Source organism: Paenibacillus sp. TSA_86.1, assembly GCF_052691815.1.
On the sequence record NZ_JBQZGE010000010.1, the window covers coordinates 1 to 115,343 of the forward strand.

Sequence of the window (115,343 nt, forward strand, 5' to 3'; positions counted from 1 at the left end):
CCTCTAGCGCCGATGGTACTTGGACCGCAGGGTCCTGGGAGAGTAGGACGCCGCCAAGCGATTCCCTTTGGGGTATTTTTTTTGCCCCCATTGTTAGGGAAATAGGATGAACATACGGGCCTTTAGCTCAGTTGGTTAGAGCGCACCTCTGATAAGGGTGAGGCCGGTGGTTCGAGTCCACCAAGGCCCATAGTAATTAAATAAGAAATACATGAATGGGGCCATAGCTCAGCTGGGAGAGCGCCTGCCTTGCAAGCAGGAGGTCAGCGGTTCGATCCCGCTTGGCTCCACCATTCCCTGATAGCTCAGTTGGTAGAGCACTCGACTGTTAATCGAGTTGTCACAGGTTCGAGTCCTGTTCGGGGAGCCATGGAGAGGTGTCCGAGCTGGCCGAAGGAGCACGATTGGAAATCGTGTAGGCGTCACAAGCGTCTCGAGGGTTCGAATCCCTCTCTCTCCGCCATAATATTTTTTTAGCAAGGCCCGTTGGTCAAGGGGTTAAGACACCTCCCTTTCACGGAGGTAACAGGGGTTCGAATCCCCTACGGGTCATAGCAATATCTAATGCTTCAACAAGGGATGATGAAATCCTCACTTCAAAAAAAGAGTTGATTTTAACATCAGATTTATGGTAAGATCATAAATGTGTTATTCGGAGGCTTAGCTCAGCTGGGAGAGCATCTGCCTTACAAGCAGAGGGTCGGGGGTTCGATCCCCTCAGCCTCCACCATATATATTTTAACGACGCGGGGTGGAGCAGCCCGGTAGCTCGTCGGGCTCATAACCCGAAGGCCGCAGGTTCAAATCCTGCCCCCGCAATTAAACTTTCCTAAGCGAAAGTGATCTGGAACCGTGGTGTAGTTGGCCTAACATGCCTGCCTGTCACGCAGGAGATCGCGGGTTCGAATCCCGTCGGTTCCGCCATTTAAGTTTTAACATGAGGGAAGTTGTTCACTACATCTGCTGTATGGCACTGATGCCCTGGATAAAGTGTAGCGACACAAGCTTAAACTTTATTATGGCTCGGTAGCTCAGTCGGTAGAGCAGAGGACTGAAAATCCTCGTGTCGGCGGTTCGATTCCGTCCCGAGCCACCTTTACAGAAAAACTTAATAAGCCGGTGTAGCTCAACTGGTAGAGCAACTGACTTGTAATCAGTAGGTTGGGGGTTCAAGTCCTCTCGCCGGCACCATGTAATCCTGGAGGATTAGCGAAGTGGCCAAACGCATCAGACTGTAAATCTGCTCCCGTACGGGTTCGGTGGTTCGAATCCATCATCCTCCACCAGTTTTTAGGGGCATAGTTTAAAGGTAGAACAACGGTCTCCAAAACCGTTGGTGTGGGTTCAATTCCTGCTGCCCCTGCCAATTTATTTTCTAGTGAATGTACTTTATATGGCGATCGTGGCGAAGTGGTTAACGCACCGGTTTGTGGATCCGGCATTCGGGGGTTCAATTCCCCTCGATCGCCCCTTTGTTTTGTAATGGGGATTAGCCAAGCGGTAAGGCAACGGACTTTGACTCCGTCATGCATAGGTTCAAATCCTATATCCCCAGCCATTAAGCGGAAGTGGCTCAGCGGTAGAGCATCGCCTTGCCAAGGCGAGGGTCGCGGGTTCGATTCCCGTCTTCCGCTCCATAATAAGGCGCCATAGCCAAGTGGTAAGGCACAGCTCTGCAAAAGCTTTATCCCCAGTTCGAATCTGGGTGGCGCCTCCAGCATATTTTTATTGAAACGATATGCTATAACTAAATATGCCGGCGTGGCGGAATGGCAGACGCGCTCGACTCAAAATCGAGTGGGAAACCGTGGAGGTTCGAGTCCTCTCGCCGGTATTATTAGAAAGTTTCTCAGATATAATCTGAGAAACTTTTTTTGTTTTTGTTTTGCAAATGAGTCTTTTCAAATAAGTTGAGAGATATCAAAACGATTATAGGTTTGATTCGTTTCTTAGGTTTGTATACAATGTTACGCGATACTCTAATAGGGAGGAAAGAAATAATGAAGAAATCGACAAAATACTTATCTTTAATTTTGGTATTGGGACTATGTCTAACATTGCCTCAGTTGGCGGCTGCAGAAACATCGGCTCACAATCACATGGCGGGAAGTACGGACAAGAAGGATGTGAAGCCATCTTCGAAACAAGCGACGGGTTCAACAGCCAATAAAACAACCAAACCAACCCAACCGAAGAAATCGATCCCTGCAACTCCAGGTAAGAAGAAGCCGACTAAGAAGAAAAGTGATGCTTCCAAATCTGCTAAAGACACTAAAAAAGCCACAGATACCAAAACCGAGAAAAGCAAGACTTATGTGATTGAAATCTCTGATTTTACATTTCAAACCGCAGAGCTGAAGATCAAGGTTGGTGATCGTGTTGAGTTTGTAAATAAGGATCAAGTGGAACATTCTGTTGTTGCAGAGGATGATTCGTTCAGTACAGGACTGCTGGCGGAAGGTGAGAAATCTGTGATTACGTTTAAAAAGGCGGGCGAGATCAATTATCACTGTGGACCTCACCCGAGTATGAAAGGGGTAATTAAAGTCCTCTCCAAGTAATCCTGTGTTCGAAATTGAACGACCTGACAGGAGAGGGGAAGACTTTTCAATATGAAGGAGTATTCCGATTACCAGCTATCTTTAATGATTAGACAAAAAAAGCAAGAAGCGTTATCAGAATTATATGATCGTTATGCTTCTCTCATATACTCATTTGCCTGGAAGTCACTTCAACAAGAGGAGGGCACCCGGGAAGTCGTACAGTCTGTGTTTGTAAGAATATGGACGACAGAGGCTGAGTTTGACCCGGATAAGGGCCAATTTAGAAATTGGATTCTCACGATTACACGTAATTTGGCGATCGATTGGCTGCGGAAACAACGCAGTCTGTCGAGCCAGCTAGTGTCCTATTATACAGCCGAGAAGTTGGAGAAAGTTGCAGCGCTTGCTGAACTATCGGTCGAAAGCCAAGTTGAAAAACAATTGTTGAAGGAGCAGATCAGAGGAATGCGTGCCTTTCTTTCTCAACAACAACTTCAATTGTTGGAGCATTTTTATTGGCAAGGATACAGCTTGAGTGAGTTAGCAGCGCACTATCAGGAGCCTTTGGGCACAGTTAAAAGCCGACTTCACCAGACACTGAAAATACTGCGTAAGCATCTGCTTGCGAGAGGGGAAGAATGGTAATGTCGTCAACAGCCATCTGCTCATACATGCTGGATTATCTATCTGATCCTTGCTCAGAAGAAGGCAAAGCTTTTGAAATGCATCTTGCTACCTGTGAGTCATGCAAGCTTGATTTAGAACAACTACGGCCAGGCTGGGAGGCGATTCCAACGTATCTGGAACAAGCGGAGTTGCCATCTGATTTAAAACAACAGGTGATGGAAGCAGCATGGGAAAAAAGCAACGAAACCGCTGTGCCCGATGTTGTAGAAATTAAAAGAAGTAGAATAGAACGTTTTACCAAGCGGTTCCACGATCAAAAAAGAAATCTAGCAACAGCTTCTTTACTTATTCTTTTTGGTGCTAGTTTGGTAGTAAATGTAGTTATGGTTCGAGAACGTACCGAACAGCCCGTAACGTTGATGAACTCGATTGAATTGCCTACTTCAGAGATACAAAAGGTTGTAAAGCTTGAATCACTGACCTCTGGGAGCAGTTATGGAGTAGCTTGTATTGTAGGCACCGGAAAGAATCAACAGTTTGTAGTTTATCTATTCAATCCTCCACAGACGGAGAAGGGTGAGGTTTATCAAGTATGGTTAAACAAGAATCAGGCGTCCCAGAATGCAGGCAAGCTGAAAGTGGAAAATCAAATGGGACTTGCTGTGCTCGCAATTCCTATGGGTAACCATGCATGGAGCTATGATTCCATTGCGATTACGTTGGAGCCTGATTCAACAGGACTTATTCCGCGTGGCCCGCAGGTGTTTCGTTCGAGCTAGTCAGACTACAGCAACATGCATTTCTTTTCTGGAGAGATTGCTGGGAACTCCTGCAGTTGAATCAGTCTGGGCATAATACATGGTGATCAGTCAATGTAATCGTTGAATTGTGAAACTTTCTCAAAAGACAACACAACAGGGATAGCTATACTCCCTATTGTGTTTTTTTGTATTCGGCAGTTCAAATCTCCCAATAAACTCTTGATATAGCTACGTAAACCAGAGACCCGCTATTATCGGTGAGAAAATGAAAAGAAAAAACTTGAAATTTTATACAAAGATACTTAAAATACTTAATTAGAGTACATGTTTTGAAGGTATTGTAGTTTTTTTAGCGAATTATGTATTTTGAGGAAATTATGGAAGTTGATCTTTGACGCTTTAGGAGGTGAAAACACTTTACCCCACTTGTATACTACTTCATTTGTTTTAATCCGTTTTCCCCACCTTGAAAGAACAGGAAGCATTGTTAGAACAGGATAGCTTATAGTAACAATGGTTTAGAACAGATGTCACATGCTGCCATTGCACAAATGCCAAATGAAATAATTTGTGGGCACAGATACCGTATACGTTAGCCCTGATCGGAGCGCAGCATAGAATTTACATAGGGATACTGTAAGTGTTAACTAGTCGATACACTATTGTAATAATTGGGCTTGAAAGTGAAGAGTGTTTGTCCCACTATACCTAAATTGTGCTTCGTTACGACGTATTTGTTGTATGGGGCATGCTTTTTGGTGGTTTTGCAGGAAATTCTGTCAGTCGGATATCCATACAAACCTTGTTGTAAGTCATCAAGCACACAGACCAGGGACCCATTGAATTGTGCACATTTTAAAGGTTAGTGTCAAGTGGAGTGGTCGATGACTAGGACAATGTTTTGTCTGGGTGATTCATTGTATATACAGACTTTGACTTGTTAACGTTTGAAAGGAAAGCATGAATTCAATGACAGGACGATATTCAAGTCTCACGAAAGTCCAATGGCTTTAAATGATTTTGCTAGATTTTGCTACGATATTTTGTTATATCTGCTTTAAACAACGACAAAACGTGCTTTTCTCTTCGTGCAGCTAGTAGGGTGCTACGTATTTTTTGAGTGCAAATAAAACGTGCTTATAGAAGGAGAGTAAAAAAATGAAGCAAAGAATTCTAATGATCGGTTTTTCAATGGTTGCTCTGAAACATTACAAAGATCGTGAAGATATCGAGGTTTACATCATCGAAGAGCAAGAGTTGTTCGAAAAGAATAACTTTAGCGAATTTGAAAGTAAATTAATCAAAAGAGTTGTATTTGGAAACTACATTGATTCTGAAGATTGTGTACCCATTGCCAAAGAACTTCATGAAGAATTACAATTTAATGCTGTTTTCCCATCAAAAGATTATGCAGTCAGAGCAACAGGGAAAATTGCCGATGCGTTAGGTTTACCGGGATTAAAAGAAAAAAATGCCAGAATTTTAACCAATAAAATTTTGTTGAGAGAAGCATGTGAACGTTATGGTATTCCCCATCCAAGATTCAGAAAAGTAGATCGAGTAGATGAACTTTTTGATTTTTTTGAAGACAAGCCATTGATTTTAAAACCAGCCACATTGCAGGCCAGTATAGGAATCAGCAAGATTGTATCCCCGAGTGATATTGAGAAAGCATGGCAGAATACAACGTCTGCTCTTGATAACCCGAAGATTACAGTTTCCAGAACAATCAATCGGGAGAACATTGTGGAGGAATATCTGGATGGACCCGAATTTAGTGTAGAGACGCTGGTGCGGGATAATGAAATTATCTTTTCGAATGTGACCGAGAAAATAACGTTTGAAGATAATTTTGTTGAAGAGGGGCATATTGTTCCAGCAAATATATCTGAGACAGACCGGGAGGCATTGTTGAAAGAGAAGCATAACTTAGTTGAAAAACTCGAAATCGGATCCGGATTGTTACATTCAGAATGGAAAATGCAGGCCAGTGGTCCGGTTTTGGTAGAGTGTGCAGGGAGGATGCCGGGAGATTATATCTACGATTTGATTAGTAACGCTTACGAATTTGATTTTTTAAAGGAATACTCAATGATATTGTTGCAACAAGATACCCATATTTCACAAAAAGCTGCAAAGGTAAGTTCAGTAAGATATTTTACCTGTCCAGCAGGTGAACTAAAAGAAATCAAAGGGATTGAAAATTTGATGATTCCTGAGGTGGTGGATTGGTCCATTGACAAGAATGTAGGGGACATCATTCCAGTTGTCAAATCTTCATGGGATCGAGTAGGCCATTTTGTCGTAGTAGGTGATTCTCATGATGAAGTAAATCGAATTTCCAATCACCTTTTGAATTCCATCCAGTTCGAGGTAGAAGCTGGGCTGAAAATTAAATAAGAAAAGTAGGAGAAGATGATGAAAAACGGAAAGATGCTTTTAAGCTTTTTGAAAAACGCAAGAAATATACGATTACTAGCCTTGGCTATTTTCATCTCCAACATAGGAAGCGGCATGCAGCTTATTGCTGTTAGCAAGTTATTATACGACAGAACGAATAGTGCAACCTCGATAGGTATTGTCATTATTCTTCAATACGTGGTGATGTTTATAGTGCAATTTATTTCGGGGACAGTGGTGGACCGCAGTAATCAGAAAAGTATTCTGGTCATTAGTGATTTTACTAAAGGTTTACTTATCGTAGGAGCAGGCGCACTTTTCTTTTTCAGTCCAGATACAAGTCTTGGATACTTATTTGTTATTCTCGTTATTGTGAATATTGTTGTGCCATTCTTTTCTAATGCACAGTTCACATTAACCCCGGAACTCGTCAAAGACAAGGATGAGCTGTTACAAGCTAACAGCATTCTTACCACTCTTTTTCAAGCAGGACAACTCATCGGTAGTGCTATTGTCGCCTCTATTATTTTTTTCATGAGCCCAGCTGCAGCACTAATTATTGCTGGAAGTCTGTTTTTCCTCTCTGCCTTGAATTTTAAATTGATCGAATTCAATAAAAAGGTGAAGGAACAAAAGGGAGAACATAAAAGTATAGGCGCCCATTTTTTTGGAGACTGGAAGGTTTTGTTTAAAGAGATTGGCAAAGAAAAGAGCGTGTTAGCGCATTTGCTAATCAGTTCTGGTGACTATATGGCCGTTAATATTTTCAACCTTATGCTCATTCCGGTAGTTGCGGTTCACTATAATGACAACAGCTTTTATATTTCTCTGTTTGATAGTGGATTTGCGATAGGTTCAATGATTATCGTTGCCTATATTGCCAGTTTCTCTAAAAAGTTGGGTACGAACAATTCAGCTGTAGTAGGTCTACTTTTACAATCGGCCATTCTTATCATTCTTTCCATTAACGTTCATGTCATTTTTGCTTTCTTGCTAATGGTTGTGTATGGCTCAGCCAATTCATTTTCCATTACCATTTTTAATACGAATCTGCAGAAAAGAAGTACAGCTGAATTTATGGGACGGATCAATTCGGTGAAAAACTTTATTGTATCTCTGCTGACCATTACTTTAATTCCAGTACTTTCACATATGTTCGATATCTCCATAGAGTATGGCCTTATGGCATCGGGCATTGTTCTTTTCACTTATTCTCTTGTTTCTTTTTTGGTAGGCCGGAATTTTGCATTTGGACAAGACTATTTATCTAAAGGAATTCAGATCGAGGAGATCAACAAAAAATTAGTATAGGAGACTACAAATGAATAATGAAAATATGATTTACCTTATGTGTTTCCCGTTTGGCGGTGGCGGAGCCAGTGTATACAGCGAATGGAATGAAAAAATGCCCTCTGAAATTGAAGTGGTGCCTATTCAACTGGCTGGAAGAGAACGTGAGATCGGTGAAGATCCATTCACCAATTTGCATAAAGCAGCAGACCACTATGCGCGGGTGATCGGAGAGAAGTACGCAAACAAAAGGCTCGCATTTTTGGGGCACTGTTTCCTGGGGTCTACTTTAGCATTCGAGGTAATTAAACGACTTGAGAATGACCCTCAGCTAAAAATTGAACATCTGTTTGCTTCAGCGGCTTATTCTCCAAGCAGTATCCGCGAATATGGTATTGATCTCGATAAAGATGAAGAGTTTATCATCAAAGTTGAAGAGATGACGGGACTGAGAAATGAGGCATTCAATATTCCTGAATTGAAGGAGCTTTTGATGCCAACGTTCAAAGCAGATTTTCAAATGGATATGGAGTATCCGAGAAGTCATGAGATGATCAACATCCCGATTACGGGGATTTATGCGAAGAGTGATTCTTTCGTAAGTAAGGATGAGGTTGAACAATGGAAGCAGCATACGTCTAAAGATTACAACCTCTACGAAGTTGAGGGGGAGCATATGTATCTACTGGACAGACCGGAATCTGTACTTCATGTCGTCGAAAAAAGTTTGTTAAATTACGTAGAAGGTCGTGAGTAGACTTGGATAGATTGAAAAATAAGGTAGTTCTAATTACTGGTGCTGGCAGAGGTATAGGGAAGGCTTGCGCGATTGAAGCTGCCAAAGAGGGCGCAGATATCATCATCTCAGATATAGGAAGAAATATGGGTTCTGTGCCATATGATCTTGCTCGAACAAGTCAATTGGATGATACGGAGGAAATGTGCAGAAAACTTGGTGTGAATGTATTCAAAAAGCATGCCGATGTGACTAAAGCAGATGAGATTTCTGCTTTGGTGCAGGAAGCTGTTCAGCGTTTTGGAAGAATCGATGTTCTAATTAATAATGCAGGGATTGGAGCACCGGCAGGTAAGCCAGCACATGAATATTCAAGTGACGAGTGGGATATTTTACTCAATGTTAATTTATCAGGGCCGTGGAGACTAATTCAAGCGGTAGCCCCTATGATGATCAGGCAGAAAAAAGGAAGTATCATCAATATTGCCTCGACAGCCGGACTGCTAGGTTATAAACATTTTGCCGGATACGTGGCTTCCAAGCATGGACTCGTTGGTTTAACCAAGTCTGCTGCATTGGATTATGCGATGGATAACGTTAGAGTTAATGCGATCTGTCCTGGCCCTGTATATGATGATGAATTCGTAGATGGCAGTATGACCAAGGTTGTAGCCGACTCTTTAGGCATTCAATTAGGTGAACAGGAAGAGATCGATCTGCAATCTGTCGCTATGAATACGGTTGTATCCCCTACGGATGTTGCGGAAGCTGCTGTTTGGTTGGCTAGCGACGAGTCGAAGAGAGTGACGGGTACAAACATTACGGTCGATGCAGGGTATTCAGCCAAATAAAGGGGAGAACGATATGGTCAATGGGATCAATGTATTGGAAACAAAAGATGAAGTGCAGACCTCCACTCAAACAAACGTACTCGTTATTAAAGATCTAGTGCAAGACGAGCTGAAATCTTTATATGATTATGCAGCAAATAAGAATCAGCATGATCTGTATTTTACAGTAGAACAAGTTGCGAATGCCGATATGTTCGAGAAGTATTTGCAAAGAGAGCAAGTACGTCCAATAGGGTTTGTAAACAACATAAGAGGTACTCTCATTCAGTATGAAAACAAAGCAGATCTGGTATTAACATCGGATATCTCGAAAGCCAACCTATTCGGGTTGTTGAAGCTATATCATGATGTAATTGGGCGAGAGTTTGAACTAAATGATATGGAAATAAGCGACGAGACGATTCGTACAAGCGCTTCAGTTAAGTGGGGAGTTCCTCTACCTATTGAACGACCCGTTAAACAGTTTCACAAGTATAGTATTTTTCAATTGAAGGGTGAAGCGGTCTACAAGTCTAATCTTCAACATCAGAGTATCTGTGCAGCGTTGGCTACAACGTTGAACATGTACAATTCTGACGACCTTGATGTTTATTTTAAGAAGTTAACTCTTGCTGGGCAAACCGTCATTAAAGGAAAACTGCACACAGACGGAACGATTAACACCGAGCAGCATGCCGAACAAAAAGATGAACATATTGCATACTCCATTGGAATAATCTGCATTGATATTGATTATGAGAAATATGAGTATACGCCTTATTTAAGCCCTAAGTATCCGATTTCTGTGGTCGTGCAAGAAAATGAAGGGATCGTGCAGTCGCTATCGTTGCAGGCTAATGCCGACATGATGGATGCCGAAGTACTCAAACAGTTTGGTACGATGCTTGAATACGTTCTAACGACTTCGGACCCTGTTTCAAATTCGAGTATAGATTCATATATAGAAGAGTTAATGGCCCCTTACATTAGAGAGACGAATAAATCATCACAAGAAAATATATTGGAACGATTAAACAAGATTGTACAGTTGTACCCTCATAATATAGCTCTCTCTGACCAACAAGGAAATATGACTTTTGAAGAATTGGAACAGAGAAGTGATATTATCGCCAAACGCCTGATTAAAGAAGGGTTTAAAGCGGAAGACAAGGCAGTTATCTCTGTAAATCAGAATCATGAGCTTATTTTATTAATGATCGGCGTAATCAAGGCTGGTGGTGTGTACATTCCTGTCGATCCTAACTATCCTGCCGAGAGGATATCCTTTATTCTAAAAGACTCTGCAGCCCAGTTCTTTATCTCTAATCTAAGTCACTACTTCGAAGATACGAATTACATCAAGCTACATCCTGCGGAATTATTGCAACAAACCAAACTGGAACAAATTCATGACATTCCACTTCCCGCATATACTCCTCAATCGGGATATGTCATCTACACATCTGGAACATCGGGGGTACCGAAAGGGGTACAAGTCCCTTGCGAAAATATCATATCGTTGATCGAAGCTACTCAAAAAGAATATGAGCTTTCAGCGAATGATGTGTGGACGATGTTCCATTCATCTTCATTTGATTTTTCGGTCTGGGAGATGTGGGGAAGTTTATTAACCGGCGCCAAGTTGGTTGTTGTTCCAAGAGAAACAGCTACATCTCTGTATGATTACTATGAATTGCTGATTGAACACAAGGTGACCGTATTAAATCAGACACCATCTTCTTTTTATGCCTTGCAAAATATTGAATCCGAACAACGAATCCCTCGTTTAAATTCAATACGGTTGATCATTTTTGGAGGGGAAGCCTTAGATAACACCAAGCTTAAAAAATGGTACCAAAGGTACTCTTCAAGCAAATGCAGACTGGTAAATATGTATGGTATTACTGAAACGACAGTACACGTGACTCATCAGAATATACTCAAAAAGAATCTGGATATCAGTAGTCAGAGTATTGGTGAGCCTATCAAAGGTTGGAAGATATCTATTCGCGATGCAGATGGAGCATCTTGTCTGCTGGGTGTTGAGGGTGAGATTTGGGTTGGTGGTGCGGGCCTTTCCCGAGGTTATTTGAATAGAGCCCAATTGAATAGAGAGAAGTTCATCATCGATGAAACTTCAGGGGAACGCTGGTACAAAAGCGGAGATCTTGGAAGAATGAAATCGGATGGAAGTATCGATTATTTAGGTCGAATAGACAATCAAGTCAAAATTCGGGGTTATCGGATTGAACTTGATGAGATTAAAAAACAAATCAGTCGTGTTCCAGGTGTCAAAGATGTGGTTGTAACGGTCCATAACACGGATAAGCATGCTGATGAACATAAGCAAATTCTGGCCTTTTTTGAAAGTAACAAGGCGTACAGCTCTAATGATATGAAGGAAATATTATTACAGGTGATGCCTTCTTATATGATTCCTTCAAATTCAGTGCAGGTCAATGAAATACCACTAACCATCAATGGAAAAGTGGACTTTAAAAAGCTGATTCATGAACAAGATGAACCGTATCAGTCAGAGAAGGTCTCCACATCGGGTGAGAATGTGCTTCTGGATATCTGGTGCAAGATTTTGGGCAAACCGATTACGGATGAAGATAGTTTCTTTGATTGCGGAGGGAATTCTTTGCTGGCGGTGTCCTTGTTATCGGAGTTAAAACAAAAGGTAAGTCCAGATCTCACGCTAAAAGAGTTATATTTGCATTCATCGCCGAATCGTATGCGAACCTTCTTAGAACAAAAAGAATGGGGTGATGTGAGAGTATGACGGGCAATATGCTTTCGAAAGTAGCTATTTTTTATGGCACGGGTTCTGCCACGCCGCTATCCATTCAAGCCGCTTCCGTTGGAATATGTAAACTGGTTTTTCTATATAAAGAGGACTGTCCCGAAAATGACTTATTGCAGATTAAAATGATACAGAAATACGCAAATTCGTATAACATCGAAAATTGTTCAGATCATGATATAGAAAAGATTCTTCGTGATGAACAAGTCGCAGGGATTACTACCTTTAGTGAATATAAGTTGGTAGAGACTGCTATTTTCGTAGAGAAACTCGGTTTATTTGGTAACTCTGTGGAAACCACTAAGGTGTTAGTGAACAAATTCAGGCAGAGGGAAATTCTCTCAAAAGGTAAAGGCACTGCTGTCAAGTTTACCCGACTGGATAAACAAAACATGAGACAGAGTTTATTGGAGGTAGGCGTTCCAGCAATCATTAAACCTGTTATAGGAGCGGGAAGTAAATGGACCCAAAAGGTGAATTCCTATGAAGAATTACAGAATGTAATTCATGAATTTCCTGTAGATCACGAATATGTGCTGGAAGAATTTTTAGCTGGTACAGAGGATATTCAACATTCGTTCTATGGAGATTATGTTTCAGTAGAATCGATTCATCAAGAAGGGGTCTCAACCCAAGTTTCCATTACCGGAAAACTACCCTTAACGCAGAACTTTTCAGAGAGCGGGATGTTTTTACCTCATCCTTTCTCCCCACAAATAGAGGATCAGATTAGATCGGTTGAGGCGGAAGCTATCAAAGCGCTCAACATTACAAGTGGTACAACCCACACGGAAATCAAAATTACGGATGAAGGACCCAAAATCATAGAAGTTAACGGGAGAATGGGTGGATATGTTTCTGAAATACTGAAGAGAGCAACCGGAACAGACTTAATCAAAAGTACGTTGCAAATCTCTCTAAATCAAGAAGTGGTGATTCAGCCTGCCTCTATCCAAAAGGTATACTTTCAAGTATTCCTGACCTCACCTGTGTTCGAAAATGGAATTTATCAAGGCATAAACGGACTCGATATCATCCGTGATTGCCAGGATGTTACCCATATTCAAATGACTAAAAAAGAAGACGATATCATCGATTCACGCCTAGGTACTGAGAATAATATTGGTATCGTATTTGGAGAATCTGATGATTTTAATTCATTTGGTTCAACCGTTCATCTAATTCGTAATCAAGTCAAACCGGTAATCGCAACTCAACAGAAAGAAGTGTTGCAATAAATGGAGAACAATAATGGGAAAGCAAGCTTGGGTACGCATTTTCAAGCCATTGTAGCGAAGTATCCTGACAATAAAGCTGTTGTTTATCTGCACGAAGAACTGACTTATCAGCAATTAGATAAAAGGGTTAGCGATTGGATTACGTTTTTTGTACAATCCGGTGTAGGGTCTGGCGATCGTATTGGAGTCCATTTCAAAAACAGTCTTGATTATGTCATTTCGATTATCGCGTTAACGTCCATAGGTGCCAGTTATATCCCTTTATCGATCAAAGAAAATGAGGGTTATATAGAAACACTCACTCGTTCTGCTGCGATCTCATTGGTTTTTACAGACACAGACTTGAACATTTCGGGCATATCGATCGTAAACACCACCACAAGGCAAACACTTTCGACTTCAAGAGTTGATGGAGCGAAGTATGATGTGAGTGAAAGTGATATCGCTTATGTTATGTTCACGTCCGGTACTACGGGAGTTCCTAAAGGGGTTAAAGTCACGCACGGTAACATTATTAATCTGATCACGGAAGATGCTTGTCTCCGTCTCTCCAGTGAGAATGTTATTCTCCAGACAGGGACACCCACTTTTGATGCATCAACCTTTGAAATATGGGGAGCTCTCCTGAACGGGGGGACGTTAGTTATTCCCGATTTCAACAAAGTTACGAATTTCAACTACCTGGCTGAATTAATCAAAACATATCAAGTCAATCTGATGTGGTTAACAGCTCCGCTTTTTTCCATTGCTACCGAGAAAAATATGGATTTGTTTACCCATGTAAAAGAGTTGATTGTTGGTGGCGATATTGTGCACCCCAGAGATGTAAACAAAGTGCTCTCGCGTCATCCCCACATCACAATTTACAACGGTTACGGGCCAACGGAGTGTACCACGTTTTCAACCATTTACAAAATGAATGCGATGATTCAAGAACCTTTTATTCCTATTGGCAAACCTATCAAAAATGCAATGGTATACGTTGTAGATGAGAACCTTTCTATTGTAGAGACTAACGGTGTAGGTGAGCTTCTGATCGGAGGCAAGGGTGTCTCTGCTGGTTATCTCGGTAACGAAGATTTAACGGAAGAGAAGTTTATTGTAAATCCCTTCGACGAAGGAAAACTATACAAAACGGGGGACTTGGCAGCGATAGACGATGCCGGCAACGTCATTTTCAAAGGCCGAAAAGACCGTCAAATTAAAATTCGGGGCTTTCGAATTGAGATGAATGCGGTTGAAGAGTTGTTGAACGGCATTCCTGGTATTCAATCCTCGGCCGTAACGGTTATTGAAAATAGGGACGGTGAGAAGGGATTAGGGTGCTGCGTTGTACTCCAGAACTCCTTGACGTTATCGGAAGAAGAGATTCGGGTTCAATTCAAAAAGGTCGCTCCTTCCCATATTGTATTGGCTCAGATATGTGTTGTTGATCATTTTCCGATGAATTCGAATGGAAAGCTGGACTACAAGAAGATTCAAAGTTTACTTCATGCTGAAAAAATCATGGAGGATGTAACAGAAGAACATGATTCCGATGCGGACGAACAAGTCACCAAAATCATTAAAATTATTGAGAAAAGCATGAATTGTACGATCAAGGATACTTCAATTTCATTTTTTGAAATCGGATTGGATTCGTTAACCAGTATATATATTGCTGATGGCATAAATAAGGAATACCAGATCGATATTGAACCAATGGATCTCCTGATGAGTCCGAGCATCAATGACTTAATCGAGCTTGTTTTGGCAAAGGAAACCCGTGAACCTGTCGCTATGCTCTCATCGACAAGTGAAGAGAAAAACTTGAATTTACTCAATCAGCAAGAAGCCATTTTCATAGATTTCACCATTAATCCAGATACGACAAGGTATAATGTTCCTCTGCTTCTGAAACTCCCAGAGATGATTGATACGGATAAGCTGAAGCAGTCCATAGACAGGCTGATCCATCGTCATGACAGTTTAAGGACACGATTCGTTTTCAGGGATGGTAAGGCTTTTCAGATCATTCAGGAAAACCACAGTGTTCACGTGACAGAAAGTTCCACCGAGCTTGATCTGTCTAAGCTCATCACTCCATTCGACCTACAACATGATTCCCCCTATAAATTTGAGATCATTCGAAACCAAGATGGGATTTGGCTGTTCATGGACTTCCATCATATTGTCGTCGACGGTTTCTCCCTGAACGTCATTGTAGATGACTTAAACCGTTTATATCTCGATCAGGAACTTCAAATACTACCGGTGAATTATTCTACACTTATTGAAGAATCGAGCAGTGAATTTCATAAAAACCAAGAGTTGTCTGAATTATTTTGGCAACGCGTTTTCCGCGAATATAAAGGCATGGGTCAGTTGCCTATGGATATTACGGATGTGGAGGGGGTCTCCAATCGAAACGAACACATGGAGTTTACTTTGGGCATCCATCGGACTAAATCATTAAGACAATGGAGCGTAGACAACAAAATCACGATGTTTGAAGCGCTTGCTATCGGATATTCACAATTTTTGCACCAGATTACAGGGAGTGAGCATGTAAGCTTTGCGACGCCTAGTCGGGAGTATTCCCAAGTCTCAAGTATACCGACTGTGTCCATGCTAACGAATACATTATGGGTCCTTTCCAAATCCGAAGAAGCCACAGATGGTGTTATTCACGAGTTTGTCAGTCAGCTAAGAGAGTCTCAACGAAATCAGAATGTGCCTGTTGAATCCATTTACAAGTTGAAACGACAAATGGGTGATACCTATCTTCAGGAAACGTTGATGGCATACCACGAAAAGGATTCTCTTGAGGTGAATTTCCTGGGAGAGTCTGTTTTGATCAAACCGCTCATTCCGCATGAAGGTATGTTTGCGTTGAACATGCAAGTCTATGATAGAGGCGAGTCTTTGGATGTCGAATGGGAATATCTCGCAGATTTATTTGAATATGAAACGATGAGAAGCCTGGAAGAGCTTTTCAAAGAAACTCTTGATGCCTTGGTTGGGATAAAAATCTAATTTTTATAATTATTATAAAAATAAATGTGAATAGTCGATAAGGAAAAGGAGATTCATATGATAACCAAAGAGAAAACGCTGGGTCAAAAAAAGATTGCCGCATTAAAAATGCCTGTAGCTGGAGCGTATTGGAAAGAGTCATTGCAAGAAGCAACCCCAACCAACCTTTTACCAGACTATCGAAAAATAGGATCAGACTCACGTACCGGGCATTATCATCTTTCACATATCGAGCTTCATGCAACAGATATTGAGAAGCTTTGTATTGCTTTACAATGTGACATAACCAATTCAAATGAAGTATTTACGCTGGTTGTGTGCACCCTGTTGTATGCCATTGAAAATGGCGTGGATAACGATCTCTTGATCGGTTTCGCCGAATATAACAGGAAGGAGATCTCGCAGTTTCCGCTTAAAGCTGAAATTCAGCAAGCGGAAACGTTTAGAGGTACGTTTAATCAGCTTCAAAGAACGATACTGAATAACAAGGAGTATGCGGATTATCCAACAGACCTGATTGTTCCATCTACACCGATCCAACTTAATATCATTCAAGATCATGACCAAACGAAGGATCTGCAAGATGTATATCAGAAGAATCTGTTGTCCTATAATTTTGAGATCACGGGTGGAGCGAACTGGAAACTTACCGTTGCGGGAGATTCTTCGCACTACATGGCCCAAACACTGGATCATATGGCCGCAAAAATCACTTATCTCGTTGAACTGATCGCAGCTCATGCCAACGAGAGCATAGATTCCATTGATTTATTTCAACAAGCGGATGCGGCAGGTTATGATCTGTTAAACCGGACAGCGAAACCATTCTCCGATTCTGACAGTTTAGTGAGCTTGATGGAGCGTGTTTTTCGTACACATGAGAAAAGAGAGAGTATCGTAAGCGATGAGCAAGTTTTTACGTATAAAGACATGGAACATAAAGCGAAGCAAGTCGCCGCATATATTCAACATCATACGGAACAATCCGAATCGATCATTGCTGTATTGTGCGAGCGTTCCACTGATTTCCTGGTCACTGTTTTTGGTGTAATTCTTTCTGGCAGGGCGTATCTTCCACTTGATCCCAAAGCCCCGCAAGAGAGAAATGCAGTGATTCTGAAACAAGCTAATTGCCAAACGGTCTTATATCTGGACAAGCATCGGTCAGGTGTTGAGATCAATCCTGTGAATCGATTTGAGATTAGTGAAATATATAAAACGAATTTTGAGTATAATTCCGTATCAATTTCCCCTGAAGACTTGGCATACGTCATATTCACATCCGGTTCTACGGGAACACCAAAAGGGGTTGAAATCAAACATGAGAGTGTCATTAACAGACTGGAATGGATGCAAAATGAGTTCGCGTTAGATCAAAATGATGTGATCTTGCATAAAACCCCCTCGACCTTCGATGTTTCCGTATGGGAGATTTTTTGGTGGGCAATTACTGGCAATCAGGTGGCCGTTCTACCAGCCAATGAAGAAGCGAATCCCATTGCAATTATTAAAGCGATAGAAGCCAATCAGGTCACAACGATGCATTTTGTGCCTTCCATGTTGAACGCATTTCTAGATTATGTGGATAATTCTTTATCGTATGGCTCAATTCAGACGTTAAAAAGAGTTTTTTGTAGTGGAGAGGCGTTGTCTCCAAATCACGTCGAAAAGTTCCATCATATGTTGCCCGGCGTTGAGCTCATCAATTTGTACGGTCCAACAGAAGCCACTGTAGATGTGACGTGGCATAGAACAACTGCTGCTGAAAATCCTGTACCTATCGGTAAACCGATCGATAACACTCGCATTTACATTTTGGACGCACAGAGAAGATTAAGACCGGTCGGCATGGTAGGGGAATTAGCCATTGCGGGAACAGGTGTTGCAAAAGGATACATTAATGATCCTTTGAAAACGGCGAGCAGTTTTGTTGATTTGCCGTCTTTGGAAGATGAGAAAGTATATCTAACCGGGGACTTAGCGAGAATCAGACATGATGGAACCATCGAATACTTTGGGCGGAATGACCGTCAAGTGAAAGTGAGAGGTTTCAGAATCGAACTGGGTGAGATCGAAACGGCTTTGACCAGTCTGCCTGATCTTAGTGATGCCCTGGTATTAACCAATTTGGAAGCAGACCAGATGTTGCATTTATATGCGTTTGTCATCGAAAAGGATGTAACGTTGGACGTGCACGATATCAATCAACAATTGGCGAAGAAATTGCCTAAATATATGATCCCGGAAAAAACGTTTATCCTTCGTGAATTTCCGCTGACGAGAAACGGAAAAGTGGATAGAAAGTCGCTGATTGACATGAGTAAGGTTAGGGGTGTAGAAGCGAAAATCTCACCGCAAACGAGAGAAGAAAAACTCCTATGTGAAATCTGGCAAGAAGTATTAGGCATTTCGGATATAAGCGTCAATGAAAATTTCTTTGCTTTAGGTGGGAACTCAATCAATTTCGTGTCCGTTGTTGCACTTGCACATAAAAATGGACTGAGCTTTACTTTTCAGCAATTGTTTAAGTATCCGACCATCCAGGATTTGATTAAACATGTAGATCTGAATGCTAAACAGGATAATGATCTGAATAAACAGATTACAAATTTTCAATTGATTAAAGAGGAAGATCGAGTTCGAATTCCGGATGAAATTGAAGATGCGTATCCAATGTCCATGCTGCAGTCCGGACTTGTTTATCAAAGCAATATCATGGAAGGAGATAACAACTATCATGATATCGTGACATATACGATTGATGGCAACATCGATGTGTCTACGTTTAGAAAAGCCGTTAAATTGTTAGTGGATACTCAACCGATTTTCAGAACAAGTTATGATCTTGAACATTACTCGGAGTACCTTCAAATCGTACACAAAGAGATCGAACAATTGCCTTTAAATGTGTATGATCTGCGTGGTCTGCAAACGGAAAAAGAGAAAGAAGATATGTACGAGGAGTGGTTCTGGAAGGAACAGCACCGTGCCTTTGAATGGGATCAACCTGGACTCGTTCAGCTCCACATCCATATTTTAAGTGAATCCAAGTACAAATATAGTATAAGCCAGCATAATTCAGCCCTGGACGGGTGGAGCATGAATAAAGTCCATACGTTCCTGTTTAAAACGTATTTTGACATGATGAATGGGCTGGATCCCCGTGACGGATTGCTCGAAAGTAACAATCACAATCGAACATTTATCTACTTAGAACAGCAGGCGGTCCATTCCGCAGAACATCAACAATTTTGGGCAGATATGCTGAAGGATGTTCCAGAAGGTTTTATTCCACGTCGTCGAGAGGAAGATACACGGAAGGGGAATGAAGTCGTTTTTCAGGATATTCAATTACCCGAGGGTCTCTCCGAAAAGCTAGTGAAGCTGGCTAAAGACCTTAAAGTGCCTGTTAAAGATATTTTGCTCGCCTCCCATGTCAAGTTTCTTTCGATCCTGACACGCAATGATGACGTATTTATGGGATATGAAATTGGGGGTAGACCTGAACTTTTGGGTTCAGAAAATGCGTTAGGTGTGTTTCTGAATACGATGCCATTCCGGGTGAAGCTGGAGAACAGTTTCAGTTGGAAGGACCTGATCTTGAATGTGTATGATGTGGAAGCCAGCATTCTGCCTTTCAGACGTTATCCGATGGCACAAGTAAAACAAGACCTGTCCTCAAGAGATATTTTGTTTGAAACCGTATTTAATTTTACACATTTTTATTCCTTGAAGGATTTACGCGGTCTTCCAGGTTTTGATAATATAGATGTAAGAGCAGCGGCGATTACAGAATTCCCGCTACGAATCGAATACTCAAGACATTTTTACACAGATGAAATCGAATTGAGTCTGCACTATCACACCTCCAAATATGACACGAAAGATATCACGTTTTTTGGTCGTATTTTTGTGGATATCCTTGAGGGAATGGTTAACCGCACAGCGGAAGGCCATCATGTGCAATTGGAGGAGGGAACACTAGACGAATTCAACATCTATGCGAATAAATCGCAATTACCTTCATTGAAACATGAAGAAGAGCCTTTGCACTTGGATATTGATCAAGAATTAGAGAAAGCGATAGATCGTGTTAAAGATATCTGGTCCAATGTTCTCAAAAAATCCAAAGAGGATCTCAAGTGGGATGATGATTTCTTTATGATTGGCGGCAATTCTTTAGCGGCGATGAAAGTTTCTCTTTTCTTGAAGAAGGATGTTTCATTGAAACAGATTATGCAAAAATCAATTCTCTTTGAACTTGCAAGCGAACTTGCAAATAAGGAAAAGAAAACAGTTCATGACGCTAATCTTCTAACATGCTTAAGCAAATCAAGTGATTCGGAACAGAACATCATATTTATACCGTATGCCGGGGGGAATGCCCTGAACTTTATTCCAATGGCGAAGGAATTTGAAAATAATAACGTTGATTTATCTGTTTTTGCTGTTGAATTACCGGGCCACGACCCTAACCTGGAAAACAGCACGTTGCTTCGTTTTGATGACACGGTAAATCGCCTGGTTGAAGAAATATCTTCAGCGATGAAAGATAAATCATTCATGGTATGGGGACATTGCGTGGGTAGTGCACTGGCACTCGAAGTTGTCAGAAAACTAGAGGCGAAAAACCTGTATCCAAAGAAACTCTTTTTAGGTGCCAAAAATATGATTAGCCAGGCAGACTGTGAATTGCGTGTCAACAATGCGACTCACCTGAAGTTTTCGGATATAGCTGAGCTGTATTCGGAGTGGAGTGGTACAAGCAGTTTGTCATCTTTGGGCGATGGTTATGAGTCCAAACTGGTCGAGATTTTTAAACATGATTCCATCCAAGCCAACACTTATTTGGGCAAACTGTGGAACAGCATGGAAACATTAGTTCACACGCCTACCACCGTTGTCATTGCGAAGGATGATCCGATTACAGAGGGTTATGATGAACTATGGTTCAACTGGGGCAACTGGATCGACCAAGTTGATTTGTTCGAGTTTGAAACAGGTGGGCATTACTTCTTGAGAAGTATTCCTTCCGAGGTTGTGAAGTATATTCAAGGAAGCTGGAGTGAGAAGGGGATCGTTTAAATTTAGGAGGAGCTAAATATGATAGATGTACAACAAGATATTTTTCCAACAGAGAAATTAAAGATTGCTCTGGCACAGTGTTCTGCGGTTGACGGGAATATCGAAGAAAATGTGAACAGGGCATATGACATGATTGAGAAAGCTGGAAAAAATAATGTGGATATCATCATGTTTCCTGAAAAATATCTCACTGGCTATGTACCTGATATCGTCAAATCTAATTTGACTGAACATACGATTCAGCTGAATGATGCACGAATTCAAAAGCTGCGTCAGGCATGCAAAAAGTATGCAATCTGGGCGATCATCGGAACGCCTGTTAAGCGGGGAGAGGAGATTTTTATCTCTTCGATTATTATTGATTCCAGTGGGGAAGAAGTAGGTGTATATGATAAATCCCATCTATTTCAAACGGAAAAAGAAATTTTTAGTACCAATAATGAGCAGGTTATCGTTACCATTAAGGACTGGAATGTGGGGATGGGGATTTGCTATGATGCTGGTTTTCCTGAACATTCCCGTGCTTTAGCTCAAAATGGCTGTCATGTATATATGGGTAGTTCTCTTTTTAGCAAAGGAATGGGGTACAAAGAGTCACGAGTATGGTTTCCAGCCCGTGCGTTGGATAATACAATCTTTACAGCAATGTGCAATCATGTAGGGAAAACAGGGGTTTGGGATGCATGTGGACATAGCGGAGTATGGAATCCTCTGGGTGATAATATTGTGGATGGTTCTCCCGATGAAGTTGAACTGCTGATCGCTGAATTGGACCCTGCACTTCTGAATCAAGCAAGAAAAGGGGAAATGATGCTTGCTGATTCACGTGATATTAATAAAGAAGATTATGTGATCAAGACCATTGTGGGTAACTAAAATGCAATGGAATGAAGCGAAAAAATGGATTAGAACATTCCGTGCTCATGCTGGTTCGACTGTAAGATTAGTGATTCTACCGCACGCGGGTGGTAATGCCAATTATTATCGAGACCTGGTAGGGTTTTTGAGTGCTGATGTGGAGTGTATCATCATTCAGTATCCGGGAAGACAAGAAAGACTTATGGAGGATATGGTTGATAATATTAATGATTATGCTGACAGGATAACCGAAGTGCTCAGATCAATGGATGACGGGGGCAAACGGACCATTTTATTTGGACACAGTATGGGAGCTCTGATCGCTTATCAAATGTTACATCGCAATGCTCATATGCTGACCTTCATAGAGAAGTTGGTTGTGTCTTGTCATACGCCCCCGACCAGGAAGGATAATAGGAAATATAACAAATTGGACGATGATGATTCCGTCATCGCATATCTGCAATCCGTCGGTGGATTGCATGATATGGTTCTGGAAGACAAAACGATGTTAGAGCTGATCATTCCAGCTGTTCGTAATGATCTGCTCGCAGTCAGAAATTTCAGCTTAACTCAAGCCTACAAAATTTCGGTCCCCATCTATGGCATTCACGCAACAGAGGATTTCGGAGTGAACATAAGTGACATGCAGATGTGGGCATTATTAACCGAAAAAGAATTTGAACTGGTCCAATTTTCGGGTAATCATTTCTATATGAGTGATCAATGGAACACGTTGGCTGATTATTTGCAACGTTTATGTTATTCCGTTGTCTCTACTTCATAAGTAGTGCTTCAAAACAACATTCAAGGGGACGAAATTCCTTGAATGTTGTTTTTCTTCTATTAAAGGTTGACGGTGACAGTCAAAGGATCAACGTTGAGGGTTGACAGCGCGTGCTATACCTTTTTCAGGGTCTAACCTTTGCTTGAAAAATCAGCATGTCTCTTACGCTCCCGGTATCTTCCAGGAGTCAACCCTTCCCATTTCCGAAAGGAACGGATGAAGTTTTGTGGATTGGTATAGCGAAGCCGTTCGGCGATCTCTTTCACCGTCCAATCACTCTCATCCAGCCATCTTTTGGCGGTTTTCAGTCGATATCTGGTCAGATACTCACTAAATGAAGCCCCGGTTTCTTTGCGGAAAACACTGCTTAAGTAATTAGCGTTGTAATGAAGCCGCGTAGCACATTCGTCTAGCGTAAGATCTTTGTCATAATCCTGCTGGATGATAGCGATGATCTTCTCTGAAATGTGCTGATATTGCGCAACCTGTCTTTCTTTGAAAAGTTGAATGACAGGCTGGATCACCTGGTGGTTGAACCAATGCTCCACCTCAGCTGCGTACTGCAAAACGTACAACTCCTGGAAAAGGGAGCGGTGGCCCTGACTGATCTGAGCGAGTCGAATGCCCGATTCTTGAGTTAACTGCAAGATATGTGCCAACAGTCGCATCAGTGCGGCCTGATACTCTTCCGGAGTACACTCCAATGAAAATAACGTCTCGAGCAACTCGGTTAGCTGTGTGGATGCCAGAGCCTCGTCAGCTTGTTGAATAGACTGAAGCAGTGAATACTCCAGTGCTTCCGGATAAGCCATGGCCCACGCCGCAGAAGACAAATCATGCTGTCCGTATTGCACAATGATACCTGTCCCAAGCCGCATCCGATGTTTCAAGGCATTAATAGCTTCATTGTATGCCTGCGGGATATGTTTCATTAAACGATGTGGCTGACTTGCACCGATACTGACCTTCAGATCCAAAACCTCGCTAATCTGCTGCTGCAATTGCTCCGTCAAAGCCAACAGCTGTTTTGAAAACAGCGTTAGATCTTCTTCGGGACTACCAACCACCGTTACAACATTCTGTTCCAGTACAATCGGAAGCAACTGCTGATCAGGTTTAAGGGTTTCTTCAAGGATGTTTTGAATTGCGAATAAGAGCAAAGAGCGGTCTTTCATGGTGTATCTGGAGTGGCTCATTAATTCAGGTTGAAGGGCAATAACGGCAATTTGTTGCCACCTTGAAAGCTGTGGGGCATAACCCTGTTCTCGTAATGTGTCATGTAATGTATTGGAACAGTTTCTACCCTGAAGTAGCTGCATCATAAAATAGGTGCGAATCTGAATCTGATGCTGATTTAAAGTAGATTCCAATTGAGAGCGTGCATTGGATAACTGTGTGACACCCATTTGAATCTGTTCTAGCTCATTAAGTGAATTTACAGCCTGTTGCTGCAAGGTAGAATGACCTTTAACGATGATATTATTGCCTAATTGAGCAAGAATCCGCTGAATTGGTGCGAGCATCCGTTTGGAACCCAGCCACGCAAGAAGCAGAGAAATCAAGAGCATAGCTATACTGATATACAGCGTATGGAACCCGATCTTGATGTAGTCTCTAGTCAATGTGTTCTCGGGCGAGATGAGAATATAGGTCCAGCCTTTTAATGTAGATGGGCTGTAGGTTAAGGAATAATCTGCATTGGCAACCTGTACTTCACGCTCGGCATAAGCATCTGAGTACATGACAGGTGTTAACGCCTGAATGTGTTCCCCGTTATTCCGATCAATCAGGCCTATGGCAGACACAGGTTGTCCGATATAAGACACATCCGGGTGAGCAATGACCCGTTGTTCCCGATTTATAATAATCAAACCAGAGGCTGAAGCCTCCGTCGCGGGAGATTGCGCCAGGGGATTTTGCATATAACACGCCGGAATTCCAGCGACTAACGCTGCATTAGATGATGCACTACCATCGGGAATGGCTCTTGCAAGCGTAATATGATAAATGCAGCCCTTACCTGCAATACGTCGATCGGAGAAACGTGACTCGTTATCACCTTCATTATTAAATATGGAGGAAGGGGCGAGTTGCCATCCGGAAGTCAATGTATCCGCAATCAGATCTTTCATCGGCAGTGATAACGGGAAGCGAGTGTTCGCGTAGAGCCCCGCATGATTAATAAGCCAATCTTTGGATTGGTTAACCAGGATAATATCCAGCAGAGGTTCCCAAGATTTCATATGCTGGAACTCTGTCTGTACGTCGTCCGCTTGTAACTGGCCGATCCGTTCCAGTGGATTAGAGTTCGCAAGAGAACGAAGTGTGATCGGTGAACGCACAGCCTGGTCCAGCATATAACTGACTGTAGCGAGTTTATGCTCTACATTGGACTGTAGCTGTTCGAGCAACTGTTCATTTGCTTGTGTCCGATGCAACTCAGTCTGGCTGGAAGAGTAAATAAAAGCAGCAATTCCCGTTAGCAGGATAGGGACTATACTTAACAGAAGCCCGAAGATGATCATTTTGTGGAGATAGCTTATCGTTCGCACAGGTTCACTCCTTGATGGATAATAGCTTTCTTCTTTATTTTAGTAAACGCTTCCAATTAGAACAATCTAAATTTTGTTTATTTGGATAAAAAAGTAATTCGAGAAACGGAAATGTGTAATGCGCGTACATATACGGATAACGGTGTCTTTCATCATAGCATGCAAGACTTCCGTCAAGTGTCACCATTTTACGGGTAATAACAGGTATTCGGAGTGAAGTAAGGCGGTGAATATACTAGGTCTAGCCCGTGTATAGTCCGAGGTCGAAGTTGATCCCCGACCTGAGTCTAGGATCAAAAACCGTCCGTAGTCTGTTTTGAAAAGCCTCAAAATCCCCTAGAATAAGGACATAAGGTTAAACAAGAAACACGGAAACAAAAACAAGCAAGTTTTGAACACCTGAATCAAGCGAATATTGAAATGGAAAACAAAGAAATAACGAGAAGGGCGGTGAACAACAATTATGAGAATGAACAAGGGAAATGGCTGGGCGATTGTGTTGATCGCAATTGGTGTACTGATTCTCTTCGGAAAGTTAACACCATTGCTTGGACATCTGATGGGTTACCTGATTCCGATCCTGATGATTGCACTGGGGTATTACGGAGTTAAACGAGGAAATGTAACGCTTGGATGGATCGTTCTTATCATCGGTATCTTATCCCTGATAGGAAAACTGTCTTGGCTGATCGGGCCGATTATCGCAGTCGGATTGATTATCTTCGGTATCTCGATGCTGAGCAACAATCGCAATTCACGTCGCCGCTATTGAGTAAGATCAGGATCAAGTAAAAGGAGGGACAGAACATAATGAGTGTATTTCGTCGAATGCGGGATATTACCGTAGCTAGTCTGAACGAACATTTGGAGCAAAGTCAGGATCCCGTTAAACTGATTGATCAGTTCCTGGTCTCGACCCGCCAAGACATTGGAGAAGCCGAAAAGCTTCGACATCAGTATGCAAGTCATACAAGACAAATGAAACAGCAGTCAGATCAGGCAGCAGCTATGGTTAACAAACGAGAAGAACAGGCATCCATGGCTTTGAAAGCCGGTGAGGAACATCTCGCCAAGCTGGCCCTGCAGGAGAAAATTCTGCATGAGGAAAAAATGGATCAATACAATGAATTATATACGCAGAGTGCTGCCGCATTGCAGGAACTTGATGATCAGATCAACCAGTTGAAGGCAGAGTATCAGAATGTGTATAGTAAACGCCAATACTACTACGCTCGTATGCAAACGATCCAATTACAGCAACGAATGAACCAGCGAGGAAACTACAGTGGTCAAAACGTACCTGGTATGTTTAACAAGCTCGATGACCAAGTTTCTGATCTTGAATATGAAGCACAAAGTCTCCGGGAGATTCGCCGGATGAGCCAGGATGGTTCGGAATTATCTGGAGGCATGTCCTCTTCTGCACTGGACAAAGAGCTGGAGCGTTTGAAGCAAAAGCTTAATAACGATAAAAAGGAGTAGTCACATGAATAAATTATACCGCTCAACGCGTAATCGTATGCTGATAGGTTTGATCGGCGGCATATCTGAAAATCTTGGTTTTAGTTCTACGCTGCTACGGATCATTTTCTTCATCAGCATCTTCGCAACGGGGGGTACATCTCTATTCATCTACTTCATCGCGGCATTGGTTGTACCCAAGGAACCTCATTACGCAGATCCGTACGGATCTGGTTCCTATCATGGAAGAAGTTATAAGTAAACGAAAGGAGTAAGCACATGAGCAAACTATACCGCTCAACGCGTGACCGAATGATGACCGGTCTAATCGGTGGCATATCTGAAGCAATTGGAATGGATTCAACGCTGCTGCGGATCATCTTCGTCATCAGTATCTTTGCAACCGGGGGCACGACGTTGTTAATTTACTTCATCGCCGCTCTCGTGGTACCGAAAGAGCCGTATCCACCATATGATCCATATGGTCACGGCCCGGGTGCCGGCCCTGGCAGAGGGTATGGTGGTTATGATCATCAGGCACCAAGAGATCCTTTTAACAGCAATCCTAATCAACCGGGTCCTGGTTTTGGCCCTGGCCCGGGATATAACAGCAGCCCGCAGCCCGGCCCACGTTCCTATGACAACAATGCTTATGGAACAGGAAGTCAGCAAGAAAGTGAACTGGATTCCATGATGAAAGATATTGAGAAAAAGGCACTGAAAAAAGAAGTGGAAGAGCTTCGCCAAAAACTATCTCGTTACGAGAAGGGAGAAAAGTAAAATGGGAGTATTTAAACGGATTAAGGATATGACAAAGGCATCTGTAAATGAAATGTTGGATAAAGTTGAAGATCCGATTGTAATGTTGAACCAGTATTTGCGTGATATGGAGGCCGAAATTCATGAGGCTGAGGTAACTGTAGCTAAACAAATGGCTAATGAGCGCCGTATGAAGCAACGTCTGGATGAAGCAGAACGTACTTCGGTACAACGCGAGTCCCAAGCCGAAGCTGCTCTGTCGAATGGTCAGGAAGAAGTAGCTCGTAAATTGCTGGAAGAGAAGATCTATTTCGATCAAAAAATTACGGAATACCGTGAGCTGCATGCTCAATCTGAAGCACAGGCAAAAGATCTGTTGCAACAGCTTCACGACATGAAAGATGAGTTCTACAAAATGCGTAACAAACGGAATGAACTTGTATCCCGTGCACAGATGGCTAAAGCCAAAAAACAAATGTCTTCCATCAACAGCTTGCATTCCATTGAAAGCGGAAGTGCATCCCTTGGATTCCACCGGATGGAAGAGAAGATCATGCAGCTTGAAGCTGAGGCTGATGTAGCCCGTGCGCCATACCTCAATACAGGCTCGACGTATACGAATCCGGTTGATCTGGAGAAACAATTCAAAGTGGATCAGCAATTGCAGGCTCTGAAAAACAAAATGGGCAACGGCTCCAAAAATGAAGCGAGCGATACGACTAAAGAATAACTGTTCGCTTGATGGACAATATGATATTCTATAGATCGTGTATCATGTACGATTCGTAGAACACAAAGTTAAGCCATACAGGACTTCATTGCCTGCTATGGCTTTTCCGTTGGATATTGAAGATCAACTCACAGAGGAGGTGCGGCGGAGATGAGTAAGAGAAGCCACTGGCTTGCAGTCATTATAGTTATTGTTGGTTTTTTGATGCTCTTTAACCGGAATATGAACCTATTGACGGCTGCCGCACTTATTCTGTTAACGGTGGGAATGCTTCAGATTCGAAAAGGGGAAACACGTAAAGGTTATCGTTATCTTGGTATTGGTGCAGCCTTGTTGCTACTGGATAATTTGATGATTGTCTTTTTAATCGTACTCGCATCGCTAGCTTATTTTTATTCCAAGAACAAAAAGATTCATCTGCATGATGATGTCATGAAAAAACAAAATTTCATGGCCCGTTATTACTGGGATCAGTCCTCCTGGAGGCTGCGTAGTATGAGTCTGTGGCACGCCATCGGTGAAGTTAACGCAGACTTGTCTCTCTCGATTCCCGAGGAGAAACAAACCATTGTACTGCTTCAAGGTGTTATGGGCAATGTACATCTGATTTTGCCCGAGGATTATGGAGTAGAGATCGAGGCATCGGTGCTATTTGGCCGAATCAATCTGCTGGGTGAGCAGGATAGTGGTATGATGAATCAATTGATATGGAGAACTCCTGGGTACGAATCCAGTGAACATAAAGTAAAATTTGTTATTTCGTATATTGTTGGCGACTTAAACATTCATAATCCGTAGTACTAAGAAATGAATGAGAAAAGGAGGGATCCCGGATATGAAGGACAGAAAACATACCGATATGGTTACCCGAAGTATGCGTGAAGGGATCCTCCTTGTTTTCATTGTGTTTGCTGTCATTTTGTATGTATTGTATACATATGGTTATCTGGCTCCATTTGCAGGCTGGCGTCATCTAATCCAATCCGGGCTGGCTCTGTTACTGCTCCTGATTGGTATTGGCGCAATATTTGGATTCTATCAGAGTTACAGGGTCAAAAGACGGCTTGAATTGTTGAGGGAAACCTTGCTGCAATGGGAAAAAGGGTCTCTCTCCCGCACGGTACCCGATCTCGGCGAGGATGATGTAGGTCGGCTTAGTGAGCAACTCGGCCGGATTGGTAAGAAGTGGGAAGATCAGGTGTCTTCCCTCCAGAGGTTGTCCACCAACAATGCACAGCTGGCTGAACAGGCGAGAATTACAGCCATTGTAGAGGAAAGACAACGGCTTGCACGGGAATTACATGACGCGGTGTCACAGCAGCTATTTGCGATTTCCATGACAGCAACAGCGGTAGGCCGGAAGATGGAGAAGGATTTTGATCGGGCACAGCGTCAGGTTGCCTTGATTGAGGAAATGGCTTCGGTAGCGCAGTCCGAGATGAGGGCGTTATTGCTGCATTTGCGGCCGGTCTACCTGGAAGGTAAACATCTGGAACAGGGACTGCGTGATCTGGTGCTGGAACTGAAAACCAAAGTGCCGATGGAGATTGTGCTGGAGATGGATGAAGATATTCATCTGATCAAAGGAATCGAGAACCATCTATTCCGGATTGTGCAGGAAGCAATGTCGAATACACTGCGTCATGCAAAGGCGGAGAAAATGGAGATTCGGTTACAACGTCGAATGGATTCAGTCCGTGTATTGATTCGAGATGACGGGCAAGGTTTTGATCTGGATGAGCAGAAGCAGGCTTCATACGGACTTGCGAATATGAGGGAACGGGTAACGGAGATTGGGGGAGCGATACAATTTGTGACGGCGCCTGGTAAAGGAACACGAATTGAGATCACGATCCCTTTGATGAACGATGAAAGCGAGGTAGAACATGTCAATGGAACCGGAAGTCGAAACGGAGACGGAAACGTCGATCAGAGTATTACTCGTGGATGACCATGAGATGGTTCGTATAGGTCTTGCTGCGGTTCTTGATACAGAGGATGGCATCGAAGTGATCGGTGAAGCTGGAAGTGGAGAGGAAGGCATTCGGCTTGCTCAGGAATATAAGCCAGACGTTGTGCTGATGGATCTTGTCATGGATGGCATGGATGGCATTGAAGCCACTCGCCAGGTGCTCAAAATTAACCCGGAATGCAAAGTCATTGTTCTGACCAGTTATTTGGACGATGAAAAAATGTATCCTGTGATTGAAGCCGGAGCTTTTAGCTATCTGCTGAAAACATCCAGAGCCAATGAGGTGGCTGACGCTATTCGTGCTGCTGCGCGTGGGCAGTCCGTGCTGGAGTCGCAGGTAGCGTCAAAAATGATGAATCGGTTCAGACAGCCGCAAGCGGCAGCACCTTTGCATGAAGAACTGACCGATCGGGAGATGGATGTGCTGCGTTTAGTGGCTCAAGGCAAGTCCAATCAGGATATTGCGGATGAACTAATTATCGGTATAAAGACGGTTAAATTCCATGTGACCAATCTGCTTGCAAAACTGGGTGTGGATGATCGCACACAAGCTGCCATATATGCGTATAAGAACGGTTTAGCCGAGTAAGTGGCAGTTTATGCAACTGCAATGACACTATGAAATAAGTAGTGAGAGAACTACCGTATGAGAATGCAATATGTAATGTGAATTGAACAGGAGGCTCGATCTGCTATAACATGGCGGATGGGGCTTTTTTTGTTTTGTATGGTGAGAGAAAGTTCTATTGAGGCTGTATACGTTAAGCGCGAGGGGGGCATGCTGTTGATAGATTCATAGAATAGAAGAGCGGACGGGGGAATTCACTTGTTAAAACGCTGGATGAATACAGGGGTCATTGCAATAGCCATTATCCTTTTAATCGGGGTTACACAGGTATATGCAGAGAACGTGGTAGCAGATAAGCACGGTTCCGAAGTAGCAGGATTGGAGCAATTGTTACATACAGCAGATGTCGTGATAAACGATGCAGACCAGTGGGTGATCAAATGGCAGGCCGGAGGTAAAGGTGATGCACGTGCACAAGCTGCAAAATTGGCAGTGGTGCTGGAACTGGCAGCACCCGTGAAGGTTCGCCAAACCGGACATGATGTATACCGCAGCGAGGGCACAGTGAGCTCTGCTAAAACGGGGATCGAGGTATTGCTTAACGTGGCGGAGACGGATCATGATGGTTACTATATTATTGTGCAGTTGTCCGGAAGAGCAGATCTGGATCGCCAGTCCTTGCTTGCCTTGCATGAACATGTGGATAAGACGATGACTGGACTCGGTTTGAAAGCAAGCTGGAATATGTCCGTGCAGGGTAAGTTGAGTGGAGGGAATGATAGAGCAATCACTGTAGATTCATCCAATGCGGCTCAGGCTGGGGTGGAGATAAAGGCTGGTGAACCGTTGGCGGCAATGGAAGCCAAGCTCTCTCGGGAACTGCACATCATAGAAGTTGAGCGGTATGAGGATACAGCTACAACAAGTATTTCCTATGAGGCAACGGATTTGCCTTTGCAGATTCAAAGTGGCTCCCATCTGTTAAATATGCAGCTTGCCGTGCATCAAGTCAGTGGGCAGGGTGATGCTCGTATTACTGTAGGTTTTCCGATCATTACGATTGAATATTGAGTGATCGAGGTAATGATATTTTAGCTGCATCCAGGCAGTTGATATGCTAAAATGGCATCACATCCAAGATGGGACTTGCTGGTAATTGTCAGTTGCTTGTCAGAAACTGTGCATGTGAACACGACTACATAGCTCGGGAAGCGGTGGATTAAAAGGTCTTCCCGGAAGAAAGAGGAGCCTATGGACAATAAACAGATGCAAAATGAAGTGCAGACACCAGGTGCCGTATTTTTCATTTTTGGAGCAACGGGCGATCTGGCCCGCCGGAAGTTGTTTCCGGCCATCTACAGTTTATACCGTGAGGGCAAGCTTGCCGAGGACTTTGCGGTTATTGGCGTAGCACGCCGTCCGAGGTCACAGGAAGAGTTCCGGGACGATCTGCTGGAATCCATTCAGGAGTTCTGCCGATATCCGGCAGGAGATTCTGAGGAATGGAATGCTTTTGCCGAGCATTTTGAATACAAATCACTTGATATCAACAATGTGGACGGGTTTCGGGAGCTACGTGAGCAGACCGAAAAGCTGGAAGCCAAATTCAAAACACCGGGAAATCGGCTGTTCTATCTGGCGCTCGCGCCTGAATTGTTTGGCAATGTGTCGTATAGTTTGAGGGATGGCGGCATGCTGGAGAGTAAGGGCTGGAATCGTCTGGTGATTGAGAAGCCGTTTGGATATGATCTGCCATCGGCAGAGAAGCTGAATGAACAGATCCGAGAGGTGTTTAAGGAAGAGGAAATCTATCGGATTGACCACTACCTGGGTAAGGAAATGGTGCAAAACATCGAGGTAATCCGCTTCGGGAATGCCTTCTTCGAACCGCTCTGGAACAATAAACATATCGCCAACGTTCAGATTACACTGGGGGAGACGGTAGGTGTAGAGGAGCGCGGCGGATATTATGACCATTCGGGTGCCCTGCGTGATATGGGGCAGAACCATATGCTGCAGATGTTAACGATGATTGCGATGGAGCCGCCAAGCCGTCTGTTCCCGGAGGATATTCGGGATGAGAAGGTGAAGGTGCTTCGTTCCCTTCGGGAGTTTACGTCCGATGAAGATGTGCGTAACAACGTGGTACGTGCTCAGTATTCAGAAGGAGAGTCCCGCGGCAAACAGCTTCCGGGCTACCGCCAGGAAGACAAGGTTGATCCGGAGTCGAATACGGAGACATACTTTGCAGCACGCGTATTCGTAGATAACTTTCGCTGGGCTGGCGTGCCTTTCTACATTCGGACAGGCAAACGTCTGCCAGTGAAAACAACGGAGATTGTGGTTGAATTCAAATCGATGCCGAATAACGTATATCTCGGTAAAAAATATAAGCTGGAGCCGAATCTGCTGGTGATTCGGGTAAATCCGATGGAAGGCATTTATATCAAAATCAATGCCAAAAAACCGGGCTCGGATTCCGAGATTCAGCCCTTGGCGATGGACTTCTGCCAGAGCTGCATGATCGGAATCAACTCGCCCGAAGCTTATGAGCGTCTGCTGCATGATGCAGCAGAAGGTGACTCCACGTACTTCACCCGCTGGGATGAAGTGGCGACAGCATGGTCTTTTGTCGACCGGATCGCGGCCGCTTGGGGGCGTAATCAAGGTGAACTGCACACGTATCCGGCAGGAACGTGGGGGCCGGAGGCGACAGGCAAGCTGCTGGAGCAAGACGGTTTCCACTGGTGGCCTGTGAACGGGCAGGATGAAGACAGCGTCATTTGGCATGTGAATCGTTAAGAGCATTAGGAAATGAGCATAAGAGAATTGGGCCTTGGAAGATCGCATGGATGCGGTTTTCCAGGCTTTTTTAGTTTGAGATCGGGTTGGAATTTACGAGCAGTGAAGAGTTACAGCAGAAGGAAATAAATAATTTAAATTAAGTTGTTGACAAAAAGTAAGTGAATAACTTATACTCAACACATGAGTTAAAGAGTTAAGCAAATGACCTGCGGAGTTCGGGCAAAACATCTTATAGAAATCCGAAGCTGGGGAGCATTCATGAGATAAAAGGTAAACCATTTGAAGGGGTTTGCGACATAGAGGATCATGAAAAAAATTTCGCATAATATCTTTAATCTAAGAATACTATTTTGTATATATCAAATGGAGGAAAAAGAAATGATGTTGGATGTAGGGTTGTTGTTGATTCGTTTGGTGATTGGTTTGTCGTTTATGGCGCACGGTGCACAGAAGTTGTTCGGATGGTTCGGCGGATATGGAATCAAAGGTACAGGCGGCTGGTTCGAATCGATGGGTATGAAGCCTGGTGCCCTGGTTGCTTTGCTGGCTGGACTTGCTGAATTCGGCGGTGGATTATTGCTGGCGTTGGGTCTGCTGACACCTGTAGGCGGCATTCTGATCGCACTGACCATGGTAATTGCCATCGTTAAGGTACACGGTGCTAACGGTTACTGGTCTACACAGAATGGATTTGAGTACAATCTGGCGATTCTCGTGGTGGGTGTAGCACTGGCTCTGACAGGCGGCGGGCAATATGCGCTGGATGCACTGATTTTCTAAAATCGAATGATCTGTAAGGAATGAGAGGAACCCGAATGCCAGTTGAATGGCAGAAGGGTTCTTTTTTGCGAAGAAAAGTGTTGAATTGGTGGAATGTAATCGGTTATTTTCGGCACAGATTATGGTACAATAGGAGAGTTGAATTGAGAACGAGGGAAGAAACATGAATGGAAGCACCGATCTGAAAGGATGAACTCCATTGTAAATGTGTAAAATGAATTTATCGTGTACCCTCATGATGAGGATTACATGCGTGTTTATAATCAACCGGCCTAGCTGGGTGTCATAAAGTTTATAAAGCTTTATTTGAAAGTTTAAATTGTGATCTATGGACCGGTGATGACCGGATTAACGTGAATGAACGGATGAAAGGGATAGACGCTATGAGCAAAGCTGCAAATAACATTCTTCAAAAGGAAGTGGACAAACGTCGGACGTTTGCCATTATCTCTCACCCCGATGCGGGTAAAACAACTTTAACCGAGAAGCTGCTGTTGTTCGGGGGCGCGATTCGCCTTGCGGGAACGGTTAAAGCCCGGAAAGCCAGCAAACACGCAACAAGTGACTGGATGGAAATTGAGAAACAGCGGGGAATCTCGGTTACGTCTTCCGTGATGCAGTTCGACTACCTGGATCATCGGGTTAACATTTTGGATACACCTGGTCACCAGGATTTCAGTGAAGATACGTACCGTACTCTAACGGCTGCCGACAGCGCGGTCATGCTGATTGACGTGGCCAAAGGTGTCGAGGCACAGACGATCAAATTGTTCCAAGTATGTGCAAAGCGCGGGATTCCAATCTTTACCTTCATCAACAAGCTTGACCGTGAGGGACAAAGTCCTTTTGATCTGATGGAAGAATTGGAGAACGTACTCGGTATCCGCTCTGTGCCAATGAACTGGCCGATCGGAACAGGACGCGATCTGTGCGGTGTATACGACCGGATGAAAAATCAGGTGGAGTTGTTCCAAGGTGACGATCACTCGACGATCAAAGTGCAAAAAGTCGATGGATACAAAGATCCGATTATCCGTGAGATGGCGGGCGAGTACCTGCATGATCAACTGTGTCAGGAGCTTGAACTTCTGGATGTTGCAGGAGACCAGTTCGACATGGAGAAAGTTCAACGTGGCGAGCTCACACCTATTTTCTTCGGTAGTGCGATTAACAATTTTGGTGTACAGACGTTCCTGGAAAACTTCCTGGAGCTTGCCCCGAAGCCAGAGCCTCGTCGTAGTACAGCTGGCGAGATCGAACCAACGAGTGAGAAGTTTACTGGATATGTATTCAAAATTCAGGCAAATATGAACCCCGCTCACCGTGACCGTATCGCGTTCTTGCGAATTGTTTCAGGCAAATTCGAGCGTGGCATGAGTGTGAAGCATAATCGTGTGGGCAAAGAAATTAAGCTGTCCCAGCCACAACAGTTCCTCGCACAAGATCGGGATATTGTTGAAGAAGCTTACGCAGGCGATATTATTGGTTTGTTTGATCCGGGTATTTTCCGGATCGGAGATTCCTTGAGTCAGGGTAGCGAAGTGATATTTGATGAGCTGCCAACGTTCTCGCCAGAGATTTTTGCCAAAGTAACGGTTAAAAATGCCCTAAAACACAAACAGTATCAAAAAGGGATTGATCAGCTGACAGAGGAAGGTACGATTCAGGTGTTCAACACGGTGAGCTTCGATGAGACGATCCTGGGGGTAGTTGGTCAGCTCCAGTTCGAGGTATTCGAATACCGAATGAAGGGTGAATACGGGGTGGATGTACAGCTGCAACGGATGCAGTATCAGTTTGCCCGCTGGATCGTGGACGAGAACTTAGACCCTAGTAAATTCCGGATTAACTCTGCCCTGGTGAAAGATAAAAAAGGGAACTATGTTGTACTCTTCGAGAATGAGTATGCGATGAGAACGGCAATAGACAAAAATCCGACAGCGAAGTTCCTCGAAACTGCGCCTTAATGTATCTGATATAATGAAATCCCTCCGCCGGTTGGTGGAGGGATTTCTTGTTTTGTCCTTACCTTAGGGGGCGGGTATGAACCTGCCGGGTAGGGGGAACTATTTTGCAGACAGAACAAACGGTATGATGGTTCCCTTCACCCGCCAATGCTTCGATTAACGAAGAGGTTGAACGGGAATGGTGTGCAGATGCTCCTGCGCGATCTGAATCAGTTCCTCCTGCTTGGCAGGTTCTGTGTTCTTCCAGATCATTTCGAAAATGGCGCCAAGTCCGGGTAACGCTGCTTCGGGTCCATCCACCGAACCTTCGATCATCTCTCGGAGCTGGTCATCACTTTTGTCATGAACCTTATGAACAATCGCTTCACGCAGGCTTAATGTAATGGGCATCGCAATTCCCTCCTCGGTTTATTCGGCTGCTGTATTACTGTTCCCTGTGAAGGGGGAGCGCATTCAAGTTTCTCTGTCTTTGTGGTATACTACGAAGGATTATTTACGTTGGCATCGTACCGGAACTGGTGCGTCTTGCCGTAATGTAGCGGGAGGTTAAAGACCCTGATGGCGAAGAAACAATATGCTGTAATTGGCATGGGACGATTTGGGTCAAGTGTAGCCAATGCACTGAGCGGCATGGGGTTTGACGTGCTGGCCATTGATGCGAACGAGCAGCGGACACAGGAAATGTCCAATGTGGTGACCCATGCGGTATCGGCAGATTCAACGGATGAAGAAGCGCTGCGAGCGTTGGGGATACGGAATTTCGATGTAGTCGTTGTGGCAATTGGTGAAGATATACAGGCGAGCATTTTGACAACTTTGATTTTGAAAGATATGGGTGTACCGGTGCTGATCGTAAAAGCTCAGAATGAGCTGCATGGCAAGGTGCTACAGAAGATTGGCGCAGACAAAGTGATATACCCGGAACGGGACATGGGGCTGCGTGTAGCGCATCATCTGACCTCCCCGAACATCCTGGATTACATTGAGTTATCCGAGGATTACAGTATTCTGGAGATCCGGGCATCCGAGCAGATGATTGGCAAAAACCTGCTTGAGCTGAACATCCGGGCACGATTTGGCTGTAACGTCATGGCAATCAAGAGCGGGGGTTCGATGAACATCTCTCCTTACGCCGAGGATCGGATTACAGAGGGGGATGTGCTGGTTATTGTAGGGCACAAGGATCATCTCACCAAGCTGGAACTGGCCTATCCGAAGTGAAATGGGACGAATTGAGCTATGATTAAAAACAGACAAGCAATTAAGCCCGCAAACGGGAAGGATGGAACGATGGATATTGTATCACCGCAAAATACACGTGTAAAAGAATGGGCGCAGTTGCTGGAAAAAAAACATCGAACCCGTCAACATAAATATATAATCGAAGGCATTCATCTCGTACAGGAAGCTTTGCGTGCCGGAGCCGATCTGGAGTGCATCGTGTACGATGGTGAGCATGGTGTGCCCGTGGAACTGACCGGGCTGGAGAATCCACTGAAGCGAGTCGAATGGGTCAGTGTGTCTCCTGCCGTTATTGCCAAATGTACGGATACGATGACCCCTCAGCCGGTACTTGCAATCGTGCGGAAAAGCAAAGAGCCCTTTAAAAACCTGATTGCAGAGCAGCAAGGAGTGGTGGTTGTACTGGATGGTGTACAAGACCCGGGCAACGTGGGCACGATTATTCGCAGTGCGGATGCTGCGGGAGCCGCAGGTGTCGTTCTTGGTGCTGGCTGCGCAGATGTCTATAACCCAAAGACGATTCGATCAACGATGGGTTCTTTGTTCCATTTGCCCATTGTGGAAGGAGAATTGGGGACACTGCTTCCTGAAGCGAAGACCTCAGGTGTCAGGCTGGTCAGCACCTCTTTGCAGGCGGAACATTCGTGCTATAGTTATGACTTTACTCAGCCGGTATGGCTGGTCATTGGCAATGAGGGCAAAGGCATTGCCGACACCACGGCACAGCTCGTAGATGACGCGATTACGATTCCGATGCAAGGACAAGCCGAGTCGCTTAATGCCGCGATGGCAGCAACGATTTTGTTGTTTGAGGCGATGCGGCAGCGGATGGTTTAACTAACTAATAATTCCTGTCTTTGTGGTTTATAACATCAATTGAGACTAGTTATATTAACGATTGAGACAACTTATAACCTTAAAATGAGACTCTAAAAATGCTATAAAGTCAGTCAAACTTAATAATCTTTTGCTAACTTGAACAGTCCTAATAATCATCTCTTAGGGCTGTTTTTTTGTTTTATTACTTTCCATCTGATATAAAAGCTAATACATAGAAAATAACGTAACAAGTAATTGCCTCACAAAGCATCTATTCCATCCAAATTCACATTTTCACCTATAGTCCTGATATTACCGTTCATGGAATCAAGTCAACATGAGATTTATTACGAAATACCGTCACTAATTGTTATTTATATAGTAAATTTGACCTGCTAAACTGCCGACATAATAAATAGCCGTATCAATTGAAAGTATTTACAACATGAGGAGTGATAGCAAGATGAGAAAAAAATTGGAACTATGATCAAGGGAGAAAGGGAGAATCTCACGTCTAGTAATTACACTATCATTCATTCAACATGGAGGGAATTCAGATGAGTAAAGTAAAGTCGGGTAGTACATGGGGAACTATTTTTATTATCGTGTTGATTTTCTTGGTCATTCTCATTGTTAGAGGCTGCAATAGTGTTGTTCAACATTTTAGCGAAGGCTCTGTTGAAGAACAAGGTCAAATTGTCCTTGAATTTGAAAAGCAAGTTAATGAAATTGATGAGAATCTATCAAAATTGGGAAAAGAAGTAGCCGAAGAATTGAAAAATTTTTCGATAGAAACCATACCGAATTTGGAGCTGATCGAGAAAGCTGAAAGACAGTATAGAGTGGCGGCAAATCAGATTAAAGATATTGATATTCCAAGAGGGCTAACTACAGAACGAAAAAGTGAGTTAAAGAGCATTCAAGAAGATTTTGAGTATTCATATACCTTCAAATCTAATGCGATGTGGAGGCTCAGTAACTTTTACTCCAAAGGTGAACTGGAAGACATCGAAGAAATGAAAACGGATACTCAACTTGCTCAAGATAATCTCCTTGATGGAGTGGCAGGAATGGTGACCTTGAAGAAAGAGTTGGGTATTTTAGATTATGATGCAACAACTAAAGAATAGACTAAGTAAGAAAATTGTGAGATCTGACGCTTATAGTCTTAACAGAGGGAGCCATTTGATATGGGATTCTGGAGGTGGGGACAGTTATTTTTAGTTTTCTACATATAGGGTAGTCATTGGGCTACAAGCGATTGTCTTCTAGTTTTTCAAAAAAACTAAATGTGTACCTGACTTAAACAGCTCTATCTACTTAAAGATATAGAGCTGTTTTGTTGTTTTTTAGAGAATAGTAGAGGGCCTTGGATTACTTAATTTATACTATTGGTTGAAGGTGGATAATATAAAATAATGATGGTTTTTACTGTTATTGACATCAATTTTCCCTTCCAGTATACTGAAATCTATATATATTCTATAAAAGGAAAATAATGAAAATGTTCATTTTCGAAGTAATCCGATGCCTCTCATTATACACACTTCAATTTGGAGTCTCCTCATGTTTGATGACAAATAAACTGTTCCCAATGGCAACATTTTAAGTTTCTGAACTCGTTTAAAAATGTCTTATTTAAAATTTTTTAGATGTTCTTAAATGATTGAAATCTTATACCATATTTACATATCGAAAACGATTTTGTTTTGCCAAAAGAATATAGATTGCAGAAGGGCGGAAACTAAGGGTGCTTTACTCATTCATCATTCCTTATTTAAGAGTTCAAAAAGGAAAGGTTATCTTCCTGTTACTTTCCATCATTCTAGGTGTAGCCTTAACGGTATTTAATCCTCAGGTGGTTAGATATTTTATTGATACCGCAACAAAAGGGGGCAGTTGGAATGCACTGTTAGTAGCAGCAGGTATATTCACATTGACAACTATAGTGTTACAACTTAATCAAATTTTGTCGGTTTATTTAGGGGATAGTGTAGGATGGAAAGCCACGAATCTTCTAAAACAGAAATTGTTGCAGTTAATTATGAAACGTGACGTAGCCTACATTAATGAACACAGCTCTGGTGAAATGCTTGAGAGAGTTGAGGCGGATTGTAACAACTTATTTACTTTGCTATCGCATTTTTGCTTCCAGGTGTTAAGTAATATGCTTTTGTTAATAGGCGTTATCACTATGTTTTATGTTGAAAACTGGCTCATGGGAACAGTCATCTTGGTATTTTCTATAGTTACTTTATGGTTGTTGATCGCTTCTCGAGGAGTAGTGTTCAAATATTCTCTAAAAGAGCGTGAAGAAAGTACGAAATATCACGGTTTTATGGAGGAAAGAATAAACGGCGCAACAGATATTCATACAAATGGTGCAGGGAATTATGTCATGAAAAAATTCTACAACCTTCATGATAGCCTCTTTAAGGCAAGCAGGAATTCATGGGTTGCAGGAAGAGTAACGGTATGGGGAACCAGTGTTATTCTAATTGCTCTTGGATATGTGATAACGTTTTCTGTAAGCGTTTATCTTTATAATCAAAATGAAATTTCTATAGGTACCGTATTCCTGTTCTTTTTATATACAGAGCTGATTTTTAAACCTTTAGAACAAATTACATATCAATTGCAGTATCTCCACGGTGCTTCGGCTAGCATTAGCCGTATTATGAAATTAATGGATAATTCCACTTTGGTATCAACAAAGGATTCGGCAGAATTGAGTTTGGATTCCCCGATTCACAATGTTCGGTTTGAGGATGTAGATTTCTCATATGATTCCAATACAAATGTGCTGAAGGGAATTTCCTTTTCTATTGCTCAAGGTAATGTATTAGGGCTGGTTGGAAGATCTGGAAGTGGAAAAAGTACAATTATTCGATTATTGTGCAAAATGTATTCGCCTACAAGAGGAAAAATTGAACTGAATGGTGTGAATATAACCTCTATAGACGAGCAGGCACTATTAAATAAAATTGCTTATGTTACACAGCATGTGCAACTGTTCCAAGGAACCATACGTGAGAATATAACCTATTTCGACGAATCATACTCAGATCAAGAACTAACAGAGGTCATTAGAAGTTTGGGTATAGGCTCATGGTACGAGAGGTTGCCTAACGGTTTGGATACGAAAATCGGAAATAGTGGTGATGGTTTATCGGCAGGGGAATCTCAGCTGCTTGCGTTTATCAGGATTTTTTTGAGGCAACCAGATATTGTATTGCTCGATGAGTATTCTTCGCGTATCGATCCGATGACAGAACAACTTTTAGAGACCGCATTAGACAAATTGCTGGAAAATCGAATTGGTATCGTCATCGCTCATCGGCTAAAAACAGTTCTTAAGACGGACCAAATTATTGTATTAGATAAGGGAAGTATTGTTGAACATGGAAATACGCAAGCACTTATGCAGGATCCGCAGACCGTTTTTCACAAAATGCTTCAGTCTGGAATGGAGGAACCTGTATGAATACATTTCAAATGATTTGGAAGGTTATATGTTTTCGAAAATGGGCTTTTTTTATTAACTTAATTTTGTTTGTTCTCTTTACTACTCTTTCTATGGGTACGGGCTTAATTATCTCTGAGCTGTTTAAAACCTTGACTGGAGATTCTTCGATATCCACTAATTTCCTAATTGTCGGGGTATTAGCTCTTGCTGTTGCACGAATCGTTACGAATGTATTCAGTTTATTTACATGGGGAATTATTCAATTCGGATACCTTTTATTGTTAAGGAAAAATATGCTCAGAAATATTATCCGTGGCGGTAAGAGCAATGGTACCGGGGACACCATGAATCGCATAAGAGATGATGCCTACGCAGTGATTCATTATCTTGAATATTGGATCGATGGTACGGCAGCTTTAATATTCTGTTCTGTATCGATTACAATCCTATGTTCAATTGACCCTGTTCTGACAGCATTAATTCTTCTTCCATTGTGTGGTGTGTTGTTTGTCGCTAAGTTGTTAAATCAGCGTATCGAGAAATATTACAAATTATCCCGAGATAGTGATGGACGTGTCGTGAATTTTTTGGAAGAAGTGCTTGGTGGAATTTCCAGCATTAAGTTGGCTTCGGCAGAAGGACCGATTATGCGGAGATTTGAAAAACTCAACAAGGTACGTCAAACCAACGGTGTCAAAAACTCAACTATGGTATCGATATTAGGATCAATTAACGATAATATTTCAAGTTTAACTATCGGAGGAATCATGTTTATTGCAGCAGGCTCAATGAGAGCAGGCGATTTTTCTGTTGGTGAATTTGTTTTATTTGTTAATTATTTAACTCAAATTGCTCAATACATCACTAAATTTGGATGGTTCACAGCAAAACATAAGACCGTGCAAATATCCATTGATCGAATGAGAAAATTAACAGAGGGTCAGACTATCGAATCCTTAGTTGCCTATGCAGATGATTCTGAAGAACGTGAAACACATGCAACAGAAAGCTTGAAGGTACTCTCATTAAAAGATGTAACTTATGAATATCCAGACAGTAAAAGAGGAGTGTACAACGTCGATCTTACGGTATCAAGAGGAGAACTAGTGGTGATTACCGGTAGGATTGGTTCGGGAAAATCTACACTTTTGAAGGTGCTGCAAGGATTATTGAAGACGGATCAAGGAGCTTTGTTATGGAACGGAAAAGTGATCCAGAATCCGCTTCAATTTTTCCAGCCTCCTGTTTCTTCATATACTCCTCAGGTCCCTAGATTGTTTAGTGAAACTGTGCGGGAAAATATTTTGCTAGGAATCGATGTAGATGCCAAACAACTGAATGAAGCTATTTATACGGCTGTTCTTGATGAAGACCTGGAAGGTATGGAGAAAGGGCTAGATACTCTGGTTGGCCCTAGAGGGGTTAAAATGTCAGGTGGTCAGAGTCAGCGTATAGCGATTGCAAGAATGCTAGTTCGTAACAGTGAACTTTTCCTCATGGATGATATTTCAAGCGCATTAGATGTAGATACGGAGAAGAAATTAATTCATAGATTAAAGGAACTTAAGGAAGTCACTTGTATTGTGGTATCTAACCGTACGCTTATGTTCGAGAAGGCCGATCGTATTGTGTTCATGGAAGACGGGCAAATCGTTGATCAAGGGAATGTAAAGGAACTTATTGAGCGGAGTGAGGGATTTAGAAGCCTTTACAGACAACCAGAGAAATCAATGAATTAAAACGTTGTAAGAGTTGAGTAATCGGGACTGCTAAAACTAGACTGGTCATGCTCATTGATTTACGTTCAATGAGGTGAAGAACAGGAGGATTACATGGATACAAATACAAAGAATAATAATCTTATCCTAAGCAACTTAACCCCTGAACAGAAGATAAAACTAGCCAAGCAACTTAAGATGAGAAATCAACAACGTGAAGTATCAATGCCGGTTCAAATTACAAAGAGAAGAAGAGAGGAAGGGGAACTCCTCCCCCTTTCTTACGCACAAGAACAAATATGGTTTTTAGAACAATATGATCCTGGGGATTTTTCTTATAATTCAACTTGGTCGGTAACGATGTCGGGCAAGCTCGATAGATCTGTTTTTAATCAAAGTATCAAGGAAATAGTGAATCGACATGAAATTCTAAGATCCGTGTACAAAAAAGTAGATGGTCGTCCGGTTCAGTGCATTCTACCATTATCGGATTATTCAGCGAATTACATCGATTTATCAGATATGTCTGTGGAAATGCAAAAAATCAAACTCACTGAATTATACGAAATAGAAATAAGTACTCCCCTGAGTTTGGAGTTGGCTCCGCTTTTACGTATAACGATAATAAAGAAAGAGGAAGACAAGTGCATCCTACTTCTTACAATGCACCATATCGTTTCGGATGGGCTATCTTTCTCCATTCTTTGGGACGAGATATTTGATATTTATCAGTGTACGTTAAATCGAAGTCGCAATAGGCTTGAAGAGTTGCCCTTTCAGTATGCGGATTATGCTTGTTGGCAGAGAGAGTCAACAGAACTTGGATATTACGCTAAAGAGCTGGATTATTGGAAAAATACGTTAAGTGGTGCACCTGAGGTTCTAGAGCTTCCATTAGATCGACCAAGACCGGCAATTCAATCGTCAAAGGGGGACATTCTCCGTTTTCAGTTGTCCCATGACAGCTATAAGCGAATAAAGGAGTTAAGCCAGAATAACAGTTGCACTCTTTTTATGACACTGCTGGCTGCATTCAATGTGTTGCTTTATCGGTATACGAGTCAAGACGATATTATTATTGGTTGCCCTGTATCAAACCGAATGGCTTCTGGTACGGAAAAGTTAATTGGATGCTTTTTGAACAATATTGTGCTTCGTACCCATGTAAGAGGTAATCAAACATTTCTAACTTTGCTTGAGCAGGTGCGTCAACAGTGCTTACTGGCATATGGGAACCAGAACATCCCCTTTGAAAAAGTGATTGAGGCACTGCGACCACAGCGTTCGACTAGTTACAACCCCGTATTTCAAGTTATGTTTGGAGTGCAAACTATAAAGGAGTCTAGAAGTGAATTAGGGGATTTCGAAGTTCAATTCACCGAAATGGATACAAATACAGCAAAGTTTGATTTGAATATATCCATAGTGGAAACGGAGAACGATCTGGCAGGTTATATCGAGTATCGAACCGACTTGTTCGACAGAGAAACCATTGAACGGATGTTGAATAGCTATCAACATTTGTTGATTGATATTACAAGTGATCCAAATCGACTGGTTTCTGAGTTGAAATTACTTACTCCAGAAGAAGAACAATTTATTTTAATTGAACGAAATGCAACGGATAAAAAATATATGTTGGAGGGGTTACATCAATTATTCACTCAACGTGCTGAAATGCACCCTTCAAGACCTGCCTTATTCTTCGAGGAGGATCACTTGTCATACGGAGAGCTTAATGAGAGAGCCAATAAATTATCCCATTATCTAATCAATAAGGGTGTAAAACAAGGCTCGTTTTTAGGCATTAGTATGCATCGCTCTTTTGAGATGATTATAAGTTTGCTGGCCATATTAAAAGCTGGATGCGCATACGTGCCATTGGAGCCATCATTTCCAAAACAGCGATTACAATATATCGTGAATGACTCTGGACTTGAATGGATTATTACTCACCGAGATGTTGATCAACTTTTTGTTGATTTTGATGTTGAGTGTATTCATGTCGAGCGTGATAAAGCATATATCGATTTATCTAAGGAAATGAATCCAACTATCGATGTGAAGATGGACGATCCGGCATATGTACTGTACACTTCCGGATCTACGGGGATGCCTAAAGGGGTTGTATTAGGACATGAAGGAATTAGTAATCGAATTGTGTGGATGCAAGATGAGCTCCATTTGCAATTAGAGGATCGTGTGCTTCAGAAAACCTCTTATACTTTCGATGTTTCTGTATGGGAATTCTTTTGGCCCTTATCCTATGGAGCGGGGCTGGTGCTCGCTAAACCGGATGGACATATGGATCCGCAATATCTTGTGCAAACCATTATTCAGCAAAAGGTAACGATTATTCATTTTGTACCTTCTATGCTTCAGCTGTTTCTTGAGGAAAAAAATGTACAGCAATGTCACTCTTTACGCCAGGTGATATGCAGTGGCGAGGCATTGACGTATGAGTTGAAGAGAAGATGTTTAACTACACTGGAGGCTAGGTTGTTTAATATGTACGGACCTACCGAGGCCTCTATTGATGTGAGCTGGGAAGAGTGTAGTCTAGAACATTTAAATAAAATGGCTACGATTGGGAAACCCATTAAAAATATGAAGTTGCATGTACTTGATGCAAATTTGGCTATTGTCCCATTTGGAGTGCCAGGAGAATTATTTATTGAGGGTGTTGGGTTAGCTAAAGGTTACTTGAATCGAAAAGAGTTAACCGAAGAGAAATTTATTACCCATTCCTTTGGAGATGGAGTAATTCGTTCCTTATATCGGTCAGGAGACCTGGTGAAATTGCTACCTGATGGAACCATTGCTTATTTAGGAAGGCTGGACCATCAAGTTAAGATAAATGGGTTACGGATTGAACTTGGTGAAATTGAGTCTGTACTGCAAGAGCATGATCATATTTCTGATTGTGTAATTATCGCTGACCAAGATCATCATGGGAGAAGCTCAATGACTGGCTATATCCTAACTGATGATGGAAATGATATTTCAAGCTCTATTTTAAGAGAATGGCTGTTACAGAAGCTACCAGAATACATGATTCCAAGACAATTTGTAAAACTTGAAGATTTTCCACTAACGGTGAGCGGAAAAGTGGATAGGAATACGATCTCCAAATACAAACCTGTCTTAGCAGTTCAAACCGTAAACGCACCGCCAGAAACTGAATTGGAACTATCATTGTCTAAAATATGGGAGGACGTTCTCTCGGTACAAGGCATTGGCGTTGATGATAATTTCTTCGAACTCGGAGGAGACTCTATCTCTAGTATACGGATGGTTTCAAAAGCTAGGGATGTAGGGATATACCTCACAGCCAAAGATATATTTCAAAATCAGTCTATTGCAAGACTTGCAAAGGTGGCAAAAGATAAAACGGAGGTACAAGCAGAGCAGAAGAAGGTTATCGGGGAAGTGGCTCTGACTCCTATCCAAAAATGGTTCTTTGAACAGAATTTCGACGAACTACACCACTGGAATCAAGCAATGATGTTTGAGACTGAACCCTCCATAACAGTATCCGTTCTTCAAGAAGCATTACAAATGCTTGTATCACATCACGATGTATTACGCACTCGATTTATAAGGGGAGAAGAGGGATGGAAGCAATTCATCTCAAACGAGATATCGGGTTCCATTCTTGAGCAGATAGACCTTACAGACATTGATCCTATTATAGGTCTGGAACGGATAGAAAGACATGCAACGATATGCCAAGCGTCTTTAGATTTGAATGAACAACTGATTCAATGCAAATTTTTCAATATGGGAGCGGGTAAAAAAAGTCGTTTGTTCATTGCAGTTCACCATTTGATCATAGATGCGGTTTCTTGGAGGATCATCTTTGAAGATTTAATACTGTTATGCGATCAAGCCATACGTCAAAAAGAACTAAGCCTTCCGCTTAAAACGACATCCTATAAAGAATGGGCGGAGAAGCTATCAGCGCTATCCGATGGAATTCCCATAGACGATGTGAATTATTGGACCAGTATTACTGGTAAGGGCAAAGAATTGCCAATCGATCATTCATTTGGCGTAGCTACTGAGGAAACCGCACATACCATAACGCTTAGGTTAAACGAAGAGATTACAGGACACTTAACTCATACACTACCTCAAAGGGCAAAATTAAAAGTTCAAGAATCATTAATAGCTGCTCTAAACCGAGCACTTTACAATTGGCTTGGGGAGGATAACCCTGTAAAAGTGGATATTGAGGGACATGGTCGTGAAGATTATTTGTTTGATCATGTTGATGTCTCGAGAACTGTTGGATGGTTTACTTCAATGTTTCCGATTCTGCTTAACATAGGCGAGGCAGGGAGTATTCATGCGTGTATTCAACATGCTAAAGAAAAACTGAGGTTAGTGCCTCATAAGGGATTAAGTTATGGTGTTATCAAGTATTTGTCAGATCAACCTCAGATTCATTCAAAAGAAATGGAACCATCGCAGATCTTATTTAATTTCCTTGGAAAAACGGATGTTACGCCTAATCTGGAAACACAGATTCGAACGAGCAGCGATCCTACAGGTCATTATCGTAGTCTTAAAAATCATATGCCTTATCTCTTGGAATTTAACTCTGAAATTTCAGATGGGAAATTAACCATTCATACGAAGTACAGTCAAGCGAAATTTTCAGAGAAGACGGTTCAAACGTTGTTGAGTGCATGGGAGTCGGCTATACATGAAATCGTGCATCTGGGCGTGACTCATGGACAGGCATTGATTTCAGAAATGGATTATCCTGCAGCTAAGTTTAGCCCATTGGAGTACAGTACCTTACAGTCACATTGCTTAGCACATGCCATTAATATAGATCATATCGAGGACGTCTATCTCTTATCTCCCATGCAGCAAGGCTTATTATTTCACACGGTGTTATCTCCAGATTCCGGACAATACTCACAGCAGTATAGCTGTAAACTATATGGGGACTTGGATATAAAAGCATTCGAACTTGCATGGAAAAAAGTAATTGAACGACACAGCATATTAAGAACATCCTTTATCTGGAAAGGGTTAGAGCAACCGAGGCAGATCGTACACAAAACACTGGATTTTAACGTATCTGTCCTAGATGCAGGTGACGTAACAGAAGATGAAGCGGAAGAACTCCGTATTTCTTATTTAAAGGAAGATCTTGAACGAGGATACTGCTTAGAGAAGGCGCCGCTTATGCGTGTATCATTGCATCGGATGAAGGATGATGAACAGCTCTTTGTCTGGAGCCACCACCATATTATACTTGACGGCTGGTCCCAATCCTTGCTTCTAAACGAAGTGTTTCAAATTTATAACATCTTCTGCACAGGAACGAGTTTAAAGCTTAATCCTGCTGTTCAATTTGATCAATACATTGCATGCCTGCAATCAAAAGACATCATTCAAGCGAAACAATTTTGGAAGAGTTACTTCGCAGGTTATGAATTGCAACATTTCGTTCGGGGACATATGTTGCAAGCGGATATAATTGAACCTTATAAGGTTTTGAAGTACGAATTGTCTAGCGACTTATCGAATGATTTACATGAATTTGTTAGAAGAAATAAGATGACTCAGAGTACGGTATTTCAGGCGCTATGGGCACTGGTTGTTTCTCGCTATTCCAAGTCGAAGGATATTGTGTTTGGAATGGTCGTTTCAGGCCGATCCGTAGATATGAATGGAATCAATGGAGCTATTGGTTTGTTTATCAATACGCTTCCTGTACGCATCAAGGTGGAAGAAAGCTTAGATGTGCTTCAATGGTTACAGAATATTCAAGAGCAGCAAGTAGAACTTTCTCAATACGAGCATACCCCATTGCTAAGCGTTCAGGAATGGAGTGGATTAACAAAGAGTGAACCTCTGTTTGAGAGTATTCTCGTTTATGAAAACTATCCTATGACCAGTTATGGACAAGAGGCTATGCCCGTTAAAGTCGAATCCGTGCAAGTTCGTGAAGTTACAAACTATCCAATTACAGTAACGATACAACCTTCCAATAATGTTGTAATTGAAATAAGTTACCATACGGAACAAATATCAGATTACACGGCAACGGAGTTGCTTGAAGGTATGAAGGGATTTTTACTGCGTTTACTAGAAGATTCATCCTTATATGTGGGGGAATTGAACAAAAGGACTAAAATGGAAAGTATAGAGCTTTTGAATAGGTTAAGTCCTTTCGAGCCGGTGCAGATACAAAAACATCAAGCCATCTATGCAATTCTGGAAGAGCAGGCTCGATTGAAAAGCCATAAATCAGCTGTAGTGTGTGGCGATGAATCCATTACTTATCAATATCTCAACGAGCAATCCAACCGTCTTGCCCGGCATTTGCTGAAAAAGGGAGTTGGATCAGAGCATATCGTTGGCGTATGGATGGATCGTTCCATTGCAGCGGTAATATCGATCATGGCAATTTCGAAAGCAGGTGGAGCATTTTTGCCTATGGACTCCGCTTTTCCGAAAGAACGAATCAAGTACATGGTTGAAGATAGCAGAACAGCCATCGTTTTAACGAACCATGAGGAAGCCATTGCCGAAACGTGCTCTGCAGAACTGATCAACATAAATAATCTTAGTCAAGAACTAGCGAAAGAATCATTAGAGAATATCAACAAAAGGATTCAACCAGAATCTCTCGCATATGTAATTTACACTTCGGGTACAACGGGCAGACCAAAAGGGGTAATGGTCGAACATCAGAATGTATTGAGTGTAACCGAGAGTTGGAAGGACAAGTATGAGCTCGCTTCTCGCGAAGTAAGAATTCTCCAGTTAGCAGGTATCTCTTTTGACGTATTTACAGGAGATCTTATGCGAAGCTTGATTGGTGGGGGAACCTTAATTATATGTCCGGATCATGAACGACTCGAGCTTCCGTCCGTGTATAAGTTACTTTTACATCATCAAGTTACTCTGTTTGAATCTACACCTGCTCTTATCATTCCTTTAATGGAATATATATATAGTAACAATTTGTCTGTTCCAGATTTGCAATTATTGATCTTAGGATCGGATAAAGTATCGGATCAGGATTTTAGACAATTGGTAGAGCGATTCGGAAACCATGTTGAGATTGTGAATAGTTACGGGGTTACGGAAGCAACCATTGACTCCAGTTATTATTCATCAAAATTTAGTAATATCGAGAGTTACTATGGCAATGTTCCTATTGGGAAACCTTTACCCAATTCTCGTTATTATATATTTGATGAAGAGATGGAGCCGGTTCCGGTAGGCGTGGAAGGCGAATTGTATATTGGCGGAAATGGAGTGGCAAGAGGGTATCTCCATAACATTGAATTGACTCAGGAACGTTTTCTCCCTGATCCTTTTTTAGAGGGGGGGCGCATCTATAAGACAGGAGATATGGCTAGATGGACAGAACAGGAAGTTGTTGAGTTTATCGGTCGGGAAGATGGACAGGTAAAAGTGGGTGGCATCCGTATAGAAGTAGGGGAAATTGAGAGTGTTTTAAACCGGATTGAGGGTGTCGAAGCATCCGTCGTTGTAGTGATCGGTGATGGGATTCATAAATATCTTTACGCCTTTTATATAGGGGATGCACAACTGGATAACTTAAAAATGGAGTTGGCAAGTAAGCTTCCAAGAGCTTTTGTGCCTACGAGGTTTACATGTTTGGAGGATTTCCCGCTTACGTTAAATGGAAAACTTGATCGACGTGCTCTTCTTATGCTAGCACATGAAGAAAAGGAGAGTCTGCCGGTTTACCCGAAGACGCAGCTTGAAAGCGAATTGATTGAAATATGGGGAAGTATTTTAGATATAAACATTTCTAGCATTCATGATAGCTTTTTTGATCTAGGTGGGAACTCAATCCTGCTGCTTAAACTGTATAACGTGATTGATAACAGGTATGGCGTGCCGATTACCGTTGCCGATTTGTTTGCCCAGAATACAATTCATATGTTGGCCCATTTTATTCAGGTGAAGTCAAATCAATCGTTACAAATTAAAGATTCATTGGATGTCATCATGGAAGAACTTAGAGCAGGGAAAATTACTACCACTGCTGCAGAACAACGAATATCCGACCTTTAATTTGTTAACACAAAGGAGCGAAACAATGGAAAAGGTTAAACGATTTATACTACAACAAGTAGCATCTCAATCCATTTCAAACCAAGAAGGCGTGGAATATATACAAGAACTGATGGAGGGCAAGAAAAGAGCTTCTCCATCCGAAGATCAATCATTTGCAATCATTGGAATGAGCTGTCGATTCCCGAAAGCGAATTCATTAGAAGAATTTTGGGACATGTTAATCCATGGAACTGACGCCATTGGCTCTTTTCCAGAATCGCGTAAAGATGACGTATTGCGGGTTAAAAAAGAGATTTTTGATAGATATAAAGATATACCACTTCGACTCGGCGGTTATTTGGACAGAATTGACCAATTCAATCCGGCATTTTTCCACATTACTCCGGCTGAAGCGGTAAGTATGGATCCCAATCAAAGATTATTCCTTCAGGTTGTCTGGGAAGCAATTGAGAATGCCGGTTATACGAAGGAAAAACTGAATGGATCGAGAACAGCCGTATTCTTAGGTCATTCTGCAGAGAATGTTTATAAGGAGTTACTTCCAAATGATGATCCAAATGTAGTTATTGGCAACTTAGGTGCAGTCATTGCATCCCGAGTTTCATACTTCCTTAATCTAAAAGGGCCTAGTATTGTCATCGATACAACGTGTTCTTCCTCTTTAGTAGCGCTGGATCAGGCCTGTAGATCCATTGCAACAGGTGAATCGGATGCAGCTATCGTGGGTGGAATCAGTACCATTCTTCTTCCTGTATGGAGCGATGACCAAAAGATGGGTAATGAGTCTTCCGATGGACGATGCAGAAGTTTTGATGCGTCAGCAAACGGAACCAATGTTGGGGAAGGTGCAGGAGTAGTCATTATTAAAAAACTATCCGATGCCATGCGTGAGAAAGATCATATCTACGCTGTCATTAAAGGAAGTGCAGTGAATAGTGATGGTCGATCGAACGGAATCACTTCACCTAATCCAGAAGCTCAAGTTGATCTCCTGACTAGTGCTTGGGAACAGGCAGGAGTAGATCCCCATTCAATACAATTCATAGAAGCACATGGCACAGGTACGAAGTTGGGAGATCCGATCGAAGCTCAGGCTATGATGGAGGCATTTAATAAATATACAGAGAGAAAACAATTTTGTTCCATTGCTTCAGTTAAAACAAACATAGGTCATTTAGACGCGGCAGCAGGCATGGCAGGGTTAATTAAAACCGCTCTAAGCTTATATTTTAAGAAAATACCGGCTTCACTTCACTATCATACACCAAATCCTTTAATCAACTTTCAACAGTCTGCTATCCGGGTGAACCATAAACTTACGGACTGGTTGTCGGATGAAGGACCTAGACGCGCGGGGGTAAGCAGCTTTGGCATCAGCGGAACTAACTGCCATGTTGTTTTGGAAGAGGCACCTACTCGCTCTGAGCCTCTTCAGTATGAAGGTTTGCATGTGTTTACCCTGTCAGCGAAGAATGATAAATCTTTGGTAGATACTCTATATCGCTATTCTGATTTCTTGGGTAATCATGTGAACTTTTCTCTGACGGAAATTTGTTATACCTCCAATATGTGCAGAGATCACGATAGTCATCGAATCGCAATTATTACAAGCTCCATTGAGGATCTTTCTAAAAAAATATCGGAACTATGTGTTACACGAGATAACTATGAAGAGGTTATGAAATCATTGAGTCAACAAGGAGTATACTACGCTATTGTTGACGATCAAAAGCTAAAAAACAGTTCAGCATTGGAAAAGGCGCAGTTGAATCGTAGTCAGTGTGAACTTGTGGCTGAATGTTACACAAAAGGGACTCCAATCGATTGGGATTTCTGGTATGAGCAAAAGACGAGTTGGAAAGTACCGTTGCCATCCTATGCATTTGACCTCAAAAGATACTGGCCTCCCTTGGAGGTTAATGACCTCGATAGCCCCAAGCGCGATGTAAGCCAATTTTTGTTTACACCGGATTGGATTCAAAAAGATCCTGTACAGAAGCAAATTAGCATGGAGAAGCAGGGACTATGGATTTTATTCTCCGACGAAGGTGAGCTATCACAGACACTACGAATGCTGCTGGAAAAACGAGGACAAACCGTGATTGAACTGGTTGCGGGGGAATCATTCCTTCAAATAAATGAGAATAAATTCATCATAAACGCTTCGGATAAAGGGCATTATGTCCGTTTAGTTGAATCTTTCGGCGTAGACCGTATCGATAAAATCCGGGGAGTGCTCCATATGTGGACAGTGCACCCTGAGGATAACAGCATGGAATCGCTGGAGTCGATGAATCAATCTCAGTATAGAGGCTCATATAGTGCATTATATTTGATGAAGGCTTTAGGAGAACGACAGGCAGATGCGGCATTCCAATTTAACGTAATTACTTCTTATGCCCATTTAATAGATGGTACACAAGAGCAAGTATATCCAGTAAGAGCTACATTACCGGGGCTTGTCAAAGTTATTTCACAGGAATATCCTAAAATTTCTTCCCTGACAGTGGATGTGGATGCAATGCAGGAGAGCGTCCAGCAGATTGCTGATCAGGTGATGATGGAGTTGTTGAAGGGCCGAAATGACCGTGACGAAGTCGTTGTTTACCGAAAAGGAAAACGATACACACCCATTCTAAAACGGACTTCCCTAGACCAAGTTCCTGATCGACAAGCGCCATTTAAGAAGGACGGAGTTTATGTCATAGCGGGTGCAGGGTATCTTGGGGTTGAAGTTGCAAAATATATAGCTCGCAAGGGGCCGGCAAAATTAATCATGCTTAATCGTAGTACCCTTCCGCCGCGAGACACTTGGGACACCATTTTAAGAAGCAAGGATGAGAATATACGACTCTTCCATCAGATTACAGGATTCCAAGAAATTGAACGATCCGGTTCGGAGATCGAAGTCATGACGGTGGATGTCACCAATCATGAGTCATTATCTAAAGCTTTGGATGATATCCGTTTAAAATTCGGGAAAATGGATGGAGTTATTTTTGCCATTAAACAGATCTATGGAAAAACAATAGCAGACCTGGCGGATGGCCAGTTTGAAGAAGCAGTAATGAGTAAATTACATGGCTCATGGTTGTTAGACCAATTAACCATACAAGATAAACTAGATTTCTTTATTACAATGTCCTCCATATCTTCAATCATGGGAGGTCCAAAAAATGGTGATTGCACAACGGTTAATGCTTATTTGGATTCCTATGGAGATTACAGAACCTTATCGGGAAGAGAAACGATTACCTTAAACCTGACAGAGATTTTAACAGGGGATAAACATGAATATTTGATTAGAGATACGATTATTCCACCACTAAACTATGAAAACTTTATTGAGTCGTTTGAACAAGTTATGAACAAGCAAATGAACCTGACTGTTATTTCCGATTTTGATTTGCAGGTGACAAAGAATTTACTACCCATGATTAAAATTCGTTTTTCAGATGAACTTTTACAAGAGATTGAGGAGTCCGATCTTACCCGCGAAGAGCTTGGAAAGCAACAGATCATTCTAGGAGAGATTAGTTACGAGGAGCTTGTACTGAAACTACAAGCGATATGGATGGATGTTTTGGGTTACGAAAAAGTGGATGTGGAGGCAAACTTCTTTGATATTGGTGGAACATCACTGAGTGCTGTAAAACTGATTCGTTTGATAAATAGCGAAGTGTCGGAAAGTTTTGAAGTAGGAGATTTATATAGCTTCCCGACAATTGCTTCCATGGCTGATTATTTGCTGAGCCAAGTGGTTGGGGTGGTTCAGGAAGTATCTGCAGGGAGCGAAACGGACTATGAAATTCTCGACGTATTAGATGATTTGGATAATGATGATATTTCTTTGGATGAGGCACTGATGCTCATTCAGAAGAAACAATAAAGGGGGGGATAACTATTGCTGAAAGTTGCGTTGTTATTTCCAGGACAAGGTTCCCAATATGCAGGAATGGCCCGCGATTTGATTCATGCCTTCCCTCTGGCTCGTGATGCTTTTGAAGAGGCCAGTGAATCTGTTGGTTTTGATGTAGGGAAGTTGTGTTCCGAACAAGATATGTCCACATTAACTCGTACGGAGTTTGCTCAACCTGCAATATTAACAATGAGTGTTGCTACATTCAGAGTGTTAGAGCAAGAAACGAAGCTCATCCCGGATTGTATGGCAGGACACAGTTTAGGGGAGTATTCTGCTCTTTCTTGTTCAGGTGCTCTATCATTGGGAGATGCCGTTAAACTTGTTCACAAGCGTGGGCAATTTATGGCCGATTGTGCTTTACGATCTGAAGGAGCAATGATGGCTATCATTGATTGCGCACCCGAGACAGTATACGAAGTATGCAGTGAAATAAATGCCCGACATGGGGTAGTTGTTACTTCTAACCTCAATTCTTCAAAAGAAACGATCATTTCCGGAATCAAATCAGCCGTAATCAAAGCAGGAAATGATTTGGAACAAAAGGGAGCGAAAACAGTATTGTTAAAGGTGGGAGGAGCCTTTCACAGTCCCTTAATGCATGAAGCATCGGAACTTCTCGCTAACTATATAGAAGAAAATATTCGTTTCAGTCCTATGAAATATCCGGTTTTCTCGAACGTGACTGCTGCTTTTCATGACCCGGCTCAGTTAAAAAGCAATCTTATAAATCAAGTAATCCATCCGATCCGATGGTTTGAGACTATACAGGTTATGCGAGAAGAAGGAATTACTCATACGGTGGAAGTGGGGCCGAAACAAACGCTAACCAAGTTAATTCAATCAGACTTTCCCGATATGACTCGTTTCTCTACAGAGAATGTAAACAAAATCCACAAAATAATAGACGTCTGGGGCAGGGGGCAAACCTCCAGGCAAATTATGACCCCTACTCAGTTTATTAACAAATGTTTATTATTCGCTGTATCCACCAAAAATCGAAACGAGAAGTATGCTCTGGTAGAGAAAGAAGTTGCTGATTTATACCGTGAATTAAGACATATTCAAGATGAAGTATTATTCAATGATGATTCTGAACATGCTCTCATCCGTGCTCACCAATGTATCAAAAGTATATTGAAACATAAAAACACACCCTCAGAAGAGTATAAAAGTAGGATCAATGAGTTATCTACACAGTTAGTCGCAAAAAACTTGATTGAAGAAGAGATGGTAGAGTCCCAAATATGAAAAGCAAGAACATAGAGGAGGAGAGCTTAATAAGCGCTGAGCGCTGAATGTTAAGTTCTCTATCCATGTTGCATGTGCTGGGCAGGTTTGGATTACATTCTTTAAGTTGGTTCTTTTAAATTCCCCACTCTGATACAGAAGAGGAGAAAAGAGGGTACTATGGAGCACTATATAAAGACGGTATTACAATTGCTCAAAAATAAGGAAATTACAAAAGAGGTCGCAAACAGCCTCCTTCAATCATACGGTAAGTCATCATCTGCTGTCTCCAAGGACGAACAAGTCGCGGTCATAGGACTATCTTGCAGAATGCCTAAAGCTCGGAATACAGACGAATTTTGGGACAACTTAGTTAAGGGTGTGGATTGTGTAGGTGAGTTTCCTGAGCAGCGAAGAAAGGATACCGATCCTTATTTAAAATTGGTTAACCCTGATATCTTCACAAATGATCAACCCTATTGGAAAGCAGGTTATATCGATGAAGTCGATTGTTTTGATAATGATATATTTGATATTTTACCTGGCGAAGCGAAGTATATTGATCCTCAACAGAGAATTTTTTTGGAGATGGTATGGGAAGCCTTTGAAGATGCTGGTTACGGTAAGTCAAAGGTAGCGAACACTAGGACTGGTGTGTATATCGGTAACTGTAGCAATGAATATGGCATGGCGATAGGTGAATCTGTACCATCTGCTGTCCCAGGAAACCTGGTACCTTTTATTGCATCTCGAATATCGTATTTTTTTAACTTAAAAGGCCCGGCCATAGCCGTATCAACAACTTGTTCATCCTCGTTAGCAGCTGTCCACTATGCCATTCAGGCGTTACGTACAGGGGAATGTGATATGGCTATAGCCGGAGGAATCAATCTCTATATGTTCCCGGTAGATACAACGACAGACACCGCATATCAGGTTGGAATTGCTTCCGAGGCTGGAAAATGCAAAACATTTGATAATGATGCCAATGGTGTAGTACGCGGTGAAGGAGGGGGAGCACTTATCCTAAAACCTCTTAGTAAAGCACTGGAAGATGGCGATCATGTATACGGTGTATTGGCGGGAAGTTCGATTAATAATGATGGATTTTCAGCAGGTTTAACGACTCCAAATCCTGCTGCACAAGCGGAGATGATGGTATCCGCATGGAAACAGGCAAAGATACAACCGGAAACCATTTCTTATCTGGAGGCGCATGGTACCGGGACGAAATTAGGTGATCCTATTGAAATTAATGCCATCTCAAAAGCATTTGCCCAATTTACTTCGGAAAAGCAGTTTTGTGGAATTGGTTCAGTGAAGAGTAATATCGGCCATTTAATTAATGGTGCTTCAGGAATTGCTGGACTTATTAAGACGGTTTTATCATTAAAACATAAAATGATTCCACCCACTTTACATGTCGAGAATCCGAATACACTTATTGATTTTATAAAGTCTCCAGTTTATGTGGTGGATCGTTGTACTCCCTGGGAAACGCAGAACGGGATACCTCGTAGAGCAGGCGTTAGCGCATTTGGTTTTAACGGTACCAACGTGCATATTGTTCTTGAAGAAGCTCCTGAAAGAATATCCATAAAGAATTCGAATAGTTCCCCATACCTGTTCGTACTTTCAGCCAAAAATAAGAAGATGTTAACAGAATATATTGCTAGATTCGAAAGGTATTTCTCTTCGTATGAAGCTAGACCTGATTTGGGTGACATTTGTTATACGTTGATGACGGGAAGACATCATCACAAATGCCGTCTAGCGATCATTGCAATGGATGAAGCAGACTTAAAAGGAAAGTTACAATCCTTGGTTAGCTCAGGAGTATTGAGAGGGGCTGGAGTCTTCTTTTCTGAAGGAATGTTATCCTCTGGGGATGGAGATTTAGACGAAGCTCATGAAAAACAAGCAGTTGAATATATCCGTGGTGGAATTCCAAAATGGGTTCTAGAAGATCGCGCATATTTTCGTACTCCTCTACCAGCATATCCATTGGAGAGAAAAAGACATTGGGTTGAGCAAGGTAACCCGGTAAATCTTCCATTTCAAGTTGGAGAACAAGCACAAGTAGAAATTTCATCAAATTCTACTATGCCTGATTTAACAAATATTGAACAGAAAGTCGTATCTATTATGAAAGAAATATTGGGTGTTACGGCCATTAAATATGACGATGATTTCTTCGAACTTGGTGGAGATTCTCTTTTTGCAATGCAGCTAATGAATGCAATTAATAAAAATTTCGGAAAAAGTTTTGCATATGAAATGGTGTTTACAAACCCTACAGTGAACGATTTAGTAAACATGATTCTGGAGGATACAGTTCAAAAACCAGCATTCACAGAGAGTGACTTTGTATCTGGGCAGCAACATTATCCCGTCTCTTTTGCACAAAGGAGATTATGGATTATGGAGCAGCTTCAAGAACAGAGGATCGCTTATAACATTTCTCAAGTGTACGAGCTAAAAGGCGACCTGGACGTTTCTGCTTTTCGAACTGCGTGGTACCTTCTTGTACAAAGGCATGAAAGCCTCCGAACTGTTTTCTCAGAACAAAATGGAGACCTGGTGCAGATCATATTAGATGAAACACCTATTTCTTTCGAATATGAAGAACGTGTTGAACATGTGCTAGACCGTATTAATCAATTCCGAAATGAACCATTTGATCTACTGGAGGGGCCTTTAGCTCGTGCTTTGTTAATTCATAGCGGAGATGTGAATTACTGCATCGTATCCATCCACCATATTGTTGCAGATGGGTGGTCGCTACATATTGCTTACAATGATTTGATAGCTTTGTATCAGGGGGTGATCTCTGGACAAGAAAAACCATTGGATACAATTTTATACCAATATAAGGATTATAGTATATGGCAGAAGGAAATCTTTGATAAGAACGTGTTTTCTGATGCTGAGTCTTACTGGTTAGAGAAACTTTCCGGTGACTTACCTATAAGCGAAATTGTAGGAGATAAACAGCGTCCTCCCGTATTTACGTTTAAGGGAGCGAGGTATCCTTTTCGTATCCCAGCGAGCAAAGCTGCCAGCTTAATTGAACTTTCAAAGAGAAACAAGGCTACTCTGTACATGACCTTGTTGTCATCTGTATTTGCTCTAATTCATAAGTATACGGGAGAACGTGATCTGATCATTGGTTCTCCGATTTCAGGACGCACGAATTATGATTATCAAAACGTTATAGGTTTTTTTGTCAATACGCTTGCACTGCGTACTGAAGTTGATGTGACACAATCTTTTGAGGATTTATTACAACGAGTGAAGAAAAATGTAATTGAGGCCTACGAAAATCAGGAGTACCCGTTTGATTTATTGGTTGACAAACTTAACCTGATAAGGGATACGAGCCGATCGCCGTTATTTAATATCAATGTTGTTCTGCAAAATATAAAGCTTGAAGAAAGCGATAATCAAGCATTTCATATTGAAAGCAAAGTTCTAAACGATGTGGAACATATTAGTACGAAATGGGACATGGAGTTTGATTTTATAGAGGAGCAGGATGGCGCATTATTATGTACATTTGAATATTATGCAGATATTTATAGTGAAGACATGATAGAGTCATTCGTTGCTAACTACTTGACTTTACTTGAGAATTTGATTAATCAACCCGCGGAACCTCTACAAAAGCTTAATGTCGTCTCTCCAAGCTCATTGGAGCTATTGCTCAATTATTCGGGCGGTTCAACAACAGAGATCGATAAAGTGACGCTGGACGAATGGTTCGAAAGACAAGTACAGTTACATCCGGATCGGACTGCAATTACGCAAGGGGAAACTTCGATATCGTATCAGGAATTGCATCAACATATGGAGCAGCTTGCAAAAGCAATGCACAACACACTTGGTGTGAAAAATGGAGATATTATCGGTATATATATGAACAATAGCGTAGATATGATTGTTTCGCTAATGGCTGTCCTCTCTGTGGGTGCAGCATATGTCCCGATTGATCCCAAACAGCCTTTGCTTCGTTCCAAGCAAATTATTGAAGAAACAGAAATAAAGCTCATCTTGACCCAAAAAGAGTTTTTGGCAGCCATCAATAAACTCCAATGGGAGTGTGCCAACTTCCGCACGTACGTTTGTTTGGATAGTGTTGACATACATCAAGAAGTAGAAGAGGCACAGAGTGAATTGATGAACACTCAGATTTGGGATTATGTTGCCGAGACTTATCATGATCAAATCGGTGGCAGTGGATGGGTCAGTAGTTATACTGGTGAATTACTGAGTACAGCCGAAATGGAAGAATACAAAAATAACGTTATGTTTAAACTTGAGAAATATCTCCATCCTGAAGTCAGAGTATTAGAAATTGGCTGCGGTTCTGGCCTGACATTGTTTAAGTTGGCTCCAGAAGTAGGCTATTATCTTGGAACAGACATTTCCGAGGCAATCATCGAGAAAAACAAGCAAAAAGCCGTAGAGTTAAACTTAAATCACGTTGACTTCAAGGTATTGGCTGCTCATGAAATCTCTCAAGTCATGGAGCAATCCTTCGATATTGTCATATTGAATAGTGTTGTCCATTGTTTCAATGGTCACAATTATTTAAGAAATGTACTTGCGGACGCCACGCCACTTCTAAAAGATACGGGAATAATCTTTCTAGGAGATATTATGGATCAAAATCGAAAGGATGAACTAATCAGCACTCTTGCGATTTTTAAAGAGGAACATGGTGCACAGTATCGTACAAAAACAGAATGGGAAACGGAACTGTTTATCGCGAAAGAGTACATCTATGACCTGCAACTCGATCTCGCTTCCCTAAAATCGGTTGAAATAAGTGATAAAATCTACACGATTGACAATGAACTGACGCTCTTTAGATATGATGCTATTCTTACGTTTGATAAAAACCTTCAATCCATCAACGGCGGGAAAAAATACAAAGAACAGTATGATCGTAAACTTTTAACTTTTACGGAACAAGAGCATTTCGAGCGACAGCACGTGGCGAGCGACTTAGCCTATATCCTATTTACTTCTGGCTCCACAGGCAAACCAAAGGGAGTTATGGTTGAACATAAAAGTATCGTGAACTATATTTCCTGGTCTCTTTCTCACTATTTCGGTGATGGAATACAGCCTATCATGCCACTGTATTCTCCATTAACCTTTGATTTGACCGTAACCAGCATCTTTGCTCCTTTGTTAGGTGGGGGAACGATCAAGGTGTTCGATGGAGAATTTGATGAAGTATTAGAAAAAATAAGCTTCGATGAACCCATCACTTGCATGAAGTTAACACCTGCTCACCTTTCGTATTTAACAGAAGCGCCATGTGAAGTCCCGGTTTCGAGATATATCGTTGGAGGAGAAGCGTTGACGACCAATTTGTTAGGACGTGCCTTTTCTCTAAATAGAGGACCCGAGTCAATTTACAATGAATATGGCCCAACAGAAGCAACAGTAGGTTGTATCGTATTTGATTTAAATGAACATAATTTCGGTGGTCGCACTACCGCTTTGATCGGTAAACCGATCTCAAATACGAATATTTATGTGGTCGATGACCATCTGACAATGGTGCCAATAGGTGTTGTAGGAGAACTCCTTATTACGGGAAGTAGTTTATCTAGAGGATATTTCAAAAATGATGAACTGACGCAAGAAAAATATATATCTTTTCACCCCCCTGGAAAAGAGGTTGTCCAAGCATATCGTACGGGAGACTTGGTACGATTCTTGCCTGATGGGAATCTAGAATATTTAGGAAGAAAAGATAGACAAGTGAAAATCAGATCATATCGAGTTGAGTTGGAAGAAATTGAGTTAGTCATGTTGGCTCATCCAGCAATAAAGGAAACTTATGTTACAGATAGAGGTTGTCAAGGAGATACCAAACAACTGTATGCATACTACAAAACAAATGGAAGTAAAGTGACAGATGAGAAGCTCAGAGCGCATGTTGCCAAAACTCTCCCTGAGTATATGCTTCCACATCAATTTATCGAAGTGGAGACCATGCCTTTAACTCGTAATGGTAAAGTAGACCGTAATGCTCTTCCTGTGCCAGAGGAGTTGAATCAAATAAGGAAGATTTCGGAAGTACCGAGGAATGAAACCGAGAAAAAACTTGCTTTAATATGGTGCAATGTTTTAAATATCCCTTCCATTGGCATAACGGATGACTTTTTTGATTTAGGAGGAGACTCCATTAAGGCTCTTCAGGTCGTGCCAAGGGCGCAGGAACAAGGCATGCAGGTTAGAGTAAAAGATATTTTCAAATATAGAAACATCAAGCGCATTGTTCAGAACATGCAATCAGAAAAACAGCTGTGGATCAAGCAAGACGAAGTTCACGGGTTTGTGCCACTAACGCCTATTCAACGATGGTTTTTTGAAAGACAACACCCTAATCCGCATTACTATAATATGGCACATATGTTTAAGATCACAGATGATGTGGATCTTGACTTACTGGAAAGCACATTTAAGGCTCTTGTTAAGCATCATGACGTCTTGAGAGCTTGCTTCTATGAAGAGCAAGGTGAAATTAAACAATATATTAGACGTTATGACGATGTATCCCTTCAAATGGAATATGTCGACCTCTCCTTCGTAGAAAAAGACAATAGAGAAGATTATGTGTTGGAATTAACAAGAAAGATGCAGATGGAAACCAATTTACATCATGATTTATTATTTAAGCCTATAGTGATTGATCTTTGCGAAAAGGGAAAGCGATTGTTTATTTTTGTACATCACTTATTAATTGATGGGGTATCCTGGAGATTTATTATTGAGGATTTCATAAAGTTATATGAATCTCAAATATCCAATTCTTTGCCTTTAAAGACAGCCTCTTTCTTAGATTGGAGCACAGAGTTAGAGCGTTATGCTAACAACAGCCCGCTAGATGTAAACTACTGGATGCAGATCGATTCGAATAAAGGCTTAATTTATGATGGAGATTTTAACGGGACATTGCAAGAATACCAGCTTGAATATGTAGAGTTTACAAAAGAGGAGACAACAGCATTACAACATTCAGTTATGGAGTACCACAAGGGTACAAGCCTACATGATGTTTTACTAGCGGCATTATTAGAAGGGGTAAAAGGCGCTTATGGACTCGAAGAGATTTTGGTCGACTTGGAGGGACATGGAAGAGAAAGTATCGTTCCTGAAGTAGATGTATCTCGCACCGTAGGTTGGTTTACCACAATGTATCCTGCAGTTTTCAAAGTGAATGATGCCGACTTCTCTGACATGATCCACAGTATCTCAGAGCAACGTCGTGAGATTCCATCCAACGGTTTTCCTTATACACTAGCTGTTGCTTACCATCGGAATGAACAATTGAAGCAAATCAAGCCTCAAATCTTATTTAATTACTTTGGTGATGCGCAGCAATCTAATGATAGTGTACCTAAATCTCTTTGCTTACAGGAGTGTAATGAACAGTTTGCTTCTGTATGGGATGAACGTAATAAGCTGTCACATCTTATCGAATTAAACGCTATCCTTAGCCGTGATGGGAAGTTACTAATTACGCTTGAATATCACCCCTCCTATGTTAAGACTGCATCAGCGAAACAATTGGTAGGCTTAATTAAAGAACGGTTGGAATGTTATTTCCACCGTAACATGCATGATGTCACTAAAAGCATGGAGGAGTCGAGATGACGAGTAAACAAATGGAAAACATGAAAGTGAAGCAAGCCCCCGGACCGGGGGCTCTCAAAACTTTATTTTACTTATCTCGTCTGATCTGGCGACAAGACGTGCTTGATTTGATGAACGATCTTCACAATCAATATGGCTCTATCGTACAAATCCAGAAGTACACACTGATGAATGGCATCGATGCTAGTAAATTTGTGATGACTGCCGGCGTGGAGAAATTCCAGCGTCAGCCCATCGCTGAGGCAGGCCCTCCATCTCTTGCTTCGAAGGATGGAGCTGAACATAAACAACATCGTAAGCTTGTAATGAACGCTTTTCGACCAAAGCAATTGGAGAAATATGTTGCCTCGATGTCTCCATTAATGAAGAAAAGAATTGCATCTTGGGATGGAGAAATTGACTTATTTGCGGAAATGAAAGAGTTAACCTTGGATATTGTTTTGAGAACGATGCTTGGAATCGAACCAGGTACTGATCTTCATCAGAGATATATGGAGGGATACTGGCTGCTTCTCAACCGGGGAAAGGAGAGCAACAAAACAAATAGTACGTATCAACAAGCCATGCGGGCAAAAGATGTGATATGGGATGTTATCAAACAATTAGTTCAAGAAAGAAGAAACAATCCGTCAGACGATGCTTTGACTTCATTACTAGAAGCGTACGAGAATTCAGAGGATAAATTGGACGAGGAAACTTTCATTGGTTACGCCTATATGTTAACTGAATTTGGAGAAGGAGATTTGGCTAACATGCTTACTTATGCGGTTGCTGCCTTAGTATTTTACCCGCATATTATGGATCGTGTGAGTCAAGAAGTAAACTCCAGCTCTTTAGACACGTCACGGATTTTTAACCAAATGCCGTATACTTTAAATCTTGTAAGAGAGGTAGAAAGGCTGTATCCACCTGTTCCTTATGTAGCTAGATATGCCATGGAGACAGTACAATACAACGATTTTTCTATTCCCAAAGGAAGTATCGCCGTGGCTAACATTTATTTGAGTCACCGATGCGAGCAGTACTTCAATGATCCACTCGTATTTGATCCCTCACGCTATGAGCGATCTGTTGGAGAAATGAATAATCCTAATTCTCTTATTGGCTTCGGTGTGGGAAATCACATGTGTGTCGCAAAACAGTATGCTCAAATACAAGTCTGTTTATTTTTACAACATTTGTTGCAAAGTTCATCTCTTCTGTCAATTAAAGGATTGGAGGTCATTCCGGATATGAATTATAAGGGAGCAACTTCTCCAAGTCGCACTATAAATATCCAGGTAACCAAAACTCAATCCACGAGGAGGATATCCATTGAACAGAAATGAAATTGGCAGAAGGAGTAATCTTTCATATGAGCAGTTTTTGAAAGAATATCTAATACCAAGTAAACCTGTTGTTCTCACTGGAGTGATGGAAGATTGGCCGGCTATGTCGAAATGGGGAACCGACTATTTTAAGTCAACTCTTGGCAATCAGAAGGTAAAGGTAGCCGTGTCTGAAAATGGGATGTTCCCGTCAAAGCCGGAACTGGGCTGGCAAGCAACAGACTATGAGCAAATGGATTTTTATGACTATTTGAGCATGATAGAGAATCCGGAAAAATTAAATAAGATCTATTATTTACAACACAAATCTTTACCGGATGTGTTTCCCGAACTACTGAATGACATCCAATCTCCTATATATATCAAATCCCCCAATCCAACGATTAATCTTTGGATCGGTTCAGGGGGGAATATTACTCCAATCCATTATGATTTCTCATCAAACTTCCTGGCACAAGTTACAGGAAAGAAAAAAGTTATTCTCTTTGAACCATCACAATCTCGCAATCTGTATGCCCTATCGGTTAGATCCAAAAATGCAAACTTAAGCCCAATCAACACATTGAACCCTGATTTCAGTAAACATTCCAAGTATAAAGATGTTCCTTATTATGAATGCACGCTCGAACCAGGGGAAATGTTGTTTATTCCTTTATTTTGGTGGCACTGGGTCAATACGATTAGTCGCGAGGCCACGATTTCTGTTAATTATTGGTGGAATGGAGCGATCAAACCGTGGTTCTCTAAACAAGGAATCAAAACATTATATCTTCTTTCTTTACAGGGGAAATAAAAGCGGTTTTCGCGGAAAGTTTCAGTTTTAAAAAAGCCCTGTTGCCCAATCTGATGTTCACAAGAATAGAGGTTTTAGAACATGAATTTATTTTGTTTTGCCCATGCCGGTGGAACGACGATGTCATATAACTTGTTAAAAAGAGAACTTAAACATCCTGTGAATCTGATTTTAGTGGAACTTCCTGGTAGAGGAACCCGATTTTCCGAACCTCTTCTGGATAATATGGAAGATATGTTGGAGGATGCTTATGCAAATATAAAACAAATGTTGAATCAAGGGCAATTTGCATTTATTGGACATAGCATGGGGGGCCGGATTGCTTTTGAAATGGCTCATAAAGTATATACGAAGAGTAGACGTTTACCCGAACATTTATTTATTTCAAGCGCCAAAGTACCTCATACCATGAAATCACATCGGATTCATCAATTACCTGACGAGCAATTTTTTGAGCAGGTTTATAAACTTGGCGGAACTTCGCGAGAGATTTTTGATGATCATGTTTTACGGAATACCTATTTACCTATTTTGAGAGCAGATTTCAAGGCTCTGGAATGGTTTGAATCCCCCATAAATAGAGAGCCTCTAGATAGTGCAGTTACTGTGTTATACGGTGAAGGAGAGCCTTTTATGGAGTCTGAGATGTCCGAATGGGGAACGTATTTCAATTCAGAATGTACAATAAAGACTTTTCCTGGAGACCACTTTTATATATTTAGCCAAATAAGCCAAGTATCTAAGCTGATCATGAATACCTTATTAAAGTAGTTCTTTTCTCTTCCATCATAATATGGGAGGTTGAATTACCAATGAAAATCCAGCATATAGAGCTTTTAAAGCTGTCATTCCATATTTGAAAAAATTAATGAGGTGATTTATATGTCTTCAACGATAAACAGCGTATTCTCATCATTTGCGGATATTATCAGCTATCGGGCAAAAGTTCAGCCCGATTCTATAGCTTACACGTTTATAGATGATAATGGACGGATTCCAATGACGTATCAAGAGTTAGAATCACGGGTGAGACGGATTGCTTCCTCGTTGTTGATGGAGGTAAAGCCGGGAGATCGTGTCCTAATTCTACAACAGCCTGGCCTGGAGTATATCTGCTCATTTTTTGCATGTCAGTATGCGAAAGTTATTGCCGTTCCAGCCTATCCACCATTGACCAAAAGATATTCAAATCGAGTGTTGCAGATAGCCAAGGATTCGGGTGCAAAGGTCGCATTGTCATCTGAAAAATGGGCGTCTAAAATAAATGCTGCTTTTCAAGGCACGGGTCTGATTAATATGACTACTGATCGTATCGATGATACGAAATCTTTAATCAGTGAATGGGTACCTGGAGGGATCGAAAGAGAGGCCACGGCTTTCCTTCAGTACACTTCAGGGTCAACAGGTAATCCTAAAGGTGTTATGATTAGTCATCAAAATTTGTTACATAATTCGCAAGTGATTCAGAATGCCTTTAATAGTTGTCAGGATAGTGTTGGTATGGTTTGGCTGCCGCCTTATCATGATATGGGACTGATTGGTGGGATTTTGCAACCTCTATATACAGGATTCCCTATATATTTAATGGCTCCAAACGATTTTATTGAATCTCCAATCAAGTGGCTGGAGACCATCAGTGAGCTTCAAGTAACGATAAGTGGCGGGCCGAATTTCGCTTATGATCTGTGTCTTAGAAAAATCCCGGATGACCTGTTGTCACCTTTAGACTTGAGTCATTGGAAGGTTGCATTTACAGGTGCTGAACCCATACAAGCTTCCATCTTAAAGCAGTTTGCCGAGAGGTTTGCTCCATGTGGATTTGAGTTTGAATCCTTTTTACCATGTTATGGCATGGCTGAGTCAACGTTATATGTTACAGGCGGCCACTTGGATGATTCCTCCAAAATGTTGTATGCAAATCGTGAAGATTTGAAGAAGGGTAAGTTTTCAGCGACTGAACCTGACCATCCCCAAACGGTTCCTCTAGTAAGCTGTGGAGTTTCATATGAAAGCCAGTCACTACTAATAGTAGACCCGGAATCTTCTCTGATCTGTTCTGAAGGGGAAATTGGAGAAGTATGTGTAAGAAGTGAGAGTGTTGCTAAAGGGTATTATAACGAAGAACATGTTATGCCTATGTTTGAAGATCGTACGAATGTTAAAAATGAGGGAGCATTTTATAAGACTGGAGATTTAGGATTTCTTCATGAAAATGAACTTTACATCACCGGCAGACTAAAAGACCTAATTATAATAAGAGGACAAAACTATTATCCATCCGATATCGAATTTACAATGGAGTCTTTGGACAAGGCATTTGTTTCTATGGGTTGTGCTGCTTTTGCTACAACCACAGAAGCGACAGAAGGGTTAGTTATAGTTCAGGAACTATCTCGCCAATACCGGGAGGAGTCCACAAATCCATTAGCAAACAAAATGAGGGAGGCACTATCATCACATTTTGGTGTTAAGGCTCACAGCATTATTTTTATTAAGCAAGGTTCACTTCCTAAAACATCCAGCGGTAAAGTGATGCGTTCTGCTTGTAAAGAGTTATTTGAATCACAACAGTTAAAAGTGATCCAAAGCCATATGGAGCAAGAAGTAGATCTATTTCCTAAACACACTACCGATGAGCAAGGTCTGACTAAAGAAAAACTTCAAAGCTTAGATGATACGGATCGGCAAAAATATATTGGAGAACGGTTACAACATCTATTCATGCAAAGTGGGGTCCAAACGACTCATTTGGAACGCTCGCTACCTCTGTCTTCTCTTGGTCTTGATTCGATGGAGATGATTAATTTTCGTTCGCTTATTGAGAGTGAATTTGGTGTGAGGTTGGATATAGAAACTTTATTCTCGGAAGAGTTATCTATTCATGGGCTAATCCATATAGTTATGTCATCAGAGCTGACGTTAATCGATGTAGACATTCCCTTGCAAGACGTCTCTAAATTCGAGTTGTCAGAAGATCAGAAAAGGCTTTGGTTTGTTGAGAGTATAAGTGATTTTAAATTACAGGTGCCGGTTGTATTCGAGATTAAAGGCAATTTAAATATTCCACGATTACAAAAAAGTTGGGAAAAACTTTTGAGAAGACATGGAACCTTTAGAACTGTTTTTTATATGGAAGATGATGTTGTATTTCAAGAAGTATCAAATGAAGAAAATATGGCATGCAGTTTCACCCATCACCGTGTCGAAAGTGATGATCTTGAGAAATTGCTAGTCCACGAGGCGAGCAAACCTTTTGACTTACAAAAGGCTCCACTGACCAGAATCACTGTGTTTGAACGTGAGAGTAACGAATTTACGCTTCTTTTTGTTTCGCATCATCTAATCGCAGATTTGAAATCGTTGTTTATAGCGATGAATGATTTGCTACAAATATACAGTTCGCCAGAACAAGAAGTTCAGTTGCCTAAATCCGTTGCATTTACGGATTATCTTTCTTGGGACAAAGAGCGAATGAAGCGTGTAAATCTGGAGAATCAGGCTCATTACTGGAAAGAGCATTTGAAGAATGCACCACGATTACTCGAGTTGCCAGTGGATTATGAGCGACCTGAAATCCGTAACTTTAAAGGCAAGCAACATACGTTCCAAATTCCCGCAGAGTTATCTGATCGTATGCGTATTTTTTGTAAGGAACAAGGAGTAACGCCATATGTCACCATGCTGACTGCTTTTGCAACAATGTTGCAGCTGTATTCAAGCCAAAATGATTTAGTCATTGGTACTCCTTTGGATCGGAGATCGTCCCCACAATTTGAAAAAGCGATAGGTTTTTTCGCTCAACCCATGCCACTCCGTATAGTTGTCGAAGAAGATACGGTTTTTCAAATATTACTTCAACGTATTCGTAAAACGGTTCTATCGGCCTTATCCAATCAAGATATTTCATTCTCGAAGATCGTTGAGATGGTAAACCCTGTAAGAAGTATTCATCATAATCCGATTTTCCAAGTTATGTTTAGTTATTTGAAAGTGGATATGGCGGATTACTCATCTTCTTCTTTGTCCGTACAATCGGTAGCTTATTCAGAGTGTGATACAGAATTTGATCTGTTTGTTACGCTTACCGAGAATGTTGGAGGTGAACTCGTAGGAAGTTTTGGATACAATGCAGCTTTGTTTGCTCAAGAAACGATTAAAGAGTTGTCTGAATTATTCATCAATATTCTGGAGAAAGGAATGGATAACCCAGCCCTAAAGTTTCAGGGTGAGGGAGTTTCTCTCTTGAAAAGAATTCATGAAAGAAAGCAAAGTATCTCTAATATCGTGATAGCCTCCACGTTCACTCCAGATATGGTAGAAGAGTCTATCGTGTACTGGAATAAAAAAATGAAGTATTCTGCACACGTAGAATTTGCACCATCTCATCAAGTTTTTCTGCAGTTATTAGACCCGTCTAGTCTTCTTTCATCCAATCCAAACGGTGTTAATGTCTTGCTTGTTCGAATATCAGATTTATTGACAGGAGCAAGAAGTTCTAAGTTTTCTGTAGAAGAGAGTGATCAGCTCCAGCAAAATGTGGAAGAATTGGTCCAGGCTATCAGACGGTTTTCTTCGCACAATCCGTTGCCTTTAATTACATGTATATGTCCTGAATCCCCTGAGATCATTGCAGAAAATTCGGAGCTGTTTGCTCATTTAGAGGGATTACTGGAATCACAAATAGCTGACCTTAAATACGTGCACCATGTAAGTACAAACCAAATTAAAAATGGTTTCGACATTGAAACATACTATGATGAATATGCTGACCATACTGCTCAGATTCCCTATAGTTACTCCTTTTTCTGTGTGATCGGAACTTCCATATGCCGAAAAATAAGCTCTCTTTCAGAGCCAATGCATAAGGTGATTATCCTGGATTGCGATAATACACTATGGCAAGGGATTTGTGCCGAAGATGGTGCCGAAGGAATTGTATTAGACGAGAGAAGTTTAGGTTTGCAGAGATTCGTCGTGGAGCAGTATAAGCAGGGCATGATCATTTGTCTTTGCAGCAAAAATAACGAAGAGGATGTTTGGAACGTTTTTGAAACTAGAGAAGATATGATCTTGAAGAAGAGCCATATTACAGCATATAGAATCAACTGGGCATCTAAACCGAATAATATTGTTGATTTATCGCAAGAACTCTCTCTTTCGTTGGATAGTTTTGTTTTTTTCGATGATAACCCCGTAGAGTGTACCAATGTTGAACTTGAAATTCCCGAAGTGCAAACGATTCAAGTGAATGATGAACGATACGGTTCTTTTAGTAATCTGATCGACCGCTTGTGGTTATTCGATCGGGCGACTATTACAGATGAGGATTCGAATCGAACTAAATTATATCAAGAAAATCGAGCCAGAGAACGCTTTTTAACCCATCTGGTGGAGGATGAGAATGCATATAACTTTGCTACATTCCTTGATGAACTTCATGTTGAGATTAATGTAGAGAGCGTATCAGAGGAGCATATATCTCGGGTATCTCAACTAACATTTCGTACCAATCAATTTAATTTTACAGGCATAAAACAGACGGAACGTGAAATTTTAAGTCTAATTGGCAGAGATGAGACTAGATATTTTGCAGTGAGTGTTCGAGATCGATTCGGTGATTATGGATTGGTTGGTGTACTATTTTGCGAAATTGTTGAAGATCATTATTACGTGAAAAACTGGTTGCTAAGTTGCCGAGTATTAGGCAGAGGGGTTGAATACAAAATACTTGAAGCCATTGGTGAAAAGGCATCGGAAGAGGGTGCTGCTTCTCTTGTTATTGAATTCAATCGAACAGGAAAAAATACACCGGCTTTGATATTTGTTAACTCCATTGCGAATGATTCATCTATCCATGACAGTGATGATCTTCAATCTATTGAATTGACGATAGAAGAAGCGATGGCTGTAGCTCGTAAAGGTGTGCAAATGGATGCAAGCAAAAATGTAGAGGGGATAGAAGGAGATAAGAACAAGAGGAAAAAAAATCTAAAGTTTGAAAAAGACCACACCCAACTCACTATGGAACTTATGAATATCGATGCGCTAGCTTTGGCTATTCAAAAGAGTAGTTCCATTTCGCATATCGAACGTTTCGTGACTGAATACGTGGCACCGCGTAATTTGATTGAAGACAAGCTTGCTGAAATTTGGTCTGAGCTGTTAAAAGTTGACCGTATTAGTGTATACGATAACTTTTTCTTTCTAGGGGGACATTCTCTAATGTCTCATCAGATTATTCTTCGAATTAGAGAAGAATTTCATATTGAGCTTCCGCCTAGTATTATGTTTTCAACGGATTTCACAATTGCGAGTCTTGCTGAGGCTATGGAGAGTATTTTATCGGAACAGCCCGATGAGGCTGAGCTGGCTGAATTGGTACAGGAACTTGAGAATTTAAGTGAAGAAGAGCTGCAAGAGTTATTGAACAAAGTTTTATAAACAATGAATAATTCATGTAAGGGGGGATTGTAGATGGCTCGATTTTTGCTGCTTACGCTTGGGTCGGGAGGAGATTTATATCCTTTTCTAAGGATAGGTAAAGCCCTTATCTCGGAAGGGCACGAGGTCACTTTAGTGACGCATTGCATCTATCAAAAAAATGCAGAAAAGTACGGATTCAAATTTGTTGGGTTTGATACTCTTTTGGAATACCAGATAGTGATGAATGATGAATTTCAGATGAAAATGCAAGATCCAAAGGTATATGTAGAGTTCACAAAGAGATATTTATTTCCTAAACTAGAAAGAGCTTATAGACAAATAATTGAGGTTTGTGATTCGGATACGATTGTCATTGCCCACAGTTTAACGCAAGCTTTAGCACAAATGATATCGGAAAAGTTAAGTTTACGATATATCACAGTGTTTCTCGCTCCAAGCTTTCTCGAGAGCATCATCAAGAATCCGGGATATATTATGGAGTACCTTGCTAAAGAGCTGAATTATCTCCGAAATAAGGTTGGATTAGAGCCAATCCAAAATTGGAGAGAAATGTTGAATTATTATAATCAAGCCATTGCTTTTTGGCCGGAATGGTTTGCAAGTTATCGTTCAGAAGTAGATCTTCCCATCACTTATGCTGGTTTTTTGTTGCATAACAATCTGGAAGTTGTTTCAGATGAGCTTATGCATTGGTTTGAGGAGAGTCGCCCTGTAATCATTAGTCATGGTACAACACCTGCGATCTCCGACTCGTTTTACTCTTCATGCATCTCAGCTTGTGTTGAACTGGAGTATCCAAGCGTAGTCGTGTCTAAGAGCAAACAAGTCATACCTGCAATGTTTCAATCTGTGGTTAGACACGAGACGTTTCTGCCCTTTTCGAAAGTCATGGATCAAGCTAAGCTATTAATTCATCACGGTGGAATTGGTACCATGGGACAAGCGATGAAAGCAGGAGTTCCTCAATTGATTTTAGGAAATGGTTTTGATCGGCCTTTGAATGGCTTATACGCTAAAAAACTCGAAGTAGCAGATTACCTTCCATTACCAAAATGGACTAAAGATGATGTTAAATCCTCATTAGAGCTTTTAATAAGAAGTACCTCTGTTGAAAGTAACTGTAAAGAGGTAGCTTATAAGGTGAGCCAGATGAATGTGGAAGATCAGATATCGAAAGTCGCAAATACAGTAATAAACACAACTAAATTACCCGATGTATCTAGAGTTTATTCAATGGATTTATCAGAGGAGGCGAAAATCCAAATTCCCAACAGAACCTCAAGTGAACTACTAGAGCTGTTGAAAAAGGTGCCAGCCGAGAAGCGGTCTCAATTGCTTAAGGAAATCCGTCGCTAAAGGAAAGAAATCATGAGCACTTCGACTGCTATAAAGGAATAAGTGAAAACCAAGAAATTTGTTAAGATACCTTAGCTCGGATCACGTGCTAAGGTATCTTTTTTGATATCACACTTTAATAATCATTACACAATACTCATAACCACTTCTCCGCCCATCGCTCTACGGCGCTTAACGCTCGCCCCAGTTCGGTTCCTTTGCGGGACAACATATATTCAGTCCGAACGGGACGTTCAGTAACCACATGCCGAACAATCAGCCCCTCTTCTTCCAATTCTTTCATACGCTCATTTAATACACGTTTACTCAAATCGGGAATAAAAGCATGAATTTCACTGAAGCGTTTGGGTTCTTCCATTAATGCGTGGATAATCAAAGCTACCCATTTCCGGCCAATGATCTGATAAGATTGTTCCACTTTTGAGCACATTTGCTTGGCATTCTCATCATCGTTCATAACGGTACTCCTTTGGTTTATTGTTACTTGTAATATACCTAGTATACTTATTGTAACCTTCTTGTCCATCGGTTATATGTATTTAATGTCACAATCCAATTGCTATTAAAGTTACCACATAAAGCGTTAACATTCAACTAAACCCCTGTAAACACTGGAGTTCACAGGTTCGACACGAATGTTGACGAATTGTGACGACAGGTGTAATATGGGTAACGTTAAATCTAATGGTTACAATTTATAACCTTATTGAAGTTGATTGAGGTTGTGGAGAGAAGGAATGTTCCCATGATTGGATTCAGGCCGTGTTTATAAACGGAGACAAGGCGGGCGGCGTGCCCACTTATTCCGTCTTTTGTCATGCTTGGATTTGACCATTTTGCAACATCATATACTATACTGCACAGATCATAGGAGGCACTCCAATGGATGCAATGACATTTGTCCTGTTCGGGGCAACAGGCGATTTAGCCAAACGTAAAATTTACCCTGCATTATACAATCTGTACGTAGATCAGAAAATGCCAAAGGCATTCTCCGTAATCGGTCTGGGACGCCGTGAACTGTCGGATGCCGATTTCCAGGCGAATGTGGAAAAGTCACTGCATGAATTTTCCCGTCAAAAGCCAGAGGAAGCAGCACAAATTCGTGATTTTATCGGAGCTTTCCGTTATTGCTCGCTGAATAATACCAAGCTTGAGGATTACACCCGATTGCTTCAACTGGTGCAGCAGCGTGAACAAGAATTGAATATTCCGGAAAACCGCATGTTCTACATGTCGGTTGCACCTGAATTTTTTGAACCCATCGCACTGAACATTCAAGAGAGCGGTCTGGGCAATACTAAAGGTTGGAAGAAACTGATCATCGAAAAGCCGTTTGGCCATGATTTGCAATCTGCTCGTGAACTGAACGAGAAGTTGAGCAATACTTTTGCGGAAGAAGAAATTTATCGCATTGATCACTTCCTTGGTAAACCCATGGTACAAAACATTGAAACTCTCACGTATGCCAATCCGGTTATTCAAGCGCTTTGGTCTAACCGCTATATTGCGAACGTACAGATCACAGCAAGTGAAACCGTTGGTGTTGAGGAACGTGCTGCATATTATGATCAAAGTGGAGCGCTCCGCGATATGTTCCAGAACCACATGCTGCAATTGTTGATGATGATTGCACTACATTTACCGAAACGCTGCACACCGCAAGAAATTCAGTATAAGAAGAAAAAAATTGCAGAGTCTTTGCGGCCTTTGACCCAAGAAAATGTGGCATCAGAAGTGGTTCGTGCTCAATATGGCGCAGGTGAGCTTCAAGGTTCCAATGTTGTCGGTTATCTGGACGAGCCTGGTATTCCGGCAGAATCACAGAACGAGACCTATGTGGCTGCAAGACTGTGGCTGGATGATCCATTCTGGAGCGAGGTTCCGTTTTATATTCGTACAGGTAAACGCATGGCTGAAAAATCAACCCGAATTGTCGTTGAATTCAAGGCTCCGCTCAAAACAGGTCACGAGTCTGAAAATACGATGGCTCCGAACCTGTTGACGCTGGAAATCGGTCCGGGCGAAAGTATCTCCTTGCAATTAAATGCGAAGAACCCACTGAACCACGGTGAGGTGGAGCCGATGCATATGACCTTTAACTCAGGAGAACGCAAGGTTCCTGAAGCGTATGAGAACTTGATCTTTGATGCGATGCGTGGAGACTCCACCTTCTTCGCACACTGGAACGAAGTTGAATTGGCATGGCAATGGGTACAGCCGATTCAGGAAGCATTTGCGGCGGGTACCATTCCACTCGATACGTACAGCGCAGGTTCAAATGGACCAGAATCAGCAGATCGTCTGACTGCGGAGAATGGATTCCGTTGGTGGTAAGCCGAGGAAACATTCCGCACGTCTTTGTTACACACTCTACAGTCAAGTAACGCATACTTATTTTGCTTAAATTATACCGTTTCAATTTTGCATAAGGTCTTTCGACTTTCTAAGCCGAAAGGCCGCAAACATTTTATATATAGATAATTGTTCTGTTTAAAGTGTTTCGTTTGACAGCAAAGAGAGTGAAGGGGACGAAATCGATTCCGAAGAAGCGAAGCGTGCGCCTTTATCACCGGATTTTTCCCTTGTCAAAGGGAGATCAAAAAAAATCTGGGGATAACAGCGCTCGAAGGAACGATTCGTAACCGGAACGGAAATTTGCTGCATGGCAAGGAACTGCTTTTATTGAATAATTCATACTCAAAACAATCGCATAACAGGAGGATTTTATCATGAAACTTGGACTTATCGGACTTGGAAAAATGGGCTTGAACCTGGGCAGAAACCTGATTGATCACAAACACGAAGTGGTTGCCTTTGACCTGAATACAGAAGCGGTTAAAGAAATGAAAGAATACGGCGCTCAAGGCGTTTCTTCATACCAAGAAATGGTGGAATCCCTGGAATCTCCACGTGTACTTTGGATCATGGTTCCTCACAACGTTGTAGATGCAGTACTGGCTGAAGTGAGCCCATTGCTGTCCAAAGGTGACATTATCATCGAAGCAGGCAACTCTCACTACAAAGAGTCTATCCGTCGTTATGAACAGTTGAAACCACAAGGCATTCACTACATGGATGCAGGGACTTCAGGCGGTATGGAAGGTGCGCGTAACGGTGCATGTTACATGATCGGTGGAGATCCGGAAGCATGGGCGATCGTTGAGCCTGCTTTCAAAGATACTTCTGTAGAGAACGGTTATCTCTATGCGGGTAAAGCGGGTAGCGGGCACTTCCTCAAAATGGTGCACAACGGAATCGAGTACGGCATGATGGCTTCTATTGGTGAAGGTTTCGACGTATTGGAGAAAAGCGGATTTGATTTCGACTTTGAACAAGTTGCGCGTGTATGGAACAACGGTTCCGTTATCCGTTCATGGTTGATGGAATTGACAGAGCGTGCATTCTCCAAAGATGCTAATCTGGATGAAATCAAAGGGGTTATGCACTCTTCCGGCGAAGGCCGTTGGACAGTTGAAACAGCATTTGACCTTCAAACGGCTACGCCGGTTATCGCGCTTTCCTTGCTGATGCGTTATCGTTCCCTGGAAACAGATACGTTCACAGGTAAAGTCGTTGCAGCCCTGCGTAACGAATTCGGTGGACATGCGGTTGAGAAAAACTAATCTATTTATTAGAACAACCCTAAAGATTTTTCTAGTGTGAAAAGTAAACCTTTCGCCTGTGCAGATGTTATATCTGCTAAGGGCGGAAGGTTTTTTTGCGCCTGGCGTAGGCTGATTTGTACATCCTACGGATTCACCGATCAGCCTACTCCAACGTGGATTACGGAGTGCTGTCCTTCTTTTTCAGGACAACATTGCATATGCATAACATATAAGCCTATGGCTCATCTCGCAGGGGGGGACGCTCCGATGATGCGAAAAAGATGGCGAAGCCGAAGACGGCGGCCGCCGAAGCCGCCTAGTGGCAAGCGCAAGATATGGTTAATTGTTTTGCTCGTAGCCATATTTTGTTTGATGCAGGGCTTTGCATATGTGGACAAAAAAATGAAGCCGCCCATTATGCATCTGGCCAAGATCCGGGTGAAGCAGATTGCCACGGAGGCGATTAATAAAGCGATTACGGCTCAGGTTGCTGAGGGCAAGACAACAGAAGGGTTAATTGACTGGAAAACCGATACGGCAGGCAAAGTTTCGGGTTTTATGCTGAACTATAACGAACATATGCGCATCACGGCAAGTACCATGAATGTCGTGCAGTCTACCCTTCAGAACGTGCATATGTTGAAAGAAAAAATCCCGCTTGGTCAGGCGCTGGGCAGTCCTGTAATGGCCTCGTTTGGCCCGAGCATACCCGTCCGAATTGAACCGCAGGGAGCGGTGAAGGTTGACCTGAATACCCGCCAGCAAAATGCGGGCATTAACATGATTTTGGTTGAGGTATATATCCACATTATTGCCGAGGTTGCCGTGGTTGTGCCTTTTGACATGGAACCAGAGACGGTAGATACGGAAATCCCGATCTCCTATCTGCTCGTTGTTGGTGACGTACCGATGTATTATTACGATAATCAAGGCAAGCCAGTTGGTAGCAATGGCAGTAATGCTCCTGCGATTGCACTACCTTCGGGGCAGGCGGGTGTATCAAGTGGCGGCAATGGTCATACAGGGAACGGGAGCGGCGGTACTAGCAGTAGCAACGGGAGTGGTACGGGTACGAACCATGGCGGCGAGACATCTGGCAATCAGCCACAGATCCAAAGCCCGCAGCAAGCGCCGGGAAACCATACACAGCAGAACGGGCTTGAGCTTGAACTGGATCCACCTGATCTGAACGGAAATTTTCAGTCTGGACAGACGAATTAAGAGCAAGTGAGTTGTGAGCCACATCAAGCAAAGAACTATACAAAAGGGAACCTCCGTAATTACAGAGGTTCCCTTATCTATGCTAGTATGCAACAACGCAACTATGAACAATACCTACTTAAAACAATCATGATGTTTGGGCAACACGTAGTTTATTTACTCTTTTTCTTCCGCTGGCTGCGCTCTTCCTGTTCCCAATGTCTAAGCAATGGATAGGGATCGAACGACCATTCATGCAGACCGCTGTCGCGATAGATTCCGTAATGAAGATGCGGCGGGAATTTACCTTGAGTTCCAGGTTTGCCGTAGCCCGAGCTGCCAACCCATCCGACGACCTGACCAGGAGTAACCACATCACCGATTCTAACCCCTTTATCAAAGCCGGACAGGTGAGCGTAATAGTGATAATGATTGTTCAGATCCCGAATACCAATCCGCCAGCCACCGAACGGATTCCATCCTTTAATCTCCACCATGCCGTAACAGGTACTGCGAACCGGCAATCCGTGTGGAGCAAAGATATCGGTTCCTTCATGAATGCGATATCCGCCCCAGCTGCGCTTTGTTCCCCATGTACTACGATAGGAATAATTGGTACCTAGTGGAACAGGAAAGGCATGTCCGAACAGATCCAGATTGTCAAAATGCTCATATAGTTTCGCAAATTGCTGGATTCGCTGCACCGCTCTCGAATTGTGATAGTATTCCCAGAGACCAATGCTGAAGTCTTCCTGTTTGTTTCCATATTGCTGCATGATCGACGCCATGCTGTAAAGCACATCCAGATCATTGTTAGAGTCAGCTATCCCGTCTCCTGACCCATCGCGCCCTTTTCCATTGAAAACAAGAATCGACTGGGGATTCTGGTCTGCTTCATCTGGATTCAACCAGCCTCTCCAAGCGGGAGGAGTCAAGAAAATCCCGGTCAGCCGTTCAGGGTGTTTGCGATCCTTGGGATGAGCCCGTGTAATCGTTCGTTCATACTGATCAATGGCGGCCAGCCTGAACCATGGAATTTGGGTCATCTGACCAATGCTTTCATACAGATGGCGACGTGCTGCAAAAATGTCGGATGCTTTTGGCTCCGCAGCCTGTGTTGCAGTATCCGCCAGTTTGGCAGACTCACTGTAAACCTCAGCAGGCAGGAACGGGAGAAGCAGAGCGCCTGCGAGTAAGGTTTTGAACCATAAGCCGTAGGTGTTACGAAATGACCGGTGCTGTCGCACAGGGAAGCAGCCCCTTTCCATTAAGATGATGCACTTGTGCCCGATGAATCAAGCTATATCCTAGCGTTCTTCAAATGTTCTTTTTTTATCCGTATTGTTGTGAATGCACAAGATGTGACAAATGGGGGTTTTTCCAAGCCTTTCATGGTATAATATGTTCCGAGCAACAGCCTAACTTCAGTAGAAAGAAGGTTTATGCATTGGCTAAACGTGTTAAAGAACCGAAACCGGACTGGATTCGGATCAAATTGACAACCGGAGATAACTATCAGGAAATTAAAAACATGATGCGTTCCAAAACATTGCATACGGTATGTGAGGAAGCACGGTGCCCGAATATTTATGAGTGCTGGGCGAATCGAACAGCTACGTTTATGATTTTGGGTGATATTTGTACAAGAGCATGCCGGTTTTGCGCGGTCAATACGGGTTTACCAACGGAACTTGATTTACAGGAACCGGAACGTGTGGCAGAAGCAGCAGAACAGATGAACTTGCAACATTGCGTTATCACTAGTGTAGCTCGGGATGATTTGAAAGACGGAGGAGCCACGATTTTTGCCGAGACCGTGAAGGCAGTACGCAAACGTTTGCCACTGTGCAGCGTGGAGGTACTTATTCCGGACTTTATGGGAGATCGGGATTCGTTGCAAATCGTTATGGATGCCAAACCGGATATTTTGAATCATAACATCGAAACGGTTGAACGGTTGTCAGATAAAGTACGTGCCAAAGCGAAGTATAAACGTTCATTGGAATTGCTCGCTCGTGCCAAAGAGATGCAGCCTAACATCCCAACGAAATCAAGTATTATGCTCGGTGTAGGTGAGGAATATAATGAAATTTTAGCAACGATGGATGATCTTCGTGCGGTGAACTGTGATATTATGACAATTGGTCAGTACTTGCAGCCATCCGAAAAACATCTGTTTGTTGAGAAGTATTATCCGCCTGAAGAATTTGCGGCATTGAAACAGGAAGGATTGAAGCGTGGATTCAGTCACGTCGAATCCGGTCCGATGGTACGCAGTTCTTATCATGCGCATGAACAGGTAAAATCAGCGAACCAGCATACGGAACAGGCGGCAACACACGCGTGATGGAGGAATCCGGATTGGAACAGGATAAAAATAAGGAAGAACAGCAACAGAACGAGCAGCAGATGCAAGAGACGGTGGAGGAATCGGTTCAGGAATCTGTTGAGGAATCCGTTCAGGAGAAACCCAAAGCACCTGTCATTGTACAGGTCGGCGGCAAAAATTATGAAATTGTTCAAAACCATAAAGAGGGTTGGAACCCGGAGGTATTTCGTGACCGCTACAGCGAAGTGCTGGAGCGTTACGACTATATCATTGGGGACTGGGGATATAGCCAGCTGAGGCTTAAAGGTTTTTATCGCGATAACCATCCCAAGGCAACCAAGGATTCGACCATCTCTTATATGGTGGATTACATCAACGAGTATTGCAACTTTGGCTGTGCATACTTTGTGCTTCAGAAGTGCAAAGAGCAGCCTCAAGCAAAAGCAAAAAGCGGTTCCTGATAAGGACCGCTTTTTTGGTGCGTTTAAGTAAGTCTTGGGAGTCAGCAGCGTTGACCTAGTCAAGAAAGGCAGTGCGAACCCGGTTCCAGAACGGATAGGGCCGAAAACGCGCAAAGCTGACCTTCTGCTCGGATACTTGACAGCGAACGGAGATCAGATCCTCTACCATTACATTGACATGATCAATGGTCATGAGCAAACGCTGGTCTTTACGTGAGAAAATATCACAATGGTGATGCTTGGGCAAAATGACGGGTGAACCGAGCGTTCGATACACGCGGTTGTTAATGGAAGCAATCTCCGCAATCTGAATCGCTTCAATCGTTGGATGCACCATGGCCCCGCCAAGCGCCTTGTTGTACGCTGTACTACCCGAAGGTGTGGAGACGCAGATGCCGTCTCCCCGGAACATCTCGAATGTAACGTCGTTAATGTCGACCTGAGCCACGACCGTACCGTCTACCCCTTTTAGCGTAAATTCATTCAGTGCGATGTAGGAGGAGTTACCAGACTTTTTACGAATCTCCAGCTCCAGCAATGGATACTGTACAATACGAGGTTTGAGGAGACCCGGATCACCTTTACCACTCATAAGTCTGATCAGTTCCCTTAATTCTTCTTTCTTCCAGTCAGCATAGAAACCAAGATGGCCTGTATGAACCCCAACAAAAGAAATATCCGGAATGCGGTCGATGAAATTGTGAAAAGCTTGAAGCATCGTTCCATCGCCTCCGATGGAGATGACAATCTCCGGCGATTCTGCATCCAGTTTGAACCCTTCTTCTTTCGCCAGCGCGTGAAACTGCTGACTGAGATCAATGGATAACTGGTCTCCGCGGTCTTGAACATAGTATCTCAAGATGAAAGCTCCTTTGTGGTCATTATACTACCGATGATAATCAATTCCGGGCCAGAACACAACGTCCGATTCAACTTCCGGGCAAACTATTTGCACAGGACTCTATTTTTCGCCCCGTTTAGGCAACAACTGCGAACGAACCCAGGCAAGACATAACAGGACAATGAGCAAGCAGGTAAACACCAGTATTCCTGTTATGCCGATAAGCATCCATCCGGGTGTGTATGTAGATAGGGTGGAGATTAACGTAGTTTCCAAAAAAGCAGGTGAAGTCGAATTACCCATTAACAATGGCCATAACAGAATGACGAGCAGTGGCGCAATTACAGCATGAATGGCTCGGGCCAGTAAAAATGGGCCGTATCGCATTGGTGTATTGCTTAACACACTCATAATCTGTGCATGGACGGATAGTCCGCCCCAGGAAAGTACAAAGGAGGCAGCAGCAACTTTGAAGACTAGAGGTACGGAATGGGCTGCTGATCCAGCTTCTTTGGCTCCAAGCGTCACCTCAAACAATCCGCCGACGAGACTGTGTGATAGAGACGGTGGTAAACCTGCAAGTTGAAGTCCTTGTTCCGTCAGTGCATATAATACGCCAAGCGAGCCAGTCTGAACCAATAATTCCATAATGACAGAGAAGAATACAACAAGCCCTCCTACGATAATAATAAGTCGAAGGGAAGAGGATACAGCATATCGCAGCAGTTCTCCCAATGCCCGTCCATCTGCTTGCCTCGCTTCGTGCATCGCATAGATGGCGCGTAAGAATCGGCTGCGGTTGCGGTGCTCTCCGGGGGCGCTCTGGCGCTCTGGCGGCAGAGTTGAAGCGCTTGAAGTGGAATGGCCATGAAACCGCATGAGTACACCTACAAGAAAAGCAGCTGAATAGTGGGATGCTACAAGGATTGGGGCAATGGAAGTATTATGGAAAAAACCGACAGATACGGCTCCGATCATAAAGATTGGATCAGATGAGGTGGTGAATGCGACGAGGCGCTCTCCTTCCTCCCTCGTGACCAGTTTCTGTTCCCATAATTGTGCCGTCAGCTTGGCACCGGTGGGATAACCTGAAGCGCAGCTTACTGCAAAGACAAATCCACCGCTCCCGGGGACGCGGAATATGGGGCGCATGAGCGGATTAAGCAATGTCCCCAGGAAATGTACGATACCAAAGCCGAGAAGCAGCTCAGACAATACCAGAAAGGGGAAGAGGGAAGGGAACAACACATCCCACCAGATGGACAGACCTCTCACGCTTGCATGCCAGGTCTCCGCTGGATACGAAGCCATCAGAACACAGAGGATCAGGAGAGCGAGTGTAATCAGAATTTGCATGATGCGCTGAGGAACAGCCATGAGTTTCTCTCCTTTATTGTTAAGATGGTTAAACCGCAGTCAGTCATGGAGCTTCTGCCATCAATATATGAAAAAAAATGGACAAACAGTACAAAATAATAATGGGTAAGCGCTTGCAAAAGTGGCTGTGTTTTTGAATGATGTATGCTAAAATGGTAAAAACGCCTGAACGTCATCTAATGGTTATCAAGGTGGAATCAATAAGGATGGAGTGATGATCATGAGTCTTGTCGCCGGAGTCCTGGTCTGTGCATTTGTGTATGTGATACGTGCCTCGCTGGTGCGTACTGAAGAGGAAGATTGGCGAAGTTACTAATGAAATATGTGGTGCGCCAGCCCTGGGGTTGGCGCTTTTTTGTCATTCTTAAGACATAAACGCCTTGATACATAAGGGTCTGGTCAAATCTGATCTTTCATGTGATATAGGACTTTTTGGTTTTTTTTGATAGAATGAAGATGCTGGCCTTAAGGGGCAAGCTTGTTGATGTGTTGGTTACCATGTTCATGTAACGTGTGTTATATTGCAAAATTCGACATGTAGGAAGGGGAAGAAGCATGAATTCCAGTTTGAGTATTTATGACAATCTTGGCGGAGAGCAAGGTGTTCGTGCATTGGTTGAGGCATTTTATCCAATCGTAATGCAAAATGAAAAGCTGGCACCGCTCTTCCCGGAAGATATCAAGCCGGTAATGGACAAGCAATACATGTTCCTGTCTCAATTTTTTGGAGGCCCGGCGCTGTTCTCTGAAGCTTTTGGACATCCGATGATGCGTGCTCGTCATATGCATTTTGAGGTGACGGTGGAGCGAGCGGAGGCGTGGCTTGCTTGTATGAATCAGGCGTTAACACAAGTTGGCGTAGAGGAACCTTTGCATTCGTTTATTTTACAGCGTTTATCAGGACCTGCTCACCATTTCGTGAATACGCCATAGTTCCAAATATATGAAGAGCCTTACGGGAGAGGGATGGAACAAGTGGAATTAGAGCCGCTGTATAAGGTGAAGGTGACGTGTCATTATTGCGAGGCAGAATTTGAAACTTCACGGGTAAGACCAAGTTTGAAGCGGCCTTACCGGACAGATTCTGATTTTTGTGCGTATTACAAACAGGAAAATCCGGATTTTTATGTAGTCCGAATCTGTCCTTCGTGTGGATTCGCTTCAACCGAAAATTCATTGGGGAATCTGAATGAGATACAACGCAAGGCGTTTATCGAGCAGATCGGAAACCGCTGGGTCAAGCGGGATTATAGTGGGGCAAGAAATCTGGAGCAGGCACTGGCTACATACAAATTAGGTTTGCTGTGTGCTCAGGTTATTCAGGAAAAGGATCGGGTTGTTGCTGGTCTGCTTCATCATATTGCCTGGTTATACCGGTATATGGAGGATCATACGCAGGAGCATCGTTTTCTTGAATTCAGTCTGGGGGCTTATGTCAAAGTCTTTGAACGTGAAGGAACAGGTGGCAATGAAGCCAAGCTGCTGTATCTGCTCGGAGAACTGAATCGCAGATTAGGCCGGTTTCACGAAGCAGTCCAGTGGTTCGGCCGAGTTATTCATGACAAGCGGATTACGGATGCAGCGATGATCCGTGCTTCCAGAGAACAGTGGGCATTGCTGCGTGAACAGATGATATCAGGAAATCTGGAGCTGCCTGAAGAGATGATGGAAGCAGACAAAGGGGCTGCGAAGCGCAGCCCCCTGTAAATGTATTCTAAGCATATTTATCGGACAGGACGACTGGACAACAGATAATCGTTATCGGTATCAATGACGGTCATGCTACCATTACAGCACGGAAAGACAAGTAATTTCTTTTTTCCTTCATGGATGCGGATGAGTTCCTTGGGTTTGAGGGGCAACAGAACGTTGTTTGCACCACAAAAAGGGCATTGCTGTACATAGATATCCCCCATAATGACATCGTATGGCCAGCTGTTCTCAAAAGGGATCATTCGGAGTTGCCTTCTTTGTCAGAAGGTTTAGCCGCTTCTTCCTTGGCCAGTTCTGTAATCTTCTGCATGAGAATATGTTGAGGCATATGCATCAGATGTTCCAGAGGCACGCCCAGAGATGCTGCTAATTTGACGGCCGTTTCAGCCGATACTTGTAAAGGTTTCATACACTTACCTCCTGAAAAAGTTGCTACATTATTTCTCTAGTATAGAGATACGTTGCGTATAAAACCAGTTTTTAATTCAATTTTTTATATCGAATCTACAGAAAGAGGTGCCTTATTAGATGAAAATGCCATTACATCCCGTATGGGATCTGGAGTCCATCTTTAGTGGAGGTTCTTCTTCCGAAGCATTCGCCGCATATCTGAACGATCTCGAAACGGATGTACGAAAGTTACAGGATATCTTAAATCAGGCGGCTATTCCAACGACACTGGAAGATACAGAAGCTTTTGACTCTATTCTTGAACTTCTACAGAGCTGTTATGTGCGAATCTCTGAAGGGTCAGCGTTTGTATCCTGTCTATCCGCTCAAAATCAGCAGGATAAGAAAGCAACGCAACTTCAAGGCGCTGTCAGTTCGATTGCAGCGATGCTCAGTAGCAGTAAGTCCAAATTCGACAATACGCTAAGCCAGACACCGGAGGAGGTATGGGCTGAATGGCTTGCACGCCCGGACATACAGCCGTTGTCCTTTGTTCTTAACGAAAGTCGTACACAAGCCAAAGAAAAGTTGGCACCTGAGCTGGAGGGGCTTGCTCTGGATCTGGCTGTGGATGGTTATCACGGCTGGGGCAAATTTTATAATACAATCGTAAGCAAAGTGAATATTCCATTTGAACAGGATGGAGAGACAGTTATGCTATCCGCAGGACAGGCTGCCAACAAGCTTAGTGACAGTGATCGTGAAGTGCGTGAGCGTGTGTTTGCGACATGGGAGCAAGCCTGGACAGATGTTGAAGATTTTTGTGCAGATACGTTGAATCATCTTGCAGGGTTCCGTCTGAAATTGTACGAGAAACGCGGCTGGCAAGATATTCTGAAGGAACCACTTGCCATTAACCGGATGTCACCTCAGACGCTGGATACCATGTGGGAGGTCATCAATGGAACCAAGCCGGTGCTTGTGCAGTATCTGGAACGAAAAGCCAAACTGCTCGGTGTCGATAAGCTGAGCTGGAGCGATGTAGAAGCACCAGTAGGCAAGTCTGTTGGAAAATTGACTTATGATGAGGCGGCTCTGACGATTGTTGAGCAGTTTGCGAAGTTCAGTCCCAAGCTGTCCGGTTTTGCGGAAATGGCCTTTGAGAAACGGTGGATTGAAGCCGAAGATCGTCCGGGCAAACGTCCAGGAGGTTTCTGTACCTCACTGCCGCTAAGCAAAGCGACCCGAATCTTTATGACCTTCTCGGGAACGCCATCGAATGTATCCACGCTCGCACATGAGCTTGGTCATGGGTACCATCAGCATATTATGGAAGAGCTGCCTGCGTTGAATCAACGTTACGCTATGAACGTAGCTGAGACGGCCTCTACGTTTGCGGAGATGATTGTTGCCGATGCTTTGGTTCAAACCGCGAGTGATGAGCAGGAGAAGCTGGCGCTACTGGAAGATAAAATACAGCGCAGTGTAGCATTCTTTATGAACATCCATGCGCGCTTTCTGTTTGAGAATCGCTTCTATGAGCAGCGCAAGAAAGGTTTAGTAAGTGCAGATGAGTTAAGTAGATTAATGGAAGAGGCACAGGAGGAGGCATACTGCGGGGTTCTTGCGTCGAATCATCCCCATTTCTGGTCGTCGAAGCTGCACTTTTATCTGACAGGTGTACCTTTCTATAATTTCCCGTATACCTTCGGGTATATGTTTAGTGCGGGGATCTATGCCCGGGCACAGCAGGAAGGTACCGCTTTTGCGGATAAATATGATGATTTGCTGCGTGATACTGGACGAATGACGGTTGAGGAATTGGCTCAGAAACACTTGGGTACAGATCTGACTCAACCGGATTTCTGGCAAAATGCTGCGAATCTGGTTATTGCCGATATAGAGCAATTTTTAGAGATGACTGCTGCTGCAAAATAACATCATAAAACAACTTCAATATGAATGAACAAAAAGAAGCTATCATGAACTGCCCTACAGGCATCAATGATGGCTTCTTTTTAGTTTGTAATATCTCTTTTAGGATATATGTATATTTTGTCGTAAATAAATGAAAAAACTCGCTTTAAGGAAGTGGAGTGGCAATTAATTGCGCAAAATGTAGTAATAATTACCCAAAATTGTTTATATTTGTTGAGTAAGCGCATATGATGTCATATAATGAGTCGTAAGTCCTTACTGTATAGGACTAAAAGCATATTATGAGGAGTGTTATCGTGAAAATGGATCAACTTTCATTAGCAAGACAGTTAGATTTGGTGTTCAAAGAGCTAGATCAGGAGTTGTCAGGATTAGATTCAGGTGTGGTTTTTGTGCAAATACGAAATAACATTATTGGGAAATTTGGTATTCGACATAATCCGATATCGGGGAGAGATGGGCGGATCGAGATGGAGGGAGATGGGCTTAATCAAGCTCAGCGGACTTCTTTCCGCGCAATGGCATTGGAGACATTGAAATTCAAGCGTAATTGGACACATGGCGAAATTAGTTATGACTTCACTGTAAGGCAAGGCATGATTATGATTGATGCAACAATGGAATCTAATTACAACATGGCGAACTTGATGATTCGCTATCCTAGAACGAATACATATCTGGATTCGGGAACGGGATCAAGCTCCTAATTTAGCAAAACCTGTAGAACGATATGATTTAGCTCATGCGAAAAGAAATAAAGCGGCACTTCCGAAGAAGGCCGCCTCTCTTTTCAAGCCACACTCAAGCAATAATTACGAGCTTACGAACGACCCGATAATTGCTGCTCAGCGATTTGTACCAGACGTTTCGTAATGTATCCACCCAGAGATCCAGTCTCACGGGAAGTATAGTTACCGTAGTAACCATCTTGCGGGATTGTTACACCCAGCTCTTGCGCAGCTTCCATTTTCAGTTGTTGCAATGCTGCGTTCGCTTGAGGAACAACCAGATTGTTGGAGCGGCTTCCGCCACCTTGGTTTTGACTTCCGTACATATGTCTCACCTCCTTGTGGGTTGGTGATGTTAGTATGGATCGAGAGTGAGGAAATATACATGATATGGCGTAAGGGAATATATGGATGACCAAAGGATGACATGTCAACTCAAAAAGCCGATCCAATGCGGAACGGCTCGTTTTGAACAGGTACCAAAATATCAACAGACAAGATCGTTCATCTCATAAAATAAGGCTCTTTTAATCCGTTGGTGAAACAACCTCAATATGTGAAAATAGCTCTACAGGCTGCTCCGGTTCGAGCCGAATCAGTCCTGTAACTTCATCGGGCATTGGCAAATTAGGAGCATCTGGCAACCAGGTATAAGGTTCAATACACAAGAATTGATCGGATTCTCCTTTGGTATACAAAACCCAGTGCTTGAAAAAAGCTTCATCCACTGAATATTTCAGTGTATATCCATCTTTTCTCCGTAATTGAGCGACTGCAGGCTGACCTTCTGCAGCACGAAGCAGCGTGTCCCAGTCTCGTCCTTGCATACTGATCCCTTCACTAATGGAGGACCATTCATCATGCAATGCTTCTATTTTACCCGTAGGCAACTGTTCTTCGTTTTGCGCGTACAATCCGGAAACAGGTAACTGCAGCGTCCAGTCAGCAGGCTTACCGTCCAGCAAGAACCATGTATGATATCCCATCCCGAAGGGAGCAGGGGTTGAACTCAGATTAGTGACACGCAGCCGCTGCGTTAGTACAGTGTTTTGCAAACTGAACGTCATTTCAAGCTTCAGGGGAATGGGGAATTGTTCCATCCAGTGCTTATCATCTTCAGTTAATAACTCCGTTGTAATTGCACATCCATCTTCATCTTCTTCAATATCACTGACACACCAGGACTGGCTGCGATGGAGACCGTGAATATGGTTGCCATTCGCCGTATTCTGATCGAATTGATAACGTACGCCTTCATATTCGAATTGTCCCTGGTGGATCCGTCCTGGTGGTATGAGTAACGGGACTCCGAAATGATAAGGCTTCTGCAAATAGAAAGCCAGATCGTTTTCGTCCGGACGGCGAACGATATCCCGGTTCTGCACCAAATCGCGAATCGAAATGATGTTATTTCCCAGACGAGGCAGCAGGGTGATTTCCAATTCACGGCTATGTAGGATATACGTGTCGTAACCATTCCATTGACCTTTGGTCACTTGTTTCATATCGATGCTCCTTTTCCCACTTGAAATCTGTCTGCAGGCAGTTATGATTGCCGAACCGCTGCAGGCGTGTCATTGTGATCAAGCCAACTTTTTTTGTGACATCCTGCAAGTTACTTCAAAGCCTCCACAGGATAAGCAATACCATCATAACAGATTTTCGTGGATCAGGAAAAAAACCATCCTGTTTTGACATTCAGGCTTGTGCACATTAAGATAGAATTCTGGAAGTCTTTTTAAAGAATTGAATGATATTAAAGCGATGACGGGGACAAGTAAGCGAGGAGTATTCTCTTCAGAAAGCCAGTGGGTTGATGTGAACTGGTGTGAACTCTTTTTTGAATGGACCCTTGAGTGTATAGCTGAACAGATCATACCTGTGCAGGGTGATCTCACTAGGATATGCCGGTTATTCCACGTTACGGAACAATGAAGGCTTCTTCTTTTCTGCTTTATTCCTGTATGTCAGGTCAGCGGAGAGGAGAGCGAATAAGGGTGGCACCACGGTCTCACGTCCCTTGCGGACGTGGGGCTTTTTTGTGTCCGCAGAGCGAAGTTGTTTGGAGTGGTAAGTGAAGAATCAGAGGATCAAGATGAATCAGGGAGGCGTTTAGAGTATGAAAACAGTATTATCAGGAATTCAGCCAAGCGGTAAGCTTACATTGGGCAACTACATCGGAGCGATTAAAAATTTTGTGAAGTTGCAGCATGATTACAAGTGTCATTTTATGGTTGTGGATCTCCATGCCATCACGGTATCACAAGAACCGGCGGCACTGCGTGAGCAGTCCGAGGCGGTAGCAGCATTGTTTATCGCGGCGGGAATCGATCCGAGTAAATCAAATGTATTTCTGCAATCTCATGTACCGCAGCACGCGGAACTCGGCTGGTTGATGACAACGCTAACCTCGATGGGTGAGCTGGAACGAATGACTCAGTTCAAAGACAAATCATCCGGTAAAGATTCTGTAGGCGCAGGTTTGTTCGTATATCCATCTCTGATGGCTGCAGATATTTTGTTGTATAATGCGGATCTTGTACCTGTTGGGGAAGATCAGAAGCAGCATCTGGAGCTGACTCGTGACCTGGCAGGGCGCTTTAACCATCGGTACGGAGAATATTTCACCATTCCTGAACCTTATATTCCACAGGTGGGTGCTCGTGTTATGTCACTGGATGATGCCTCCTCGAAGATGAGTAAAAGTAATCCCAACGCCGGAAGTTATATCGCTCTGTTAGATCCGCCCGATGTGATTCGCAAAAAAATAAGTCGTGCTACGACAGATTCCGGTCGTGAAGTTGTCTACGATCCGGCCAATAAACCGGAAGTCAGCAATCTGATGAGTATCTATGCGGAATGTGCGGGTATGACATTGAACGAGGTTGCAGAGCGTTATGAAGGCAAAATGTATGGTCCATTCAAGAAGGAACTCGCCGAAGTGGTTGTATCTGTAATTGAACCGCTGCAAGCAAGATACAATGAAATTCGTGAATCGGGTGAGCTTGCAGATGTATTGGAAACTTCAGCACTTCGTGCCGAAGAGGCTGCTGCGAAGACACTGGATGCAGTGAAAGAAAGGATGGGCTTTGTTCCCAGACGCAAATTATAATCCGTTTAGGACGGGTTAAGCAGTTTTTTTAACCTAATTTTTTTAACCTAATACGATTGTGAATCGTTCTTCATGAAAAGCAGGAATTATATAGGATGGAAAAAAAGAAGAGACGGATGAAGCATCCGTCTCTTCTTTTTGAATTCATTCTGTTAACTAATGGTGCGGAACCTCGCTTAGGTTGTTGATTCGGAAGCCGAGCGGTTTTCCCGACGTTCTTTTTTAGCACGAATGATAAATCCCCAAACGACATTAGCCATGGACAAGATAAACAGTAGGGCGGCAAGCCAGCCATTGTAAGAAATCGTAATCGCTGTAACCGTTAACAACACAATTGAAGAGAATGCAAACCATAAGGATAAGCCTTTGCTCATTGGATAAAACCTCCATCTACAAATTTAATGAATTCTCGTATAACCTGAAGCGTACGAGCCATAATAATCTTGCAAGCTTGCAATACATTACAGACACAGATTGAAAGGAGATTTTAAATATGGCTCAAGGATCTCGCTCTTCTAACAACTTGGTGGTACCTCAAGCAACAGCAGCCCTGCAACAATTGAAAATGGAGGCTGCACAAGAACTGGGTGTAACCATTCCACAAGACGGATACTACGGGAACTACACTTCCCGTGAGACAGGATCTTTGGGTGGATATATCACCAAACGTCTGGTACAAATCGCTGAGCAGTCTCTGGCTGGGTCTGGCAAATAATTTATATACCAAAGCATGAAGAGCCCGGAGCGGAAAACGCCCCGGGCTTTTCCCGCGCAATCATTCCTATATCTGATTGTGCCCTGCAATCCATAGCTGCGTCAAGGGCGAGCGGATAAAAGTTTTTTATCCATTTTCTCATCGCTCAACCAGCCGACATACGTATCAATCGTCTCAAAGTTTCGATCCATAATCACGACGGCGACAAATGGATACTGTTTCCGGTGTCGATACCGCACATCCGCCCAGCGAACCTTATAGCCGGCAGGAAGCTCCTCTACCTCGGCCACAGCATATGAAGTGAAGTAGAGAAATGCGCTGACTTCCGGTGCTTTGCGTGAAGCGACAACAGCTGCATGCGTGGATGAAGCGGCATGAAGACTCCAGGTCAGCTCAGACCCATCGATTTTACCAAGCTCATAACTTCCGTCTTTATTCGTTTTGACAACATGCCAGCGGCTCCAGGAAATGGTTGGAATGACGATGTATTTGGCTGGTTCCGGGCTGTTATCCATACGTCTCACCTTTCGAACCACCAGCGCGCGAGCAATGGTACGCCATATATAATATATTCCAGTCAGGATATACAGCGTAGTGAAGAGTGGAGCAGGTGCGATGAGGTCAAACGCCCATAACAGGATTGCAATAACATGAGTTGTAAACAGAAACGGGTCGAAAATATGAATGATGTTCCAGGCAATCCAGCGTTCTGTAAAAGGACGGGCAGCCTGAGTTCCATACGTATTGAACAAGTCGGTGAATACATGTACGCCTACAGCTACGGCAGTCCAGAGGGCTACGTGCCCGAGCGAAACTCCCGAAAAAATCAATCCGATCACACCCGTAAGCAGCAGTACCCATAACAACAGAAACGGCAGCGAGTGGGACAATCCCCGATGATTTCGAATATAGAGCGAATTACTTTTAAAACGCAGAGCAGTATCAATATCTGGCGCCTGAGAGCCAGCGATCGTACCAACCATAACAGCGGCTGCGAGCATCGGATCGGCTGCAACGACAGGATCAACATAGGCGAGACCCGCCAGACCAATGCCCATGACAAAATGTGTAGAGGTATCCATAAAACGTCTCCTTTATAAGGTGTATCGTCTTCAAAACATTAAACTTCTCTATCTAGGTGATACCCATATCTAGTGTATATTATCCGCCAGCAAGGATGCAAAACATGCCGAGCTCTGGGAACAATCTGTCCAATTCCCAACAAATGTACGAACATTGTCAAACAATTCCCCCGGTTCCTGTGATAAAATTTATATCGGAAGCAGAGTAAAGGGATTAAACATGTAGCCATAAGGCTTTTTTTGGAACATCATACTCTTAATAAAATCCGAGGTATGTACGGCAACGAAGGCACTATGTTATACATATGTATCACTGAACCGAGGCGATAACGCAAAGTTGAAGGCAACACATTCAATAATTCCGTTGCGCTTGAAGGCACAAGGTGTGCAGCTGAACAGAGGCTTATACGTGGTTAAGTATGTATGCGTATTCACCAGTATAACGTTGAGGGGATGGGAAAAGGGATGCAGGTCATCAAGAAATATAAATGGACATGGGTATTGCTTGGCATTGCTTTGATTATGGCGGTTTACTTAATGTGGAACACGGCATTTGCCAGCAAGGAGAAATTACCCGAGATTCGTGAGATCCAATCGTTTTCTATGGAAAATGTGGATGGACGTACCGTTTCACTGGCGGATACGCAAGGCAAAGTGCGATTGTTTTACTTTTATTTTACCAGCTGTCCTGATGTTTGCCCGATTACGACCTTTACTCTATCTCAGGTGCAGGACTTGTTGAAAGAGGACGGCACATTTGGGGACAAGGCGTCCTTTGTATCGATTTCTTTTGACCCCAAAGTGGATACGAAGGAGAAGATCAAAACGTTTGCCGACCGCTTCCATGCGGATTATTCCGGCTGGTATTTCCTGCGAGGAGATATGGATAAAACGAAACAATTCGCCAAAGAATCTTTTCAAATTCTGATTGAAGGCGAGAACAAAGATGATTTTGCTCATATGAATATGATTGGTCTGGTGGATGAGAATAACCAGTTGCGCAAAGTATATAATGCTTTTAATACAGAAGATGTGAAGCCGGAAGCCATCGCCGAGGACATTCGCAGACTGATTAAAGAATAGCGGTAAATGAAAGGCTGTCTCCGGTTAATTAACCAGAAACAGCCTTTTTTTAGTTGCTTTTTAATACGAATTTTGGTCGGGATACTGGATATACTCCTCTAACCCGGCCTTCTCCAATTGGGCTATAATGTATTCGTCAGGCGTGCCTTCGACCCCTGCATACCCGCGTCTGGTATACATTTGTACCGCATCCGGGAAAGTGTCACGCAGTACACCTCTTATTTTTTTACCTGAGCTGTCATTGTCCATGAATAAATAAACTTCATCATACCCCACTTTTTTGCGCAGTGACTCCAGTTTGAGGGAGTTCAGTGTTCCAAATGTACACAAAATATTGATCTCTGGACCAACCAAACGTTTGAGTTTACTACGATCATTCTTACCTTCGACGATGACATGAATAGGCATCTTGTTCACCCCTGATTCGAGAGCTGGTGTCGACATTCCCCGGGAAATGTTACAGCGAAAATCGACTGAATGTACTTATAGTGTATCTGGAAATGGGGGAATGATGCAAAGTTTGTTACCCGAGAACGCTTTTGGCATCGGAAGATGAGAGGGATGCAGTCGGTCTGGTCGTATAGTATGGGAGCAACAGGATACCAACCATTAGTATGATAAAGGCAATAAAGTAAGGAGATACGCCAAGCCTTAGTTGTCCCGCTGTAATCGGACCGATGAACGAGCCAATAGAGATTGCAATCGACTGCAATGAGAAAATGCGTCCAAGCTTGCTGCCGCCGCTTAAATGGATAAAAAGGGTGGCCATGGCAGGGAAAATAATACCTTTGGACATCCCAAGCACAAATAATACGACGGATAATGAAATTTGCGGTATGGCTGCCATAACAAAAAAACTGAGGGACATCAGCAGCACCCCGGCAACTAAACGCAGTTTGGCTGAGTAACGGTTAAGGAACAGCATGCTGAGTGTGAACAGTGCACCGATGCTAATGATAGAGAATAGTAAACCCGTTGACATCATAGATGAGTGCCCGCCTCCCCGGAGAGGCAGTTCAAAGAACAGAATACCCTGAGCACAGGCGATAACCAGCGGCAAAATAAAATAACGCCAAGACACGGGCAGAAACGCTTTGGCCGACTCGGGCGGCGTATGACTGGCGTTAGCGGAGCCAGAAGTCGCGGAAGCAGGCTTCGCGGGTTCCGTCAATGGCTGCGGCTGTCGAACAAGGCCACGCGGCATTGTTAACAATGCGATGACACCTGTCAGGATCAGCAGATAACCGAGACTGGAGAAGGTGGCGGAAAAGCCCATGGTGCCGACGATAACCGCACCTGCGGCTGGTGACACCACGGAGGCCAGCGTATGAACAACACCATGACCCGACATGTATTTGCCCTGTTTCACCGGATCACTGGAGAGCTGTGCGAGAAGCGCCAGACATGCGGGAGACAGAAACGCCAATACAAATCCACTGATGGAGCGCAGCGCAAGCAGCTGCCAAGGGGTGTGAACATGAGCCTGAAAGAGCAGGATGATACCTGCACCTATCAGACTGAACACAATATATCGACGGCTGCCGTGTTTATCGATCTGTGTTCCGGCAATCAAGTTGCCAGGCAGATGGGTTAAGGAATAAATGCCCATCATCCAGCCGATGAAGGTGGGAGCTGCACCGAGCGATATGGCAAAAGGCGTAAGAATGGGATACTGTGCATGCAGATCGAACACCGCTAGAAACAAAAACAGGTATAGCCAGATGGCCGTTTTCACTAGAGCCCCTCCTTGTTAGGCGATGCCTGTTCTTTCACAGGTCTTGAACGTGTCTACGTTCGTTGAACGAATCCTCATGGTACTACTTGTACGCCCCGCAGGACGAACTTAGACCGTTTATTTTTGACGGAGGGGGCTAAGCTGACAGCAGGTTCGGAAATCATGTATAATATTCGGGAAGTCATAAATGAACTCTAATACGGAAGGTGTAATCATGAACATAGAAGTAATTAAAGAGTTTGTCATGCAGAACTGGCTGGTGATCGTTGTTGCGCTGATCATTTTGTTCTTTGTTCTCAATGTAGTCAAAACGATGTTAAAATGGGCGATTGCTATTATCATTATTGCGGCTCTGTTGATATACAGCGGCATCTCCATTGAACAGATCAAACAGACCGTCACGGACGTTCAATCGAGCACGATGGACACACTCAAGAAAGAGGCAACAAGCATTATGCTGGAGGAAGCTTCCAAGGCCACCTATAGAGCTGGACAGAATGGTGAATTTACGATTACCAGTCCTAACGTCGAGATTAAGGGGAGCACGAAGTCGGATAAAGTCGATGTCATATTCCGCGGCATTTCTGTTGGTGAATGGAAGCTGAGCAACGATACGATCCAAACCTTTGTCGAACAGGCACAAAAAAACAAAACAGCACCTGCTTCGTAGTTATAAAGGAGGAATGAAGACGTGCTGCAAACTTGGCTGGACAGCCTGAAGGAGTTTAACGGGATTACGATTCTACTGCTGCTGATCGTAGCGGCTTCCTTATTACAGGGATGGGCCAGAGGGGCTTCACGTTCTGCGGGGAGACTCTTTGGTTTCCTGATGGATGGTATTATGGCGGTCATTGGTATTTTGTTATCCATCGGTTTAACGTTATGGCTCGCGCCATATGTACAGCAATGGTTGTCTGTACATGCCGGGTCTATGCCTAATCGTGAGTTAAGCCGGTGGGAGCAGTTGTATTATACGCTGGTTACAGCGATTGCGGATTTTCCGCTCATGCGGTTCGCCGTATTATTTGTACTAAGTTATGGCATAATTCGTATGATTCTTGGATTTGTATCATCCTTCATTTTCAGCAGAAGACACGCAAGACATGAACAGGCTGAACCTAAAGGCATCATGAGTCGTCTTACAGGTGCCGTGATTGGAACCGTTATTGGTTCAGTACGCGGAATGATTGTGATTGCGGTATTATTTATGATCGTCAGTCTCTATCCGGGCAGCATGTTTAGCCGTTATGTAGAGGCTTCCCCAATCTATATGCAAGGTGCTAAATCAGTTATCGAGCCGTTGTCGGGTACCTTTATTAAGGACAAGCTTCCTGTATTTACACAGGCCGTGCAGAAGGAACTTGGAGGTATTCTGCAGCGGAAATATGAAGTAATTGATCACAATATCCCTGCAGATATTGAGCAAGCTGCGAAGGAGATTGTCAAAGGGCAGTCCACGGATGAAGCGAAAGCAAGGGCCTTGTATAACTGGGTCGGCACCCGGGTTCAATACGATTATGGGAAAGTCGATGATTACGAGCAGAAGGGGATATGGCATGAACAGAACCCGCAGAACACATTTGATACACGCAAAGGGGTATGTATAGATTATGCCCGTCTCTATGCGGTAATGGCTCGTTCCCAAGGGCTTGATGTCAAGGTTGTTACAGGTCTGGGATACAACGGTCAGGGAGGTTACGGCCCTCATGCGTGGAATGAAGTGTATTTAAGTGATTCCCAAAGCTGGGTTCCGCTTGATCCAACGTGGGCTGTCAGTGGAGACTGGTTTAATCCGCCCAATTTTGCCGACACCCATCTGAAAGACCAGTCAGCCTGATATTGTACCGGACAAGGTTCGAAATAGGATGACGTTGCCAGGTCATTATGCCGGAAATAGATGTTTTCTGCGGTATGCATCAAGTCATGAAAGAGGTAGGATGAATGAAAAAACATTCCCATGAGAAGGATGAAATTGCGGACAAACGGCGCTTTAGCTACCGGATGAACGTATTTTTCTTCGCTTCCTTTGTTATTTTTAGTGTTATTATTGTGCGTTTGGCTTATTTACAGTTCGTTGAGGGCCCTGAGCTGAGTCAGGAAGAAGCGAGTAACATTACGAAGGATGTGCCGCTTGCAACCGTTAGAGGTACCATCTATGACTCTACGGGCACGGTGAAGCTGGCGTATTCCAAGCCGATTCAATCACTGTATCTCACATTGTACAAAAACTATGGGGATGTGAACGGTCAGCCGAATCCGAACATTGGCGAAGCTCAGGAGACGGCTCAGCGTTTGCATGATGTCTTTGAACAATATAAAGCCAAAGACTCTGAATCGTTAACGGTGGAGAAAATTATGGAGGAAATGGATCTGAATTCACGTAAGTCGAATGGTTTCATGCCACGTCTGATCAAAAGTGATCTGTCCGAAGGAGAAGTTGCCTACTTCCTCCAGCACAAGGATGAATTCAAGGGCATGCAAATCGTAGAGGAAAGTGTGCGTTATTACGATCCGGATACGGTTGCTGTACAGTCCATTGGATATTTGAAGAAATTCAAAAGCTCCAAAGCATTGAACAAGTATAAAGAAGTGGATGAGGCGAATAAATCACAGATGGATCCGGGCTTGATCTACACGGAGAATGAGTTTGTCGGATTTGACGGTCTTGAACTACAGTATCAGGATAAGCTGCGAGGCAAAAGTGGTTATACGTCGGTTGATGTGAACTTACGGAACTTACCTGAGGGTGTAGCGGGTACAACGCCGCCACAAAAAGGTTACGACCTGATCTCCAGTATCAACAAAAACGTACAGGTGAAAACGGAGCAGGCGATTATGGATCAGCTGAGCTGGCTACATCGTAATCCGGTATCCGGTAAATTACATCCGAATGCAAAAACCGGATTTGCCGTAGCGATGGAAGTGGACACGGGCAAAGTTGTAGCTGCAGCCAGTATGCCTGACTACGACACCAATGTGTGGAGAACGGGCAGCATAAGCAATGAAGAGTACGATAAAATCAAATATATTTACCAGAACGGTACAATCCGAGGCTTCCTGCCAGGTGAATCCAAGAAAAGGGCTGAATCTGTCGTATTGCTCGGCTCAACGATTAAGCCACTGAGTGTATTGATTGGTTTGAAGGAAGGTTTCTTCACCACTAATTCGGTGTATATCGACCGAGGTTCAACGACATTTGGCGGAGATAACCGCCGCGTACAGAACTCATCCGGACACGTTTACGGCGCGATGTATCCTCGTGATGCCATTCGTCATTCCTCCAACGTATTTATGATTGACGAGGTTGGTAAGAAGCTGTACTCGCGATATGGTGCTAAGGGCGTTGAAAAATGGGATCAGTATATGGAGCAGTTTGGTCTTGGTATAAAAACAGGAGTGGACTTGCCGAATGAATATGCAGGATATAAAGAGTATATCAAAAGTGAAGAAAGCTCCTTGACCAAACTGGCCTATGCTTCTTTTGGACAACAAGGAAAATATACAACGATGCAGCTCGCGCAGTATACCGTGATGCTTGCGAATAAAGGAAAGCGCATGGAACCGCAGCTTGTTAAAGAGTTCCGGGATTCGGAAGGCAATGTGGTGGAGAAGGTAAAACCGAAGGTGCTCAGCACAGCAGACTTCAGTGATGCATACTGGAATGAGGTACAGCGTGGTATGGCTACGGAGGTTTCGTCCTTTGGCGGTTTCCCTTATGATTTTGCCAGAAAAACAGGTACGTCAACACAGAATATTGGAGGGAAACTGGTGGATAACGGGGTATTTATCGCTTATGCACCTCGTAACAATCCAAAGCTGGCTGTTGCTGTGATGATCCCTGAAGGGGGCTTTGGTTCCAACAGTGCCGCTCCGGTTGCACGCGCGATTTTTGATGCTTACGATCAAGAGTTTGGTTTAGATGGTATTCCAAAAAAGGATAAAAATAAAGAAACAGAAACGAGTACGCAGTAATGCAGTGATGGAGATCGTCCACGCAATAAACAAAAAGGCCCCCGGAATGGCCCGGGGGCCTTTTGTTGTTTTTTATGGAACCCAATCCTTCGTCTTACGTTATATAGAGGGAAGAGTGCTAGCCGAGAGTTAGAGTAATGCAACGCTGGTTTATGTATGAAAGGATCATATTACTAAAATGTAACCAAAAATAGAAAGACGTTACAGTCACCTTTTGTTAAAATTAAGAGGTGAGAGTTTGTTAACGCACGCAGGGGGGCCGCATATGTTTAAACGTCTCAGGAATAAACCGCCGAATGAAGACGAGAGAGCGGTAAATACAGCTTCCAGCGCCAGGCTGAATATATTTTTTTTCGTGGCTTTTGTTATATTCAGCATTCTGATCTTTCGGCTGGCATTTATTCAGTTTGTCGAAGGGCCTGAACTGACATATATGGAATCGACACGCAATACGAAAGAAATTCCGCTTGCTCCTGTACGCGGACCGATCTATGATGCGACGGGGAAAGTGGCGCTTGCTTATTCGGAGCCAGTACAGTCGCTCTATGTACTGCTGTATGAGGATTATCGCAATGATGACCGCAGGCAGGAAGCGGAGAATCTGGCTCGTGAACTGGCAGATATTTTCAAGCGATTCAATCCGGGAGACGAGAATCAACCGGACACAGAGGAAATCATCAAACGACTGGATCTGGATCATCAGAAAACATTCGGTTATGTTCCTAGACTGGTCAAGTCAGATTTGACGACCCAGGAAATTGCATTTTTTTTGGAGAAAAAAACGGAGTATCCCGGCGTGATGGTGCTGGAAGAGAATGTACGAAGATATGACCCCGACCGGGTCGCTGTGCAGGTTATTGGATATACACGAGAATTTAAGGGAGCAGGTGCATTAAGGCAATACAAAACGATTATAGAGCAATCGGCTTCTCAACGTGATCCAGGATTAGTGTATTCACAGGATGAGAGAGTTGGATTCGATGGTCTGGAACTGCAATATCAGCAGGAGCTTCGAGGACGAAGCGCATATCAATCGATTGATATTGACTCTCGCAATTTGCCTACGGGCGCGATGGAGTTGACCCCGCCAGAGAAAGGTTATAGTCTAATCTCCACCATTAACAAGGAGGTTCAACTTGCGGCACAACAGGCTATTACGGATGAATTACGAAAGCTGCCGAAGGCTATTACGGGCTACGCCGTAGCTATGGAAGTGGACACAGGCAATGTGGTAGCTATGGCAAGTATGCCAGACTATGATCCGAATGACTGGGATTATGACAAAATCAAATTTGTATTCCGTAACGGAACGACAGAGTCTTTTCCACCTAACGATAATAAGCCAAGTCGCGCAGAGTCCGTTGTTCTTCTTGGGTCGGTCATTAAACCGCTGAGTGTTCTCATCGGTCTGAAAGAGGGACTGTTCACTGCGGGGAGTACTTATCATGATAAAGGTTATGCTGTACTCGGCAAGGATGGAAGACAAGTGAAGAACTCACATTCGGCCTACAACGGTAATATTACCGCACGGAGAGCGATTGAAAAGTCGTCTAATGCTTTTATGATTGATATGGTGGGCAAGCGTTTGCTGAATAATTATGGTGCCACAAAAGCCCTTGATAAGTGGGACGGATACATGAAGGATTTTGGTTTAGGTGTCTCGACAGGCATTGATCTGCCCAAAGAGTTCCTTGGTCAGTTGGAGTATAAAGCAGACAATAATGAATCTGCACTGACACGTCTTGCGTTTGCGTCATTTGGTCAGCAAGCCAAATATACGACGATGCAACTTGCCCAGTACACAACCATGCTGGCGAACAAAGGTAAACGGATGGAGCCACATCTCGTGAAGGAAATCCGGGACGCAGAGGGCAATGTGGTGAAGGAATTCAAGCCAAAGGTGCTTAATGAAGTGCAGTTCGCCGATGCACACTGGAACGAAGTGCATAAGGGTATGGTCACCAAGGTGAGTGCCTTTGACGGGTTCCCTTATGATTTTGCCAGAAAGACAGGAACATCCGAGCAAGGGACCGGGCCGAATAAAAAGGAGAACGGTGTCTTTATCGCCTTTGCCCCGCGGGATAATCCAAAGCTGGCTGTAGCGGTCGTCGTGCCTGAAGGTGGGTTTGGATCGGTGAGTGCTTCGCCTATCGCACGCAAGATTTTTGATGCATATGATGAAGTGTATGGCCTGAACGGCATCCCAAAGGGTAAGAAGGATCAGGAGCAAAGTAAATTATCGGATCGCTAAACATGAACAAACGAAGAGCGAACGACGAACGTACAATGGCGCGCTCATAAAAAAATAGTTGATGAACTGCATTAAATTAAACTGCATTAAATAAACTTCATAAACTTTTGGACAGGCGAGGGAAAATATCCCTTGCCTTTTGTTTTTTCATCGGCTAAAATTTGCACAAGGGAAACATTATTAGACATGTTTAAAATTAGATACCTTGTACAACTTAATTAGTTATGGACAAATATTTTAGTGGAGGGAAAGGGGAGGCCGGAATTGTTAAAAGTCAAGATGAGGAGTATCCAGCGCGGAGTCATTACGCTGGCATGTATTGTTCTGATTATCGTGCTCACGGCTTGTGCTAACACACCGGGAACAGACGCCAGCGGCAAAGTGCAGGTCACGGCAACAACGGGCATGATCGCTGATATAACACGTGAGGTGGGCGGTGCCTATGTTGAGGTTACGGGATTGATGGGACCGGGGGTAGACCCGCATTTGTATAAAGCATCGCAAGGGGATATTCGCAAACTGGAGCAAGCCAAAGTGATCTTCTATAACGGACTGCATCTGGAAGGCAAAATGACAAATATTCTGGAGAAAATGTCCAAAAGTAAACTTGTCACCGCAGTTGCCGAAAAAATTCCTGTGAAGGAGTTGCATTCCGGTCAAGCGACAGGTGGGACGGAGTATGATCCACATGTGTGGTTTAATGTAAAACACTGGATGATTGCCACCGAAGCTGTTCGTGACACATTGATTGAAGCAGATCCTGATCATACGGAGCAGTATAAGGCACAGGCGGGAGATTATCTGCAGAAGCTGGAAGCATTAGATAAGGAAGTGCGTGAGAAAATCGGACAGATTCCTGAAGCGAGCCGTGTACTGGTTACAGCACATGATGCTTTTGGTTATTTTGGTCAAGCCTATGGGATTAAAGTGATGGGGCTTCAAGGCATCAGTACCGCAGCGGAATACGGAGCCAAAGATGTAAGTGGACTACGTGATTTTCTGGTAGAAAATCAGATCAAAGCGGTATTCATCGAATCAAGTGTACCTGCGAAAGCAATGGAAGCCATCATTGCCGGTGCAGCTGAGAAGGGTCATACCGTAAAAATCGGTGGCGAACTGTTCTCTGACGCTATGGGAGCCGAGGGAACCGAAGAGGGCACCTATATTGGAATGGTGCGGCACAATGTCGAAACCATCGCGGCTGCTTTGAAATAATAATGATCCAGAAGAGAGGAGAGCGACGATAATGAATGATATGAATGCAATACAACAACCAGTAGAGAAGGCAGCTAGTGATCTGATCGGACAAGGAACCAAGGTTACACTTTCACCTCTTCGTGTAAGCAATTTGGCAGTGGCTTATCACAAAAAGCCGGTGCTGAGCAATGTGTCTTTTGAGATACCTGAAGGACAGCTTGTCGGCATTCTTGGACCGAACGGTGCAGGCAAGTCTACGTTGATCAAAGCGGTTCTGGGGCTTGTGCCGAAAATGCACGGTGACGTAGAAATCTTTGGACGGTCTTATCGTGAAACACGCCGGCGTATTGGATATGTGCCGCAGAGGGAGTCTGTGGATTGGGATTTTCCGACCCATGCGTTAGACGTTGTCATGATGGGACGATACGGACATCTGGGCTGGTTCCGCCGTCCAGGGAAAAAAGAAAAGGATCTGGCCGCTCATTGTCTGGAACAGGTTGGCATGGGGGATTACATGTACCGACAGATTAGCCAGCTGTCCGGCGGACAGCAGCAGCGGGTATTTCTCGCCAGAGCACTGGTACAGGATGCAGATCTCTATTTCATGGATGAGCCGTTTGCAGGGGTGGACGCCACGACAGAGAAAGCGATCATTTCCTTATTAGAGCAGCTGAAAAAGCAGGGTAAAACGGTACTGGTCGTTCATCATGACCTAGCTACAGTGGAGGAATACTTCGATCATGTACTGCTGCTTAACGGACGCTTGGTTGCCGCTGGACCAACGAGTGAAGTATTTGTAGCGGAGACATTACAGGAGACCTACGGAGGCCGAATCGCGATGATCGGCAGCCGATCGGAGAAAGGTCAGGTGTAGTCCATGTGGAATTGGATGGTCTCTATTCTGTCAGATCCGAACACACGTTGGATATTGCTGGGCTGTCTGTTGCTTGGCTTCAGTAGCGGTATTATCGGATCATTTACCTTTCTTCGTCGTCAAAGTCTGATGGGAGATACACTTGCTCACGCGGCACTGCCGGGGATCTGTATTGCGTTTATGTTGACGGAAACCAAATCGATTGCATTGTTCTTGCTCGGTGCACTCGTTGCGGGCATTGTAGCAACTTTCGGGATTTCGTGGATCACCCGATTTTCCCGGATCAAGCAGGATACAGCAATGGGTATCGTGCTGACCGTATTTTTCGGGATCGGTGTGGTAATGTTGACACGTATTCAACATAGCGCCAGCGGAAGCCAAAGCGGACTTGACAAGTACCTGTTCGGGCAAGCGGCATCGATGGTGTTAACGGATGTGTATGTGATGGGCGGAGTATGCCTTGTACTATTGGTGGCCTGCCTGGTTTGGTTTAAAGAATTTAAGCTCGTGAGCTTTGACCCAGGCTTTGCAAGAGGTATGGGGTTGCCGGTTGGGTTATTGGAGCAGCTGATTCTATTGCTGACTGTCATTGCCGTAGTGGCCGGAATTCAGGCGGTCGGTGTGGTATTAGTTGCAGCACTGCTGGTGACCCCTGCAGCGGCGGCAAGATGCTGGACCGATTCGCTCGCTCTTATGGTGCTGCTGGCTGGATTGTTCGGTGCATTAAGTGGTGCAGCAGGAACGATCTTCAGCACGTTTGTTCCTAACCTGCCGACAGGACCGGTAACGGTGCTTGCGGCTACGGTGTTGTTTGCCGTATCTGTTCTGTTCGCACCGAGACGCGGGTTGCTCGCCCGCAAGCTGCGGAGTATGCAGGCGAAATCAACGTATATGCGTGAAGAGCAGGCTGCGTTGCAGATGTGTTCTACACAGACTCAAGCGCAGAAACGGGGGGAGATGTAGATGGCCACATTCTGGATTATTTTAACGGCAATATTAGTATCCTCTGCTTGTGCCATCCTCGGTTGTTTCCTGATTCTTCGCCGGATGGCCCTGGTGGGGGATGCGATTAGTCACGCTGTATTACCAGGAATTGCGATTGCATTTCTGTGGAGCGGTTCCAGAGACTCCCTGTGGATGCTCCTGGGTGCAACCGTATTCGGATTATTGACGGTATTCTTTATTCAGAGTCTGCAGGCGGGGGGGCTGTCTTCCGATGCTTCCATTGGCATCGTATTTACAGCACTCTTTGCCGTAGGGGTCATCCTGATTAGTCTGAACGCACAGCATATCGATCTGGATCTGGACTGTGTATTGTTCGGAGAGATTGCTTATGTGCAATGGGATACGTTAACTCTATGGGGGATGGATGTTGGACCACGAGCAGTGTGGATGCTGGGTATTACATTACTCGTCATTCTTGTGGTTGTTGGACTGTTCTACAAACAGTTCAAACTGTGTGCCTTCGACCCCGCTCTGGCTGCAGCTTGCGGCATACCGGTCGTTTTGTTCCATTATCTACTTATGGGTCTCGTATCCATGACATCGGTTGCTTCTTTTGAAAGTGTAGGTTCCATTCTCGTTGTGGGCATGTTGATTGTACCTGCGGCAGCGGCTTATCTGCTCACGGATCAGCTTGGCAAAATGATTCTGTACGCTGTCCTGATCGGTGCGGCTTCCTCTGTTGGTGGTTACCTGATGGCTTATGCTATGGATGCTTCTATTGCAGGATGTATGGTGGCTGTAGCTGGAATTTTGTTTGTACTTGCATTACTACTGTCACCAAAACATGGTATCGTGCTTCGTTATGTACGTCGTAAATATGCGGCACGATGAGCACTGGTGATTAAGGTTCAGGAGTGACATATCACTTTATGCATGACTTGTACCTTTAACTTGGACTTGCACAAATCAGTTGATTCAAGAGACCGTCTGCTTCGCAGGCGGTTTTTGGCGTTCGTGAATTTCAAATAAAAGCTGAAATACAGTGTCAAAGATTCGAATACGGGTTATTTTGTTGCATATGCATGATCTGTGGTAAAATGGCGTTAGTTGCGACGTCCGGGGCGTCCGCCATTGGCGGATACCGGGCGATCTTGTTGTTTAAGAGAAAGAGAGAAATACTGGAGGAGGATTTACAGCATGAGTGAACTGAAGTATAAACTGCTCGCCCTGGATATGGACGGCACATTGCTCAATGATAATCATGAAATTACACAGGATACGGCCAAGTGGATACAGATTGCGATCCGCCGCGGGGTGCATGTGTGCCTGTCTACAGGAAGAGCAGTATACCACGCTATGCCATATGCGGTGCAGCTTGGACTGGAAACACCAATGGTAACCGTCAACGGCAGTGAGGTCTGGAAAGCTCCACATGAGCTTCACATGCGTCATCTGATGGATCCGGATCTGATCCGTAAAATGCATGAGATCGGGGAGAAGTATAACAGCTGGTACTGGGCATACTCCGTGGAAGAACTGTATAACCGGGATCGTTGGACGGATAACATCGAAGGTTTGGAGTGGCTGAAATTCGGATTCACCACCGAGGACGATGCGATTCGTCATCAGATCATGATGGAACTACAAGAGATGGGCGGCCTGCAAATGACCAATTCCTCTCCTGTGAACATTGAAGTAAACCCGGAGAATGTATCCAAAGCTACTGGTGTAGCCGAAGTGTGCCAGCTGCTGGGTATCGAGATGACTGAGGTGGTCGCTGTAGGCGATAGTCTGAACGATCTCGCTGTGATTGAAGCGGTCGGTCTGGGTGTGGCAATGGGTAATGCACAGGAGCAGGTTAAGGAAGCGGCCGATTTAATTATTGGAAGCAACAATGAGGATGGCATTGCCCATCTGATTCGTGAACATATTTTGAAGGGGGAGTAAACGTTGCTCGCAACCGTTGGCTGGATTTTAATTGTACTGCTGTTTGCAGTAGGTATGGCAGGTACGGTGTATCCGATTCTGCCTGGTGCAATCGCGATTTTCTTCGCGTTTCTGGTCTACGGCTGGTTCTTCAGCTTTGATCCGTTTGGGGTCTGGTTCTGGATTATCCAGATTCTGATCGTGGTAGTGCTATTCGTGGCGGATTACGTGGTGAGTGCTTGGGGTGTCAAAAAGTTCGGCGGTTCCAAGCTATCAACAACGCTAAGTACCATTGGTGTGATCATTGGCCCGTTTGTGATTCCGGCCTTTGGACTTGTCCTGGGGCCATTCATCGGTGCATTTATCGGAGAGTTGATCGGCGGTTCATCGCCTTCCAAAGCATCCAAAGTTGGATTTGGCTCTGTTGTCGGGCTGTTTACCAGCACGGTGATGAAAATTATTTTGCAACTCGTAATGATTGTGTTATTCATTATTTGGGTGGTTCGATTCGCATAGGTGTCAGGAATAGCTTAGGGCCGGAGAGAGATCCGGTGTGGGGGAAAGAAGGGGAATTCGTTTGTCTAAGAAGGAAACATTCATTAAGGGTACGCTCATCCTGGCTGCTGCCGCACTGATTGCAAGGGTGCTTGGTCTGGTGCAGCGCGTGCCGCTTGAGCATATCCTCGGAGATATCGGTAACGCATCATTCACAATCTCCAACACGGTGTATTTAATGCTGTTAACTGTTGCAACGGCGGGTATACCGAGTACGCTGAGTAAAATGGTTTCGGAACGCTACGCGCTCGGGCGCGCGGGTGAAGCACAGCAGATATACCGTGCAGCCCTGATCTTCGCGGCGGTGGCCGGCGTGGTCATGTCTGTTCTGTTATGGCTCGCGGCACCGTTCTATGCTACCCATATTTCCAAAGTACCGGAATCGGTAAGTGCCATTCGGGCGCTGGCTCCGGCCTTGTTGCTTTTCCCGGCGATCGCGATGATGCGTGGTTATTTCCAGGGACGCGGTAATATGACGGCAGGCGGTATCTCGCAGATCGTAGAGCAGTTTGCACGCGTAGGTATAGCGATTCTGGTAGCCTATGTGATGTTACAATGGAACTACGATGATCAGACGATTGCAGCCGGGGCATCCTTCGGTGGTGTTTTTGGTAGTATCGGCGCCTTCTCCGTGATGTTGTATTTCACATTGAAGCAGCGCAAGACTGATCGCGCGGCACAGCTTCACTATGAGCGTGCGGAGCAGCTTCCGATGCGTGGTATATATACGGATATTTTCAAATTATCGATTCCGATCGTTTTATCTTCACTTGCTGTTCCGGCAATTAATTTTATCGATTCTTCCCTCGTTGTTCCGCTGCTTAGTGGACGGATCGGTCTGGGCGAAGCAACAGGCGTACTGGCGATTCTCGGTGCGAAAGCTCAAAGTATTGCGGGAATTCCGCCTATTCTGGCGATTGCCCTCAGTCAGTCCCTTGTGCCAGTTATTTCGGCAGCATTTGCCCGCAAGGATGAGTTGCATCTGAAAAATCAGGTTACCCTGGCAATGCGTATTTCCATCCTGACCGGGATGCCGATTGTGATTGCATTGTGTGCAGCGGCTTATTCGGTAAACGGATTGCTGTTCAGTAGTCTGGACGGAACGCCGATTATTACGCTGCTGACGTTCGGTACCATTTTCCAGATTACAATGATGACAACGAACTCCATTTTACTTGGGGTGGGAAAACCAAGAATTACGATGATCAGTGTAGCGGCAGGTATTATCGTGAAGTTGATTGCGAGTCTCATTTTGGCGCCGATCTTTGGCATATACGGGATTATCATTGCAACTGCGTTGTGTTTCCTGGTCATCACGTATCTGAACCTGCGTGTGTTGCGCAAAATTGTGGATTTCTCGATTATGGGAGATCGCTGGCTTGGATTTATTCTTACCGTGCTTCTGGCAGGAGCTGTCGGGTTTGCGACCAACTGGGCGGGGAATCAAATCTTCGGTGCATTCTTGCCTGCACGGGTGGCGTTCCTGTTAACCTGTATGGTCGTTGGGGTGCTGGTCGTTGTGGTATACCTCGTTCTGATGGTTGTGCTTCGTGTCTTGCGTAAGGACGAGCTGGGTAGTTATCCGCGAATTCTGCAAAAAATTCTTCGTCCACTTATGCGTCTGCAACGCGGTGCTGGACAACGGGGATAAGTTTAGGAAAAAAAAGCGCGGTCTGCTCTGGTGGCGGACGGCGCTTTTTTTTATTGTTATTGCATAAGGAGCTGGCTTCCGTGACGGTGAATGTTATCTTTGCATTGGTCTTGCAGTGGCGAGTGCTTGGATTGTTTTTGATCCATGTCGTTGTATGACTCTGCCGTCGATTAGTGGGTAATTGCTTGTACATCATGGGCGAGCGCTGTCTTTAACATACCGTACCGATGCTCATGACTCATTTCAAACAGCCAAGGTCTGCGTGGCGAGGTCAGGTATCCAAGGCAATCTCTCGTCTCAAGCCAGTCATGCCTTGTAATCGGCTCATAGGGTGTGTCACCCCAGACGGTAAGTAACTCGGGAGAGTACAGACGATGACCTTCCGGCAACCATTCTTCGTTCAGTAAAGCTTCCGTATACAGGTTACGGTCTCTTGGCCCCTCGTGGTGCTTGGTAAACAGGCCTGGCCAATATTCCGCTCTTGAGCCGCGGTGAGGTACAGTTCGTGCGAACTCCAGTACTTGCTGGAGCACTTGCTGGGCACCGAATAACAAGGCATACAGTCCTTTGCCGAACTGGATACGTTCATTTAATTTGCCAAAATGTTCGATGACCCGCCCGGCGAGTCCGCCTCCTTGTCCAAGAGGAAAAACGATGTGGTTCAGGCCAGCCAGATTATGCAGATGAAAAGCAGGCTTGGAGAGCACCTCTTTTTGAAAATACGGATGCTGTACCACCCGGCTCTCAATATAGTTCTGCTCATTAATAATTAAGGCCACACTGAGTATGGAACTGCATCGTTCCAGCCAAAAGCGTTCCCAGAACGGTGTCATAAACGCCGATACGTGAAAGTGGGACAACAGATGGAAGCAACTTCGCCCAAGCCGCCGGCTGTGCATATACAGCTGCAACTGAGGATATGCATCTTGAAAAATAAGGGCATTGCACCGCTCCAGCAGGCGATACATATGCTCGCGGTCCTCCTGATTTTGCAGATTATGCATCAGGTCGCTCTGTAAGTCGGTCATATGATATCCGCCGTTGCGAGATACCATGTGCGCCAGCAGAGCCCAGTGCAGTTCGGGGTACTGTTCATAACATTCCAGATAAGCAGCGGTGCGGGTCACATTACTGCGATTGTGCTGCTGCGTTAAGTTTTTAATTTCTTCGAGAATGATACAATCCTCCTCACAGACCAGTGCACTTTGTGCGTGAATGTTGCGCGTAGGAGATGATTTGCCTGCTACAGGTATTAACCGCTCTACTTCAGCCTGCAGAGCAGCAGCAGTATCTGCGTTCCAGTTCAGGTCACGTGAAGGGTGTCTGAGCTGGGAGGAAGCATGCCAGGCAGCCTGTTTGCCGCGCCATACTTCCAGGGCTGCTCCGGGAATGGAGCGAACGATCTGCATAATGGAACCCTGGTGATGCGTTTCCGAAGAGTCGCTTCTGGTGGAAGTCATGAATGGAACATCCTTTCATGAAAAACTGTGTTTGATGAGCCAGAACTTGTGGTTATTCTAAGTATGCGCCGAACATTTGACTTCCAATCACCAATTTGCTTCACTTAGATGTAGACAAGGTACAGAAAGGGAGATGTGACAAATGGAACAGATTACATCCAAACCGGAATTTGATGTGGCGATTCAATCCCCACGTTTGACGGTAGCCGTATTCAAGGCAGATTGGTGTGGGGACTGCAAGTACATCGATCCGTTTATGCCTGAGGTGGAAACGAAGTATGAACGTGAGCTGACATTGATTGAAGTGGACGTAGATCAAGTGGGACCAGTGAGTCAGGAACAAAACATTCTGGGCATTCCCAGTTTTGTAGCCTACACAGACGGACGGGAATTAGTGCGTTACGTAAACAAACTGCGCAAGTCGAGAGAAGAGATCGAGCAATTTCTGGATCGCGCGGTTGAGGTATACAACACCATTCACAAGTAAGGTGAGCTGAATCGAGTTGTAGATACGCGTAGCTGCGAAATGACGAAACTCAGCTAGGAATGAATTAACCTAAGATAGGGTAGACTATGAAAAAGGTATGCAAACACAAGGCTGTCGGTTGAGCCATAATTGGGCTTAAGACAGCCTTGTTTTTTTGTAATCGGACAGCTGAGGAGTGAATTTGACGAACCTAAGCTGATTAATGAGGAGTTTCAGGCTATCGAGTTTGTTCGAGGCTTACATAATTAAATTGAAAATAAATAAATTCAAATATAATGACCTCCGGGTCAAAGTTTTATCAGACGTTAACATTTTGTCACAAAGCGCGGCGTCAATGATGATTTTATCCGGTATAATGAATTTAGTTGTGAAATTAGTGTCAATGTTATCAAACAAGCTGGTGCAAGGACTGTTTTTTTTGCATCAAGCAGTGAAGAAATGAATGAATTTAGCATGATTATCAAGCGAAGAACTTCTTCGCCATCTTAAACCAACAGCGGGTGAGAAAAAATTGAAGCACTTAACACTATTTAAATGGTTAACCGTATTAACCTGTCTCGTCATGTTTCTGGCTACCTTTGGCGGTGGAATTGTGACCAAAACAGAATCAGGCCTTGGCTGTGGAACCGAATGGCCTTTGTGTAACGGAAAGCTTGTGCCAGCACATACTGTGGCCTCACTGATTGAATACTCCCACCGTGCCGTCAGTGCACTGGCAGGGCTGCTATCCATCGCCTCGTTTGTTGCTTTCTTACGATTTGGCAAACAGCGTCGTGATCTGCAATTATTCTCGTTACTCACTCTTATATTTGTGATCATTCAGGGAATCATGGGTGCATTTGCCGTTGTTTTCTCGCAGTCTTCAGCGGTTATGGCGCTTCACTTTGGATTCGCGCTTATTGCCTTCGCCAGCTCGTTGATGATGGCTCTTGGCATTCGGCAGGAGGCGAAACATGGCGGCTTGGAACGTCTGAATCAATATCCTCGCGTCAGCAAAGGATTCCGCAACCTGGTCTGGTTTTCAACCATCTATACGTATCTGGTCGTATACACAGGGGCGTTTGTAAGCCATACGAATTCAGCAGGCGGTTGTTCCGGATTCCCGCTCTGTAACGGACAGATTGTTCCAGAACTCTCTGGCGGAGTAGCTGTTGCTTTTGCACATCGTCTGGCAGCGGTGTCGCTCGTGATCGTGATTGCGATCCTGGGACATTTTGCTTATCGTAAACATCCGGATAATCGCGAATTGCGGACACTGGGTGTGTTATCCGTCGGTTTGATCCTGATGCAAGTGGTCATCGGTATGATCATGATGTGGACGATCAGCCGTCCGGAAATTTACATGTTTGTTGCGCTGGCACATATGCTGGACATTGCCATACTGTTTGGTATTCTGACGTACATGAGCTTCCTTGTGTACAAGCTGCACCGTCCGGCGAACCGTTTCTAAACAGCTTATGAATTTTGTATTTACCAAGAAAGGTTAGTGCATTGTTCCGAAACTGCGCTGGGCCATGTTGGAAAGTCCACCATCCGGTGATGTAGATCATTGGAGAGGTGGACTTTTGTTTGATGTTGAAGGTTGCAGGGCAACCTAAACCAAGTTGTCCTGATCAGCGAATGATGAACGCTATTTCTAAATTTTTGCTTAAGTATAGGCTTAAGCTGCATCTTCAGCTGTTCAACAGCTGTGAAGTCATATATTTTGCTTCATCAGTGGAAAGAGGAGGCCATCTATGCTGCGTACTTTATTAGGAGAAAAGCCACGAGTGAATCAGGGGAAATTGAAGGAAGCTATGGATACCATGGCGTTCACACTCGAGTCTTTTGAGAAACAGATGTATATAGACCATGATCCGAACCACGATTATCGGAAATTGTATGTATGGACGCAGGGACTTATATCCTCGTTGGATGAACTGGAGCAGAGTTATTTTGCAGCCGCCCATTTTCGCAGAAAAGTGGTAGCTGGTTCTACGGGAGATATGAGCTCTGCTGAAAAGGCGGAGTATGCTCGGTACGTTTATTTTTACAAAGATGCATTTATTCGTTGTTTCGCTATTCTGGATAAATTAGGTACCGTATTAAATGAGATTTTCCAATTAAACACCTCTAAAACAAAGGTTCATTTCTCCTATTATACCGTTCTAAGGCAATTTGATTATTACCGCGACCATCATGAATTGGCACAGCAATTAATTAAGATTAAGGAAGCCTATCGGGAGCCGATGAGCAAACTGCGCAAGAGACGTAATATGGAGATTCACTACATGAACTCTGAGATGCAGGATGACTTGTGGCAGTTACATCAGACGATGCGCGGAAAAGTAAAGCTCGAGGATCTGGATCAGCATCTTCTGGAGATGCAGCAGGGTGTGGATATGGTCTGTGAGACGCTGAATATGGCATATCGATACATTAATCGAATCTGGCGTAAACAGATGATGAAACGTTAAACGGATGCGTGTATTTGAAATAAATAATACCATTTGACAAATCGGAATACTTTGAATTATACTGAGTTCCAGATCGAAACTTACAAGGAATCTTGTCTATAATACAGCATTTGATGCAGTTCGGTCATTATACATGATGAACTACATGAAACTATATAAACCTACAATTTTATATTTCTCTTATCGAGAGTGGCGGAGGGACAGGCCCGATGAAGCCCGGCAACCGATCTGTGATGATGGCATAATGCCTCTCATTGCAGGTGTTAGGTGCTAATTCCTACAGAATCATGTGTGGCATGATTTTGGCAGATGAGAAGGTCATTTCACGTGAAGAGCCATCTTTGTATCTGCAAAGGGGTTCTTTTTTGCATAGAAAGGGGAGTTTTCCCTTCCTTCGGGTAAAGATATATGTAGGTGATGGGGAAGGAGCAGTACTATTGATTGAACTGGTTGGATTAACCAAAACATATGGCAGACGTGCCAAAGCAACGACTGCGTTGTCAAACCTTGATCTGAGCATTCAGAAGGGTGAAATATTCGGCGTAATTGGTCACTCCGGTGCGGGGAAAAGTACTTTGATTCGATGTATCAATTTGCTTGAGCGCCCGACGGAGGGGGAGGT

The 115,343-nt window shown here is 43.3% G+C and carries 81 protein-coding genes, 17 tRNA genes and 1 riboswitch (1 of these 99 running past the window's edge); of the genes, 83 read left to right on the forward strand and 15 right to left on the reverse strand.

The window, feature by feature from the left end:
* Positions 1–116: 116 nt before the first annotated feature.
* From ACUTVW_RS18165 to ACUTVW_RS18310, 30 genes are all read left to right on the forward strand, one after another.
* Positions 117–190: transfer RNA gene (locus ACUTVW_RS18165), tRNA-Ile, on the forward strand.
* Between the two features lie 27 nt (positions 191–217).
* A tRNA-Ala gene (locus tag ACUTVW_RS18170) sits at positions 218–293 on the forward strand.
* 1 nt (position 294) lies between these two features.
* Positions 295–370: transfer RNA gene (locus ACUTVW_RS18175), tRNA-Asn, on the forward strand.
* Between the two features lies 1 nt (position 371).
* Positions 372–463, forward strand: a tRNA-Ser gene (locus ACUTVW_RS18180).
* A 17-nt stretch (positions 464–480) separates the two neighbouring features.
* A tRNA-Glu gene (locus ACUTVW_RS18185) sits at positions 481–552 on the forward strand.
* Between the two features lie 102 nt (positions 553–654).
* Positions 655–730 (forward strand) — tRNA-Val (locus tag ACUTVW_RS18190).
* A 15-nt stretch (positions 731–745) separates the two neighbouring features.
* Positions 746–819 (forward strand) — tRNA-Met (locus ACUTVW_RS18195).
* A 27-nt stretch (positions 820–846) separates the two neighbouring features.
* A tRNA-Asp gene (locus tag ACUTVW_RS18200) sits at positions 847–924 on the forward strand.
* A gap of 96 nt (positions 925–1,020) precedes the next feature.
* Positions 1,021–1,093, forward strand: a tRNA-Phe gene (locus ACUTVW_RS18205).
* A 22-nt stretch (positions 1,094–1,115) separates the two neighbouring features.
* Positions 1,116–1,191: transfer RNA gene (locus tag ACUTVW_RS18210), tRNA-Thr, on the forward strand.
* Between the two features lie 9 nt (positions 1,192–1,200).
* Positions 1,201–1,286: transfer RNA gene (locus ACUTVW_RS18215), tRNA-Tyr, on the forward strand.
* Between the two features lie 6 nt (positions 1,287–1,292).
* Positions 1,293–1,366, forward strand: a tRNA-Trp gene (locus ACUTVW_RS18220).
* A 30-nt stretch (positions 1,367–1,396) separates the two neighbouring features.
* Positions 1,397–1,469: transfer RNA gene (locus ACUTVW_RS18225), tRNA-His, on the forward strand.
* A 14-nt stretch (positions 1,470–1,483) separates the two neighbouring features.
* Positions 1,484–1,558 (forward strand) — tRNA-Gln (locus ACUTVW_RS18230).
* 4 nt (positions 1,559–1,562) lie between these two features.
* Positions 1,563–1,637: transfer RNA gene (locus tag ACUTVW_RS18235), tRNA-Gly, on the forward strand.
* 6 nt (positions 1,638–1,643) lie between these two features.
* Positions 1,644–1,717 (forward strand) — tRNA-Cys (locus ACUTVW_RS18240).
* Positions 1,718–1,755: 38 nt separating this feature from the next.
* Positions 1,756–1,834: transfer RNA gene (locus ACUTVW_RS18245), tRNA-Leu, on the forward strand.
* A gap of 166 nt (positions 1,835–2,000) precedes the next feature.
* Complete coding sequence (locus tag ACUTVW_RS18250) at positions 2,001–2,561, forward strand: plastocyanin/azurin family copper-binding protein (protein WP_445647092.1); 561 nt, start codon at positions 2,001–2,003, stop codon at positions 2,559–2,561.
* Between the two features lie 51 nt (positions 2,562–2,612).
* A complete protein-coding gene (locus ACUTVW_RS18255) occupies positions 2,613–3,188 on the forward strand; it encodes an RNA polymerase sigma factor (RefSeq protein ID WP_445647093.1) in 576 nt (191 codons plus the stop codon).
* Positions 3,188–3,949 (forward strand): anti-sigma factor domain-containing protein, encoded by a 762-nt coding sequence (locus ACUTVW_RS18260; RefSeq protein WP_445647094.1) that lies wholly within the window; start codon positions 3,188–3,190, stop codon positions 3,947–3,949. The genes ACUTVW_RS18255 and ACUTVW_RS18260 overlap by 1 nt, the downstream gene beginning before the upstream one ends.
* Before the next feature lie 1,140 nt (positions 3,950–5,089).
* Positions 5,090–6,331, forward strand: coding sequence for an ATP-grasp domain-containing protein (locus ACUTVW_RS18265; protein WP_445647095.1), 1,242 nt, complete (start codon positions 5,090–5,092; stop codon positions 6,329–6,331).
* A gap of 15 nt (positions 6,332–6,346) precedes the next feature.
* Entirely contained in the window at positions 6,347–7,642 is a 1,296-nt protein-coding gene (locus ACUTVW_RS18270) for an MFS transporter (RefSeq protein WP_445647096.1), read from the forward strand.
* 10 nt (positions 7,643–7,652) lie between these two features.
* On the forward strand, positions 7,653–8,378 hold the full coding sequence (locus tag ACUTVW_RS18275; protein WP_445647097.1) for a thioesterase II family protein: 726 nt from the start codon (positions 7,653–7,655) through the stop codon (positions 8,376–8,378).
* Between the two features lie 2 nt (positions 8,379–8,380).
* Complete coding sequence (locus ACUTVW_RS18280) at positions 8,381–9,208, forward strand: SDR family oxidoreductase (RefSeq protein WP_445647098.1); 828 nt, start codon at positions 8,381–8,383, stop codon at positions 9,206–9,208.
* A gap of 13 nt (positions 9,209–9,221) precedes the next feature.
* On the forward strand, positions 9,222–11,972 hold the full coding sequence (locus tag ACUTVW_RS18285; protein WP_445647099.1) for a non-ribosomal peptide synthetase: 2,751 nt from the start codon (positions 9,222–9,224) through the stop codon (positions 11,970–11,972).
* Positions 11,969–13,231 carry an ATP-grasp domain-containing protein gene (locus tag ACUTVW_RS18290; RefSeq protein WP_445647100.1) on the forward strand — a complete coding sequence of 421 codons (1,263 nt, stop codon included), beginning with the start codon at positions 11,969–11,971 and terminating at the stop codon, positions 13,229–13,231. The genes ACUTVW_RS18285 and ACUTVW_RS18290 overlap by 4 nt, the downstream gene beginning before the upstream one ends.
* Positions 13,232–16,246: an amino acid adenylation domain-containing protein gene (locus ACUTVW_RS18295; RefSeq protein WP_445647101.1), complete on the forward strand. Its 3,015-nt coding sequence runs from the start codon at positions 13,232–13,234 to the stop codon at positions 16,244–16,246.
* A 57-nt stretch (positions 16,247–16,303) separates the two neighbouring features.
* A complete protein-coding gene (locus tag ACUTVW_RS18300) occupies positions 16,304–21,331 on the forward strand; it encodes an amino acid adenylation domain-containing protein (protein ID WP_445647102.1) in 5,028 nt (1,675 codons plus the stop codon).
* Positions 21,332–21,349: 18 nt separating this feature from the next.
* Positions 21,350–22,207: a carbon-nitrogen hydrolase family protein gene (locus ACUTVW_RS18305; RefSeq protein ID WP_445647103.1), complete on the forward strand. Its 858-nt coding sequence runs from the start codon at positions 21,350–21,352 to the stop codon at positions 22,205–22,207.
* A 1-nt stretch (position 22,208) separates the two neighbouring features.
* Positions 22,209–22,976, forward strand: a complete 768-nt coding sequence (locus ACUTVW_RS18310; RefSeq protein WP_445647104.1) for a thioesterase II family protein — start codon at positions 22,209–22,211, stop codon at positions 22,974–22,976.
* Positions 22,977–23,107: 131 nt separating this feature from the next.
* On the opposite strand, the gene ACUTVW_RS18315 is transcribed toward ACUTVW_RS18310, so the two are convergent.
* On the reverse strand, positions 23,108–25,528 hold the full coding sequence (locus ACUTVW_RS18315) for a helix-turn-helix domain-containing protein (RefSeq protein WP_445647105.1): 2,421 nt from the start codon (positions 25,526–25,528) through the stop codon (positions 23,108–23,110).
* A gap of 463 nt (positions 25,529–25,991) precedes the next feature.
* Here ACUTVW_RS18315 and ACUTVW_RS18320 point away from each other — a divergent pair, with 463 nt between their 5' ends.
* The 12 genes from ACUTVW_RS18320 (at position 25,992) to ACUTVW_RS18375 (ending at position 36,570) form a co-directional block, all read left to right on the forward strand.
* Positions 25,992–26,300 (forward strand): LiaF transmembrane domain-containing protein, encoded by a 309-nt coding sequence (locus tag ACUTVW_RS18320; RefSeq protein WP_445647106.1) that lies wholly within the window; start codon positions 25,992–25,994, stop codon positions 26,298–26,300.
* 38 nt (positions 26,301–26,338) lie between these two features.
* A complete protein-coding gene (locus ACUTVW_RS18325) occupies positions 26,339–27,010 on the forward strand; it encodes a PspA/IM30 family protein (protein ID WP_445647107.1) in 672 nt (223 codons plus the stop codon).
* 4 nt (positions 27,011–27,014) lie between these two features.
* Positions 27,015–27,251 (forward strand): PspC domain-containing protein, encoded by a 237-nt coding sequence (locus ACUTVW_RS18330; RefSeq protein ID WP_445647108.1) that lies wholly within the window; start codon positions 27,015–27,017, stop codon positions 27,249–27,251.
* Between the two features lie 17 nt (positions 27,252–27,268).
* Positions 27,269–27,769, forward strand: a complete 501-nt coding sequence (locus ACUTVW_RS18335) for a PspC domain-containing protein (RefSeq protein WP_445647109.1) — start codon at positions 27,269–27,271, stop codon at positions 27,767–27,769.
* Position 27,770: 1 nt separating this feature from the next.
* Positions 27,771–28,478: a PspA/IM30 family protein gene (locus ACUTVW_RS18340; protein ID WP_434749469.1), complete on the forward strand. Its 708-nt coding sequence runs from the start codon at positions 27,771–27,773 to the stop codon at positions 28,476–28,478.
* Between the two features lie 150 nt (positions 28,479–28,628).
* Positions 28,629–29,276, forward strand: a complete 648-nt coding sequence (gene liaF / locus ACUTVW_RS18345) for a cell wall-active antibiotics response protein LiaF (protein WP_445647110.1) — start codon at positions 28,629–28,631, stop codon at positions 29,274–29,276.
* A 37-nt stretch (positions 29,277–29,313) separates the two neighbouring features.
* Positions 29,314–30,429: a sensor histidine kinase gene (locus ACUTVW_RS18350; RefSeq protein WP_445647111.1), complete on the forward strand. Its 1,116-nt coding sequence runs from the start codon at positions 29,314–29,316 to the stop codon at positions 30,427–30,429.
* The gene (locus ACUTVW_RS18355) at positions 30,371–31,039 is read left to right on the forward strand and encodes a response regulator (RefSeq protein WP_434753204.1); all 669 of its coding nucleotides are present in this window, start codon (positions 30,371–30,373) and stop codon (positions 31,037–31,039) included. The genes ACUTVW_RS18350 and ACUTVW_RS18355 overlap by 59 nt, the downstream gene beginning before the upstream one ends.
* A 237-nt stretch (positions 31,040–31,276) precedes the next feature.
* The gene (locus tag ACUTVW_RS18360; protein WP_445647112.1) at positions 31,277–32,089 is read left to right on the forward strand and encodes a YwmB family TATA-box binding protein; all 813 of its coding nucleotides are present in this window, start codon (positions 31,277–31,279) and stop codon (positions 32,087–32,089) included.
* Between the two features lie 180 nt (positions 32,090–32,269).
* Positions 32,270–33,820 (forward strand): glucose-6-phosphate dehydrogenase, encoded by a 1,551-nt coding sequence (zwf, locus tag ACUTVW_RS18365; protein WP_445647113.1) that lies wholly within the window; start codon positions 32,270–32,272, stop codon positions 33,818–33,820.
* Between the two features lie 384 nt (positions 33,821–34,204).
* Positions 34,205–34,603, forward strand: a complete 399-nt coding sequence (locus ACUTVW_RS18370) for a DoxX family protein (protein WP_053783291.1) — start codon at positions 34,205–34,207, stop codon at positions 34,601–34,603.
* A 383-nt stretch (positions 34,604–34,986) separates the two neighbouring features.
* Entirely contained in the window at positions 34,987–36,570 is a 1,584-nt protein-coding gene (locus ACUTVW_RS18375) for a peptide chain release factor 3 (RefSeq protein ID WP_434749474.1), read from the forward strand.
* A gap of 156 nt (positions 36,571–36,726) precedes the next feature.
* On the opposite strand, the gene sspI is transcribed toward ACUTVW_RS18375, so the two are convergent.
* Positions 36,727–36,960, reverse strand: a complete 234-nt coding sequence (gene sspI, locus ACUTVW_RS18380) for a small acid-soluble spore protein SspI (protein WP_036673259.1) — start codon at positions 36,958–36,960, stop codon at positions 36,727–36,729.
* Positions 36,961–37,128: 168 nt separating this feature from the next.
* On the opposite strand from sspI, the gene ACUTVW_RS18385 reads away from it, so the two are divergent.
* The 14 genes from ACUTVW_RS18385 (at position 37,129) to ACUTVW_RS18450 (ending at position 74,635) form a co-directional block, all read left to right on the forward strand.
* Positions 37,129–37,791 (forward strand): potassium channel family protein, encoded by a 663-nt coding sequence (locus ACUTVW_RS18385; protein WP_445647114.1) that lies wholly within the window; start codon positions 37,129–37,131, stop codon positions 37,789–37,791.
* A 69-nt stretch (positions 37,792–37,860) separates the two neighbouring features.
* Positions 37,861–38,649, forward strand: coding sequence for a TrmH family RNA methyltransferase (locus ACUTVW_RS18390; protein ID WP_445647200.1), 789 nt, complete (start codon positions 37,861–37,863; stop codon positions 38,647–38,649).
* Between the two features lie 539 nt (positions 38,650–39,188).
* Positions 39,189–39,761: a hypothetical protein gene (locus ACUTVW_RS18395; protein WP_445647115.1), complete on the forward strand. Its 573-nt coding sequence runs from the start codon at positions 39,189–39,191 to the stop codon at positions 39,759–39,761.
* Between the two features lie 620 nt (positions 39,762–40,381).
* Positions 40,382–42,115 (forward strand): ABC transporter ATP-binding protein, encoded by a 1,734-nt coding sequence (locus ACUTVW_RS18400; protein WP_445647116.1) that lies wholly within the window; start codon positions 40,382–40,384, stop codon positions 42,113–42,115.
* Positions 42,112–43,836 carry an ABC transporter ATP-binding protein gene (locus ACUTVW_RS18405; protein WP_445647117.1) on the forward strand — a complete coding sequence of 575 codons (1,725 nt, stop codon included), beginning with the start codon at positions 42,112–42,114 and terminating at the stop codon, positions 43,834–43,836. The genes ACUTVW_RS18400 and ACUTVW_RS18405 overlap by 4 nt, the downstream gene beginning before the upstream one ends.
* A 93-nt stretch (positions 43,837–43,929) precedes the next feature.
* Entirely contained in the window at positions 43,930–51,888 is a 7,959-nt protein-coding gene (locus ACUTVW_RS18410; protein ID WP_445647118.1) for an amino acid adenylation domain-containing protein, read from the forward strand.
* A 25-nt stretch (positions 51,889–51,913) separates the two neighbouring features.
* Positions 51,914–55,780 (forward strand): beta-ketoacyl synthase N-terminal-like domain-containing protein, encoded by a 3,867-nt coding sequence (locus ACUTVW_RS18415; protein WP_445647119.1) that lies wholly within the window; start codon positions 51,914–51,916, stop codon positions 55,778–55,780.
* A 15-nt stretch (positions 55,781–55,795) separates the two neighbouring features.
* Entirely contained in the window at positions 55,796–57,061 is a 1,266-nt protein-coding gene (fabD, locus tag ACUTVW_RS18420) for an ACP S-malonyltransferase (RefSeq protein WP_445647120.1), read from the forward strand.
* Between the two features lie 159 nt (positions 57,062–57,220).
* The gene (locus tag ACUTVW_RS18425) at positions 57,221–64,714 is read left to right on the forward strand and encodes a condensation domain-containing protein (protein WP_445647121.1); all 7,494 of its coding nucleotides are present in this window, start codon (positions 57,221–57,223) and stop codon (positions 64,712–64,714) included.
* Entirely contained in the window at positions 64,711–66,042 is a 1,332-nt protein-coding gene (locus tag ACUTVW_RS18430; RefSeq protein ID WP_445647122.1) for a cytochrome P450, read from the forward strand. Before ACUTVW_RS18425 ends, ACUTVW_RS18430 begins: the two co-directional genes overlap by 4 nt.
* Positions 66,029–66,835 (forward strand): cupin-like domain-containing protein, encoded by an 807-nt coding sequence (locus ACUTVW_RS18435; RefSeq protein WP_445647123.1) that lies wholly within the window; start codon positions 66,029–66,031, stop codon positions 66,833–66,835. The genes ACUTVW_RS18430 and ACUTVW_RS18435 overlap by 14 nt, the downstream gene beginning before the upstream one ends.
* Before the next feature lie 81 nt (positions 66,836–66,916).
* Positions 66,917–67,606: a thioesterase II family protein gene (locus ACUTVW_RS18440; RefSeq protein ID WP_445647124.1), complete on the forward strand. Its 690-nt coding sequence runs from the start codon at positions 66,917–66,919 to the stop codon at positions 67,604–67,606.
* Positions 67,607–67,717: 111 nt separating this feature from the next.
* Positions 67,718–73,276, forward strand: a complete 5,559-nt coding sequence (locus tag ACUTVW_RS18445) for an HAD-IIIC family phosphatase (protein ID WP_445647125.1) — start codon at positions 67,718–67,720, stop codon at positions 73,274–73,276.
* A 33-nt stretch (positions 73,277–73,309) separates the two neighbouring features.
* On the forward strand, positions 73,310–74,635 hold the full coding sequence (locus ACUTVW_RS18450) for a glycosyltransferase (RefSeq protein WP_445647126.1): 1,326 nt from the start codon (positions 73,310–73,312) through the stop codon (positions 74,633–74,635).
* Between the two features lie 136 nt (positions 74,636–74,771).
* Here the strand turns inward: ACUTVW_RS18450 and ACUTVW_RS18455 are convergent, their stop codons facing one another.
* Positions 74,772–75,092: a winged helix-turn-helix transcriptional regulator gene (locus ACUTVW_RS18455; protein ID WP_434749492.1), complete on the reverse strand. Its 321-nt coding sequence runs from the start codon at positions 75,090–75,092 to the stop codon at positions 74,772–74,774.
* A gap of 425 nt (positions 75,093–75,517) precedes the next feature.
* Between ACUTVW_RS18455 and zwf (ACUTVW_RS18460) the strand changes: the two genes are divergently transcribed.
* The 3 genes from zwf (ACUTVW_RS18460) (at position 75,518) to yunB (ending at position 79,464) form a co-directional block, all read left to right on the forward strand.
* The gene (gene zwf / locus ACUTVW_RS18460; protein ID WP_445647127.1) at positions 75,518–76,972 is read left to right on the forward strand and encodes a glucose-6-phosphate dehydrogenase; all 1,455 of its coding nucleotides are present in this window, start codon (positions 75,518–75,520) and stop codon (positions 76,970–76,972) included.
* 395 nt (positions 76,973–77,367) lie between these two features.
* Positions 77,368–78,261 (forward strand): phosphogluconate dehydrogenase (NAD(+)-dependent, decarboxylating), encoded by an 894-nt coding sequence (gene gnd / locus ACUTVW_RS18465; protein ID WP_445647128.1) that lies wholly within the window; start codon positions 77,368–77,370, stop codon positions 78,259–78,261.
* A gap of 249 nt (positions 78,262–78,510) precedes the next feature.
* The gene (gene yunB / locus ACUTVW_RS18470; protein WP_445647129.1) at positions 78,511–79,464 is read left to right on the forward strand and encodes a sporulation protein YunB; all 954 of its coding nucleotides are present in this window, start codon (positions 78,511–78,513) and stop codon (positions 79,462–79,464) included.
* A 152-nt stretch (positions 79,465–79,616) separates the two neighbouring features.
* Here the strand turns inward: yunB and ACUTVW_RS18475 are convergent, their stop codons facing one another.
* Positions 79,617–80,711 (reverse strand): M23 family metallopeptidase, encoded by a 1,095-nt coding sequence (locus tag ACUTVW_RS18475; protein WP_445647130.1) that lies wholly within the window; start codon positions 80,709–80,711, stop codon positions 79,617–79,619.
* A 179-nt stretch (positions 80,712–80,890) separates the two neighbouring features.
* Between ACUTVW_RS18475 and lipA the strand changes: the two genes are divergently transcribed.
* Entirely contained in the window at positions 80,891–81,790 is a 900-nt protein-coding gene (lipA, locus tag ACUTVW_RS18480; protein ID WP_123064726.1) for a lipoyl synthase, read from the forward strand.
* Positions 81,791–81,804: 14 nt separating this feature from the next.
* Positions 81,805–82,233, forward strand: a complete 429-nt coding sequence (locus ACUTVW_RS18485) for a YutD family protein (protein ID WP_445647131.1) — start codon at positions 81,805–81,807, stop codon at positions 82,231–82,233.
* A 55-nt stretch (positions 82,234–82,288) separates the two neighbouring features.
* Here ACUTVW_RS18485 and ACUTVW_RS18490 read toward each other — a convergent pair whose 3' ends face one another.
* Together ACUTVW_RS18490 and ylbJ are read right to left on the reverse strand one after the other, a co-directional pair.
* Positions 82,289–83,092, reverse strand: coding sequence for an NAD kinase (locus tag ACUTVW_RS18490; protein WP_445647132.1), 804 nt, complete (start codon positions 83,090–83,092; stop codon positions 82,289–82,291).
* 102 nt (positions 83,093–83,194) lie between these two features.
* Positions 83,195–84,451 carry a sporulation integral membrane protein YlbJ gene (ylbJ, locus tag ACUTVW_RS18495; RefSeq protein WP_445647133.1) on the reverse strand — a complete coding sequence of 419 codons (1,257 nt, stop codon included), beginning with the start codon at positions 84,449–84,451 and terminating at the stop codon, positions 83,195–83,197.
* A 555-nt stretch (positions 84,452–85,006) separates the two neighbouring features.
* Here ylbJ and ACUTVW_RS18500 point away from each other — a divergent pair.
* Together ACUTVW_RS18500 and ACUTVW_RS18505 are read left to right on the forward strand one after the other, a co-directional pair.
* Positions 85,007–85,384, forward strand: coding sequence for a globin domain-containing protein (locus ACUTVW_RS18500; protein WP_434749499.1), 378 nt, complete (start codon positions 85,007–85,009; stop codon positions 85,382–85,384).
* Positions 85,385–85,426: 42 nt separating this feature from the next.
* Positions 85,427–86,158 (forward strand): DUF2225 domain-containing protein, encoded by a 732-nt coding sequence (locus tag ACUTVW_RS18505; protein ID WP_445647201.1) that lies wholly within the window; start codon positions 85,427–85,429, stop codon positions 86,156–86,158.
* A 17-nt stretch (positions 86,159–86,175) separates the two neighbouring features.
* Here ACUTVW_RS18505 and ACUTVW_RS18510 read toward each other — a convergent pair whose 3' ends face one another.
* The gene (locus tag ACUTVW_RS18510; RefSeq protein WP_434749500.1) at positions 86,176–86,406 is read right to left on the reverse strand and encodes a hypothetical protein; all 231 of its coding nucleotides are present in this window, start codon (positions 86,404–86,406) and stop codon (positions 86,176–86,178) included.
* Positions 86,403–86,573 (reverse strand): YycC family protein, encoded by a 171-nt coding sequence (locus ACUTVW_RS18515; RefSeq protein ID WP_445647134.1) that lies wholly within the window; start codon positions 86,571–86,573, stop codon positions 86,403–86,405. Before ACUTVW_RS18515 ends, ACUTVW_RS18510 begins: the two co-directional genes overlap by 4 nt.
* A 119-nt stretch (positions 86,574–86,692) precedes the next feature.
* Here ACUTVW_RS18515 and ACUTVW_RS18520 point away from each other — a divergent pair, with 119 nt between their 5' ends.
* Both ACUTVW_RS18520 and ACUTVW_RS18525 read left to right on the forward strand, forming a co-directional pair.
* Positions 86,693–88,492 (forward strand): M3 family oligoendopeptidase, encoded by a 1,800-nt coding sequence (locus ACUTVW_RS18520; RefSeq protein ID WP_445647135.1) that lies wholly within the window; start codon positions 86,693–86,695, stop codon positions 88,490–88,492.
* A gap of 293 nt (positions 88,493–88,785) precedes the next feature.
* Complete coding sequence (locus tag ACUTVW_RS18525; protein ID WP_445647202.1) at positions 88,786–89,199, forward strand: O-methyltransferase; 414 nt, start codon at positions 88,786–88,788, stop codon at positions 89,197–89,199.
* Positions 89,200–89,312: 113 nt separating this feature from the next.
* Here ACUTVW_RS18525 and ACUTVW_RS18530 read toward each other — a convergent pair whose 3' ends face one another.
* Positions 89,313–89,546, reverse strand: coding sequence for an alpha/beta-type small acid-soluble spore protein (locus ACUTVW_RS18530; protein ID WP_090919627.1), 234 nt, complete (start codon positions 89,544–89,546; stop codon positions 89,313–89,315).
* 201 nt (positions 89,547–89,747) lie between these two features.
* On the reverse strand, positions 89,748–90,725 hold the full coding sequence (locus ACUTVW_RS18535) for an aldose 1-epimerase (RefSeq protein ID WP_445647136.1): 978 nt from the start codon (positions 90,723–90,725) through the stop codon (positions 89,748–89,750).
* Positions 90,726–91,339: 614 nt separating this feature from the next.
* On the opposite strand from ACUTVW_RS18535, the gene trpS reads away from it, so the two are divergent.
* Entirely contained in the window at positions 91,340–92,332 is a 993-nt protein-coding gene (trpS, locus tag ACUTVW_RS18540; protein ID WP_445647137.1) for a tryptophan--tRNA ligase, read from the forward strand.
* A gap of 176 nt (positions 92,333–92,508) precedes the next feature.
* On the opposite strand, the gene ACUTVW_RS18545 is transcribed toward trpS, so the two are convergent.
* Positions 92,509–92,706, reverse strand: coding sequence for a hypothetical protein (locus tag ACUTVW_RS18545; protein WP_445647138.1), 198 nt, complete (start codon positions 92,704–92,706; stop codon positions 92,509–92,511).
* A 119-nt stretch (positions 92,707–92,825) separates the two neighbouring features.
* Between ACUTVW_RS18545 and ACUTVW_RS18550 the strand changes: the two genes are divergently transcribed.
* Positions 92,826–93,047, forward strand: coding sequence for an alpha/beta-type small acid-soluble spore protein (locus ACUTVW_RS18550; RefSeq protein WP_056702318.1), 222 nt, complete (start codon positions 92,826–92,828; stop codon positions 93,045–93,047).
* Between the two features lie 101 nt (positions 93,048–93,148).
* On the opposite strand, the gene ACUTVW_RS18555 is transcribed toward ACUTVW_RS18550, so the two are convergent.
* Complete coding sequence (locus ACUTVW_RS18555; protein WP_445647139.1) at positions 93,149–94,129, reverse strand: metal-dependent hydrolase; 981 nt, start codon at positions 94,127–94,129, stop codon at positions 93,149–93,151.
* Between the two features lie 465 nt (positions 94,130–94,594).
* Between ACUTVW_RS18555 and ACUTVW_RS18560 the strand changes: the two genes are divergently transcribed.
* Entirely contained in the window at positions 94,595–95,212 is a 618-nt protein-coding gene (locus ACUTVW_RS18560) for an SCO family protein (RefSeq protein ID WP_445647140.1), read from the forward strand.
* Between the two features lie 60 nt (positions 95,213–95,272).
* Here ACUTVW_RS18560 and ACUTVW_RS18565 read toward each other — a convergent pair whose 3' ends face one another.
* Entirely contained in the window at positions 95,273–95,620 is a 348-nt protein-coding gene (locus ACUTVW_RS18565) for a toprim domain-containing protein (RefSeq protein ID WP_434749509.1), read from the reverse strand.
* A 115-nt stretch (positions 95,621–95,735) separates the two neighbouring features.
* The gene (locus tag ACUTVW_RS18570) at positions 95,736–96,947 is read right to left on the reverse strand and encodes an MFS transporter (RefSeq protein ID WP_445647141.1); all 1,212 of its coding nucleotides are present in this window, start codon (positions 96,945–96,947) and stop codon (positions 95,736–95,738) included.
* 214 nt (positions 96,948–97,161) lie between these two features.
* Here ACUTVW_RS18570 and ACUTVW_RS18575 point away from each other — a divergent pair, with 214 nt between their 5' ends.
* The 11 genes from ACUTVW_RS18575 to ACUTVW_RS18625 all read left to right on the forward strand — a co-directional run bounded on the left by ACUTVW_RS18575 (position 97,162) and on the right by ACUTVW_RS18625 (position 110,318).
* Positions 97,162–97,617 carry an ATPase gene (locus ACUTVW_RS18575; protein ID WP_445647142.1) on the forward strand — a complete coding sequence of 152 codons (456 nt, stop codon included), beginning with the start codon at positions 97,162–97,164 and terminating at the stop codon, positions 97,615–97,617.
* A gap of 21 nt (positions 97,618–97,638) precedes the next feature.
* Positions 97,639–98,784, forward strand: a complete 1,146-nt coding sequence (locus ACUTVW_RS18580) for a transglutaminase domain-containing protein (protein ID WP_445647143.1) — start codon at positions 97,639–97,641, stop codon at positions 98,782–98,784.
* Positions 98,785–98,888: 104 nt separating this feature from the next.
* Complete coding sequence (locus ACUTVW_RS18585; RefSeq protein ID WP_445647144.1) at positions 98,889–100,919, forward strand: peptidoglycan D,D-transpeptidase FtsI family protein; 2,031 nt, start codon at positions 98,889–98,891, stop codon at positions 100,917–100,919.
* 265 nt (positions 100,920–101,184) lie between these two features.
* Positions 101,185–103,170, forward strand: a complete 1,986-nt coding sequence (locus tag ACUTVW_RS18590) for a peptidoglycan D,D-transpeptidase FtsI family protein (RefSeq protein ID WP_445647145.1) — start codon at positions 101,185–101,187, stop codon at positions 103,168–103,170.
* Between the two features lie 279 nt (positions 103,171–103,449).
* A complete protein-coding gene (locus ACUTVW_RS18595; RefSeq protein ID WP_445647203.1) occupies positions 103,450–104,385 on the forward strand; it encodes a metal ABC transporter solute-binding protein, Zn/Mn family in 936 nt (311 codons plus the stop codon).
* Between the two features lie 31 nt (positions 104,386–104,416).
* Positions 104,417–105,241 carry a metal ABC transporter ATP-binding protein gene (locus ACUTVW_RS18600; protein WP_445647146.1) on the forward strand — a complete coding sequence of 275 codons (825 nt, stop codon included), beginning with the start codon at positions 104,417–104,419 and terminating at the stop codon, positions 105,239–105,241.
* 3 nt (positions 105,242–105,244) lie between these two features.
* Positions 105,245–106,204: a metal ABC transporter permease gene (locus tag ACUTVW_RS18605; protein ID WP_445647147.1), complete on the forward strand. Its 960-nt coding sequence runs from the start codon at positions 105,245–105,247 to the stop codon at positions 106,202–106,204.
* Positions 106,205–107,077, forward strand: a complete 873-nt coding sequence (locus ACUTVW_RS18610; protein ID WP_445647148.1) for a metal ABC transporter permease — start codon at positions 106,205–106,207, stop codon at positions 107,075–107,077.
* A 306-nt stretch (positions 107,078–107,383) separates the two neighbouring features.
* Positions 107,384–108,133, forward strand: coding sequence for a Cof-type HAD-IIB family hydrolase (locus tag ACUTVW_RS18615; RefSeq protein WP_445647149.1), 750 nt, complete (start codon positions 107,384–107,386; stop codon positions 108,131–108,133).
* 54 nt (positions 108,134–108,187) lie between these two features.
* Positions 108,188–108,628, forward strand: coding sequence for a DUF456 domain-containing protein (locus ACUTVW_RS18620; protein WP_145336354.1), 441 nt, complete (start codon positions 108,188–108,190; stop codon positions 108,626–108,628).
* Positions 108,629–108,689: 61 nt separating this feature from the next.
* Complete coding sequence (locus tag ACUTVW_RS18625) at positions 108,690–110,318, forward strand: putative polysaccharide biosynthesis protein (RefSeq protein WP_445647150.1); 1,629 nt, start codon at positions 108,690–108,692, stop codon at positions 110,316–110,318.
* Between the two features lie 170 nt (positions 110,319–110,488).
* Here ACUTVW_RS18625 and ACUTVW_RS18630 read toward each other — a convergent pair whose 3' ends face one another.
* Positions 110,489–111,778 carry a DUF2515 family protein gene (locus tag ACUTVW_RS18630; protein ID WP_445647151.1) on the reverse strand — a complete coding sequence of 430 codons (1,290 nt, stop codon included), beginning with the start codon at positions 111,776–111,778 and terminating at the stop codon, positions 110,489–110,491.
* 142 nt (positions 111,779–111,920) lie between these two features.
* On the opposite strand from ACUTVW_RS18630, the gene ACUTVW_RS18635 reads away from it, so the two are divergent.
* The 4 genes from ACUTVW_RS18635 to ACUTVW_RS18650 all read left to right on the forward strand — a co-directional run.
* The gene (locus ACUTVW_RS18635; RefSeq protein WP_445647152.1) at positions 111,921–112,265 is read left to right on the forward strand and encodes a thioredoxin family protein; all 345 of its coding nucleotides are present in this window, start codon (positions 111,921–111,923) and stop codon (positions 112,263–112,265) included.
* A gap of 511 nt (positions 112,266–112,776) precedes the next feature.
* Positions 112,777–113,715, forward strand: a complete 939-nt coding sequence (locus tag ACUTVW_RS18640; protein WP_445647153.1) for a COX15/CtaA family protein — start codon at positions 112,777–112,779, stop codon at positions 113,713–113,715.
* A 286-nt stretch (positions 113,716–114,001) separates the two neighbouring features.
* A complete protein-coding gene (locus tag ACUTVW_RS18645) occupies positions 114,002–114,721 on the forward strand; it encodes a Cthe_2314 family HEPN domain-containing protein (RefSeq protein ID WP_445647154.1) in 720 nt (239 codons plus the stop codon).
* Positions 114,722–114,898: 177 nt separating this feature from the next.
* Positions 114,899–115,037: riboswitch (SAM riboswitch) on the forward strand.
* 121 nt (positions 115,038–115,158) lie between these two features.
* A protein-coding gene (locus tag ACUTVW_RS18650) for a methionine ABC transporter ATP-binding protein (RefSeq protein WP_445647155.1) crosses the window boundary here: on the forward strand, positions 115,159–115,343 show its beginning. It continues 850 nt past the right edge of the window; the window shows 185 of its 1,035 coding nt (coding positions 1–185); the start codon lies at positions 115,159–115,161; its stop codon lies off the right edge, out of view.

Coding starts and splice junctions, on each gene's coding strand:
- ACUTVW_RS18295 (WP_445647101.1), top strand. CDS start 13,232: ATGGAGAACAATAATGGGAAAGCAAGCTTGGGTACGCATTTTCAAGCC.
- ACUTVW_RS18450 (WP_445647126.1), top strand. CDS start 73,310: ATGGCTCGATTTTTGCTGCTTACGCTTGGGTCGGGAGGAGATTTATAT.
- ACUTVW_RS18530 (WP_090919627.1), bottom strand. CDS start 89,546: ATGTACGGAAGTCAAAACCAAGGTGGCGGAAGCCGCTCCAACAATCTG.
- ACUTVW_RS18390 (WP_445647200.1), top strand. CDS start 37,861: ATGGATATTGTATCACCGCAAAATACACGTGTAAAAGAATGGGCGCAG.
- ACUTVW_RS18250 (WP_445647092.1), top strand. CDS start 2,001: ATGAAGAAATCGACAAAATACTTATCTTTAATTTTGGTATTGGGACTA.
- ACUTVW_RS18300 (WP_445647102.1), top strand. CDS start 16,304: ATGATAACCAAAGAGAAAACGCTGGGTCAAAAAAAGATTGCCGCATTA.
- ACUTVW_RS18455 (WP_434749492.1), bottom strand. CDS start 75,092: ATGAACGATGATGAGAATGCCAAGCAAATGTGCTCAAAAGTGGAACAA.
- ACUTVW_RS18330 (WP_445647108.1), top strand. CDS start 27,015: ATGAATAAATTATACCGCTCAACGCGTAATCGTATGCTGATAGGTTTG.
- ACUTVW_RS18600 (WP_445647146.1), top strand. CDS start 104,417: ATGAATGATATGAATGCAATACAACAACCAGTAGAGAAGGCAGCTAGT.
- ACUTVW_RS18340 (WP_434749469.1), top strand. CDS start 27,771: ATGGGAGTATTTAAACGGATTAAGGATATGACAAAGGCATCTGTAAAT.
- ACUTVW_RS18445 (WP_445647125.1), top strand. CDS start 67,718: ATGTCTTCAACGATAAACAGCGTATTCTCATCATTTGCGGATATTATC.
- trpS (WP_445647137.1), top strand. CDS start 91,340: ATGAAAACAGTATTATCAGGAATTCAGCCAAGCGGTAAGCTTACATTG.
- ACUTVW_RS18265 (WP_445647095.1), top strand. CDS start 5,090: ATGAAGCAAAGAATTCTAATGATCGGTTTTTCAATGGTTGCTCTGAAA.
- ACUTVW_RS18335 (WP_445647109.1), top strand. CDS start 27,269: ATGAGCAAACTATACCGCTCAACGCGTGACCGAATGATGACCGGTCTA.
- ACUTVW_RS18285 (WP_445647099.1), top strand. CDS start 9,222: ATGGTCAATGGGATCAATGTATTGGAAACAAAAGATGAAGTGCAGACC.
- ACUTVW_RS18370 (WP_053783291.1), top strand. CDS start 34,205: ATGTTGGATGTAGGGTTGTTGTTGATTCGTTTGGTGATTGGTTTGTCG.
- ACUTVW_RS18560 (WP_445647140.1), top strand. CDS start 94,595: ATGCAGGTCATCAAGAAATATAAATGGACATGGGTATTGCTTGGCATT.
- ACUTVW_RS18310 (WP_445647104.1), top strand. CDS start 22,209: ATGCAATGGAATGAAGCGAAAAAATGGATTAGAACATTCCGTGCTCAT.
- ACUTVW_RS18635 (WP_445647152.1), top strand. CDS start 111,921: ATGGAACAGATTACATCCAAACCGGAATTTGATGTGGCGATTCAATCC.
- ACUTVW_RS18325 (WP_445647107.1), top strand. CDS start 26,339: ATGAGTGTATTTCGTCGAATGCGGGATATTACCGTAGCTAGTCTGAAC.
- ACUTVW_RS18520 (WP_445647135.1), top strand. CDS start 86,693: ATGAAAATGCCATTACATCCCGTATGGGATCTGGAGTCCATCTTTAGT.
- ACUTVW_RS18320 (WP_445647106.1), top strand. CDS start 25,992: ATGAGAATGAACAAGGGAAATGGCTGGGCGATTGTGTTGATCGCAATT.
- ACUTVW_RS18430 (WP_445647122.1), top strand. CDS start 64,711: ATGACGAGTAAACAAATGGAAAACATGAAAGTGAAGCAAGCCCCCGGA.
- ACUTVW_RS18425 (WP_445647121.1), top strand. CDS start 57,221: ATGGAGCACTATATAAAGACGGTATTACAATTGCTCAAAAATAAGGAA.
- yunB (WP_445647129.1), top strand. CDS start 78,511: ATGATGCGAAAAAGATGGCGAAGCCGAAGACGGCGGCCGCCGAAGCCG.
- ACUTVW_RS18410 (WP_445647118.1), top strand. CDS start 43,930: ATGGATACAAATACAAAGAATAATAATCTTATCCTAAGCAACTTAACC.
- ACUTVW_RS18565 (WP_434749509.1), bottom strand. CDS start 95,620: ATGCCTATTCATGTCATCGTCGAAGGTAAGAATGATCGTAGTAAACTC.
- ACUTVW_RS18395 (WP_445647115.1), top strand. CDS start 39,189: ATGAGTAAAGTAAAGTCGGGTAGTACATGGGGAACTATTTTTATTATC.
- ACUTVW_RS18305 (WP_445647103.1), top strand. CDS start 21,350: ATGATAGATGTACAACAAGATATTTTTCCAACAGAGAAATTAAAGATT.
- sspI (WP_036673259.1), bottom strand. CDS start 36,960: ATGCCCATTACATTAAGCCTGCGTGAAGCGATTGTTCATAAGGTTCAT.
- ACUTVW_RS18355 (WP_434753204.1), top strand. CDS start 30,371: ATGGAACCGGAAGTCGAAACGGAGACGGAAACGTCGATCAGAGTATTA.
- ACUTVW_RS18415 (WP_445647119.1), top strand. CDS start 51,914: ATGGAAAAGGTTAAACGATTTATACTACAACAAGTAGCATCTCAATCC.
- ACUTVW_RS18375 (WP_434749474.1), top strand. CDS start 34,987: ATGAGCAAAGCTGCAAATAACATTCTTCAAAAGGAAGTGGACAAACGT.
- ylbJ (WP_445647133.1), bottom strand. CDS start 84,451: ATGGCTGTTCCTCAGCGCATCATGCAAATTCTGATTACACTCGCTCTC.
- ACUTVW_RS18270 (WP_445647096.1), top strand. CDS start 6,347: ATGATGAAAAACGGAAAGATGCTTTTAAGCTTTTTGAAAAACGCAAGA.
- ACUTVW_RS18290 (WP_445647100.1), top strand. CDS start 11,969: ATGACGGGCAATATGCTTTCGAAAGTAGCTATTTTTTATGGCACGGGT.
- ACUTVW_RS18550 (WP_056702318.1), top strand. CDS start 92,826: ATGGCTCAAGGATCTCGCTCTTCTAACAACTTGGTGGTACCTCAAGCA.
- ACUTVW_RS18535 (WP_445647136.1), bottom strand. CDS start 90,725: ATGAAACAAGTGACCAAAGGTCAATGGAATGGTTACGACACGTATATC.
- ACUTVW_RS18545 (WP_445647138.1), bottom strand. CDS start 92,706: ATGAGCAAAGGCTTATCCTTATGGTTTGCATTCTCTTCAATTGTGTTG.
- zwf (WP_445647113.1), top strand. CDS start 32,270: ATGGACAATAAACAGATGCAAAATGAAGTGCAGACACCAGGTGCCGTA.
- ACUTVW_RS18275 (WP_445647097.1), top strand. CDS start 7,653: ATGAATAATGAAAATATGATTTACCTTATGTGTTTCCCGTTTGGCGGT.
- ACUTVW_RS18350 (WP_445647111.1), top strand. CDS start 29,314: ATGAAGGACAGAAAACATACCGATATGGTTACCCGAAGTATGCGTGAA.
- ACUTVW_RS18590 (WP_445647145.1), top strand. CDS start 101,185: ATGTTTAAACGTCTCAGGAATAAACCGCCGAATGAAGACGAGAGAGCG.
- ACUTVW_RS18610 (WP_445647148.1), top strand. CDS start 106,205: ATGGCCACATTCTGGATTATTTTAACGGCAATATTAGTATCCTCTGCT.
- ACUTVW_RS18575 (WP_445647142.1), top strand. CDS start 97,162: ATGAACATAGAAGTAATTAAAGAGTTTGTCATGCAGAACTGGCTGGTG.
- ACUTVW_RS18585 (WP_445647144.1), top strand. CDS start 98,889: ATGAAAAAACATTCCCATGAGAAGGATGAAATTGCGGACAAACGGCGC.
- ACUTVW_RS18510 (WP_434749500.1), bottom strand. CDS start 86,406: ATGATCCCTTTTGAGAACAGCTGGCCATACGATGTCATTATGGGGGAT.
- ACUTVW_RS18385 (WP_445647114.1), top strand. CDS start 37,129: ATGGCGAAGAAACAATATGCTGTAATTGGCATGGGACGATTTGGGTCA.
- ACUTVW_RS18645 (WP_445647154.1), top strand. CDS start 114,002: ATGCTGCGTACTTTATTAGGAGAAAAGCCACGAGTGAATCAGGGGAAA.
- ACUTVW_RS18515 (WP_445647134.1), bottom strand. CDS start 86,573: ATGAAACCTTTACAAGTATCGGCTGAAACGGCCGTCAAATTAGCAGCA.
- ACUTVW_RS18630 (WP_445647151.1), bottom strand. CDS start 111,778: ATGACTTCCACCAGAAGCGACTCTTCGGAAACGCATCACCAGGGTTCC.
- ACUTVW_RS18605 (WP_445647147.1), top strand. CDS start 105,245: ATGTGGAATTGGATGGTCTCTATTCTGTCAGATCCGAACACACGTTGG.
- ACUTVW_RS18615 (WP_445647149.1), top strand. CDS start 107,384: ATGAGTGAACTGAAGTATAAACTGCTCGCCCTGGATATGGACGGCACA.
- zwf (WP_445647127.1), top strand. CDS start 75,518: ATGGATGCAATGACATTTGTCCTGTTCGGGGCAACAGGCGATTTAGCC.
- gnd (WP_445647128.1), top strand. CDS start 77,368: ATGAAACTTGGACTTATCGGACTTGGAAAAATGGGCTTGAACCTGGGC.
- ACUTVW_RS18500 (WP_434749499.1), top strand. CDS start 85,007: ATGAATTCCAGTTTGAGTATTTATGACAATCTTGGCGGAGAGCAAGGT.
- ACUTVW_RS18595 (WP_445647203.1), top strand. CDS start 103,450: ATGAGGAGTATCCAGCGCGGAGTCATTACGCTGGCATGTATTGTTCTG.
- ACUTVW_RS18440 (WP_445647124.1), top strand. CDS start 66,917: ATGAATTTATTTTGTTTTGCCCATGCCGGTGGAACGACGATGTCATAT.
- ACUTVW_RS18255 (WP_445647093.1), top strand. CDS start 2,613: ATGAAGGAGTATTCCGATTACCAGCTATCTTTAATGATTAGACAAAAA.
- ACUTVW_RS18260 (WP_445647094.1), top strand. CDS start 3,188: ATGTCGTCAACAGCCATCTGCTCATACATGCTGGATTATCTATCTGAT.
- ACUTVW_RS18475 (WP_445647130.1), bottom strand. CDS start 80,711: ATGGAAAGGGGCTGCTTCCCTGTGCGACAGCACCGGTCATTTCGTAAC.
- liaF (WP_445647110.1), top strand. CDS start 28,629: ATGAGTAAGAGAAGCCACTGGCTTGCAGTCATTATAGTTATTGTTGGT.
- ACUTVW_RS18620 (WP_145336354.1), top strand. CDS start 108,188: ATGGCAGGTACGGTGTATCCGATTCTGCCTGGTGCAATCGCGATTTTC.
- ACUTVW_RS18405 (WP_445647117.1), top strand. CDS start 42,112: ATGAATACATTTCAAATGATTTGGAAGGTTATATGTTTTCGAAAATGG.
- ACUTVW_RS18555 (WP_445647139.1), bottom strand. CDS start 94,129: ATGGATACCTCTACACATTTTGTCATGGGCATTGGTCTGGCGGGTCTC.